Below are 115,343 nucleotides of genomic sequence, written 5' to 3'. Positions count from 1 at the left end.
GCGATTGTCAGGTATGAGCAAATTGTGGTTAGATAATGAAATTGGCGTTTCAAAATCTAGTTGCTTGTTAGATGGTCTGTATAGGAACACTTTTCCTGAGATTGAATTAATAGCTAAATCCTTTGGAAATGTTATTACAATTCCTTCATTCGTTTTTTTCCAAGTTAAATTAGAATTTAAATTTTTAGAATTATTCTCTTTATCAATATCTGCTTGAAATTCTAATTCTTGTCCGTAGTAATCTTCTACAACCAAATCATGGTCGTATTTATCATTTGTACTCATACTAATAACAAAATACATTATGAATGAAATAAAACATACAAATGCAATTACTATTGCTGTTCCCCAATTTATTTTCATATTTCTACTTCCCAATTGGGAACCTCCATTTTTTTAATTGTCATCCTGAACTCCTTTCAGGATCTCATATTATACTTAGTTACTGTATTGAAGCCATTTCCTCATTTATTAATTAAAACTTCGAGGGCCTAAAAACGTTACAGATGTATGTTCAATTAATTCGCCATTACTGTAAAGGTCAATCATAACTTCATTTTTATCTCCTGACAAATCACTTTGTTTCAATTCAATAAATAATGTGCCTTCTGCGATACCTTGAGCATCTACTTTAAAGGTGTCTGATGTTGAAACCACGTTAATAGTTCCGTCCCAACCTCTCAGTTTAAAGGTTAAATCATCTATGTTTTCTGACGTTTTATTAACCAGTTTGAATGTATAAACATTACTGATTATACCATTATCCTTATGCTCGTAAAGTTGTCCTGGTAATCGTAAAATACGGGCTTCAACATCACTTCTCAATAAGAGCATACCAGCCAAAACACCAACTAAAATGGTAAGTACAGCTATATAACCCTTTAAACGAGGCGTTAATTTAAAAGATTCTTTTTTCTCAATTTCATCTTCACTTGCAAATCGAATTAAGCCTTTAGGTAGGTTGATACTTTCCATAATGTGGTCGCACTCATCAATACACGCAGTGCAATTCACACATTCTAATTGTGTACCGTTTCTAATATCTATACCAGTAGGACAAACATTTACACACTGCGAACAGTCAATGCAATCGCCATGTCCAAGTGCTTCACGATCTTCATTTTTTCTGAATTTCTTTCTACCGTTTTCAGCTTCTCCTCGTTTATGATCGTAAGCTACAACGATAGATTTATTATCTAATAATACGCCTTGTAAACGTCCATAAGGGCAAGCTATAATACAAACTTGTTCTCTAAACCAAGCGAATATAAAATAGAATACTGCAGTAAATATCAGTAAAGGAATTAGCGTACTTGTATGTTCAAAAGGGCCTTCAGTTATATATTTTATGAGTTTATCGCCTCCAATTAAATAGGCCAAAAACACATTAGCAATGACAAATGAAATAATTAAAAAGATAAACCATTTTAAAACACGTTTTCTAATTTTCTCAGCATCCCATTTTTGACGAGCCAATCGCATTTGTTTATTTCGGTCGCCATCAATCCAGTATTCAATGCGTCTAAAAACCATTTCTAAAAATATGGTTTGCGGACAGATCCATCCGCAAAAAACACGACCAAATCCTACCGTAAATAGAGTGATAAAAACCACACCAATTAACATTGAGATGACAAAAAGATAGAAATCTTGTGGCCAAAAAGGAAAACCAAAAATATTGAAACGCCTTTCTAAAATATTAAATAGTAGAAACTGATTACCATTGATTTTTATAAAAGGTGCAGCTAGTAAAAAGGCCAATAAAATATAGCTAACTAATTTGCGCTTTTCATATAATGGACCAGAGGGTTTTTTAGGGAAAACCCATTTACGTTTCCCTTCCTCATCAATGGTACCAATTGAGTCTCTAAATATTTCTTTATCTGGCGTTTCCATTTTTTTTATTGAATAACTATTATTAGTTATTTGATACTACAGTTTCAGCAGTGTCAGTTGTTTCTTCTGCAGAATCTTCAGCGCTTTCTTCAGTAGATTCGGTATCCATATTTTCAGGGCTTTCAGCATTTTCGTCTACCCAAATATCGCCTTCCGCAGCTTTAGGTTCTGCTGGTGTTGTACCTTGAAATTGTAGCACATAACTAGCCACTTGTGCAATCTCTAAAGGACTCAATCCTTCTTTTTTCCAAGATATCATTCCTTTACCATCACGTCCACCTTGAGAAACGGTTTTAAATACATTTTTAATTCCGCCTCCTAAAATCCAATGTTTATCGGTTAAGTTTGGACCAATACTTCCGCCACCATCGGCTTTATGACAAGCCACACAGTTAGTTTCAAATATTTTTTTACCAGCATTTAAATCGCTTGTCTCTGTTAGTAGTTCTACGGTGTTAAAATCAACAAGTCCTTTAGCTGTTCTTTTATATTCTTCAATGGCAGCATTGGCCTCTGCATATTCAATTTCGTATTCTACGAATTGGTCATCTGCATTAAACACGTGGTAACGTACCATATAGATCACAGCAAATACAATTGAGATATAGAAAGAATAAACCCACCATGGTGGTAAATTGTTATCTAATTCTTTAATACCATCGTAGTTATGGTCTAATATAATTTCGCCTTCTTCTTCAATTGGTTTTTGTTTACCAAGTAATTTTGAATAAATAGCTTTCGCTTTTGTGAACTGAGGCGATTTTGTTCTAGACGCTAAATAACGCTCTTTACCTTTTTCATCTAAACTTTGAAAAAGGATGTTATCTAAGGATCCAACAATACCTTCTATTCCAATTAAAACTAAAAGTACAAGTAATAGGAATAATAAAATAATGGGTTGCTCTATAAATCCAGGTTTATCGCCTGATTCTACAAAGTACTCAACGAGACCAGCAATGGTAAAAAAGATTACAGGTACTCTAATGTATGATGGTATTAAATGTCTCATATCTCAGTATCGTTTTGGTTGTCTAATGGTATATTACTAACGTTTGTTATATAGTCTTTTTTAGCAGTTATTACCCAGTAGAATAACACTACAAAAAAGATGAAGAATATAAGAAGTGATATCATTGGGTATATCTCTATACCTGTGATACTTTCTAAATGGCCTTTTATAAATTTGAACATAGTATCTTAGTTTTGTGCAGTTTCGTTTATAATATCCTTAACTTTTATATCAGTACCTAATCGCTGTAAATAAGCAATCATGGCAACAATCTCTCTATTTCGCATTTCTACGAATTCAGCTCCAGAGTTGGCTTTATCAGCTTCGTAAGAAGCTACAAAATCTGGATCGCTGTATAAGTTTTTCTCAATCTGAGTGCCTTGTTCTAACATAGAGGCTTGAGCGTTTGCAATATCTTCTTCAGAATATGGAACACCTAGAGATACCATGGCTTCCATTTTCTTTTCAGTCATAGATTTATCGAGTTTAGCACCTTCTCCAACAATCAACCATTTGTAAGATGGCATAATAGAACCTGTTGAAGTACTCTGAGGATCGTACATGTGGTTAAAGTGCCAGTTGTCTGAGTATTTTCCTCCAACTCTATGTAAATCTGGTCCTGTACGTTTACTTCCCCAAAGGAAGGGATGATCGTAAACAAACTCTCCTGCTTTTGAGTATTCGCCATAACGCTCAACTTCTGATCTAAATGGACGTACCATTTGCGAGTGACAACCAACACAACCTTCTCTTATATAAAGGTCTCTTCCTTCTAATTCTAAAGGTGTATACGGTTTTACACTCGTTATGGTTGGTATATTAGATTTTACAACAATCGTTGGTACAATCTGTACAATACCACCAATTAAAATAGCAATGGTTGCGTAAATGGTTAATTGAATTGGTTTACGCTCTAACCAAGTATGCCATCCTTCTCCAGCGACTCGTTTTTTAGACACACGTTTTAAGGCAGGTGCTTCAGCAAGTTCATCTGTGACTTTATGTTTAGAGGTAACGACCGTCATAATTACATTAACCACTAAAATCAGCATTCCTGTAATATAAAGTGTACCACCAATTGCTCGCATCCAATACATTGGCATAATTTCAGTTACAGTTTCTAAGAAGTTACCGTAGAATAAAGTACCATCTGGCTTAAATTGTTTCCACATACTTGCTTGTTGAAAACCAGCAACATACATTGGTAACGCATATAGTAAGATACCTAAAGTACCTATCCAGAAATGAATATTTGCTAAACCTATAGAGTATAGTTTTGTTTTAAATAATTTTGGGATCAGGTAATAAATCATACCAAAAGCTAAGAAACCATTCCATGCTAATGCACCAACATGCACGTGTGCAATAATCCAATCTGTAAAGTGCGCAATGGCGTTTACATTTTTAAGCGATAACATTGGTCCTTCAAAAGTTGCCATACCATAGCCAGTAATCGCTACAACCATGAATTTTAAAACTGGGTCTGTACGTACTTTATCCCAAGCGCCACGCAAGGTTAATAATCCGTTAATCATTCCTCCCCAAGATGGCATTAATAACATTACTGAGAATGCTACACCTAAGTGCTGAGCCCATTCTGGCAAAGCAGTATATAATAAATGGTGTGGTCCTGCCCAAATGTATATGAAGATTAAAGACCAAAAGTGAACAATAGATAACCTATAAGAATAAACTGGTCTGTTTGCGGCTTTAGGAACAAAGTAATACATTAAACCTAAAAACGGTGTCGTTAAGAAAAAGGCAACGGCATTATGTCCATACCACCATTGCACTAAGGCATCTTGAACGCCTGCATAAACAGAATAACTCTTCATGCTTGTTAAACTAATAGGTAGTTCTAAACTATTAAAAATATGAAGTACAGCTACAGTGACAAATGTGGCTAAGTAAAACCAAATGGCAACATATAAGTGACGTTGACGACGCTTTAAAATTGTAGCAATCATGTTGATACCAAAAACAACCCAAACGACTGCAATAGCGATATCAAATGGCCATTCTAATTCGGCATATTCTTTAGATGTTGTATAACCTAAAGGTAAAGTAATAGCTGCACCAACAATAATGAGTTGCCATGCCCAAAAATTGATATTACTTAAAACATCACTAAACATTCTCGCTTTTAATAAACGTTGTAATGAATAATAAACGCCTGCAAAAATGGCATTACCCACAAAGGCAAAGATAACTGCGTTGGTGTGTAAGGGTCTTAAACGACCAAAACTTAACCAAGATATACCATCGGTCATGTTTGGGAATAAAAACATAAAAGCCAGTAGTAAACCTACGAGCATACCAACCACACCAAAAACAATTGTGGCATAGAGGAATTTTTTAACGATTTTATTATCGTAACAGAATTGTTGCATTTCCATATTAAAAAAATTAGTCGGTTTTAGTTTGTTTTATTGTATTGGTTTGTTCTTTTACAAGTTCGTCTTCAAAGAGCATGCGTACAGAAGGTGTGTAGTCATCATCATATTGACCAGATCTTACAGCCATTATAAAAATGACGAAGAACGTAACGCCAACAACGACGCTAACAGTTAATAAAATATAAATAACACTCATACCTACTGAAGTTATGGTTCAAAATTACGTTTCAACTTGTTTGTAAAACATGACAATTATCATGTTACCTTTTTTATTTTATTTTTCGCCCTAATAAGTTGGTGGCAATGGTTGTAAAAACAACAATGCTAATAGAACTTAAAGGCATTAAGATGGCAGCAACAACGGGTTCTAACTGCCCTGTTACTGCAAAATATAATCCTATGACGTTATAGATAAATGACAGCACAAAGCTCCATTTAATAATTTTTATGGCCGATTTTGAAGCGTTTATATAAGTATACAATTCTTCAAATTTTGTAGCATCTAAGATGGCATCACAAGCAGGCGAAAACACATTAACATCTTCAGAAATAGCTATACCTACATCGCTTTGTGCTAAAGCTCCAGCATCATTTAATCCGTCGCCAATCATTAATACTTTTGCGTCTTCAGATTGATGGTATTTTATAAAATCGAGTTTATCTTCTGGCTTCTGATTGAAAATGAGTTTAGTTTTAGCAGGAAGTAATTTTTTCAAGTTTTCGCGTTCTCCTTCATTATCGCCAGATAGAATGACCAAATCAAACTGTTGCTTCAATTGATTAAATAATTTTGAAACACCTTTTCTATAACTATTATAAAACGTGAATTTTCCTTTATAAACATTGTTACTACTGACATGAACCGTTGTGTTTAAAACCGCTGTGTCATTAGGATTACCTACAAAACTTGCCGAGCCAATTTTCATGTTAACAGCATTGTGCTTTGCTTCAATACCTTTGCCAATGTGTTCTTCAAAAGCATCAAGCGTTACGATATTATTTTCCTGTAAAACATTATACAAGGTTCTACTTAAAGGATGATTAGAACCTCTAAGTGAGTTTTTAAGCACTATGTTTTCAGAATCGGATAATAAGTCGCCATCGTACTCAGCATTACTTTCTTTGTTGGATGTAATGGTTCCTGTTTTATCAAAAATCACAGTATTTATCTGTGCAAGTTGCTCAATAACACTAGCGTTTTTTACGTAGAATTTTTGTTTTCCTAAGATTCTAAGAAGATTACCAAAAGTAAATGGTGCAGAAAGCGCAATAGCACAAGGACAAGCAATAATGAGCACAGCCGTAAAGACATTCATGGCCTTTGTACTATCTGTAAATAACCAAAATGTGGTGGCTATTATTGAGATGGTTAAAATAGCAATGGTAAAATGCTTGCTTATTGTATTTGTAATATTAGTAAAGCCATCCTCTTTGTTTTTATTGAAAACATCGTTACTCCATAATTGCGTTAGGTAACTTTGCTCAACAGATTTTAGAGCTTCCATTTCTATTACACCATTAGTTTGTTTGCCTCCAGCAAAGAGCTTGTCTCCCGATTGTTTAGAAACAGTTTGCGATTCGCCAGTAACAAAACTGTAATCTATTTTAGCGTTTCCGTTTATGAGAATACCATCTACAGGAATTAATTCTTCGTTTCTAATTAAAATACGGTCGCCTTTTTCTATATCATAAACTTGAATAGAATTTTCGCTTCCTTCTTTATCAATCTTAGTAATTGCAATAGGAAAGTAGGATTTATAATCGCGCTCAAAGGATAAGAAATCGTAAGTTTTTTGTTGAAAGAATTTACCAACTAATAAAAAGAATACCAAACCAGCTAAACTATCGAAAAAGCCTGAACCTAAGTCAAAAATAATTTCAATAGTACTTCTAAAAAATAATACCGAAATTCCTAAAGCAATAGGCACATCAATATTTAGAAGTTTTGCTTTGAGACCTTTAAAAGCTGAAACAAAATAATCTTGTGCCGAATAAAATACAATAGGAAGCGATAGCGCAAACATTAACCACCTAAATAATGGTTTGTACTGTTCTAACCAAAATTCGTTCACTTCAAAATACTCAGGAAATGATAAAAACATAATGTTACCAAAGCCAAATGCGGCAACACCAAGTTTATAAATTAAGGTTCTATTGATGTGTTGTTTTCCAGATTTAAAATCATCTAGACTAATATAAGGTTCATAGCCTATAGAGCTTAATAATAAGACTACAGACTTTAAATTTGTGCTTTCAGAATTATAGGTTACTCTTACGGTTTTCTTACCAAAATTGACTTGAGAATCAGAAATATTAGGATTTAATTTGTTGAGGTTTTCTAATATCCAAATACAAGAACTACAGTGAATATGCGGAATGTAAAGCGTAGCAATTTCTATAGAATCACTTCTAAATTCCGTAAGCTTTTCTATAATGTTATCTTGCGAAAGAAAATCGTATTTACCTTCAATTTCTTTTGGGATTGCTCCTGGTGAATTCTGTAAATCGTAATAACAAGTTAGGTCGTTTTCGTTAAAAATTTCAAAAACTGTTTTACAGCCATTACAGCAGAATGATTTTTCTTGAAATGTGATTGGATGATTACCACAGTCATCTCCACAATGAAAACACGTATTGTTTTCCATAATAATATTTGCTCAATTATACCTGTGACAAAAGTCACAATACAAGTGGTTTTAAACTATGATATTTGTCATGTTTTGATTAACTTTGAAATAATAGGATATTGCTATGAGTAAATGCGACCAATGTATTATAAAACAGTTTAATTCTTTAAAAGCTTTAGGGAAGGAAGATTTAATTAGAATCTCTGGTTGTAAGACTTCGCGGTTTGTAAATAAAGGCGAAGTTATCTTTAGAGAAGGGGAAAGTATTAATGGTGTTTATTGTGTTAAAGATGGTGTCTGTAAGCTGTCTAAACTGAGTGCTAATGGCAAAGAGCAAATTGTGAAATTGGTAGTCAGAGGCGACTTAATTGGGCAACGTTCTTTGGTGTCTGATGAGAAATCTAATCTCACAGCTATAGCACTGAATGATATGGAAGTTTGCTTTATTCCTAAGAATGAAGTTATGCACGATCTAACTAATAATGCCAAGTTCTCTTTAGATATGTTACAAGAGATGGCAAAAGAACTTAAAACTGCTGATAACATTATAGTAGATATGGCTCAGAAATCTGTTAAACAACGTTTGGCCGATGTTTTAATTTATCTACAAGAAACGTTTGATAAGGATGACAATGGGTTTTTAAATGTCATATTATCAAGAGAGGATTATGCTAATTTAGTAGGTACAGCAACAGAATCTGCAATTAGAATCTTATCTCAATTCAAAAAATATGGTTTAATTTCTACAAAAGGGAAACATGTTAAAATTGAAGATTTAGAAGGGTTAAGACGTGTTGAATAAAAAAACACCCTAAAAAAATTAGAGTGTTTTTATAAAATTCACATCAGCTTCTAGTCAGTACTAAAACGCATAACTTCCTTAAAAGGATTTGCTTTTATAACTTCCATTTTAGCTTTATACGCTGTCCAATCTTCATTAAAAAAAGCATTAGTTTCAGAAAGTAGTGTATCTAAAGCGTCAGTAGCTTGTTTAATTAGTGTAGTTTCTGTTGAGGTTAATCCATTTTGGCTGCCGTTCACATAACCACTTGCTGTTCTTAAACGCAATAAAGGTGTAACTTCAGGACTTCTTGTAATTCCTTGTCGTTTGTCTTCTTTACCTAGATATTTGTCTAATAATCCATTAATTGATTTTATAATAGCTTTAGAAGATTTAATCTCCTCTTTAAACTTTTCTTTATCTAATTTAAATAAGTCTTTCTTGTAGTTTTCTGCTATAGCTTTACTTTCTACTAATTGTTTTACAGCATCCGCAGTAGTTTGTTGCATTTGTTCTAACTGTTTTGCAGCTGCATAGACTTCATCAATATTTTTTTGAGAAACGTCTAAACGAGGATCAGATTCTACTTTAACAGTGGTTTCCGATACTTGGTCACCATAATGCAGAACCGCTCTATAAATACCAGGTTTTACATTTACACCAGAAGACTCTCTTGTGTTTTTTCTAATCCTTCTCGATGGTCTGTCTGCTCCAGATTCACGCATTCTCCACGTCCAATTGTGCAAACCATTTTCTTTAGGCGCTTTCGTTTTTAAAGTTCTTATTAAACGTTCACCATCATACAATTTTAAAGTTAAAGAATCCCATTTTACTTTAGATTCATCTTTGCTTTTGTCACTACTAATGTCATCAGACTCTTCATCATCTGGCCCAATTTTCTTGTCACTTATGCTCTTATCACCTTTTTTTGCATTCGCTTTTATGTTAGACTTGACGTCTTCCTTTTTGTTAATTAAATAAGAAAACGTTGCACCACCTTTTCTATTCTCACCTTGATACATGGCATCGGCTCCAAAACGGCTTCCTGTTGGTTGCTGGTAAGCGGCTTGATAAGCTGTTGGTGGTTCAAAAAGTTTAATTGTAGAATCCATAATAGATTTGTTTTTAGCCATTTCTCTTAATGGTTTAATATCATCTAAAACCCAAGCTGCTCTTCCAAATGTACCGATCACTAAATCATGTTCTCTTGGTTGAATCACTAAATCTTTTACTGAGGTTGTAGGGAATCCTTCGGTCCATTTGGTCCATTTATTTCCAGCATCTAAAGAAACATATAAACCATCATCTGTTCCTAAGAATAAAAGATTAGGTTCTACTAAATCTTCAACAATAGCTAAAGTGTAACTCTGTACATCGGCAGCATCAACGATTCGTTCCCAAGATTTACCATAATTTTTGGTTCTGTAAGCATAAGGCGTATAGTTAAAACGTCTGTAATCATTAGCTATTAAAAGTGCTTCTCCTTTATTTTTATTAGATGCTTTTATTTGAGCGATCCAGCTTCCTTTAGGTAAATCCTTCAGGTTTTTGGTAACATCATTCCATGAATCTCCTCCATTTGTAGTGTAATGAACTCGTCCATCATCTGTACCAGCCCAAAGCATGTTTTTTTCAACAGGCGACGGTTCTATAACCAAAACAGTACAGTGATTTTCTGCACCAGTTGCATCCATAGTTAAACCACCACTTTCAGATTGCTTTAATTTTTCAGGATCATTAGTTGTTAGATCTGGTGAAATAACCGTCCAAGTTTCGCCTTTGTCTGTAGATTTATGAACAAACTGACTACCGAAGTAAACTGTAGAATTATTAAATGGATCTATATTTATTGCAGAATTCCAGTTGAAACGTAATTTTACATTAGCATCTTCATGTGTAGGTCTTACCATGTAATTGTTTCCTGTTTTCCAATCGTATCGGCTTACGTAACCTTGTTGGCTCATCGTCCAACCATAACGAGAATCGTCTTTATCTGGAATAACATCAAAGCCATCGCCAAAACTAATTTCTTGCCAATAGCTATTTCTAATGCCTTGCGATTTCCATACGTAAGCTGGTCCGCGCCAAGATCCATTATCTTGCATACCACCATAAACGTTATACGGAAATTCATTATCGACATTAATATGATAGAATTGTGCGACAGGAAGATTTCCAATAAATCGCCAAGTTTTTCCACCATCTTTAGTAATATTCATTCCACCATCATTACCATCAATCATAAATTTTCCATTTTCAGGATGAATCCACCAAGCATGATGATCAGGGTGTACACCATTATCTACACCATAAGCTGGCATTAGTTGTTTAAAGTTTTTGCCACCATCTTCTGAAACATTAACGTATGTGAAAACTGAATACACTCTGTTTTCATTTTCAGGATCTACGTAAATTTCAGAATAATAGAATGGTCTATTTCCAATATCACTTTTATCATTTATTTTTTTCCATTTAAAACCACCATCTTCACTTTTGTAGAGTGCATTTTTTTTAGCTTCAACCAAAGCATAAATAACGTCTGGTTTGTTTGGTGCAATAGCAACACCAATACGTCCTAAATTCCCTTTTGGGAAACCATCATCTTCTGAGATCTTTTTCCAAGTTTTCCCACCATCATGTGTAATGTGCATTCCAGAACCTTCACCTCCAGAATTAAAAAACCAAGGTTCGCGTTTATGTTCCCATAGTGTGGCGATTAATTTATTTGGGTTTGCAGGATCCATTATTAAATCTGCAGCACCAGTTTTATTGTTCGCGAATAGCACTTTGTTCCAAGTTTCGCCACCATCAATGGTTTTAAAAACACCACGTTCTGGGTGTTCTCCCCAAGGTGAACCAATGGCACCAACATAAACGATATCTGGATTGGTTGGGTCTACAATAATTCTATGAATATGTCTTGTTTTTTCAAGACCCATAGTCTTCCACGTTTTTCCGCCATCTAAAGATTTATAAATGCCATAACCACCATTTAATGAGTTACGCGGATTTCCTTCACCTGTACCAACCCAAATAACACTTGGATTTGATTGCTGAATTTCAACAGCACCAATGGAAGCCGTAACTTCTTTATCAAAAACAGGTTCCCAAGTAATACCTCCAGAATTAGATTTCCATAGTCCACCAGAAGCGGTTCCGACGTACATAATATCCGGATTATTGTTCACTACATCAATGGCAGTAACACGTCCAGACATACCACCAGGACCAATGTTTCTTGGATGCATATTTTTTACTAAGTCCATTGAAAAGTCTTGTGCAGACATAAATGTTATACTGAAAAGCATAACGAGAGCGAGTAAATTCTTCATTTTTTTTAGGTTGGTTGAGTAAGCTTTAAAATTAAGTAAAATAATTAGAGAAGTCTTAATGTGATGTTAAGTTATTCTACTCACTGTCTTTTAAAATGAAAAATCATTATTTTTACATAGCTATGAAAAGAGCATACTAAAAATTTCAATCAAAAAGAAATTTTTAATTGCGAACTGCATGTGTCAGTTAATCACAATAAACAAAAACACATGAAAGAAAAAATAAATAAAAGAGGCTTTGTATTTAAAACGTACGAAGCGCCTCATCAATCACCTTTTGAAAAACTCTTTGAGATTTTTAAAGAGTTAATAACGCATACTTCTGGTGATTTTGATGAAGCCATAGATTGGTTGCGTCAATTAGACAAGGAATATAAACTTACCACACCAGAGTATACCATTGATGATTTTATAGAAGATCTAAAAAACAAAGGTTACATCCGCGAAGAAATTGATCCTAATGGAACAGGTGAAGGTGGGCTTACCATAACAGCAAAAACTGAACGTGCTATAAGGCAACAAGCCTTAGATCAGATTTTTGGTAAAATAAAACGCAGTGGTTCTGGTAACCATAAAAGTAAAGGTGTTGGCCTTGGAGACGAACATACTGGCGATTTTAGGAGCTATCAATTTGGAGATAATTTGGATAAAGTTTCTATGACCGAAAGTATTAGAAACGCTCAAATTAACAACGGAATTGGTGATTTTAGTCTTACAGAAGATGATTTGGTGGTAGAAGAAACACTACACAAAAGCCAGATGAGTACTGTGTTAATGATTGATATTAGTCACAGTATGATTCTTTATGGAGAAGATAGAATTACTCCTGCTAAAAAAGTGGCAATGGCTTTGGCCGAATTAATTACGACGCGTTACCCAAAAGACACCTTAGAGATTTTAGTATTTGGTAATGATGCTTGGCCAATAAAAATTAAGGAATTGCCATACCTAAAAGTAGGACCTTACCATACCAATACGGTTGCAGGTTTGCAATTAGCCATGGATATGTTGCGGAGAAAACGTAATACCAACAAACAAATTTTTATGATTACAGATGGTAAACCTAGTTGTTTACGTTTGCCAGACGGTCAATATTATAAAAATAGTAATGGCTTAGATCCATACATAACTAACAAATGTTATGCAATGGCACAGCAGGCGAGACGATTACATATTCCAATTACGACATTTATGATTGCAGAAGACCCTTATCTAATGCAATTTATTAGAGAATTTACGCAAGCCAATAGAGGGAAAGTATTTTACACAGGCTTAAAAGGTTTGGGTGAAATGATTTTTGAAGATTACGAGAATAACAGAAAAAAGAGGATTAAGGGTTAAAAAAAAAGCCCATCCTAACCTTCCCGAAGGGAAGGAATAAAGAAAAAATGGAAATTAAAGCTCAAATTCCCACGTTGAGTTTTTCCCCTTATGGGGAAATTAAAAGGGGCTAATTTATGAATATAAATACACTAGGCGAATTAAAACAATCAAGTTATCAATCAAAATCTATAAAAGATGAATTAAGAGATAATTTAATTGAAAATATAAAGAACAAAAAAATAACTTTTGAAGGTATTCATGGTTATGAGAATACTGTGATTCCGGAATTAGAACGTGCTATTTTATCGCGTCATAATATTAATTTATTAGGATTGAGAGGTCAGGCTAAAACACGTTTAGCACGTTTGATGGTAACGTTGTTAGATGAATACATTCCCGTTGTGGAAGGTTCAGAAATTAATGATGATCCGTTAGCACCAATTTCTAGATACGCTATTGAATTAATCAAAGAAAAAGGAGATAATACACCAATTACTTGGTTGCATAGAAGTGAGCGATTTGCTGAAAAATTAGCAACACCAGATGTTACTGTAGCAGATATTATTGGAGATGTAGACCCAATAAAAGCGGCGAATTTAAAACTGAGTTATGCAGATGATCGTGTGATTCATTATGGTATGATTCCAAGAGCGAACCGTTGTATTTTTGTTATTAATGAATTGCCAGATTTACAAGCTAGAATACAGGTAGCTTTGTTTAATATTTTACAAGAAGGCGATATACAAATTAGAGGTTTCAAATTACGATTGCCATTAGATATGCAATTTGTATTTACAGCAAATCCTGAAGATTATACCAATAGAGGAAGTATTGTAACACCATTAAAAGATAGAATAGGTTCTCAAATTTTAACGCATTACCCAGATTCTGTAGAAACGGCAAGAACAATTACAGCTCAAGAAGCAAAGTTAGATTCTAGACAATCAGAATCGGTTTACGTACCAGAATTGGCCAAAGATTTATTGGAGCAAATTAGTTTTGAAGCTAGAGAAAGTGAGTATGTTGATGTAAAAAGTGGTGTAAGTGCACGTATGAGTATTACAGCTTTCGAAAATCTACTAAGTACAGCAGAAAGACGTGCTTTAATTTCTGGAGATGATAAAACATCTGTAAGATTATCTGATTTTATTGGCGTAATTCCGGCCATTACCGGAAAAGTAGAATTGGTTTACGAAGGTGAACAAGAAGGCGCAGATTTTGTGGCTAATTCATTAATGGAAGACGCTGTAAAAACATTGTTTCCGAAGTATTTTCCTAAGGTTGAAAAATTAGAAAAGCAAGGCGAAGAAACACCTTATGATGATTTAATCTCTTGGTTTTTTAATGGCGATGGTTTTGAACTTTTAGATGATTTAGACGATGCTACTTATAAAGCTAAATTAGATGAGGTAACACCTTTAGATGCTTTAATTGCAGATTATCAACCAGAGATTGATTCAAAAGATGTCTATTTTGAAAAAGAGTTTATTCTTTGGGGTTTAACACAATTTAAAAAACTAAGTAAGTATCGTTTTTCAGAAGGGCTTCAGTTTAAAGACCCTTACGGAAGTTATATTAGTGGATTGTAGAATTTACCGATTATCACGACTTTTAATATTAGCATCGCAGAGTTTTATAATCTCTGCGATTCTTTTTTGTTGAGTCGCCTCTCTTTTAGCTTGGTTTAACCAATACAAATAACCTTTTCTATAACTAGGAGCAAAGTTGAGGTAATTATCGTAGGCCTTTTTATTGTTGTTAAACGCGATTTGCAGATTTTCAGGAATAATCCCATTCTCAACATCGTCTAGAGCAGACCAACTGCCATTTTCTTTCGCAATTTTAATAGCATAATAGCCAGACGAATGAATTAACTTATCTTTTTCTAATTCAATTAAGTGCTTTTTATTTACAGCACTCCAAACACTTTTTTGTTTTCGTGGGCAAAAATATTGACGTCGTTTACCATCGCCTAAGCTTTTAACTGTTGCATCTATCCAACCGTAACAAAGTGCAACACGTACAGCTTCTTCCCAACGCATCGAAGCCATTGAATGGTCTACTTTGTAAAATATGAGATAAATGCCTTGTTCAGATTTATGATTTTGGTGCAACCAATCTCGCCATTCCTTATCTGTTTTAAAATAGAGTTCTTTTAAATCTGACATTTATATTTTTTTAGATTTCACATAAAAATCTCTATCAATCTTAATTTTTTCAGAAGCGATTTCTATTGATTGCCACTCAGTAGTAGGAAATATCCATTTGGATTGGTCATTAAATTCAACTTGAATTGGCATGTCAAAATCTTCAACAGTATTTGTCCATCGGAATTTTAACGTGGTATCCGAAATTGAATATTCCAATGTCGGAATTTTAATCGTTCTTAAATACTGATTAAAAAATGCTGTTAAGTCTTTACCAGTTTCTTTACTTAGATAATTTTCAATCTGGTCTGTTGTCACGGTTTGATGATAAAATTCAGCATTCATTCCCCTTAAGATTCCGCGCCATTTTTCATCATCTTCTATTAACTGACGTAGCGTATGTAAAATATTTGCACCTTTATAGTACATATCACTAGAGCCTTCATTGTTTACATTATAATTTCCAATTAAAGGTTTATCATTTTGAATATTTCTTCGTGTACCAATAACGTAATCTGCTGATGCTTCTTTACCGTAGTAATAATCTAGAAACAAGTTTTCAGAATAGGAGGTAAACCCTTCATGGATCCACATGTCTGCAATATCTTTATTGGTAATGTTATTGGCAAACCATTCGTGACCAGCTTCGTGAATAATAATAAAATCGAACTTAAGACCTAAGCCTGTACCAGATAAATCACGACCCAAATAGCCTTGTTTGTATTTATTGCCATAGGTTACAGAACTTTGGTGTTCCATACCTAAATATGGGACTTCTACGAGTTTAAAGCTGTCTTCGTAAAATGGATAAGGACCAAACCAATGCTCAAATGCTTTCATCATTTTTGGAGCGTCCTTAAAATGGGTTTTTGCGGTTTCAAGATGATCTCTTAAAACATAATAATTCATGTCTAAATCCCCTTTTTCTCCATTATAAACCTCAGAAAAATTCACGTAGTCTCCAATGTTTACATTTACACCATAATTATTGATTGGGTTATTTACAAACCAGTGTGATGTTACTGTATTATTCTTGTTTTCTACTAATGCTCTCAGCCTTCCGTTAGATACATTGGTTAACGTTTTTGGGTTAGTAACACTGATAAGCATACTATCCACTTCATCATACATATGATCTTTATTTGGCCACCATACACTAGCACCTAATCCTTGGCAAGACGTGGCTATAAAATGATTACCATTCTTATCTTTTTTCCATGAGAATCCGCCATCCCAAGGTGCACGTTTAGCTTCTTTTGGATGACCTTCATAATAGACATCAATAGAATTTACTGTGCCTATTTTTTGGTTTTCTAATAGTGAAACGAAATGTGCATTACCATCATGTTTAACTTCTAATGCTTTTCCGTTTTGAAGTACCTTAGTAATTTTTAATGGGTGTTGTAAATCTATTTGCATCACTTGTTGTGATTGCAAAACCTTATAGTGAATAGTGTTTTTTCCTGAAATGAATTTATCATCTGGTATAACTTCTATATCCAAATGATAATACGTTAAATCCCACCATTCACGTTCTGGTGTAATACTACCTCTTAGAGTATCTTGTCGAGTAAAATTATTTTTGTCTGTCAGTAGACCTTGACCTTGACAACTTAAAAAGAAGAAAAGTGTTATTAATACAAGCGCAGTTTGCTTCATGTAATTATCTTAAAATTTTATTTGGAAAAACAACGACGCTCTCATGACCATTTTCGCCTACAGAAGCAACACCAAAATATGAATTGTCTACCACGATACCATCTAACGTAAATTCAGTAATATCTTCTACAAATCTACTATGATCCCAAGTTGGCGATGTCGTATCTCGCCAATAAATTTTATAGCCTTTTGCACCTTCAATTTTAGACCATTTTAGTTTTACTGAAGCTTCAACAATTCCTCCAATACCAACTTCTTTTGGAGAAGGTGGAGCAGAGGCAAGGCTCGCCATTGTTATTGCATTAACAGCAGTTAATTTTTTGCAATACGGAATATTAACGTGCTCAAAAGTATCACCATAATCAATACCATTTTCCGTTCTAATATCTTGATGTTGTTGCGTATAATTCTCATGTGCTTCCATAATTCGTAAACCAGCAAAACCCATGTCATTAAAGGGTCTATGATGTCCTCCACGACCAAAACGATCTAATCTGTAGACCAACATTGGGTTCATCTCTGGCATGTACGTATTTGTAGTTTTATAAACATAGCGAGCCAACTGACGTGAAATACCATCAATTTCGCCGCCATAGTAACGACGCGTTCTATTTTGATTAGCTAATTTTTTTGGATCTGTTTCTGCGGTTGTTATTGGTTCAGAAAAAATTCGGAATGTACGGTTGTCAATTATCCCATCTACACCAGAAATATTTCCAATCATATCATTATTTAAAACACCTATAATGTCCCAGTTTTGTTCTTTAGCGTATTTCGCTAATCCTTGTCCACCAAACAAGCCTTGTTCTTCACCAGACAGGCCAACATAAATAATACTATTTTCAAATTTGTATTTAGATAAAACTCGAGCGGCTTCCATAGCACCTGCCATACCTGTGGCATTATCGTTTGCGCCAGGAGCATCTGAGGTAAAATCATTAGGATCTGTAACTCTAGAGTCAATGTCGCCACTCATTATTATATAGCGATTAGGATATTTTGTACCTTTTTGAATAGCCACAACATTAACCACATTAACATCCTTTACAATACGTTGGTTGGCACCTTTCTCAACAAAATTACTTTGAAAAAATACGTTAAGACAGTTATTACAGTCTTTAGAAATAATATCGAATTGATATTTTATCCATCGTCTTGCTGCTCCAATGCCTCTAGTTTCTGAAACTGTATCACTTAGTGTATGACGTGTACCAAAGTCAGCTAGTTTTTTTACGTCACTACGTAGATTCTCCTCTGAAATGGCATCGACAATATCGTAGATTTTTTGATCTGTTTGTGCAAAAGAATTTATTACCATCGCGAGGGTAAAAAGTAAAAAGTAATGCTTCATGTAATTAGTGATTTATAAGTTTTAAAGTTCCGAAAATATTAGCATCAATCCAACCTTTGTTTTTATCTGTTCCTTCAACATATACAGAGCCGATAAAATTTTCGCGTTCTTTGCTATTGTCATTGTCGCAATATGCTAATGCAAAACCTATCATTTTGTTAGGTTTTAGTTTAACAGCAACGTTATCTTCCTCATCATTGTAGGTATCGTTAAATAATGAGATTTTAACTTCCCAAGTGGTCTTATTCCCAATTGTTATGCGTTTAGATTCTAGATGAGAATTGTAAAGCTTGCCTGTTTTCTTCGTAGACATATCTACTACATTGCCATCTAAGGCAATGTGATATGCGAAAGCATTATGGTTGTACTGATGTTCACCACCACTATTGTCTTCGTCGACAAATATTTCTAAACAATCATCGTCCCACCATGCAGTTAATGGATCAGCGTTGTTATCAACTAACTTATCATCTAAAGTTTCCGCTAAAAGGTAAAGCGCGTCTTCTGTCCAAGAGAGTTTATAACGACCAGAAAAGTCCTCCGTTGTGTATGCATCACCAAGCCAAGTTTGGTCTAACGGCAACCAACCACTATTTGCCCAAATGGTTTCATCTGCTTTACCGTCAATAATTGGTGTTGTTTTAGCTTTCTTTACAGTAATGAACTGATTAATAGGTTTAGCTTTTTCAGCTTTCTTTTTATAATTGAACTTTACAGTTTCAGTTTTTCCTTTGTCCTCAATATCTACATAGATATTCATTTCGGTAGGTGATACTTTTTCGAAAACCATACCTTCAAAAATAGCTTTATTTTCTGTGATTTTTATAAGTGGAAAATCGACTGTAGCATCTTTAGATTCCCAGCCTTTTAAATCCCATCTAAAATGTTTGAGTTGAAGCATTAATGTGTTTTCTACTTCGCGAATAATTTCAATTTCATAGAAAGAAACTTTACCGTTGTGGATTAATTTAAACGTTGCCATCATGGAACCACCTGAAGGCTCACTCCAAATCTCCTCAGTTGTACCACCAAAGGCTTCGCCATGCCATGAACCAGATATCCAAGCAATATTTTCTAATTTTGGAGCTAAAGTTTTTTCGTCTTGAGCGTTGCAAATCAAGCTAGAAATTAAAAATAGAACTATAATTTTTTTCATATTTAAGTTATTGTATGAATGTCACTTTAGTAATTAAACCATTCTCTACTTCGTAAATAGCAACTGCATTAAAAATTTTGCCATTGGCTGTTACCTGCTCTTCATCAATTACTTTATTGCCAATGACGATTCGTTTTTTAACAAATGCTCTCAAGTCTGGTGTGGATTCAAACCAGCTTTTATAACTCTTTTGCATGGCTTCTTTTCCTTCAGTACGCAAGGTGTTTGGATAGTTATATAGTTTAATATTGTCAGCATAATCTTTCATAAAACCATCAATATCTCTAGAATTGTAGGCGTCTAGATTTCTCTGAATAATTTTTTCTACTTCAGAAGTTTCTTCATTGTCATCTATAACTGTATTTTGTTGCTCATCTATGTTATTGTTAGTTTCTTCAACTGTTTCTGTAGTAATCTTAACATCGCCTGCTATTAATAAATTTGAAGCTGAAGGATTCACTGCAAGTCGGGTTATGTTTTGAATACCAGCTGAGGATAAATCGGCCACTGTTTTCCAGTTATTATCTTTATTTAAGGTTAATTTATAAAGAACATTGTCTTTTCCTGAAAGAATTGTTTTATCATCTAACCAGCAAATATCTTCAACGTTTTGCAAAGTATTAGCAATAGTTTTGATAGCACCTGTCTTGGGATTCAGGGATTTAATCTGCCATTGATTTTTATTCTTTTTTGATATGAAACTTACTAGATCAGAATTTGGAATTTTATGAATTGATCTACCAGCATTTTCGTCAACCTTGATATGAACTTTGCCTTCTGTATCTAAAACATAAAGATTTAGATTGGCTTCTGCAATGACTGAAGCTACTATAGTTGAATCGTCATACCATGTATAATATGCCACAACCATATCTTCTAAGAGTTCTGTAGATTGTCCGTTGCTTAGACTATAACTATATAACCGTTGCTTACCATCTTGATCTAAACGTACTGCGGAAACTTCATGTTTATTTGGAATTTTTAAAGGTGTGTATTCACTACCATCAGTATGATTGACCCAAATCTTTGCCTGGTAACGTGTATCATATTTTGCAATGTCTGTTTGCCCATTTCGCGTAGATGAAAAAATAATATAACGATCATCAAGAAACGAAGGTTGGTTGTCATAGCCTTCATTATTTGAAATGTTTGTTGGATTACTCAATTCAATTTTAGAATTGTTAATTTTTAAATCGAAAAGAAATATTTCGGTGTTAGATTGTGAAAACGTAATTAATGGTAATATACAGAAGGCAATAATAATATAACGCATCTTACTTTAAGTTTTTTTAAAGATAGAATTTTTATAAATGATTTGCACAATAAATTTTTATTACTACATTTGTAGTATTAAAACTATAATTGTGGATATAAAACAGCTAAATAAATCCGAACTACAGATAATGAAGTACTTGTGGATGCTTGAAAAAGGATTTATGAAAGATATTGTAGAGAAGTATCCTGAACCGAGACCAGCATATACAACAATTTCGACTTTGTTAAAGCGAATGACAGACAAAGACTATATTGGTTTTGAGCGCTTAGGAAGAGATAAGCAATATTACCCAATTCTTAAAAAGAATGATTATTTCTCAAAGCAGGTCAATGGCATGATTCAACATTTTTTTAACGATTCTAAGGCGCAATTTGCTTCATTCTTTACTAAAAATGCCGATTTCTCAATGGAAGAGATGCAAGAATTGCAAGATCTATTGAAAGAAAAAATGACTAAAAAGAAAAACAAATGATAGGTTATTTTATTTATACAACTATAAGTTTAGCATGCGCTTATGGCTTGTATTTTTTGTTGCTGAGAAAACAAAAAACGTTTCAGTTTAATCGATTTTTCTTAATAGGTTCGTTAGTATTGTGTTTAATATCTCCTTTGTTAGAAATTGAGTTCTTTAATTCGGTACCTCGTATTACCGAATTACCAATTAATACGTTAACTAATGCATCAGCTAGCTTAGAAACTATAGAAAATGTAGAATTTGGGGAAATTGAAATGATTAATACTTCTCAAAGAAGCCCATTTTTCTATGTGTATTTAACCATTAGTTTGTTTTTTGTTTTTCGATTTTTGAAGAACTTCTTTCAAATATTCAAACTTACAAGACATAAACACGAACGTTTAGGAAACCTGAAATTGATTAGAAGTAAGGATTCTAAATTGGTTTCGAGTTTCTTCAATTATGTATTTATAAATGAAAATCAAGATTTACATGATGAAGGATTTACGAGTATTTTAAAACATGAAACTGTTCATTTTGAAGAACGGCATATATTGGATATCATTTTTATAGAGCTGTTAATTTGTTTGTTTTGGCTTAACCCAATCATTTGGTTATACAGAAAAGCGATACTTCAGAATCATGAATATTTAGCTGATGATAAATCGGTGTCTTCAGGTATTGACATAGAGAATTATTCAAATACCATTATAAACTTAGGTCAAAAGGAATACCGCATTCCTCTAACTAGCGGATTTAATTTCATTCAAATCAAAAATCGAATTATTATGTTACATCAATCAAAAACCTCAGTATTAAACCGAACTTTAAAAATAGCATCTGTTATGTTGCTTTTTGCAGGTGTCTTTGCCTTTAGTTCTTATAAGGATTTAAAAGAACCACTTGTGGTTATCGTAGATGCAGGTCATGGTGGAAAAGATTCTGGTCAAATTTCTAATAATATCAGTGAAAAAGATATTGTATTGACAATTTCTAAGCAATTAAAACTACTTAGTGATGATAAAGTAAAATTTATAATGTCTAGAGACAGTGATGAGTTTTCGTCTTTACAAGAAAGAATAGATTTTATAAACGAGCAAAAGCCTGACCTAGTATTAAGTCTGCATTGTAATGCACATTCGGATGTAAGTCGTTCAGGTATTGAAGCTTATTATTATGAAAGTGAAAATATTGAACGCCACAGTAGTTCCATGTCTTATAGTTCTAGAATAGCTTCAAAACTTTTAGAACTTGGCTTTGAGTCATCAAAGCTGATTCCTAGTAATTTTAAAATAATTAAAGAATCTGAAAGCCCATCTGTGTTGTTAGAGATTGGCTTTTTAACTAATGTTAAAGATTATGCTATAGTGACTAATGCTAAAAAACAACAGGAAATTGCAAAGACTATTTATGAAGCATTACTAATGAAAGAGTAGGATAGTTAGTTGTTCGCAAATTAAAAAAGCCAATTCAATCCAAATTTTATTTTGGAAGAATTGGCTTTATAATTAGAATTATTTGAGTTAGTCTAATTATTGAATCATTAGAAACAGTACTTGTTTTCTGCCTTTACTTTTTCTGCAATCTCGATACGTAAATCTACAATATCTGGATAGTTTGCATATTTCGTGAAACGTTTAAGTCCCATTAACATCATACGTTGTTCATCACCTTCAGCAAAAGAAATAATACTTTCTTTTCCTTTTTCTTCGATGATATCTACAGCGTGATATAAATATAATTTCGCCATTGCTATTTGAGCAGATTGTTCTTTTTCGCTCGTACGTTTTACATTTTTCTCTGTTCTTAAAATTGCTGATTCTGCCATATAGATTTCAATTAAGATATCTGCAGCAGCAATTAATAATTGTTGGTGCTCTTCTAGTTGAGGTCCAAATTTTTGAACCGCACCACCTGCAACCATCAAGAATGTTTTCTTAAGTTTTGCAATCATTTGCTTTTCTTCAGAAAATAATTCAGAATAATCAGGTGTATCAAACGAAGGAATTCCCATTAATTCTTCTTGTACAGCTTGCGCAGGACCTAATAAATCTACATGACCTTTCATCGCTTTCTTTACTAACATACCAACGGCTAACATTCTGTTAATCTCATTTGTACCTTCATAAATACGAGCAATACGCGCATCTCTCCAAGCAGATTCCATTGGTGTTTCTTCAGAGAATCCCATTCCACCAAAAATCTGGATACCTTCATCAGCAGCATTTTGTACATCTTCAGAAACAGCTACTTTTAATATAGAGCATTCTATTGCATATTCTTCAACGCCTTTCAGTTCTGCTTCTTGATGTGTGTTACCTGCAGCTTCTCTAATTGCAATTCGGTCTTCAATGTTTTTTGCAGCTCTATAGGTTGCAGATTCGCCAGCATAAGCACTAGCTGCCATTTCTGCTAATTTGGTTTTTATTGCTCCAAAATTGGCGATAGGTGTTTTAAATTGTTTACGCTCGTTAGCATAATCAACTGCAGTCGTTAAAATTCGTCTTTGAGAATCTAAACAAGCTGCTGCTAATTTAATACGACCAACATTTAGTGCGTTCATTGCAATTTTGAAACCTTCACCACGACCAGCTAACATATTTTCTACAGGTACAACGGTATCGTTAAAAAATACTTGACGCGTAGAACTTGCTCTAATACCTAGTTTGTGTTCCTCTTCTCCTAAGGTAATTCCGTTAGGATTTTCTCCATCATATTCTACAATGAAACCAGTAATATTTTTATCATCTTCAATACGTGCAAAAACGATCATCACACTACAGAAGCCTGCATTAGAGATCCACATTTTTTGTCCGTTGATTTTATAAGATTTTCCATCTGCAGATAATTCAGCAGTTGTTTTACCAGAATTGGCATCAGATCCTGCTCCAGGTTCTGTTAAACAATACGCACCAAACCATTCGCCAGACGCTAATTTAGGTACATATTTTTGTTTTTGTGCTTCCGTACCATATAATGTAATTGGCATAGTACCAATACCTGTATGTGCACCAAAAGCAGTACTAAAAGAACCCGTTCCAGAAGAAATATAATCACAGGTTAAAACGGTAGATACAAATCCCATTCCCATTCCGCCATAAGCTTCAGGAACAGCTACGCTCAAAAAGCCCATATCTCCAGCTTTGCGCATAACTTCCTCGGTTAAGGCATAATCTTTAGCTTCAAATCTTGCTTTATGAGGAATAATTTCTCTGTCATTAAATTCCATTACAGAATCCTTCATCATTGCTTGTTCTTCTGAAAAATCTTCAGGTGTGAAAACGTCTTCACAGTTTGTTTCTTTTACTAAGAATTGACCTCCACGTAGGATATCTTTTTCTGTATCTGCCATTTTATATTAAGTTCTTTTATTAATTTAAAAATTCGAATATTCCGCATGCGCCTTGTCCAGTACCAACACACATCGTTACTGCTCCATATTTCCCTTTCATATCACGCTTACGCATTTCATCAAATAGTTGGACAGATAGTTTTGCTCCTGTACAACCTAATGGATGACCTAATGCAATTGCTCCACCATTCACGTTAATGATATCTGGATTAAGGTTTAATTCTCTAATTACTGCTAAAGATTGGGAAGCAAAAGCTTCATTTAATTCAATTAAGCTTAAATCATCTTGCTTTAAACCTGCTTGTTTTAATGCTTTTGGGATTGCTTTTACTGGTCCAATTCCCATAATACGTGGTTCAACACCTGCAGCTGCATAGTTTACCATTCTTGCAACAGGTTCTAGATTTAATTCTTTAACCATGTCTTCACTCATTACCATAACAAATGCTGCCCCATCACTCATTTGAGACGAGTTACCAGCTGTAACACTTCCACCAGCAGCAAATACTGCCCTTAATTTCGCTAAAGCTTCTTTACTTGTTCCTTTTCTTGGACCTTCGTCTTTAGTTACAGTATAAGATTTAGTGGCTTTCTTCCCATTGGCATCAATGTAAGTTTGTTCAACTTCTATAGGCACTATTTGATCTTGAAAGCGATCTTCAGCTTGTGCTTTTAATGCTTTCATGTGAGAATTGTATGCAAATTCATCCTGATCTTCACGAGAAACATTAAACTGTTTAGCAACTGCTTCAGCCGTATTTCCCATTCCCCAATAATAATCTTCGTGACCATTTTTTACAATGGCATCGTAATTCAATTCTGGTTTAAAACCTGTCATTGGTACGCTACTCATGCTTTCTGCACCACCTGCAATGATACAATCTGCCATTCCTGCTTGAATTTTTGCAGTTGCCATTCCGATAGTTTCAACTCCAGAAGAGCAAAAACGATTAACGGTTACACCAGGAACATCAATCACTTCTAATCCCATTAACGAGATTAATCGTGCCATGTTTAATCCTTGAGAACCTTCTGGCATGGCGTTACCAACAATAACATCGTCAATACGCTTTGGGTCTAAATTTGGCAGTTCTTTCATCATGTATTGAATGGTTTCTGCAGCCAATTCATCTGTTCTTTTAAAACGGAACACGCCTTTAGGTGCTTTACCAACTGCGGTTCTGTATGCTTTTACTATATATGCTGTTTTCATTTTTCTTAGTTTCTTAAAGGTTTACCTTTTGTTAGCATGTGTTGAATACGTTCTAAAGTTTTACGTTCAGTACATAAAGACAAGAAAGCTTCACGCTCTAAATCCAATAAATACTGTTCGCTTACTAAAGTTGGTTCAGATAAATCGCCACCAGCCATAACGTAGCCAAGTTTATTAGCAATTTTTCTGTCGTGTTCACTAATGTAGTTGCTGTCTTGCATAGAGTCTGTACCAACCATAAACATGCTTAAAGCCTGTTTACCAAGAACTTTAATATCTGTACGTTTTACAGGTTGTGTGTAACCCATATCTGCCATTAATTTTGCATGTTGTTTTGCAACTGCTATTTGACGATCTTTATTAACAACAACGATATCTTTTCCTTTTTGAAGAATGCCTAAATCATAAGCTTCGTAAGCAGATGTTGCTACTTTTGCCATGCCGATCGTTAAAAAATATTCTTGAAGTGTATTTAATTGTACATCGCCTTTTTTGAAGGTATCCGAAGCTCTTAAAGTCATTTCTTTAGAACCTCCACCACCAGGAATAACTCCAACACCGAACTCAACTAAGCCGATATAAGTTTCTGCTGCTGCAACTACTTTATCTGCATGCATTGATAATTCACAACCTCCACCAAGTGCCATACCATGAGGTGCAGCAACGGTTGGAATTGCAGAATAACGCATACGCATCATTGTATCTTGGAAATACTTGATAGCCATATTTAGCTCATCATACTCTTGTTCTGCAGCCATCATAAAAATCATTCCGATGTTTGCGCCAACAGAGAAATTTGCAGCTTGATTTCCAACAACTAATCCTGCGAAATCTTTTTCGGCTAAATCAATGGCTTTGTTAAGTCCAGCTAAAACGTCGCCTCCAATAGTGTTCATTTTAGATTGGAATTCTACATTAAGAATACCATCGCCTAAATCTTCAACAACAACTCCTGAGTTTTTAAATACTTCAGATGTTTTGCGAATATTATCTAATATGATGAAACTGTCCTGACCAGGAATTTTTTCTTGTAATTTAGTAGGAATGTTGTACGCATAAGTCGCTCCATCTTTAATAGAGTAGAAGCTATCACTACCAGACTGCAACATATCTTGTACCCAATCTGCAGGTTTTAAACCTTCAGCTTGCATCATTTCAATACCTTTTTCAACGCCTATAGCATCCCAAATTTGAAAAGGACCATGTTCCCAACCAAATCCAGCTTTCATAGCATCATCGATTTTGTACAAATCGTCAGTGATTTCTGGAATTCTGTTGGACACATAAGCAAATAAAGCAGAGAAACTCTTTCTGTAGAATTCGCCAGCTTTGTCTTTTCCTTTTACTAAAATTTTAAAACGATCTACAACTTTATCAACGGTTTTAGTCAATTCTAAGGTAGCAAATTTTGCACGTTTCTTTTCTCTATATTCTAAAGTGTTAAGGTCTAATGAAAGAATCTCAGTTTTACCTTTATCATTTTTTGTTTTCTTGTAAAAACCTTGTCCTGTTTTGCTTCCTAACCATTTATTTTCCATCATGGTATTGATGAAATCTGGTAATTGAAATAACTCTAAACGCTCATCATCTTTACAGTTTTCAGCGATACCATTGGCTACATGCACTAAAGTATCTAATCCTACTACATCAACGGTTCTAAAAGTTGCCGATTTAGGACGACCAATTACAGGACCAGATAATTTATCTACTTCCTCAATGGTTAAATCTAAATCTTTAACCGCGTGAAATAAACTCTGTATGCTGAAAATCCCGATTCTATTTCCTATAAAAGCAGGTGTATCTTTAGCAATTACTGATGTTTTTCCTAAGAATTGTTCGCCATAACCATTTAAGAATTCTAAAACAGACGCATCCGTTTTAGGTCCTGGGATTATTTCGAATAACTTTAAGTAACGCGCAGGATTAAAAAAGTGTGTTCCACAGAAATGTTTCTGGAAATCTTCACTACGTCCTTCGCTCATAAATTTAATAGGAATACCAGATGTGTTAGATGTAATTAACGTTCCTGGTGTTCTGTGTTGTTCAAGCTTTTCAAACACTTGTTGTTTTATGTCTAGACGCTCAACAACAACTTCCATAATCCAATCGACATCTTTTACTTTAGCAATGTCATCTTCAAGATTACCAGTTGTAATTCTGTTTTTAAATGAAGGATGATACAGTGGTGCAGGTTTCGATTTTATAGATGCGGTTAAAGCATCATTTACTAATCGATTTCTAACCACTTTATCTTCTAAAGTTAAGCCTTTGGCTTGTTCCTTAGCGTTAAGTTCTCTTGGTACGATGTCTAATAATAAAACATCTACACCAATATTGGCGAAATGACAAGCGATGCCGCTTCCCATAATTCCTGAACCAATAATGGCGATTTTTTTAATTCTTCGTTTACTCATCTTATTTTAAAATGTGTTCTTTATTGTTGTATATCTGTTTGTTTGAAATCATGTTATTGATGACTTCGGCTACTTTTTGAAAGCTTTTTAATTCAGCATCTGAAACATTTGCTTTTATAGTTTCATTAAACGTTAACACGCGCTCTTTAGAATAATTTCTTTTTTCACGGCCAAAATCTGTTAGAAATATTAATACACCTCTTCCATCATCTGGATTTGGTCTGCGCTCAATTAAACCTTTCGTTTCCATAGTTTTTAATGTCCTAGAGAGACTTGTTGCTTCCATACCCATTTTAGGTCCTAAGGAGGTAGAAGGTGTTCCTTTTTCTGGATCAATACTTAACAATGCAAAACCAATTGCCATGGTAGAGTCGAATTTTACGGCTTCTTCGTTATACATTTTATTTACCGCTAACCAGGTGGTTCTCAGTATGTAATCAATTGTTTTGTCTTTCATAAAGCATTATTGGAATCAAATATAATAAAAAATACTATGCACGCATAATAAATAAGAAAAATATTATTATGAATATTTAAAAATAGTAGCTATTAAATTTCGAGATATGTTATTACAGGTGTGTTTAATTGCGATTATCGTACTTTTTTATTAATAAAACCGATAACAGCTCCAGTAATTCCAGTAATTACAATTGAAGTTGCAACATCCAAGGTAAGCAATTCAGCTGACATAGAACTATCCATTGCCATTGCGATGAAACCGTAAGATATAGATAAGAAGAAGCCAAAGAATGCACCTGCTCTTGCTCCAGTTGTAATGGTGGCTATTTGGGCCCAACGATTAAAGAAATAAGATAAAAAAAATGCTATTGATAGACACCCAAGAAATACATAAGTAAATGAGCGAAGGTTTTCTTGCGGTAGAGGATAATAATCTGCTAGAACAATACCATAACTGAGCCAACTTAAAAGCCAATTGACTATTCCTCCGCATATGCCAGCAATGATAAACGTTTTGGTTTTCATGGTTGGTATTAAATGATTAGTAATACCTAAAATACGAAAATTTACATAAATGATTAATTATCAGGGATTAACGGTTTCGTTTTTACGTTTAACATTTATAAAAAGAGAAGTTGGACTTGCAAAGTAGGGAATTCCAAGTCTTTTTATCGGTAAATCTTTTCGTATAAATCTTTATAGATTTCTTTTATGATTGCACGTTTCATTTTCATAGTTGGAGTAAGATGTCCTCCATCGATTGACCATACATCAGGTGTGAGTTCAAAACGTTTTATTTGTTCCCATTTACCAAAATTTTTATTGTACTTGTCAATTTCTAATTGAATACGATTAATTACTAACTCTGAACTTGAAATTTCTTTTTCGGTTTTACCAATACCATTCTGTTTATGGTCAATCCAGTCTCTAATAAAATCAAAATTTGGTTGAATTAAAGCAGCAGGCATTTTTTCCCCTTCACCAACAACCATAATTTGTTCTATGAAAAGCGATTGTTTCATATCGTTTTCTAATAATGGCGGAATTACATATTTACCACCAGAAGTTTTAAACATTTCTTTCTTACGACCTGTAATTTTTAGAAAACCTTCAGCATCAATTTCCCCTTTATCTCCTGTATGGAAATAGTCTCCAGTCATTACGCTTGCCGTTTTTTCCGGATCTTTATAATAGCCTAACATAACGTTAGGTCCTTTTATGAGCACCTCGCCATCTTCGGCAATTTTTACTTCAACATTATTGATTGGCTTACCTACGGTTCCTACTTTATAACCATTGCCTTTGTAAACTCCTACGCCAACAACAGGTGAAGTTTCAGTTAGTCCGTAACCTTCCATAACTTGCATTTTTGCAGCTCCAAAGATTCGTGCTAAACGTGGTTGTAACGCTGCGCTCCCAGAAACCATAGTGCCCAAATTACCACCTAATGCTTCTCTCCATTTACTGAATATAAGTTTATTAGCTATTTTAAGTTTGAACTCATACCATGCGCCATTAGCACCATATGGTTCCCATTTTTCACCTAAACCTACAGCCCAAAAGAATAAACCTTTTTTAATACCGGTTAATTCTTCGCCTTTAAGCATAATTTTATCAAATACCTTTTCTAATAAGCGTGGTACTACACTCATTAGATTTGGGTTTATCTCTTTGGCATTGTCTCCAATTTTATCAATGGCCTCTGCAAAATAGATAGATGCACCAGCATGCTGATACACATAAATAAGTAAACGTTCAAATATGTGACAGATTGGTAAGAAACTTAAAATTCTATTTTCGCCGTCAACCAAAGGTACTCTAGGAGAGCTGTCTAGAGCGTTACTAGTAATATTCCAGTGAGATAGCATAACACCTTTGGGTTTGCCTGTTGTACCAGATGTATAGATGATGGTTGCTAAATCATTTGGCAGAACAGCGTCTTTTCTTGCTTCAACTTCTGCTTGATTGCTATCATCTTTTCCGAGTTCAAATAACTCAGAGTAATGCTTACAACCTTCTATATGATCAAAAGAATAGACTTCTTTTACCTTGGTGTTTGCTTGTACTATTCTAACTTTTTCTAAAACTTCAGCGTCAGAAACAAAACAATAGATAGATTCGCTATGATTTAAAACATACTCGTAATCTTCTGCTGAAATAGTTGGGTAAACTGGTATATTTTGTGCTCCAGTTTGAAGGACTCCGATATCCAGTATATTCCATTCGGTCCTATTCGTCGTAGAAATAACAGCTATCTTATCGTCTTTTTGAATGCCAAGCCTTAGCAATGCTCTACTTATTGCGTTTGCTTTGTCAATATATTCTTGTGTGGAGGTATGTTCCCATTTACCATTGTATTTAGTAACTAAAGCCGATTTGTTAGGTTTATTTTCTAACTGATAATATGGAAAATCAAAAAGTCGAGTTATTTCTGTCATTTATGCATTACGATTATAACAGCGCAAATTATGAAAATAAAAAGGATTTTCAAATTTCGAATAAAAAAAGGGTGGACTTAATAATATTTATTAGGATTTTTTGGTGTATTCATAATTTATTTTTTTTTTTTTCTTCAATTAAGAGGGCTAATTTTTAATTTTTTAATTACTTTTAAATTGAAAATAATTGGTTAACCAATCTGGTCTTCCAGTTGTGATTTTATAAACTAAATTAAATAACAACTTATGAATAATCTTTACACTTTTAAATTTCAATTTTATCATATCACTTTCATTGTGATGCTGTTATCATCTCTAAATTTGTTTTCACAAACCACCTATACTATTAGTGATCCAGAGGATTTAGAAGACCAGACGTATCTGCCTGGAGATGTGATTATATTGTCTAATGGTATCTATGATTCTGATGAACGTATAGACTTCGTTGGAAATGGGACAGCAACAGACCCAATTGTATTTAGAGCAGAAACTCCAGGTGGCGTAAAGTTTACAGGCGGATTACAAATGAATATTGGCGGAGATTATGTTGTAGTTGATGGTTTTCACTGGCAAGGTGGTTATGGTGCAAGTAATTTTATTCAGTTTAGAAATGGTTATGACTATGCCAATCACAGTACCATTCAAAATTGTGTTATTGATGGATTAGAAATTCATCCTGATGATATTGCGGATGATATTGCAGATGGATCCATAACAAAACACAGATGGATTGTGTTATATGGCACATATAATACTGTTATTAACTGTTCATTTATGAATAAGGAAAGTGCTGGTGCTTTAATTTTAGCCGAATATGCATACAACGCAACACCAGACGAAGGCGTCACTAATACACGTTGCGATATTGTAGGCCATACAATTAGTAATAATTATTTTTATAATTACGTAAAAATTGATAATACCTTAAGTAATTCTGGTGATAGTGAAACGATTCGTATTGGTACTAGTGAATATCAGAATGTAAATAGTAATGCCACAGTTAGTAATAACTACTTTGTCAAGGCTGATGGAGAGAATGAAATTATTACAAATAAGAGTAAAAATAATACCTATACTAATAATACATTCAGACGCTGTAGAGGTTCATTAGTGCTACGTCATGGATCTAATGCAACGGTTGAAGGTAATTACTTTTTAGGAGAAAACATAGATGGAACAGGTGGTATTAGAATTACGGATAGTGATCATGTAATTACAAATAATTATATCCAAGATTGTATTACAGTTGTTAGCCAAGCCAAGTGGAATAATGGTGTTACCTTTTTAGGAGGTGGCGATAATAATTCGGTGGTATGTACTTCTACAAGTGTTTCTAATGGTTATCAAAAATCTGAAAATATTACACTTTCTAATAATACTATTATAAATACGAATGCACCTTTATTTTATAACACAGATAAGGGGTCTACGGATCCTACCGGTTCAGTGGATAACAATTTAATTTACTTTACGTCTGGTAATGGAAATATTACAGATGTTATATCAGGAGATACTGCAACCTCGTATGCCGACTTAGGAACAGCATTATCTTACACAGGAAACGTTTACACAGGAAGCGCGTTAGGAGAAACCAATACAGGTTTTTCTGAAGAGACAGGAATTTCTGCTACTGCAGATGGCGAAATATTTACGTTTTCAGGAGCAGGATCTGCTGGTAAAGGTGCAGATATGGGATCGTATTTGCCAATAACAGATGATATGGTCGGTTACGGAATTGGTGCTTGTTTTGTAGATAATTTAGGTGGTAATATAATTGATGGTAACTGTGTTATTGAAATTCCAGAGTCACTAACCGTGAGTAGTTTAGAAACATTAGATGCAGAAGCTGGGAGTTATGATGTTTCCGTATATGCTAATGTAAGTTGGACAGCGATGTCTAATGATGCATGGATTTCTATTGATATTAATTCTGGATCTGGTGACGACACTGTTTCGGTTTCAGTGACGGAAAACACAGACGTTAATAGCAGAACAGGTTCTGTAACGTTTACACAAGATCCAGGTGGAGATGATATTGTTAGAACATTAAATGTTACTCAAGAAGGTGCAGACCTAACAGATTTATATGATCTAATTAACGATGTTGCAGGAGGAGGGCCAGTTTCTATTCATTCGTTTTCTAGTGATAACGCTAGTGATAGTCCACCAGAAGTAGCAATCAATACCTTAGATAAGGTAAATACAAGTTCATCTATTTGGGCTGCACAAGACGGCTCAATTGTTTCAGGCGATTATAAAGGTGATGGAGAATACATTATATATGATTTAGGGTCTGAGTATAATTTAGATTTAATTCAGTTTAGTACAACAAATAAATCAGATGCCTTTGGGTATCAAATATGGGTATCTACAACAGGAACAAATGAAGCAGATTTTAATAAAGTTCTACCAGAGACAGAAGATTTATTGTTAACAGCAACAAATACTATGGATTTTAATCAATATCAATTCTCAGCTGCTGCGCGTTATGTGAAAATGATAGGTTATGGAAGATTTAATAGTGCAGGGGATACTAGAACAAGTGCTTGGAGTACCATTGCGGAAATTGAGTTTTTTGGATCTAATGCCTTATCAGTTAATGAATTTGATTTTAGTGAAAATTTGAAAGTTTATCCTAATCCTTCGAAGGATGTGATAAATATTGAAATATTAAATGACACGCAAATTGAATCTGCTAAGATTTACAGTTTAGAAGGTAAATTAATTGTGAATATGAATATGAATACAGATTTTATCAATTCTTCATATACTATCGATATAACTAATCTATCTAAGGGAAGCTATATTCTTAGTTTATCTAACGAAGTAGGTTTAAAATATACTCAGCTTATTATAAAAGATTAGTGCTTTAGTTTTTAACCCAAAAAAAAGCTTTTACATTTTGTAAAAGCTTTTTTTTATGATTCTATTTATTTCTCTAACCATTTCCTAGCATTAATAAAAGCCTCCAGCCAAGGCGAAACTTCATCGTTTCTATCTTGTGGATAGTTGGCCCAATTCCATTGAAAAATAGAACGTTCTATATGAGGCATAGTTACTAAGTGTCTTCCTGTTTTGTCTGTTAGCATAGCTGTGTTAAAATCTGAACCATTAGGATTTGCAGGATATCCTTCATAACCATATTTGGCTACAATGTTATATTTTTCTTCAGCATATGGAAGGCTAAATTTTCCTTCACCATGAGAAATCCAAACACCTAAAGTACTACCAGCTAAACTAGATAGCATTACAGAATTGTTCTCTTGAATTTTAACTGAAGTAAAACCGCTTTCGTGCTTATGAGAATCATTATAAGTCATTTTTCCGTGATTCTCGTGTTCAGGATTTACTAAATCTAACTCCATCATTAATTGGCAACCATTACAAATCCCAACAGATAAGGTGTCTTCTCTTTTAAAGAAATCATTAATGACCTTATTTGCTTTCTCATTGTATTTAATTGCACCAGCCCAACCTTTAGCAGAACCTAAAACATCAGAATTACTAAAGCCACCAACAGCACCTAAAAACTGAATATCTTCTAGTGTTTCTCTGCCAGAAATTAAATCTGTCATGTGTACATCTTTAACATCAAAACCTGCTAAATACATAGCATTTGCCATTTCTCTTTCTGAATTGGAGCCTTTTTCTCTTAAAATTGCTGCTTTTGGTCTAACCGCATCAGAAGCTGTTGTCTCTAATTTTCCAGTGAAATGTGTTGGAAGTTTAAAATCTAAAGCCTGATTTTTATAGTTATCAAACCTATGCTTCGCTAAACCATTTGCTGTTTGTTTCTCATCGAGTAAGTATGATGTTTCAAACCACATATCTCTTAATCTTGAAACGGTCATGGTAAATACTTCGTTACCATTGATTACACCTAACACATCACTTTCTGTAACCTCTCCAATTTTATGGAATTCAATGTGTGCATTAGATAATTCAGCTTCAATTGCATCATCAGAAGATTGAAAAACGATTCCTGCATTTTCAGCAAATAATACTTTAAAGGAATCTTTTTCTCCAAGACTAGTTAAATCTAACTCAGCACCTATATTATTATCAGCAAAACAAAGTTCTAATAAGGTGGTTATTAATCCACCAGAAGCCACATCGTGTCCTGCAACAATTTGATTATTTTTTATTAAATTTTGAATGGTGTTAAACACCGTTTTTACGTACACAGCACTTTTAATATTAGGCGTAGTATTTCCTATTTTATTATTGATTTGCGCAAAAGAACTTCCACCTAACTCGTAAGAATCTTGAGATAGATTAATATAATAAATAGACCCTTTGCCTTTTTGTAAAACAGGCTCTACAACTTTAGTTATATCATTACAATTTGCAGCAGCAGAAATAATCACTGTACCAGGAGAAATAACATCACCATCAGGATATTTTTGCTTCATTGATAAAGAGTCTTTTCCTGTTGGTACATTAATACCTAAATCTATTGAAAATTCTGAAATCGCTTTTACAGCTTCATACAAACGTGCATCTTCACCTTTATTTTTACAAGGCCACATCCAATTGGCAGATAAAGAAATACTTTTAAGACCATCTTTTAGTGGTGCCCAAATAATATTTGTTAAAGCTTCTGCTATTGAATTACGACTACCAGCTTCAGGATTAATTAAGCCTGAAATAGGCGAGTGCCCAATTGACGTAGCAATACCTTCTTTGCCTTTAAAATCTAATGCCATTACACCAACATTATTTAGTGGTAATTGTAATGGACCAACACATTGTTGTTTGGCAACTTTTCCACCAACACAACGGTCTACTTTATTTGTTAACCAATCTTTTGAGGCAACAGCTTCAAGTTGTAATACTTGGTCTAAATAATCGTAGAAATTTTTGGTGTTATATGAAATGCCACTGTATTCTTTTTCAACTGTAACATCATTCATTATCGTTTTTGGAGAACTTCCAAACATATCTTCTAAAGCTAAATCCATTGGTTTTTCACCAGTAGTTTTAGACTCAAAAGTAAATCTATGTTTTCCTGTTACTTCACCAACATCATAAATAGGCGAGCGTTCTCTGTCTGCTATTTTATGCAACGTCTCTAAATGTTCATCGGCAATAACTAATCCCATTCGCTCTTGAGATTCGTTACCAATTTTTTCTTTGGCAGATAACGTAGGATCGCCAACAGGTAATTTATCTAAATCAATATGTCCACCTGTATCTTCTACCAATTCTGATAAACAATTTAAATGTCCACCAGCACCATGATCGTGAATAGAAACAATGAAATTTTCGTCGCTTTCTACCATACCACGGACAGCATTGGCAGCACGTTTTTGCATTTCTGGATTAGAACGTTGTACAGCATTTAGCTCAATACCAGAAGCTAAAGCACCAGTATCTGCAGAAGACACTGCAGCGCCTCCCATTCCGATTCTATAATTGTCACCACCAAGAATTACTATTTTATCGCCATCTTTTGGTACATCTTTAAGCGCTTGTTCTGCTTTACCATAACCTATACCACCAGCTTGCATAATCACTTTGTCGTAACCAATTTTGCCATTGTTATCGCTATGTTCAAACGTTAAAACTGAACCACAAATTAACGGTTGACCAAATTTGTTACCAAAGTCTGAAGCACCATTACTTGCTTTAATTAAAATATCCATTGGTGTTTGGTACAACCATTTACGTTCTGGAAAAGCTTTTTCCCATGGACGTTCGTCGTTTAATCTTGAGTAAGACGTCATATAAACCGCAGTACCAGCTAAAGGTAATGAGCCTTTTCCACCAGCTAATCTATCTCTAATTTCTCCACCTGAACCAGTTGCAGCTCCATTAAATGGCTCAACGGTTGTTGGGAAATTATGTGTTTCTGCTTTTAATGAGATTACAGATTCGTAATTTTTTGTTGTATAAAAATCTGGTATATCTGCACGTTGAGGTGCAAACTGCTCCACAATTGGTCCTTTAATAAAAGCAACGTTATCCTTGTATGCTGAAACAATATCGTTTGGATTTTGTTTTGATGTTTCTTTAATAAGTTTGAATAAAGAAGTGTCCTTTTCTTCGCCATCTATAACAAACGTACCATTGAATATTTTATGACGACAGTGCTCTGAGTTGACTTGAGAAAAACCGAAAACTTCAGAATCTGTTAGAGGTCTGCCAATTTTTTCAGCAACACCTTCTAGATATGCAACTTCTTCCTCACTAAGTGATAAACCTTCTTGTTCGTTATAGGCTGAAATATCTTCTATGTTTAAAATTGCTTCAGGTTGAATATCAATTTTGAAAATATCTTGATTCAGACTTTGATATTTTTCAGAAATCATTGGGTCGAATTCAGAAAAATCATCAGAAACAGAAGTGAATTCTTCAATTCTAATAATATTTGAAATTCCCATATTTTGAGTAATTTCTACTGCGTTTGTACTCCAAGGTGTTATCATTGCCGCTCTTGGTCCAACAAAAAAAGCATCTAGTGATGCTTGTTCTATTTTAGGTTGGTTGGCAAATAACCATGTCAATTTTGAGATGGTTGCAGTTGATAATTCTTTTGTGGCTTGAACAGCATATACTTTACTGTTTTGGTTTCCGAAGAAATGAATCATTTATTGGTTTATTTTGATGTGAAAAATAAAATGCAAAGTTAATTTAATTTGTGGGTTTTTGTAGAAAATTTAAATTTCAAATGTTGAAGTATTCAACAAGTTTTAAACAAAAAAAAACAGCCACACTTTTATTTAATAAAGTATGTGGCTGCCTTTTTAGTGATAAGTAGTTTTTATTGCTTAACTAACTTCTTGGTAATTGTAGAATCTCCTTGAGAAATTTTAATAATATAAATTCCAGTTTTTAAATTTTGAACATTTAATGTGCTCGTTTTATTTATTTCAGAATTCAGAATTAATTTTCCAAGGATATCATATATTTCAATTGTAGTATCAATATTACTATTTAATGCAACAGTTAATTGATTGTTCATTGGGTTAGGGTATAACTTTACAGTATTTGTAGAATGATCATCCAGGCTTAATCCAGCATAGCACGTGTATGATAGATCATCAAACATAACTCTATTTCCTGTTCCAGTATTTCCGTCTATAACAATTGATACATTATTTTCTATGTTAATATTTGGTATTGTAATGGTTTGTTCAGTATCACCATATGCTATTGTACCAACAAGTGTTCCGTTTACCTTTAGGTTAAATGTTCCGCTTCCTCCACTAAAAACACGTTGCGTAGTTACTGTTAACGAACCAATTCCTCCAGAGGTTGTTGGTAAGGTTAAAGAACCATTTCTTACTGTTATTGCTCTTGTGTTTAAATTTTGGTCTGTTCTGGCATCAGTAGCATTCCATGTTCCACCATCATCGCCCGTCCATGTTACATCAGTATAAGAACCAGAAGAAGTGCTTAAATTTTCAAAAGTTTCAACTAAACAATCTGATCCTCCACCAGTTCCGTTATTGGTTGTTGTTTCACAAGATTGATTACTGAAATTAGATTCATTTCCAGCTGCATCTTTTGCTTTAACAGTAAAACAATAGTTTGTATCTGGTAATAAACCTGTAACTGTTGCAAAGTTTGAATCAACATTAAATGAATAGGTGCCATTCATATAAACATCATAAGAATCAACAGCAACATTATCGGAAGATACGGTCCAATTTAAATCAATAGTATTGTCCGTAGGATTTGAAGCAATTAAATTTGTTGGGTCTGAAGGCGCTTCTGTATCTGTTGTAGGATTCCAAATCATATTTGCATATTCTGGATGATCTACAAAAGGATTCGCATTTCCTTGATAATTGTATGCTGCATTATTTCGGTCAATTTCTTGTTGATCAACAGGATCAACATTATAATGCCAATCTAATAGTAATGTTATGGCCCAATCCTCTAGAGCTTGGTTTTCAGTACCATTAAACATATCAAAACCACCATAATTGTCCATATTACTTTCATAACGTACAGCGAAATAAAGTACAGCTCTTGCTATATCACCTTTGAATTCATCTATAGGTTCAAACACTGTTCCTGAATAACCAGAAACACTACTAGATCCTCTTTTAGATCCATTTTGAGAAGTCCAACTGGCAGAACTTACAGTTCCGAAAGGAAAACTTCCTCGTTGTCCATTGGCATATCCATCACTAGGTATTACATGATGAATGTCTGTTCTCATAGGATTTGCACTACCAAAGGCTGACTGAGGAACTAAATGTTCTCGATTGTAACAATCGCCTTCAGAATTGTAGTTTCCACAATTGTTAGAACCATGATTATAACCATAAGGATCAGTTCCGTTAGGATTCTCAGTGTAGTATAATAATATACTGCCATCATTTTCGTATTCAGTATCTGTAAATGTTGTAACGTAACCTGTATATAAATCTCCATAACCTTGATCAACATGACCATTAGAAATTATATTTTTTAATTCTGTTTTTAATGCATATTCTGTTAGTCCGGCTGCACTATCGTAGTAATTAGATGGGATTTGAGCGAACCCAATTCCTGTAATAAAGAGAAATAATAAGTAGATGTGTTTCATGCGAAATGAGATTAAATATCAATTTTTTACAAAAGTAGTTTATTTATTAGAGAGTGAGAATTGATACAAACGTTTGTTTTATTGTTTTGAAAAAGTTTATAACAAAAAAAAGACAGCTATTAAAGCTGTCTTTTTTTTTAAAGAAGTTATTATTACTTTTTTACTAATTTCTTAGTTATGGTTTCATTGTTCTGAGTAAGCTTTATAACGTAGATACCTGTATTTAATCCCTCAAGATTTAAAGAACTCGATTCATTAATAATATTGTTGAAAACACGCTTCCCAAGAATATCAAAAATTTCTATTTCGGTGTCTACAGGAGATTGTAAGTCTATAGTTAAATTATCTGTTACAGGATTTGGATGTAAACTAATTTTAGAAGAATTAAAAACTTCTACGTATAAAACGTTGGCCCAAATAGCATCTGCATACTCAGGATGATCTACAAATGGGTTTGCATTACCTTGATAATTGTAAGCCGCAATATTTCTGTCAATCTCTCTTTGATCTACAGGATCCACGTTATTGTGCCAATCTAATAATACTTCTATTGCCCAAGGGTAAAGTGCTTGATTCTCTGTACCATTAAACATTGCAAAACCTGTGTAATTGTCAACAGTATCTTCATATCGAGTGGCAAAATAAAAAACAGCTCTAGCAATATCGCCTTTAAATTCATCGATAGGTTCAAATACCACACCAGAGTAATTAGTTAATGAGCTATTTCCTTTTTTGGAACCATTTAACGATGTCCAAGTCGCAGAGCCAACTGTACCAAAAGGTAAACTACCTCTTTGATTATTTACAAAAGCGTCCGATGGTACAACATGATGTATATCGTTTTTCATTGGTAAAGCTGCACCAAAAGTTCCTTGTGGAACTATAGATTCTCTATTGTAACAATCACCTTCCATTGATGGGTTATCACATTGGTCTACATTATGTGAAAATGTGTACGCATCTGAACCATTAGGATTTTCACCATAATAAAGTAAAATTGTGCCGTCATTTTCATATCCATTTTTTTCAATATTATCTGAATGGGTTGCAATGTAACCCGTAAAGAGCGTATTGTAGCCTTGATCTACGTGACCAGTAGAAATAATGGATTGTAACTCAGTTTTTAATGCAAAGTCACTAAGACCATCTGCAGTATCGTAATAATTTGAAGGGATTTGAGAATATCCAATGCCGCTAAGACATAGGAATGCTAAGTAGATTTGCTTCATAACCAGTAAGTTAATAGTATTAGGGGAAATATTATTTTATTTTTTTTCTAGTAATGCCATGTAAAAACCGTCAAAACCAGATTCACAAGATAGTATTTTTCTGTCTTTAATCAAAGTGAAATCTTTTCCGGCCTCTAATGTTAAGAATTTTTCAACCTGCTTTTCGTTTTCTGAGGGTAGTACAGAGCATGTTGCATAAACCATTTTGCCTCCTGGTTTTACCATCTTAGAATATTGTTGTAATACATCAAGTTGAATTTTCTTAATGTTTTCAATAAACTCAGGTTGAAGCTTCCATTTAGCATCGGGATTTCTACGTAAAACTCCTAGTCCAGAACAAGGTGCGTCAATTAATAAACGATCAGCTTTGCCATGTAATTTTTTAATAGGCTTAGTAGAGTCAATGACTTTCATTTCAATATTATGGACGCCATTTCGTCGGGCTCTAATTTTTAATTTCTTTAATTTACTTTCATAAATATCCATGGCTATTAGCTGTCCTTTGTTTTCCATTAAGGAAGCTAAATGCAATGTTTTTCCACCTGCGCCAGCGCATACATCAACCACTTTCATACCAGGTGCTACATCTAAATAAGCTGCCACAAGCTGAGAAGAAGCATCTTGTACCTCAAACCAACCATTTTTAAAAGCTTCTGTTTTAAATACATTAGCCCGTTCAACTAATTTTAGAGCTGAAGGGTGTTTAGGTAAGGTTTCTGTTTCAATTTCTTCAGATTGAAGTTTTAATTGTAGATCCTTTTTAGTTGTTTTTAACGCATTAACTCTTAGGATTACATCGGCTTGCTCGTTTTGCATAGCGATTTCTTTAGTCCAAACCTTTTCGCCAAGTTCCTTAACACCTAATTCATCAATCCAATCTGGTATAGAATCTCTGAATTTTCTAATTTTAGATAATTCATCAAAACGCCCTTTTATCTTTCTTGTAGGTGTGTCTGTAAAATATTTCCAGTCAGGTAATTTGATACCTTTTAATGTTGCCCAAACAGCGAACAATCTCCATAAGTCATCTCTGTGGTAAGGTGCTTTTACATTAGCAATTTCAGCATAGAGTCTTTGGTAGCGTACAATTGTATATACAGTTTCTGCAACAAAACCACGATCTCTGCTTCCCCATCGTTTATCACGTTTTAGTAATTTTTGAATAACTTTATCAGCATATTCACCTTCATTAAATATAAGGTGTAATCCGTCAATTACCGCAAAGCATAAATTTCTATGTAATCTCATAACTAATCTTTAGTTTTTAATGCATCAAAATGCACTATACAAAAATAACGTGCAAAGGTACGCTAAAAGATTAAAATTGTGAGACTTTATTCAAAAGTGTTACTTTTGAAACTAGTGTACGTTTTTATAATACTACTGCTAATAAAATATTAACCACCATATAAGTTTTTTGATCGAATCCGATTTTATACAAGAATTAAGAATGCAGAGTACTAAAGCTTATAGTAAGCTTTTGGACGATTATCAGCAAAAGGTGTTTAGTACATGTATTTCATTTGTGCCTAATAAGGAAGATGCAGAAGATGTTGCACAAGAGGTTTTTGTAGAAGTTTTTAATTCTATAAATAAGTTTAAAGGCGAGTCTAAATTATCAACTTGGATTTATAGAATTACAACCAATAAATGTTTAGAATTTATTAGAAAAAAGAATACCAAAAAGAGGTTTGCCTTTTTACAATCTATTACTGGTAATGCCATCCCAATGGATAAGACTGATTATTTTACGGAGATGAATCATCCTGGGATTTTATTAGAAAATAAAGAATTAAATGCAACTTTGTTTAAAGCAATACATAGCCTGCCAGAAAAGCAATCTGTAGTATTTACATTGCATAAAATTGATGGTAAAAGTTATCAAGAAATAGCAGATATAACTGAACGAAGTTTGTCTTCTGTAGAATCATTAATGTTTAGAGCAAAAAAGAATCTACAAAAGGTTTTAGAAAAATATTATAAAAACGAACTTTAGCGCAAGTTTTAGAAAAACATTGCATCTAAAGATATAATAATGAAACATAATGTTGACATGAATATAAAAGTTAAAGAGACATTAGATTCAATAGAATCCATACAAGAGGTTAAGGTATCTCCTTTCTTTAAGGAGAATGTGATGCATAAAATTCGTCATGTACCTGAAGATATTCAAGATGCTACGTGGTCTTGGTTTACTCCAAAATTACAATTAACTACATTAGTTTGTGTTGTCGTTTTAAATGTGATGGCTTTTAACAGTTTGAAGAAAAGTGACTATAACGAAAATGTAAATAGTTTTGCAGAGTCTTATGGCTTAACAACTAGTTCTGAATCTATTATATTAAATTAGTTATGAAAAAGAATACAATCTTATACGTATTACTCATTTTTCTCATTGTAGTTAATGGCTTTTTCTTATTTAATTATATAGGGAAAGGGCACGATGAAGGACCAAGAGAATCTCAACAGAATAAGGAGTTTATTATTGAAGAACTTGGGTTTGATGCCTCACAAATAAAACAATTTAGAGAGAAAAGTAAAGGACATCATAAAACTATGATGCAAATGTCTGATGATGTCAGAAAGTTAAAGGATCAATTGTTTGGTACGCTGTCTAACGATATTGTCAGCGAAGCCAAGATTGATTCCATTTCTAATTTAATTTGTGAAAAAGAAAAAGAGAAGGAAAAGGAAATATTTTATCATTTTAAAATGATAAGAGATATCGCTAATGAAGAACAAAGAGAGAAATTTAATAATCTACTTCTAGATGCCTTACGTAAAGGCGATAGAGGGAATAGACCACCTCCTAGAGATGGTATAGAAGAGCATAGACCGCCTCCTCCAAGACCTAACTAAGAATTAGAAAAGACTTTCAATACTATTGAAGGTTTTTTTTGTGTTTTATTTAACAAATACAGCCGCAAGTAATTTAATTATAAGTCATCTAAAGTTATATAACATTAAAACTTAAAAGATGAAAAATAGCAAATTGAAGACGGTATTATTAGTATTCGGTATGGCATTGTTTATGTCAAATTATTCTTTTGGTCAATCTCAAGATAGACAAGAAAGAAAAGAACCACCAACTTATGCTCAACTATTAAAAGAGATGGACACCAATGAAGATGGTAAATTGGCAAAAGATGAATTAAAGGGGCCTTTAAAAGATGATTTTGCTAAGATTGATACAGATGAGGATGGTTTTATTTCTGAGGAAGAATTTAAAAATGCCCCAAAACCAGAACGTAAGAAGCGAAATAAATAGAAAGCTTTTAAGATTATAGTGAGACCAAATTTTTTTTGATTGATTGATGGTTTGGTTGTTAAGAGCTTCGTAAGAAATTACGAGGCTTTTTTTATAAAATCAAGCGCAAGTTTTATTTAAAAATAACATCTAAAGCTATATGACTAATAAATCTTCAATTAAATAAAATGAAAAAGAACATTACTCAATTATTAATATTGTTGCTCTCTATACAAGGATTCTCCCAAGAGTTGTATGATATTAATACTATTCAAACTATAGAAATTCAATTTGCTCAAAGCAATTGGGATGCACTTTTAGATGCTGAGAAGGCAGGTGATAATAATTATACAGAAGCGTTATCGGTTACTATAAATGGTACAGTTTACAATCAGGTTGGCGTTAAGTATAAAGGAAATAGTTCCTATAGTTCCAATCAAGCAAAGAATCCCTTTCATATAGAATTAGATACTTATGTAGATCAAGATCATCAAGGTTATACAGATATAAAATTAGCTAATGTAATTTTTGATCCCTCTTTTGTAAGAGAAACAGTTGCTTATAATATAGCTAACCAATACATGGATGCACCTCAAGCCAATTATGCTAATGTTTATGTAAATGGTACTTTGATAGGTCTATATACCAATACAGAATCGATATCTAAGAAGTTTGTGAATAAGCATTTCAATTCTAACGATAATGCTTTTTTTAGTTGTAGTCCTCCAGCTGGAGCGGGTCCACAATCTACATCCTTACCTAATTTACAATATTTAGGAACAAGTTATACAAATTATGATGACGCCTATGAAATTAAATCTGATGACGACGACGATCCATCCATAGCTTTAGCGCATTGGGCAGATTTAATAGAACTAACTAATACACTAAATAACGATATTTCTAATATAGAAACAGTTCTAGATGTTGATATGGCAATATGGATGCTAGCCTTTGATAATGTAATGGTCAATTTGGATAGTTATATTGGTCAATTTAAACAAAATTATTATTTATATAAAGATAATAATGGTCAGTTCAAATCGGTCGTATGGGATTTAAATATGTCTTTCGGAACTTTTGCAATGACGGGAGAATCTGGTGGAGGTCCTGGTCCAGGAGGTGGAGGAACCTTAAATACAACCACCCAAAAAGCACAATTAGATCATTTATTGCATGATACGAGTACGGATTTTCCTTTGGTTTCTAAATTATTAGCAGTGCCAAAATATAAAAGAATGTATTTAGCACATTTTAAAACTATTCTTACTGAAAACATAAGTAATTCTAATTACTTAACATTGGCTAACGATTACCAAGCAATTATTTCAGCTGCAGTAACTGCGGATACAAATAAGTTTTATTCAAATGCTCAATTCTCAGGAAATATTAATACTGATTATAGTTTAGGAATGAATACAGCTTCAGGTTTAACCAATATAATGTCTGCTAGAAGTTCTTATTTATTATCACAGTCAGATTTTACAAATACACAACCTTCTATAACCAATTTAGGTTCATCAATTGCTGTACCTACTATTGGTGATGAAATTGCAATTACTGCAGATGTAACAGATACTAATGATGTTTATTTGGGTTATAGAACTGATGAAACCATGCCTTTTACTAAAGTTGAAATGTTTGATGACGGCGCACATAATGATGGCGCAGCTGGTGATAACATATATGGTGTGAATGTGACTATTGACAATGCTTATATGCAATATTATATTTATGCTGAAAATTCTAATATTGGCGCATTTTCTCCTGCTCGAGCTGAATACGAATTTTATTCGGTTGATGCCACTTATGTTACTTTAAATGTTGGTGATTTGGTGATCAATGAAATTTTAGCGTCTAATGATACAGGTGAAGTAGATGAGGCTGGTGAGTATGAAGACTGGATAGAATTATACAATACTTCAGACGCAACAGTTAGTTTAGATAATTTATATTTATCAGATGACGCGGACGATCCGTTAATTTATCAATTTCCAACAGGTACAACATTAGAGCCAGACAGTTATCTAATTGTTTGGTGTGATAAAGATACAGATCAAGGCGATTTTCATGCAGACTTTAAATTTTCTTCTGGTGGTGAAACAGCCATTTTATCTTATGCAGATGGTACTATTTTACAAAATATTGAATTTGGAGCACAAGCAACAGATATGGCATATGCCAGAAATCCAAATGGAACAGGAGATTTTGTGATACAAGCACCAACTTTCAATTCTAATAATGATAACGCAGTGGATGATGATGTACCAATGTTAAATGTTGGAGATTTGGTGGTTAATGAAATTTTGGCCTCAAATGATACTGGAGAAGTAGATGAAGCAGGTGAGTATGAAGATTGGATAGAGTTATACAACACCACTGACGCTACAATTAGCTTGGATAATTTATATTTATCAGATGATGCAGATGATCCTTTAATATATCAATTCCCAACAGGCACAACCTTAGATCCAGATAGTTATCTAATTATTTGGTGTGATAAAGATACAGATCAAGGGGATTTTCATGCGGATTTTAAATTTTCAGCAGATGGAGAAATGGCAATTCTATCTTATGCAGATGGTACAATATTAGAAAATATTGATTTTGGAGTACAAACTGCAGATGTAGCATATGCACGTAGCCCTAATGGAACAGGAGATTTTGTGTTACAAGCGCCAACTTTCAATGCTAATAATGAATCATTATCAGTTGAAGAAGTGCTTTTTAATAACGGTTTAAGCTATTATCCAAATCCAACTTCGAATTACCTGGAAATTCAAAATTCAAATTTTGAAATAGAAAAAGTTTCTGTATTCAATTTGCAAGGACAGCAGTTATTTCATAATGTATATACTAACGAAAATTCTATAACCCTTGATTTTTCATCTTTTGCAAAAGGTTTATATATGATTATTATAAACGAAATTGCCATATTAAAAATTGCTAAAAATTAAAAATGAGCATTTTAATTTAAGATTAGATGGTAAAGCCCAAGAATAAAATCATTCTTGGGCTTTTTATCTATAACACTAATTCTTCAAAATTATCATTAGTCAATGATGATTATAAAACATTTAGTATCAGTCCTGAATATGTATTTAGAGTAACCTAAATGAATTCTGAAACATAGGACTTGATTATCTCTAGTTTTATTTATGTTTTTTTTAACAAGGCTTCACACAAGTTTAAAAAGACAAACACATCTAAATTTACATGACCTAACATTGTAAAGGCATAAAAAAACTGAGATTAATTATCAGGTAAAACAAACCTTAAAACTTAAAGAGATGATGAGACTAAAAAAGATTAGAAAACCGGTTTTTACAGCGCTATTAATAAGTGTGTCCTTATTTACTTTTAATGCATGTAGTGATGATGATAGCGAAACTATCGTAACATATTCAGACGATGTTACTATTACGGATGGTAACATAACAAGTACTGCCGAAGGAGATACATATAACACAGGTTACGATGAAGATGATTTAGTAGAAAATGCCACGTTTGAAAACACCGTTCAAATTGTATATTCAGATACAGATGTTACAATTACCAATCCTGTTCCATATGATGTTGTTGTCACTCTAGATGGAGCAGATGTTACTATTAACTCTACAATTTCAGGAGTGGCATACGACGTTTCAGGATCTACTACAGATGGTATGCTGAAAATTTACAGCGATAAAAAATTCAAACTTTCTCTAAGTGATTTAAGCATTACTAATAGTGATGGTCCTGCGATTAATATTCAATCTTCAAAAACTGTTTTTGTAATTTTAGAAGGCACTAATAACTTAACTGACGCATCAACTTACAGCAATATTCCTGATGATGAAGATGCAAAAGCCACCTTTTTTAGCGAAGGACAATTGGTGTTTAGTGGAGCAGGAGATCTCAATATTACAGGACTTTACAAACATGGAATTGTTAGTGATGATTATGTTAGAGTCATTAGCGGTACTATATCTGTTTCAGAAGCTGTATCTGATGGTATACATACCAATGATTACATTATTGTAGATGGTGGTACGCTTAACTTATCTGTAGGTAGTGATGGTTTGGATTGCGAAGAGGGTTATATAATAATTAACGACGGCTCATTGAATATAAACGCAATTGATGATGGAATCGCAGCTTCATATGATATAGATGATGAAGAAGAACCAGATGATTCTGTTTTACCTAACGTCACTATAAATGGTGGATATTTTGTGATAAATACAACTGAAGGAGAGGGAATTGAAGCAAAGGGTATGTTGACAATTAACGATGGTAATATAAATATTAGTGCTTATGATGATGGTTTAAATTCAGGTGGAAATTTATACATTAATGGAGGAAACAATTATGTGTATAGTACATTAAATGATGCTATTGATAGTAATTCAAATATTACAGTTACAGGAGGAACAACTATTGCAATAGCTATAAGAATCGATGAACCTGATGGTAGTTTTGATTGCGATGACGATATATTTAAAATCACAGGAGGAACCATTTTAGGATTAGGACTAAACACCTCATTTCCATCAGAAAGTGAAAGCACACAAAACACTGTTATTTTTGATGGTGTAAATGCCAATCAATTATTAAATATTCAGTCTCAAGATGGAACAGAAGCCTTAACATTTGAGGTGCCATATAGTGTAAATACCATTATATATTCTAATGGTAAACTAGAAACAGGAGAAACCTATAAAATTTATACAGGCGGAATTGTAAGTAATGGAACAGAAGTCAATGGATTATATACTTCAGGAACCTATTCAGCAGGAATAGATTCTAATGATTCATTTACCATAAATAATACAGTTACTCAAATAGGAGGAGAAATGGGACCAACAGGAGAGCCAGGTGAAGGTGGTCCTGGAGGTCATTAATTATAAAAATAATAATATGAAAATTAAAAAACTAGCATTCACAATTTTAGTCGTATTGATAAGTGTCATTGGATTTGCTCAAGGACGATCAGGTGGAAGAGGAGGAAGAGGTGGAAATCAAGGAGGTGATCAACAAAGACGTGATAAACCAGATGCTTCACAAATATTAAAGTTATTAGATACTAATAATGATGAGAAAATTGATAAAGAGGAAGCATCCAAAGACGAAAGAGGAAAAATTGCAAAAGATTTCGATGCCATAGATGCTAATGAAGATGGTTTTATAGATTTAGAGGAACTTACAGCAGAGATTGAACGTAAGGGTCCAAGAAAAATATCAGCTAAAAAACTTTTAAAAGAAGTAGATCAAGATGAAGACGGATTTTTAAATGAATTAGAGATTGCGGCAAAGGATAGACGAGATTTAATGGAACACTTCTCTGAAATTGATCTTAATGAAGATGGTCAATTAGATTTGGAAGAGTTGGAAACGTTTTACGATGCAAAGGATGATGATAAGAAAAAAAGAAAACGAAAGAACTAAATCCATGTTAATTAGTTTTTTGTAAATTAAAGGAGAACAACAAATCAATTTTATATGAAATATTCTATTTTTTTTAAATCCACTATTTTGTTTTTAATGGTTTTATTTTTAGTGAGTTGTAAACAAGCTGGTAAATCTGAAACAGAAAACCAAGGCGACCATCCAGACGATGGAAGACCATCCGTATCTGAATTAATAAAAGAAATGGATACAAATGCAGATAATAAACTTTCAAAATCTGAAGTTCATGGGCCTTTATCCAATGATTTCTCTAAAATTGATACTAATAATGATGATTTTCTTTCTAAAGAAGAATTAGAAAATGCACCAAAACCAGAACGAAGAGGACCTGGCAATGTAGACAATTCTAATAATGTGCAAAAAGATTTAGAAGTGACTGTAAATGTAGATCCATCTTTATTTATTAAAGAAAGTATGTTAAAGGATATAAAACAAGAAGAGCGAACACTTGCAGATGGTACTGTAGCGCTTTGTTATATTATTACAACAGCATCTCAACCGAATGAACATAATATGGGACCTTGGTGTCCTACACACATTAATGATGGCAAAGATAAAGGAGGAATATGGTTTAAAGATGATAAAGTATATGATGTAGATGGTCATTTTATAGCGAATCTAAAAGATTTTTACAGCGATGAGGAATGGGCTTTGTTTAGAGAAGATGGCTCAATAAAAGTAACAGAAACTCAAGAGGAATGTGAAGCTGCAGCAAGACCTGATGTTGATGAAAAGTACCATAATTATTGTGTACAATGTTTACCAGATTATTATAAAGAAAAAGTGTCTACGTATGTTATTCCTGTAAAACCTATGTATTTAGAAAATTCTAATTCGCTAGGAGGTAACGGAATAGGTATTGCTTTTAATGGTGTTAATTTTGATGCAGCAGCACCAACACACGCTATTCTTGCAGCACATACTTTAGCACCTTTAGATGATGCAGGTGGACACGTAAATCCGCATTCTGGTTATCATTATCATGCTGTAACAGGTGCAACTAAAGAAGTAAAACAAAAAGACGAGCATGCAGCAATGCTTGGTTATGCTTTAGATGGTTTTGGTATATACGCACACAAAGATAATAGCGGAAATGCTAACGCAGATTTAGATGATTGTAATGGGCATTACGATGAAGATAGAGGTTATCATTATCACGCAGGTGCAGCAGGAAGCAATAAAATTTTAGGTTGCTTACATGGTGTAAGTGGCTCATTAACTGTAGAAAATTAAAGAACAGACGCGTTCGTAAGCTTGTTTTAAAAACTATTCGATTAAAAAAATATGAAAAATATATTTATAATGGGTGTGTTTGCAATGAGCCTGTTAGTAAGTTGTAATAGCCAAAAAAAGAATGGCGATCACACACACGATGGTTCAGAACCACATTCACACGATAATGAAACCATAACAAATGTCAATGATTATTTTGGAGCGTATGATTTAGAAGATGAATCTTATGGCACCAAAACCAAAGTAACGCTTACAGATACAGAACGTGTTATGGTAACTAATGCGTTGCCAAATCATAAAACTGGAGAATTTCCAAATCCTGGAAATCCAAATGCAATAGCGGCTCAAAATAGCACTTATACTTTTCCTTTAAATCCAAAGTATACAGGCAATGCAACTTGGGCAAGAGAACCAGGTATTGCGCTTAACGGTATTAAATTTGAACCAGGAACAGCCGAAGTTGTAGAATGTGAAACAGGAGAAAGTTTTAGAGTTGAAGCGCTTCAAGATGTAATTGATTTAGGTTTAGATTTTAATCATGCACACGTGCAACCTGCAGGAGCTTATCATTATCATGGTACACCAACGTCGGTAATTAATGATTTTGATAACGGAGAGGATTTAATTCATATTGGTTTTGCTCACGATGGTTTTCCTATGTATTATTTAAAAAGTGGAAAATATAAACCGAGTTACAAAGCTTTAGATGGCGATAGAGAAGGCGAAAATTGTTCTTATGAAAATCCACACCAATCCATGGATATTTCTGTAGGAGGTCATCATGATGGTACATTTACTTCAGACTTTGAATATGTTGAAGGATCAGGAGATTTAGATGAATGTAATGGTATTACAATAGAAGGTCAATATATGTACTTAGTTACTAATGAGTTTCCATATATTGGTAGATGCTTAATGGGCGAAGTGTCCCAAAAAGAAGGCAGAGCAGCAGGAATTGGCCAAGGAAGAGGTGGTCAAGGACAAGGTGGAAGACCTGGTGGAGGACGACCTAGTTTTGACGAAATTATAGAAATGATGGATGGAAACAATGATAATAAGATTTCTAAATCGGAAGCAAAAGGACCATTGAATGAAAACTTTGATAAAAACAAAGATGGTTTTTTAACGAAAGAAGAATTTGAAAATAGTGAAAATGGCCATGGAAACAGACCACTTAAAAATAATTAATATAGAAGCGCAAGTTTTTTTTTAAATTAGCATCTAAATATAAAACACTAAAAAAAACATATGAAAAATTTATTTAAATTATTGGGTTTAATGATAACAGTCTTTTCAATGAGCATTGCATGCTCTTCAGATGACAGTGCAACTTCTTCTGATGATGTCGATGGTTCAGATGACGACGTTGTAACAGAACTTCATGCTGCTTTTGACGAATTTGATAGTGATGCAGTTACAGTAATGCTATCTGATAATGGTACTGAAATTTATATTGAAACTACCGGTTTCCCTAATCACACTTCAATTTATTGGGAACCAGACCATGCGTTATTTATAGAAGAGCCAACAGTTACTAAAACAACTCCAGATACTTATATTGGCGGAGGAACTGGCGAAGCGTCTAGTTTTACAGTAGATGCAACACCAGATTTAACCGGTTCTACTGTCGCTACCCAGTTAAATACAATTGGTATAGCAGTAAGTGGAGCGGCTATTTTTAATGATCAAGAAGGTGCGGGAGATTTAGATCAGGCAGCAGGTAGTTTAGATTATAATGGAGCACATAAAGGTCCTGGTGTTTATCACTATCACTTAGAACCAAGATCCATTTCTAATGATGACGATAATTTAGTAGGTATTTTACTCGATGGTGTGTTTCTTTATGGAAGAAGAGATTATCCATCAAATGATTATCCTACAGATTTAGATGCATCTGGAGGGCATTTTGGTCCAACACCACATAATCCAGATGGAGAGTATCATTATCATATCATTAATGAAGAATACAATGCACCATTATATGGATATGATGAAGCTATTGTACTATTCGCAGGACCATTTCAAGGGTATTAAAATTTTTACAATATGAGATTGTTTCTTTTAATACTTATAATGTTGTCATTAGTAGGTTGCAAAAAAATAGAACCTAATAATACTGTTGATACAGTTATCGAAGAGGAGCAATTTCTGGTTATTGATAGTCTAGAAGTGTTAAAAGATGAATTAGTACTCAACGGAAATAAAGGACAATGGTTTTACAAGGAAAAGCCCTTTAATGGGTATTCATTAAAGTACTATCCAAATGGTGTTTTAGAAGAAAAATGGGGTTTTCAAAATGGTAAAAGAGAAGGCGTTGCCAAACGTTTTACTAAAAATGGGAAGCTACAAGTAGAATCTAATTACAAAAATAATCGTTTGTCTGGTATGCATAGAAGCTGGTGGGAAAATGATACGCTCGCTAGTTTAGCATATTATAAAGAAGGCAAAATACAAGGAGAAGAGAAACAATGGTATGCCTCTGGTCAACTAGCTAAATTGCGTAATCTTGTTGATGGAGAAGAACATGGTTTTCAAAAAGCTTGGTTAGCCAACGGCAAAATATACGTTAATTACGAAGCTAAAAATGGACGAATTTTTGGAATGAGACGTGCAAATTCATGTTATAGATTAGAAGATGAAGTTATTATTAGAAACAAAAAAATATAAAGTTGTATTTCTTTTCTTAGTTGTGTTTGCGCTAAGTTGTAACCAACAAGTAAAAAACGTAAACACTAAAGCTGATGAAACTAGTAGAGTAGATTATTTGCCTTTTTATAAGGACGAATCATTTACACCGCATTGGTTGATTCCTGGTAGTGAAGAAGAACAATTATTTCATAAAATACCAGATTTTAAATTTATAAACCAATTAGGAGATACGGTTACTCAACAAACGTTTGATGATAAAATTTACATAACAGATTTCTTTTTTACAACTTGTCCTGGTATTTGTCCTAAAATGACAAATAATATGGGCAAAATACAGGAAGAATTTAAAAACGATAGCGACATTTTATTGCTATCACATTCGGTAATGCCAAGCACAGATACAGTGTCTATTTTAAAATCTTATGCAGAGAATAATAATGTTATAGATGATAAATGGCATTTAGTAACAGGAAACAGAAGTGATATTTATACCCTTGGTAGAGATCAATATTTTGTTGAAAGTGATCTAGGAGAAGTAAAGAGTGTAGACGATTTTTTGCATACAGAAAACTTTTTACTTATTGATAAGAATAAACATATTAGAGGCATATATAACGGTTTAAATAGGGCATCAATTGCACAGCTAATAATTGATATAAAAGCCCTAAAAGAAGAAAGCTAATGTGATGGTTAGCTTCATTTTGATTGATTGATGATTGGAAAAGCTTTGTTATTATTCACAAAGCTTTTTTATGGTATCGATTTAAAGTATTTTTGAAACGTTATCACGTTTTATAATTTCAAATTAAACCAACTCGTAAATTTAGAGTCAAATTATAACGATTAACCAACTCAAACTATGAAAACATTATTCAAGTTACTACTGCTTACCCTATTTACAATTTTTGTAGCCTGCTCAAATAATGACGACAGTTCATGTTCAGAAACTATTTGGTATCAAGATAATGATGAAGATGGTTTAGGAAATGCAGAAGTTAGTATTGAGGCCTGCGAACAACCTGTAGGTTATGTTGCAGATAATTCAGATACTGATGACTCTGGTTGTGAATCAGATCAGGTTTTAGATAGCTCAAGAGGTGCATGTGACCAATCGCTAACGTTTGTAAGTTCATATTCGCAAACAATTTCAGGAGCCAATAGAATTATATCATCTAATAGTATACCTGAGCATATGGTTGGTCGTTTTGGTATGGGAGCAGGTTCACTTAATCCAAATGCTATCTCTGAACAAAATGAAACCTATACGATTACTTTGAATCCTTCTGCGGCAAATTCCTTCACAGGATTATTGTCAACAACAGGAAATGGGCCAAATGTTGGACCGCAATATTCATTTGGAGTATTGTTAAATGGTGTAGAACTAGATCCTGTGGCTGCAGAACCATTTCCACATGAAGGTGCAATGAGTGCTAATGTTAATTGGGAATGGAATCTTGAAGCTTTAAACGTTAATTTAGGTTTAGATTGCAATAGTGCACATGTACAACCAACAGGTAAATACCATTATCATGGTTCGCCCATATTATTTTTAGATGCTTTAAATGTACCAACTGATGCAATGACGTTAATTGGTTATGCCGCAGATGGATTTCCTATCTATTATAAATACGCATATTCGAATGCTTCAGATTCTAACTCATCCGTAATTTCAATGGCTTCTAGTTATCAATTAAAATCTGGTAGTAGAGGAGGCGATGGTATTACTGTACCATGTGGAGATTACGATGGTGTGTATTCTAATGATTACGAATATATTTCAGGCTTAGGTACTTTAGACGAGGCTAATGGAAGAACAGGTATAACACCAGAATATCCATCAGGAACCTATTATTATGTGCTTACGGATGAATTTCCAAGTATCCCAAGATATTTTAGAGGCACACCATCTAATGATTTTAAAATAGGAAATAATTAGATGAAGCTTTTTCGTTTCTTTCTATACTTTACGATTCTATTTTCAACATTCAGTTTTGCACATGATGCTAATAAATCTTTTTTCAAAATTCAACAAAAGGATAATAATGTTGAGGTACAAGCAGAATTTCCTTGGAGTATAAGAAACGCCGTAATTAAAGAATTTCCAACGCTGGAAAATTCTAATTTAAATTCTGATTTTAAAAATGCTTTTTTTCAATACATAGAACGTCATTTTCAGATTGTTCATGGTAATTCAACTTTGAAATTAATTTCCGTAGAAGAAGTAGCTCATTCAGGGCATTCGCATCAAAATAATTTTGTGTTATTGTTTGAAGGTAAAACTTTCGATACTATCAAAAACACCATTTTATTCAATGTCTACAAGGATCAAGAAAATTATCACGAATTTATAATAGAGCCTAATTCAATAAAATTTATAACGTCCTTAAATTCTAATTCATATAGATTGCAAGCCGCTTCAAAAGTAAATTCTAATATTCAATTTTTACTTGGTTTTATACTATTATGTGTGGTTGTTGTACCTTTATGGATGAAGTATAAAAGACACAATATATAAAGTTATTATGGTTTATAAAAATACTGTTTTCCTAATATTTATGCTGTTATTAGTGTCATGTGGCAATGATGATAATGGTGGTACTCAAGACGATGATGGAACTATGCAATCACCTGTTCCTAATATTTTACTGATAATTGCAGATGATATGGGATTAGATGCCACACCAAATTACAATATAGGAAGTCAAAAGCCGAATATGCCAAATCTTCAAAATTTAATGAATAATGGTATTACGTTTAATAACGTATGGGCTAATCCGGTTTGTAGTCCAACAAGAGCTTCAATTCTCACTGGCAATTATGGGACCAATAATGGCGTAACTCGAGTAGGTAATCAATTGAGTAATTCAGCCCATATTCTTCAAAACGATATGGCTAATTATGCAACAGCTTTAATTGGCAAATGGCATTTGTCTAATGATGTTAATCAGCCATTGTCAATGGGCATTGATTATTACGCAGGTATCTTGTCTGGAGGTGTAGATGATTATGAAAGTTGGAGTCTTGTAGAAAATGGCATAACCACAACGAGTACCGAATATGTTACATCAAAACTCACAGATCTTGCTATAAGTTGGGTAGAAGATCAAGACCAACCTTGGTTTTTATGGATGGCATATAACGCACCACATACACCTTTTCACTTACCGCCAACAGAGTTGCATAGTCAAGGCGATTTACCAACAAATCAAGCCAGTATAAATTCTAATAGATTGGCTTATTATTTCGCTGCAATAGAAGCCTTAGATACAGAAATGGGAAGACTTCTTCAGTCTCTGACTACTGAAGAACGCGATAATACCATCATCATTTTTATTGGAGACAATGGCTCGCCAGGACAAGTAGCACAAGCATATGGACAAGGAAAAGTAAAAGGTTCTATATATGAAGGAGGCATAAATGTACCAATGGTTATTTCTGGTAAAAACGTAACACGATTAAATGTCACAGATAACAACTTAATTAACGCTACTGATTTGTATGACACTATTGTAGAATTATCAGGAAATACAACCACACAAAGTAATAATAGCGAAAGTTTTAAAGCTATTTTGTCTAGTACAACATCTGTAAATAGAGATTATTTATTTTCTGAAGTAAGTTATGTAGGTGGAACCGCAGATTTTGCGACAAGAAATTTAACGCATAAGTATATTAGATTTACCGATAATACTGAAGCCTTTTTTGATTTAATAGAAGACCCGTTTGAAGATTTCAATTTATTAGATCAAACGATGACGAATAATGAGTTAGAAATCTACAACGATTTGAAATCGGAACTAGATAACACTTTAAATTAAAAACAATGCGTTAGAGAATTAGAAAAGCTTTGTTGTAATATGCCGCAAAGCTTTTTTATATTTAAGGAAAATATAGAACTATGAATAAATTGTTTTTAATTTTTGTTACGATTTTTAGTTTAGGTGTATTAAGTACTTGTTTTAGTAGATTCAACAAAAATTTTGATGAACTAAATGCAATTAAAAAAACGATTAATATTGAAACATTAGTTCAAGATTCTACACTGAATGTTAGAGCCATTGAGCTTATTAAAAAGCCACAAGAGTTTTTAGTTTACTTAACTTCAATGGGAGAATTTGGTGTAATACTACCAAGTTATTTTATTAAACATGTAGATTCTTTAAAAGATAGGCCATTTTATAATCACAAAATCAATTTGTCTAATGATTCACTTAAGTTGAATTTTAGAGCAATGGGAGTTCGAAATGAGAAAGGCTATGGAATAACAATAGGTAATCCAGCTATGGTTTTTAGTTTAGATGCTGATTTGGAAAAAAACAATATTGTATATCAAGAAAACCACCCTAATGTTTTCTATGATTCTATGGAATTCTGGAACGATCAAGAAGGTATTGCCATTGGAGATCCGACTGAAGATTGTATGAGTGTCATAATTACGCGAGATGGCGGAAACACATGGACAAAATTATCATGTGACAATTTACCTAAAGCAAAAGAAGGCGAAGCTGCATTTGCTGCAAGTGATACAAATATTGCAATTGTTGGCGACCATACTTGGGTGGCCACAGGAGGGAAAACAAGTAGAATTTTATATTCGCCAGATAAAGGCAAAACATGGGAAGTTTTTGACACGCCTATTATACAAGGTAAAGAAACTACAGGTATATATTCAGTTGATTTTTATGATGAAAAGAATGGTTTTGCCATTGGAGGCGATTACACAAAGCCAAACGATGCTTTAAATAATAAAATAAGAACTAACGATGGTGGAAAAACTTGGCAAGTAGTAGCCAACGAAAAAGGACCTGGTTACAGAAGTTGTGTGCAATATGTACCAAATTCTGATGGAAGAGAACTGGTTGCTATTGGTTTTAAAGGCATAGATTATAGTAATGATGCTGGAGATTCATGGCAACATTTAAGTGATGAAGGTTTTTATACCATTCGTTTTGCAAATGATTCAGTGGCTTATGCAGCCGGAAAAGGGAGAATTAGTAAATTAACTTTTAGAGAATAAAAAAAGGAAGCTTTTTAGGCTTCCTTTTTATCTATTTACTTTCGCTATTATTTTTCTTTGCTGTGTCGCTTTTTGTATTCTTCAAATATTTTATGTTTAAACGAGCGTTCAGCTTGATATAATTTTAATATTTTTTTAGCTGGCAGAATTTCAAGTAATTGATTCAATAATTTAGATTGCAATTGAACTTTTTCCTTTTCAATTTTTTCCATTTCCAATAACAATGACTTTGCTTCTTTCTCAGAAAGTTTATCTGCAATTTTATCTTTACGAATATTGGTAGACTTTATTCTTAACTTAGATTTTTCATCTTCGATAGCATTATAAACTGGCCAAAATTTCTGAGCTTCTGATTCAGTTAGATCTAATTTCTCGGTTAAATGCGCGATTTTTAGAGTTTTAATTTTTTCCTTATCTAATCGTTGTGCAAAAACACTTGCAGAAACAAATAGCGTTACTAATATGGTTATTATCGTCTTATTCATTGGGTTCTTATTTTATATAATGAATTCGTAAATTTTTCATCTAAAACGTAATATTTAGTCTAAAATAAAATCTTCCGTTTCTAAATTATCGATATATTGATCTAAATAATCATCGGAAAAATTAATGTCTATAAAATCTGTTTCAGACATATCTGCCGTTTTAAATAATGTTGCTAATTCGTCATAGCTATAATCTTCTTGGTATAGGTAGTTTTCTATACTTGCAGTGTCTATTGCATTTATATCTAATGCATCATCTTTATTAAATATTAAACTTACTAATAAAAGTAAACTAGCGGCAATACCTGCAACATAATAAAAAGTACGTTTTCTTGGTTTAAAGTTTATGACAGGTGTTTCAACTTTTTCTTCTAATTTATTTAAAATAGAAGTTTCAACAGTATCAAAATAATTTTCAGGAACAGCGAAACCAGGTGTTTCTATACCATTTATTATATCATCTTCATTTAAACGGTTTAAAATTTGTTCGTCTAAAGATTTGAAATAATGGTCTGGTGTTTTAAAACCAGAAGATTTAATGTTATGTATATGTTCTTTTTTCATTTTATGCTGAACTAGATTTAGTTCTTCCTTTATTATTTAATCTGTGTTCTATATATAAGACTTCAAATTTGTTAAATGGTTTAATTTGAAGTTAAATAGGCTTCTATTTTTTTTGCGGCAATGTGGTACGATGACTTTAAAGCACCTTCACTAGTGTCTAATATTTCGGCCATATCTTTATATTTTAAATCCTCAAAATAGCGCATATTAAAAACGAGTTGTTGTTTTTCTGGCAATGTTGCAATGGCTTTTTGTAATTTTAATTGAATAGAGTCGCCTTCAAAATAAACATCAGCTTCTAAATTATTAATAGCTTTAGTTTGATATTCTTCATTAGTAATCTGCAAACGTTTCGCATTCTTATTAATGAGTGTTATAGATTCGTTTGTGGCAATTCTATAAATCCATGAAAACAATTGGCTTTCGCCTTTAAATTTATCTATACTACGATAGATTTTTATAAACGTGTTTTGTAGTACATCATCTGCATCGTTATGATTTTTTACAATCTTCCTTATATGCCAATACAAGCGCTCTTTATAGAGTTGCAATAATTCTCTAAAAGCGGCTTCTTTTTGTATTGGGTTTTTTAATCGTTCTATAAATTCTGATTCGTCAATCAAATGATTTATTTTATTATTTATTTCGAGTTGAAATAGTACTAATTAGACTTGTGAATTTACTAAAAGTTTAATGGATAAAATATTTAAAAAATTATCATATGTTAATTTTATTGAAAATCAGATAGTTATAATTGAAAATAACGACAAAATGCAAAAAAAACCGATAAAAAGCATTTTTTTCTTGCGTGGTATGTTTATTTCATTTATGTTTGTACCAGCTTAACCTATTAACCGTTATCAGTTCCCCAAATCTGATAACAACAGAGAAGGATGTGTTTAATTACACATCCTTTTTTTGTATATAAATAGTAAGTTATTTGTAGTTAATTAAACCGAATACGAATAATATTAAATTTTATTCAAAACTTTGCATTTCTACAAGCTTCTTATAAACACCATTTTTAGAAATTAGTTCTGCATGTGTACCTTGCTCTGCAATTTCGCCTTTTTGCATTACTACAATTAAATTGGCATTTTGAATCGTAGATAATCGATGCGCAATGACAATAGAGGTTCTGTTTTTCATCATATTTTCTAAAGCATCTTGCACTAAACGTTCACTTTCTGTATCTAGCGCTGAGGTCGCTTCATCCAAAATCATTATTGGTGGATTTTTCAGAACAGCTCTTGCAATACTTAAGCGTTGCTGCTGTCCACCAGATAATTTTCCACCGGAATCACCAATATTAGTATGAATTCCTTTAGGTAGATCTTTCACAAATTCCCATGCATTCGCAATTTTTAAAGCTTCAATGATTTCTTCTTCAGAAGCATCTTCTTTTCCTAATAAAAGATTGTTTTTTATACTCTCATTAAATAGAATTGAATCTTGTGTAACCAAGCCCATTAAGCTTCTTAATGAATGTTTGGTAATGTCTTTAATATCTTGGCCATCAATAGAAATATGGCCTTCATTTACATCGTAAAAACGTGTAACGAGATTGGCTATAGTACTTTTTCCACTACCAGATTGTCCAACTAAAGCAACACTTTTTCCTTTAGGTACTGTTAACGTGAAGTTTTTTAATACTAAATCATCCTCATATTTAAAGGAGATGTTGTTTAGTTTAATTTCTGAAGTGAAATCACTTTTTACGCTAGCATTTGGCTTGTCTTCTAATAAAGATGGTGTTTCAATAATTTCTAGAACACGATCTGCAGCTGCATTACCAGCCTTAACCTTATAACTTGCTTTGCTAATCGCTTTTGCAGGCGTTAATATTTGATAGGCCAATGCCATATAGGTTATAAACGCTCCACCTGATAGACTTTTATCTATTAAAACCATGCTTCCTCCATACCATAATAGTGCAGCAATGGTTGCTATACCTAAAAATTCACTTGCTGGAGAAGCTAAATTTTGACGGTTCATTAATGTATTAGAGAAGTTGTAAAATCTATGGGTAGATTCTTGAAACTTATCATTAAATCGTTTTTCTGAATTAAACCCTTTTATAACCTTGAGTCCACTTAATGTTTCTTCTAAAGTTGAAAGAAATACACCTTGTTCGGTTTGCACACGATTAGATTTTTTCTTTAAACTTTTTCCAATTCTCGAAATTATTAATCCGGCGATAGGAATAAATAGAAATACAAAAATCGTTAGTTTCATAGAGATTGTAAACATGGTTACAATTGCAAAAACTATGGTTAACGGTTCTTTTACTATAAGTTCTAATATGGCTAGCAAAGAGTTTTTAACTTCGTTTACGTCTCCAGAGATTCTAGCAATAATATCTCCTTTTTTCTTTTCAGAATAATAGGAGATCGGTAAAGTCATTACTTTATTATAAATAGAATTTCGTAGATCTTTTAAAACACCGTTTCTTAAAAAAGTTATGAAAAATAAGGCTAGGTAATTAAATATATTCTTCAGTAAAAACAGACTAATGATTAAAATAATCATGTATAGCAAAGTACGCTGTGGACCATCGCTTGCGTTAGTTGTAGTTACAAAATAATTTAAATAATCTTCGCCATAAGATTTTAGCTCAGTAATACCTTCATATACAGGTTTGGTGGTTAGTTGTTCAGTTTCACCAAATAACACGTTAATCATTGGCATCAAGGATACCATGGCTAACGTACTAAATAAGGCGTAAAGCACGTTAAAAAATATATTGAGGTAAGCATATCGCTTATATGGAACAATATACCTAGATAACTTTTTTATATAATCCATTAATTACAAATTCATATCCTTGAGGATATCGTCAATTCTATCTTCCAATAATTGCTCCGTTTTTTTGAAGTCTGCCGAATTGTCAAGATCTGTATTTACGCTAATATAAAATTTAATTTTTGGCTCAGTTCCACTAGGTCTTAACGCTATTTTACTGCCATCTTCTGTATAGTAAATAAGTACGTTAGATTTAGGAATATCAATTGGAGTTTCCTCATCATTTTGTAGATTTTTAGAGATTGATAAATCGTAATCTTCAATTAATACTACTTTTTGACCATTAATTTCTTTTAAAGGATTATTTCTAGCGTCAACCATCATTTGCTTAATTTCTTGTGCACCTTCAATTCCTTTTTTTGTTAATGAAATTAAACGTTCTTTAAAGAAACCATGTTCTACGTATAAGTCAATTAATTCCTGGTACATGGTTTTACCATTTGCTTTTGCTTGTGCTGCAATTTCGCATGCCAAAAGGGTAGAGGTAACGGCATCCTTATCACGTACAAAATCGCCTACCATAAAACCAAAACTTTCTTCTCCACCACCAATGAAATCCATAGTTGGAAAATCTTTAATCATTTTGGCGATCCATTTAAAACCAGTTAAGCCTATTTTACATTCTACATCGTAAGCATTGGCTAAAACAGTCATCATTGGCGTAGATACTATTGTAGAACCTACAAATTGATTACCATTTATGTTTCCTGATTTTTTCCATTGTTTTAAAAGAAAATCAGTCATTAATAACATAGTTTGGTTTCCATTTAGAATAACCAATTCGTTCTCTAGATTTCTAACAACAACACCTAAACGATCACAATCAGGATCTGTACCAATAACAATATCTCCATTTACCTCTTGAGCTAATTCTGTTGCCATTTTAAGCGCTTCTGGCTCTTCAGGGTTTGGAGAAACTACAGTTGGGAAATCGCCATTTGGTACGCGTTGTTCTTCAACAATATTCACATTAGTAAAACCAGCACGTTTAAGAGTTTCTGGTATGGCTGTAATTGAAGTACCATGTAATGACGTAAAAACAATATTTAAATTTTCTTTCGCTTCTGCAGAAGTGTCAAAACTTCCGTTTTTTACAGAAGCATCAATAAATACATCATCCACATCTTTTCCTATATATTGAATAAGATCTGAATTAGATTCAAATTTAATTTCAGAATAATCAATTTTATTGATTTCAGCAATAACGCCAGCATCTTGAGGTGGTACTAATTGACCACCATCTTGCCAATACACTTTATAACCATTGTATTCTGGCGGATTATGAGATGCGGTTAAAACAATACCACAATGGCAATCTAAATGTTTTAATGCAAAAGATAATTCTGGTGTAGCTCTTAAATCTTCAAATAGATATACTTTGATCCCATTAGCAGAAAATACGTCTGCCACAACTTTTCCAAAAGTCTTACTATTATGCCTACAGTCGTAAGCTATAGCAACCTTCACATCTTCGTTTGGGAATGACTCTTTTAAGTAGTTACTTAGGCCTTGTGTGTTTTTACCTAACGTATATTTGTTAATTCTATTGGTACCTAAACCCATTATACCACGCATTCCACCAGTTCCAAATTCTAGATTTTTGTAGAAACTCTCTTCTAACTCTTTAGGATTAGAAGCAATCATATCTTTGATTTCTTTTTGAGATTCTTTGTCAAAAGTTGGCGTTAGCCACGCATTTACACGGTCTAAAATTTCTGGTTTAATATGAATCATGGTTGTATAGTTTTATTAGTGATTAATAAATAGTTAAACAAAAATAAACAATATACAAATTGAAACCGACTAACTAGCCCAAAAATCTAAACCTTATTTAAGATTGAGGTTGTCCTTAATAAAATAGCGTTGTTGCTGACGGTTAGAGCGTAAAATAAGCTCGCCTAAAAACCCTGCGATAAATAATTGCGAACCAATTATCATTGTTGAAAGTGCAATGTAGAATTGCGGACGATCTGTTATAAGTCTGCCAGTTGGATTCAGAAATAACTTATCGATTCCTATATAAAATGAAAATCCAAAACCAATGAAAAACATAATGACACCAAGTGCGCCAAATAAGTGCATAGGTCTTTTTCCAAAACGCGATATAAACCAAATAGTAATAAGGTCTAAGAAGCCATTGACAAAACGATTCATACCAAATTTGGTATGCCCATATTTTCTGGCTTGGTGTTTTACCACTTTTTCACCGATGTTCATAAAACCTGCATTTTTAGCTAATACAGGAATATAGCGATGCATTTCTCCATAGACATCAATATGTTTTACAACCGTGTTGCTATAGGCTTTTAAACCGCAGTTAAAATCGTTTAGCTTAACACCAGATGTACGTCTGGCAGCCCAATTAAATAATTTTGAAGGTAAGTTTTTAGAGAAATAAGAATCAAAACGTTTCTTTTTCCAGCCAGAAACAAGTTCATAACCATCATCTTTAATCATTTTAAAGAGTTCTGGGATTTCCTCTGGATTATCTTGCAAATCTGCATCCATAGTAATGACAACATCACCTTGTGCTTTTGCAAAACCAGCATGTAAAGCTTGAGATTTACCAAAGTTTTTTAGAAACCGTATACCTTTTACAGATGGATTTATATTACCAAGCTCAGAGATAATTTCCCAAGACTTATCAGTACTACCATCGTCAATAAACAGAATTTCATAAGAAAACTGATTGGATTGCATCACAGATACAATCCAATTGTGTAATTCTTTTAAAGATTCTTCTTCGTTAAGTAGTGGTATTACTACTGATATATCCATTGAGTATTGGTCTAATTACTAAACTTCAAAAATAGAGAAAATAATTAAGGATACTAACGGTCATTTTTTAGAATCGCAGATATAATTAAAGAGACAATAAAACCAAAGAATAAACTCCCAAGAAGCATCATTGTAGCAATAAAAAATTCTGAAGTAGAAATATTAAGCATTTTAGTTGCCATTTCTAATTGCTCACCTTGCATGTTAGGATTTTGCTCCATCATTTGTGCATATGCTTCCTCTTTTTTACCTATCAGAAATTCAGGAATTACATACGCATAATGAATTGCCGAGTATATCGCAGATATAAGTCCACCAAGTAATGCCATTGCCATTCCGGTTTTTAGACCATCTTTAATCCTTAGTGCATTGCCATTCTGCTTTTTATAAGTGTTAATGCCAAAATAGTAAATTGCAATTGTAGCAATTGTACTAAGTACGCTAGCAATCCAGTGACTTTCAATGTTTAAAGCATATAAAATAATTAGGCTTGCTATAGTTAAAAGCCCTAAATAGAGTCCATAATTATATGCAATTGGTTTAATAGATGGCTTATTTGGTTCCATAATAGTGTTAATTTATTGGTTAATTAATTAGTTAGTACTCAAAGTTACATAAATGTTACATACATTTGATAAATAAAATTTAGTAAAAAGATTGTAGATTTATAAAAATTACTTAAATTTGCACCTCGAAAAATTGAATACAATTAAAGCATTTAGCGATGAAAGCAGGAATACATCCAGAAAATTATAGAGTAGTAGCGTTTAAAGATATGTCTAATGAAGAAGTATTTTTAACAAAATCTACAGCAGATACAAATGAAACTATTGACGTTGATGGAACTGAATATCCATTAGTGAAATTAGAAATTTCTAGAACATCTCATCCTTTTTATACTGGTAAATCTAAGTTAGTAGATACTGCTGGTCGTATTGATAAGTTCAAAAACAAATACGCTAAGTTTAAAAAATAAGCATAGTCTACCGATAATCGAAAAAGCCTTTCTAATTAACAGAAGGGCTTTTCTGTTTTGTACAATTAAGCTACTTTTGAAACGTTAATAGAAGTTATAAGTTTCGCTATTAACCTAAATCAGTAATCTCATTATGAACTATATACTATTTGACGGTCCGTACAGAAATAATTTATTACCATTTACATATACAAGACCAGTTGCAGATATTAGAGTTGGTATTTTAACCATTCGTCAAAAATGGGAGTCATACTTAGAATATACAACTACAACTATTACTGAAGACTATTTGTCTGAAAAATTTCCGATGGTTGAGATGGAAGATAATATAATAATTAATGCTTCATTTCTTCCAAATACTGAAGTTGTTGAAATTGTAAAAAACTTAAAACATAACCAAGCTTTATTTAAAGATGAAGATGTTATTGCATTCTTTGCAAAGGAAGGAGAAGAGCATGCGGATTTTTCAACTTTCGAAGCTATAGAGTTACAAAACGATATTCTGAAAATTGAACATACTTGGGATATTTTCTCTAAAAATGGTGACGCTATTTCAGAAGATTTTGATCTTATAACCAAAGGCCGAGAATCAGAACCAATACCAGATACTGTACAAACCATAAATAGCGAAAACATTTTTATAGAAAAAGGAGCGACTTTAAATTTTGCTATTCTTAATGCCAGTTCTGGACCTATTTATATTGGTAGAGATGCTGAAGTAATGGAAGGTTCTATGGTAAGAGGTCCGTTAGCGCTTTGCAACAATGCAGCATTAAAATTAGGAACAAAAGTTTATGGACCTACAACGGTTGGTCCTCACAGTAAAATTGGAGGAGAAGTAAATAATTCTGTAATTTTTGGCTATTCTAATAAAGGTCATGATGGGTTTTTAGGAAACTCAGTATTAGGTGAATGGTGTAATTTAGGCGCAGACACTAATAATAGTAATTTAAAAAATAACTACGCAGAAGTTAGACTTTGGAATTATGAAACCGAAGGTTTTGCAAAAACCGGACTGCAATTTTGTGGACTAATGATGGGAGACCATAGTAAATGTGGTATTAATACTATGTTTAATACTGGTACGGTTGTTGGAGTAAGTTCTAATATCTTTGGAAGTGGTTTTCCACGTAATTTTGTTCCTAGTTTTTCTTGGGGCGGAAATAGTGGATTTGTAACCTATAAAACTGCAAAAGTATTCGAAGTAGCTAAAGTAGTAATGTCTAGGAGATCTATTGAATTTACAGAACAAGACAAAGCTATTTTAGAGCATATATATGAAGAAACAAAACAATATAGAAGAGAATAATATGAATTTAAACCCCAAATTAAGCCTACTTTTTTTATTTATTGTAACACTTGGTTTTTCTCAAGATGTTGAAGTTAATAAACTTGAAATCAATAATAAACTCGATCATTTTGCGGCTAGAGTTGTAAATGATAAAATATTTTTTAGCTCAAATCTTACAAGAAAAAACGGTCGTGTAATTCTCGATAAATTTTCTCAAACACTTTATGGTATTTATGAAGGTGTCGTTGCTGAAGATGGAGAAATTGAAGATGCTAAACTAGTAAAGCGAAAAGAAGTTGGTATGCATAACATGACGGCTGCCACGTATTCTAAAGATGGAAAATATATGTATTTTACATCTAACCAAACTGAAGCTGGTGATAATAAATATCAAGGTAAAAACACTTTTAACCTTTTAATTCAACGAGCAGAGTACGAAGAAGGTAAAGGTTGGACAAACTTTACAACGCTTCCATTTTGCGATAAAAACTTCAACTATTTACATCCTGCTTTAAGTCCAGATGGTAATACATTATATTTTGTATCTACAATAAAGGGCACAAAAGGTAAATCTGATTTATATAAAGTATCTGTTACTGATCACGAAACTTATGGAGAAATTACAAAACTCAGTGAAGACATTAATTCATCAAGAACTGAAATTTATCCGTTTGTGAGTTCTGATAATAAACTTTATTTTTCTTCAGATAGAAGAGGAGGATTAGGAGGATTAGATATTTACTGTTACGATTTAAATTCTTCAAATTTAATGAAACCAGTATTATTGTTAGATGAGCCTATTAATAGCAAAGGCGATGATTTTTCATTCTTTTTAAATGATGATTTAACCACTGGTTATATTTCTTCTAGACGTTCGCGAGGCGAAGGTGGAGATGACTTATATTATTTCAAGAATTTTAAAATTGAAGACGGAGAGTAACCATTTAGTCTTTTGTTTTTCTAACAGATTTTAATTCTAACAAGTTGGTTGGGTTTATGCCTAAATCTTTTATGTTTTTTCTTGAAAACCTTACCACTTCGTCATAGAATAAAGGTACTATAGGTGCAGAGTCCATAATTAAGGAGTCCATTTTAGTATATAATTTTGCTCTCACATCAGGATTTGTTTCGAGATAAGAAGCTTCATACATTTTGTCAAATTCCTCATTTTTAAAATGAGTGTAGTTTGGTCCATTAGGAGCAAAATTTTTACTGTAATATAAACTCAGGTAATTTTCAGCATCAGGATAATCTGCAATCCAACTGGCTCTAAAAAAATCGACTTGTCCATTCGCTTTTGCATCTTTTAAACTTGATGGTGGTATTACATCCACATTTACAAGTAAACCTGTTTTTTGTAATTCTCGCTGAATAAATTCGCAAAAACTGAGGTAATTACTCGTAGTAGTTAACGTTATTTCCGGGTTCTTTATTCCTGTTTCGTTTATAAATTCTGATACTAGTTGCTTTGCTAATTCTGGTTGGTATGTATAACCAACAGAAGCATCAAAACCAGGTAATCCCTTTGGGATAAATCCACCATTGGCAGGTATTCCTATTCCATTTCTTAAATAGGTCATCATTTTATCCCGATCAAACCCTACATTAATTGCTTTTCTCAGTTTTAAGGATTGAATGGTGTTGACCTCGGTTTCCATAAAGAAAGCTAAGTACTCTGTATTGAGATAAGGACCTCTAATCATTTTTACATCGTTGGCATATTTTGGCCTAAGTTGCCCGTCTGCAGTTAAAACTTCATCTTTATAAGAACCATCTAAACCAGAAACAAAATCTATATTTCCTTGAGCAAACTGAAGAAATTCACTTTGCTTATCTGGTAAAAAGGTAATAGCAATAGCTTCTAAATATGGCAAGTTTTGACCGAGAGAGTCCGTTTCAAAATAGTTATTATTTTTTCTAAAAACCAATTTTAAATTTTCCTCCCAACGTTTAAATTTAAAAGGACCTGTGCCTATAGGATGAGATCTAAAATCGGTACCATAATGTGATACAATTTCTTTAGGAACCACAGAGCAATATTTCATGGTTAAAAGTCCCAAGAATGCTGGGAAAGGTTGCTTTAAATTAATTTGAAAGGTAGAATCATTTACAGCCGTGAAGTTTTCTACTTTACTTAAAACCCAACTTCCAGGTGAAGCAATAGATTTATCACGAAGCCTATTAAAGCTATATTCAAAATCTTGAGCATTAACGGTCCTAGTAGAATCTTGGTTAAACAATTTATGCTTGTGAAAAAACACATCATTTCGAAGTGTAAATGTATAAGTCTTAGCACTGTCAGTGATTGCCCAATGTTTAGCGATAGCTGGTATTACATTAAGCTTATTGTCCATTTGAACTAAGCCATTAAATAACTGATGTGTCGCCCAAATATCTGCTAAATCCTTTGAAAAAGCAGGATCTAAAGAACCAATATTTTTATGTTCATTATATCTAAAAACTAGGCTGTCTTTGTTTGAGTTAGATGAATTGTTACAAGAAACTAACATCCATACAATTGAAAAACAAATGACTTTGAAACAGTTGGCCTTATAAACGCTGGTTTTTTGAGTCATAATTATCCTTCAGGAAGTGCTTTCCATTTTTTAATAATTCTAGCATAAAATAATAAAAACACTATTGCTGCTACAAAATAAAAGAAGCTCCAATTTACTTCAAGCCAATCGAAAATGGTATGACATTGGTAACCTGATGTGTAATAATCTTCACGTGCTCTGCAGGCATCTTCTTGATGTGTTGAAATAATACCAGTTATTAAAAGTAAGTACAGCGGAAAACCAATAATAGAAATATTGACACAAATACCAATGATTAGTTTATGGAATCGATCTGAAAAAGTGATTGGTATTAAAAGTATCAATGTAGCTAGTATCAATAAAAAATATAAAATTACATAGGATGTAATATCATCATTTGGCACTATTAGATATGATAATGTTGTACCTAATAATGCAACTGCCAAACCTATGACTCCAACAGTAATTACTGCAAATAACAAGGGTTTTATACCTGTAGTTCTAAACATCAAAATAATGCTTGTGAAGAAGAAGGCAAACCACATGAAAAAGTGTATGCTATCTGCAAAAGGAGTAGAAGCCTTAATATCTTCTATATTATCAAAAACATTTTTTAAGGATGCGTTAGAATAAAAATGATTAGTAACTCTATCTACATAAAATTGTTCAAACTTGGTGCGCTCATAGGTATAACCTTCACTATCAAATGTAAAATTGTCTTTTGGTCCAGTTCTTATAAAATGTTTAACTTCAAAATTATTTGGTTGATAAACTAAGTCTGTCCATTTTTTAGCTGTTAAGTTGTGAGGTATTTTATAGGCGTCCGAAATTTTTAAAAAGTCATCAATTAAAGTATTGATTTCTTTTTTGTTACTTCGGTCTAAAAGCTCTGCGTTGCGTTTGTTTCTATAAAATTGTCTGATAGATGTTTTTTCGTTATCGTAACGATTATAATCTAAATTTACAGAGTGCGATATTTTATTATATTGGTTAGCCTCTAAAGTGTTAAATAGAGTGTCATTACGAGAAATGTAAAATGATGTTGAAGCGTTATAAAAACTTGGTTTAATGGTTTTTATAAATGGTTTAATATTAACCACAGTATCTTTTAAGTACAATATAATGGTACTATCGAGCTCTTTTGTATATACAGGAGAGAGTAAGGTTGTATCTTCGCTATATTCGTTAGAGATATACCTATGTTGATCTTTAGTAGGGATTTCTTTAGTTTTAATAGAGTAGAATTGATATTTTTCTCCAGCAAATTCTTCATATGATAAACTATGGTCAATAAATTCTTCTGTAGTTTCACAATACAAATCATAAAATAACTTTGGATAATTACGTCTATCAATAGTATAATCGCTTACGTTTTCTGAAAAGAACATTGCCATATCGTTAGCGATCTCTATTTCTTTTGAAACTTGTACATCTGGATATTTAAACGCGATATAAGATTTTACACCATAATTGTATGATAAAAAGAAGGTGCTACAACTATATATAATGACAATATAGCTAAGGAATTGCCCAAATAATTTTAAATTAGAAGTAGGATAAAAATTCTTAAATCCATTGTTTTTAAACATATAAATAAGCCAGACTACCAATAGTAGCACGGAAACCATAATTGTAAAATAAACAGTGCCATTTTTAAAAAAGATATCTTTTATGTTATAATCATGCAGTATTTCAGGATTTGTTAACGTAAAAAATCCGAAAACAAAAAATAACAGGTGCAGTAATAATGCACTTAAGAGCATCCAGACTAAACGTGTATTCCAAATGGTAGGATATCGTTCTAATAAATATTGATTGATATTATATATAAGTTTCTTCATGTGTAAATTCTAAATGTTAGGATACAAAAAAGCGTCTTGTAGAAGCTGTTATATTTCTTGTGTATGTTACTTCTATTTTATGCTTTCCTAAGGCTTCAAGTACTGATGAAAAATTAGTAGTGTTCTCAAAATAAGCGACGTAAATACCACCATTATAAATTAACTTACTGATATTTAAATCCGTGAAGACAGTCAACAAAGTATCGCGTTCTGCTGTACAATCAATTTCAACAATGAGTTGGTGATCTTCATCAGAATTATCAGTTGTGTTGTCTTTATATTTTCCATCTTTCAGATATATGACTTTGTCTGAAATCTTTTCAACTTCATATAATTGTTGAGAACTAAGAATCAATGCAATAGGATTATTTAGAGAATTACACATAGATTTTAAATCTTCTAAGATCACTTGCTGTGCTAAAACATCTAAATTAGCTAAAGGTTCGTCTAACAAAAGTAATTCTGGTTGTCTTAGTAAGGTTCTTGCTAGTTCAAAGCGCATTTTGTAACCAGAAGAAAGTTCGCTCCATTTTAAATGTTTGTAATTCCATAACCCAAAACGAGCAATCATCATTAAAACTCTAGTTTCATTTTCTTCGGGCGAAATTCCGTAGTTAGATAAAACAAATTTTAGATTGTCTTTTAAGCTACCATACCATTTTTGCGTGCGCTGTGGAATGTACACTAGGTTAGTGCGTAAATCATAATTTGAATTATAAGAAGTATCAAAATTAAAATCTAAACTTCCGGAATTAAACTTTAATTCTTTGGCTAATATTCGCAGTAAAGTGGTTTTTCCGTTACCATTTTCTCCCACTAATCCATAAACTTGGCCTTTTCTGATATTAACAGAGATTGGTCCTAATTTAAAGCGGTTTACACCATAGCTTTTAGATAAAGACTTGCCCACAACTACAGGATTATTAGTGTTGTATGCTGTAATTGGTATTTTAGAAACTTGGTCTAAAATGGCTAAAGATTTTTTAATAAACTCATCATCTTGCTCTGGATGTTTTTCTTTCCAATCGGTCAGTTCTATGACTTCTTTGTATAAATTTAAGTCTTGCGTATCAATAACACAATCCATCAATTTACGATAGCCAAGAACGGTATCATTATTATTGTAGAAAGAAATAACCTCCTTAATTCGGTCTTCAGCTTTAGACATATATTCTGGTTTAATATTTTAACGTTAGCGGTGTCTAATAGATTGCAAGACCACTAACAATTGCGTAAATTTGCACACTTAAATTTTGCAACGAGTAAATATAATTTATTAAAAACGCTGCACCAAGTTTGAAATAATAAAACATGGAACAAAAAAAAGTCGCATTTTACACGCTAGGCTGTAAGCTTAATTTTTCTGAAACTTCTACTATTGCTAGAGGTTTTACAGAAGAAGGATTTAACCGTGTAGACTTTAAAGACAAAGCAGATATTTATGTAATTAATACTTGTTCTGTCACAGAAAATGCCGATAAACGCTTTAAATCTATTGTAAAGCAAGCACAGAAAAATAATCCTGAAGCTTTTGTGGCAGCTATCGGTTGCTATGCGCAACTAAAGCCAGAAGAGTTAGCAGATGTGAATGGCGTAGATTTGGTATTAGGCGCAACTGAAAAATTTAAGATTACAGATTATCTTAACGATTTATCTAAAAATGATTTTGGAGAAGTACATTCTTGCGAAATTGAAGATGCAGATTTCTATGTTGGCAGTTATTCTATTGGTGATAGAACTCGAGCATTTCTAAAAGTCCAAGATGGCTGTGATTATAAATGTACGTATTGCACTATTCCGTTAGCAAGAGGAATTTCTCGTAGTGATACCATGACTAATGTTTTAAAAAATGCTGCAGAAATTTCTGAGCAAGGCATTAAGGAGATTGTATTAACAGGTGTTAATATTGGAGATTATGGAAAAGGCGAATTTGGTAATAAAAAACACGAACACACCTTTTTAGATTTAGTAACAGAACTCGATAAAGTAAAAGGTATTGAGCGCTTAAGAATTTCTTCAATTGAACCTAATTTATTAAAAAACGAAACTATAGATTTGGTTTCAAAATCGAGAGCCTTTGTTCCTCATTTTCATGTACCATTACAAAGTGGAAGTAATGCTATTTTGAAAAAAATGAAACGTCGTTACATGAAAGAATTATATGTAGATCGTGTTTCTAAAATAAAAGAAGTAATGCCACATGCATGCATTGGTGTAGATGTCATTGTTGGTTTTCCTGGAGAAACGGATGAGTTGTTTTTAGAAACATATAATTTTTTAAGTGAACTAGATATATCTTATCTTCATGTATTTACATACTCTGAAAGAGATAATACGGAAGCTGCCGAAATGGAAGGTGTTGTTTATAAAAACGTAAGAGCTAAACGTAGTAAAATGCTACGTGGTTTATCTGCTAAAAAGCGAAGAGCATTCTATGAAAACCAATTAAACTCTGAAAGAACTGTGTTGTTTGAAGGCGAAAACAAAGAAGGTTACATCCACGGATTCACGGAAAATTATGTAAAAGTAAAAACACCTTGGAATCCTGAGCTTGTTAATACATTGCATAAAGTAGATTTAACAGAAATCGATGAAGATGGATTAGTAAGATTTAATTTTGTATAAATCTTAAACACTTAAGTAGTTGATAAAAAAAATCCGAAACTTATAAAGCTTCGGATTTTTTTAGAATTATTTAATTTTTTCAAATTATATGCGAATTCCTACTGGTAACATTCGCTTATATTTTCGGTTTCTTCTTACAAATTTTGCAATTTCAGGACTTGTTGGTACTACGCTGATGTTTCTTTCTTTAATGTTAGAAAATACTAAATCAATAAAATCGAGTTCAAACTCGTCTGTTCTTATAGCATCTGGAATTATCATTTTTGTTAAGAATATCTTACGTTCTTGTAAGGAATATTCGATAATTGCCATTTCGTTTTCAACGTTTAATTCAAATTGACGCAGAAAATCATTGTCAATCAATTCAGCAGTTTCTGTCATAATTTTTATTTATTAAATTCAGCGGTTGGCGTGTAGATACTATAAAAATATATAGTTTTGCGTTGCAAAGGTACAAAAAATCAAGCAATTTATTAGGTTGTTGATGTTAAAACCTTAAATTGTAAAGAATTAAGACGTCCCATTTAAACTGTTTTAAGACCTATGGATTCTAAAATAACTCACGTGTATTTAATGCCTGGTATGGCAGCAAATCCATCAATTTTTGAAAATATTCAATTGCCAAAAGACCAATTTGAGATGCACTGGTTAGAATGGCAAATTCCTGATAAAAATGAGACGCTTAAGGCATATGCAATTCGTATGTGTAAATTTATAGTACATGACAATGTTGTTTTACTTGGCGTATCTTTTGGTGGTATCTTGGTGCAAGAAATGAGTAAGTATATTAGCTTAAAAAAACTGTTCGTTGTATCGAGTGTAAAATCGCATCACGAGTTGCCAAAACGATTAAAATTACTTAAAATAACTAAAGCCTATAATATATTGCCTACTCAAATAGTTAGTAATATAGATTTGTTAGCTAAATATGCCTTTGGTGAAACCATAAAGAAGCGCGTAGATTTATATAAAAAGTATTTGTCTGTTAATGATAAAACATATCTCGATTGGGCCATTAAACAAGTGGTTTGTTGGGATCAAGAAGAAGCTCATGCCAATGCAATTTATATTCATGGTAGTAAGGATAACGTTTTTCCACATTCATGTGTTGGAAATTGCATAATTATTGAAGGTGGTTCGCATATTATGATTATCAATAAGTATAAATGGTTTAACGAAAATTTACCAAAACTAATCAATCCGTGAATTTGAATCTTGCTCATAGATTGATTACATTTATAAATTAGAAAAAAAGAAAAGTTATGAAATTCATAAAAAATAGTTTAGCCTTAGTAGGAATCATAAGCATATCTGGCTTATTTATTTTCGCGATGCAAAAGTCGCCAGACGACAAAGCACCTTCAGATTATCAATTGGGAAAAGAAGATCCTATTATAAATAATTATAACGTATACGCCTTAGAAATGCCAGAAAATTTAAATTTTGCTGGTGAACCTGTACCTGTAGAAGATCCTGATATTTACGAACGCATGGATCGTGAATTGTTAGTCAACACGTATTGGCAATCTAATGGACTTTTAATGTTTAAACGTGCTCAGAAATACTTCCCAATTATAGAGCCAATTCTTGAAAAAAATGGTGTACCAGACGATTTTAAATATTTGGCTGTTATTGAGAGTGGATTAATTCAAACGGCAAAGTCTCCTGCTGGTGCAAGTGGTGTTTGGCAAATTATGAAAGCAACAGGAAGAGAGAATGGTTTAGAGGTTAATGATAATGTTGACGAACGATATAACCTTGAAAAAGCAACAGAGGTGGCTTGCGATTATTTAAAGAAAGCCAAGCAAAAATTAGGATCATGGACTAAAGCTGCTGCTGCATACAATGCAGGAAATTACGGTGTATCTAAACGATTGAAAGCACAAGACGTTACTGGTTATTATGATTTGCTTTTAGGAGAAGAAACAGGTCGTTATGTTTTTAGAATTGTTGCGTTGAAAGAAATTCTTTCTCATCCAGATAAATATGGATTCAACTTTAATAAATCACATTTATATAAAGAAGTGCCAACGTACAAAGTAGAAGTAGATACAGCAGTGACTGATTTTGCGAAATTTGCAAAACGTTTTGGTATCAACTATAAAATTTTAAAACTTCATAATCCTTGGTTAAGAGAAGCTCATTTAAATAATAAGTCGCGTAAACCTTATTTAATAGAAATACCTAAGGAAGGTTATTATTCTGCTAAACCTTAATTTTTGGAGTTTGTTAGAAACCATATCTGGCAAATTTTAATTGCATTAAATTATACTATTGCTTTATCAGCAGTAGTGACTATTCTATTAAAAAAAATAAACCCAACAAAGTCATTAAGCTATATTATTGGCTTGTTGGCTTTTCCGTTTTTGGGTTTAATAATGTATTACCTCTTTGGGCAAGAATACCGTAAAACTAAAATTTTTGATAGAAAACGGGTTTTAAATCAGTCAACGATTAAAAAGATTCAACAACAGTTAGAGTTAGATACTAAACAGATCAATGAAGTTGATGATTTATTAGATCAAAAGTCAAAGTTAATTCCGCTATTATATAATAATGAAAAATCTAAGCTAACGATTAATAACGAAGTTAAGCTTATAAAAAATGGAGATGATAAATTCAAAATCCTTTTTACTGACATTAAAGAAGCAAAGCATCACATTCATCTTGAATATTTTGTAATTAAAGATGATAAAATAGGAACAGAAGTACTAAATCTGTTGTGTAAAAAAGCCAAAGAAGGTTTAGAGATTAGAATTGTAATTGATGACGTTGGGAGTTCTATTACTTCTTCTATGAAGCGTAAGTTAAAAGACTGCAATGTAGAAATGTATTCTTTCATGCCAGTATTGTTTACAAAATTTACAGGGCACATGAATTATCGCGACCATAGAAAAATCATTGTTATTGATGGTAAAATAGGCTATGTTGGTGGTGTTAATATTTCAGATAATTATGTGAATGCTAACAATAATCGTTATTGGAGGGATACACATATTCGTGTTGTTGGTGAAGCTGTAAAACAGTTGCAGATATTATTTTTTACTGCTTGGGATTTTGTTAGTAAAGGATCAACCGAAATATCTAGTGCTTATTTTCCAGAGCATGGCTGTAAAGAAAATGTGCCTTTGCAAATTGCGGCAAGCGGACCAGATACTGATTGGTCTAACATTATGGAAGCCATTTTTGTGGCTATCACTACAGCGGAAGATCACATCTATATAACAACACCTTATTTTATACCAAATGGAGAAATAGTAACAGCGCTTCAAGTAGCAGCACGAAGTAATATTACGGTAAAGATTATTGTACCTAAAACTTCAGATTCTTGGATTGCAGAATATGCTACAAATTCATATTTACAGTTACTACTTGAAGCAGGAGTAGAGGTTTATCAATATACCAAAGGTTTTATACATGCTAAAACTATGGTTGTAGATGGTGTGTTTAGCACAGTTGGTACCACAAACATGGATTACAGAAGTTTCAATATTAATTTTGAAGTCAATGCCTTAATTTATAATAAATCATTAGGAAAACAACTTACTGATTTTTTTACAGACGATTTAAAGGATTGTGAAAAACTAGAACTAGAAACTTGGGTAGAACGCTCTAAACGAACAAAACTTATTGAAGCCACAGCTAGATTAATGGCTCCATTATTATAAGTTCTATAAATGTATAATCTGCTATTACAATAAGTGTCATTAAAAAAGGCTTAAACAAATAAATGTTTAAGCCTTTTTTATTTTAATAAACTAATAAGAATATTAACGTCTACTTCTACGATTTTGTCTTGCAGAAGTTGGTTGACCATATTGTTGTTTTGGAATTACAGTCTTTTTCATTTGTTGCTTCATCATTTTTATTTGATCAGCTAACATATCTCTTTTATCTAATTTTTCAGCTTCAGCTAATAATTTCATCGCTTCAGGTTTTCTACGTTTAGAAAAAGCGATTCCGGCTAAATTAAGTTTCGCCATAGCTAAATCATGATCCATAGATAAACCTAAGTTAATTGCTTTTTTAAAATAGCCTTCAGCCTCATTCATATTAGTTTGAGAAACCATGATGCCATTTAGGTAGTTTAAATACCCTTGTTGCTTCTTTACTAAAGCGCCTTCAGGATTTTTTATTTTGTCTAACCATTTCTTTGCTCCAGGAAAATCTTGCTTTCTTAACTTTAAAAAAGCTAATAAAATTAATTCGTTTTTAAAGTATAAGAATATAAAAATGGTAGAAAGTAATATATACATTATACCATTACCAATGTAACCTTCAGTGAATTGATAGATGCCAAAGCCAATGATTAAAGCGGCAATAACTAACTTTATATTTTTATTAAACATATTTCTGAGTATTTTTGCGGAGCGCAAAGGTAATAAAAATCTATATAAAAATTTTTATTTTCACACTTGCTAAAGTAAAAACTTGTTGTATATTTGCACGCAGTTTTGAGGTAGCCCTCAATCAATTAAAGAAAAATTAGTTTTTAAATATATAAGTCATGCCGAAAAGAACATTTCAACCGTCAAAAAGAAAGAGAAGAAACAAACATGGTTTCAGAGAAAGAATGGCTTCTGTTAACGGAAGAAAAGTTTTAGCACGTAGAAGAGCTAAAGGAAGAAAAAAATTGTCTGTTTCAACTGAATCAAGACATAAAAAATAATGATTAACAATTGTTAATATATTAAAGGCGTTACTTAGGTGTAACGCCTTTTTTTGTATCTATTTGTTAACTATTTTTGCACAGCTAAATAATTAAAAAGAAATCGTATAAAATATAATACCTATTCTCATGCCAAAAAATAATAGCTTAAAATCAATTTTATTAATCGGATCAGGACCTATAGTAATAGGTCAAGCCTGTGAGTTTGATTACTCTGGTTCTCAGGCATTAAGATCTTTGAGAGAAGATGGAATTGAAACCATTTTAATTAATTCTAATCCTGCAACAATCATGACAGATCCTACAATGGCAGATCATGTTTATTTGTTGCCATTGACGACTAAGTCCTTAATTCAAATTTTAAAAGATCATCCTCAAATCGATGCTGTATTACCTACAATGGGTGGTCAAACTGCTTTAAATTTATGTATTGAAGCAGATGAAAAAGGAATTTGGGAAGATTTTGGTGTGGAAATTATTGGTGTAGATATTGATGCTATAAATATTACTGAAGATAGAGAAAAGTTTAGAGAATTAATGTTAAAAATTGGTGTTGGCATGGCACCTCAGGCAACAGCAACCTCTTTTTTAAAAGGAAAAGAAATAGCACAAGAGTTTGGTTTTCCACTTTGTATTAGAGCATCATTTACGCTAGGTGGAGCAGGAGCTTCTATTGTTTATGATGAAAAAGAATTTGACGAAAACTTAACAAGAGGTCTAGAAATTTCCCCTATTCATGAAGTAATGATAGATAAAGCTCTTTTGGGCTGGAAAGAGTATGAGCTTGAGTTACTACGTGATAGTAATGACAATGTTGTGATTATATGTACTATTGAAAATATGGATCCTATGGGAATCCATACAGGTGATTCAATTACTGTGGCACCAGCAATGACATTGTCTGATAAAACGCAACAAAAAATGCGAGATATGGCTATCCATATGATGCGTAGTATTGGAGACTTTGCAGGTGGTTGTAATGTTCAGTTTGCGGTTAGTCCAGATGAGGAGGAAGAAATTATTGCAATTGAAATTAATCCACGTGTATCACGTTCGTCTGCATTGGCAAGTAAAGCTACAGGTTATCCAATTGCAAAAGTTGCAGCAAAATTGGCGTTAGGTTATACTTTGGACGAGTTAAATAATCAAATTACAAAATCAACATCGGCTTTATTTGAACCGACATTAGACTACGTAATTGTTAAAATACCACGTTGGAATTTTGATAAATTTGAAGGTTCAGACAGAACATTAGGTTTACAAATGAAAGCTGTTGGAGAGGTAATGGCTATTGGTCGTTCGTTTCAAGAAGCCCTTCACAAAGCAACACAATCTTTAGAAATTAAAAGAAATGGATTAGGTGCAGACGGAAAAGGTTATAAAGATTATGATACTATTATAAATAAATTGAAATATGCGAGTTGGGATCGTGTTTTTGCTATTTATGATGCTATAGAAATAGGTATTCCATTGAGCCGTATTTTCGAAATCACAAAAATTGACATGTGGTTCTTAAGGCAATATGAAGAATTATTTCAACTTCAAAAAGAGATTTCTACAAATACCATAGATTCATTAGACCGTGAGTTGTTATTAGAAGCGAAGCAAAAAGGTTATGGAGATAGACAAATAGCACATATGCTAGGTTGTTTAGAAAGTGAGGTTCGTAATAAACGAATGGAACTGAATATTAATCGTGTTTTTAAATTAGTAGATACGTGTGCTGGCGAATTTAAGGCTCAAACTCCGTATTATTACTCAACTTTCGAAAGTGAGGTTGAAACACCATCTGGCGAAGTTTACGTGCATAACGAAAGTATAGTTTCAGATAAAAAGAAAATCATTGTTTTAGGCTCTGGTCCAAACAGAATTGGACAAGGTATAGAATTTGATTACTGTTGTGTACATGGTGTTTTAGCTGCTGCAGAATGTGGTTATGAAACCATTATGATTAACTGTAATCCTGAAACGGTTTCTACAGATTTTGATATTGCAGATAAATTATATTTTGAACCTGTATTCTGGGAACATATCTATGATATTATTCAACATGAAAAACCAGAGGGTGTTATTGTTCAATTAGGTGGACAAACCGCTTTAAAACTTGCTGAGAAGTTAGAAAAATGGGGTGTTAAAATTATGGGAACTAGCTTTAAGGCTTTAGATTTAGCTGAAGATAGAGGTAGTTTTTCAAACATATTAAAAGAACATAATATTCCTTATCCAGAGTTTGATGTTGCAGAATCTGCAGATGAAGCTTTAGCGATAGCAGATGTTTTAGACTTTCCTATTTTAGTGAGACCATCTTATGTATTGGGTGGACAAGGAATGAAAATTGTGATTAACAAACAAGAACTAGAATCTCATGTTATTGATTTATTAAAATCTATTCCTGGTAACAAATTACTATTAGACCACTATTTAGATGGTGCTATTGAGGCAGAAGCTGATGCTATATGTGATGCAGAAGGTAATGTCTATATCATTGGTATCATGGAGCATATTGAGCCTTGTGGTATTCACTCTGGTGATAGTAATGCAACGCTACCACCTTTTAATTTAGGTGAATTAGTGATGCAACAAATAAAAGATCATACGCATACTATTGCAAGGGCATTGAATACAATTGGATTAATTAATATTCAGTTTGCCATTAAAGATGAAGTTGTTTATATCATTGAAGCTAACCCAAGAGCATCGAGAACCGTACCTTTTATTGCTAAAGCCTACAAAGAACCATATGTTAATTATGCGACTAAAGTAATGTTAAGAGAGAAAAAAGTTACTGATTTTGATTTTAATCCTCAATTAGATGGTTACGCGATTAAACAACCCGTTTTCTCATTCAATAAATTCCCTAATGTGAATAAGAAATTAGGACCAGAGATGAAAAGTACAGGAGAAAGTATTTTATTTATTGATAGTTTAAAGGATGATCAATTTTACGATCTTTATTCAAGAAGAAAAATGTATTTAAGTAAGTAGTTGGCACAATTTTCGCGTGTATACTAAGTATATCAATTAATATTTACTAACTTAGTACAAGAGATTATTCCGATTAGATGAAAAAAATATTACTTAGTTGTATTGCTGTAGTTATGTTTGCTAGTGTATGTGCTGATGCGCATGTGTTCCAAAATGATTTTGCTATGGAATCTACTGTGAATAAAAATTATCATTTTCAAGACGGTAGTTTTAAAATTTCGCCTAATCCATCAAAAAATAGGTTAAATATTAAATTGCCAAAATATTCTGAAAACTTACTGTTAGAAGTATATGATGTTTTAGGTAAGCGAATTCATAAAAGTACAATTACGCGATTAGAATCTTCAATTGATGTTACTAACTGGAAAACAGGAATGTATTTGGTTAAAATCACTGGAGATAAACAAACCCAAACAAAACGGTTTGTAAAGCAATAAAAATAATTTAAAATAGAAAAGTTGTTTCAATCCTAGTTAAATTTAGGTGGAACAACTTTTTTTTTGATTTTTTTTAAGATTAAAAAGCGTAAAAAACTAAGATTCAAATAATTCAATCATAGCATTTTGACTTTTAATTAATTCAATATGATCTTCTAATTTAAAATCTGAAGAATTAAAACGAGATGATCTATTTCTTGATTGTTCTTGTCTAGCAATACTTCTTGCAAAACGCCTTACACCTTGTTTTGAGTCTAAAATTAAACCAGGAACTTTAGCATTTTTTCCGTCTTCGCCTTTAGCAACCATTGTAAAATATGAAGAATTGCAATGCTTAACGATACCTGTTTGTACGTTCTCAGATTCAACACGCAGCCCAATGACCATTGATGTATTTCCCGTATAATTAACAGAGGCTTTTAAGGTGACTAATTCGCCTACTTCAATAGGATTTAAAAAGTCAACCTTATTTACAGATGCCGTAACGCAGTAATTTCTTGAGTGTTTTGAGGCACATGCAAAAGCAATTTGATCCATTAGATTTAAAATATGACCACCATGTATTTTACCACTAAAATTAGAATGTGATGGTAACATTAGCTGAGTGATCGTAACCTGAGAGTCCTTTGCGTATTTATACATGAGTCTTACTTTAGTATTGGCCTGATGAGCCTATGATTGCCTAAATTAGTTATTTATTTTTCGTAAACTTAATCTCTCTTCTATTTTTAGTAAGTTCTAATATATTCTAAATTATAAAGTGATTTTAATAATTATTGCTATCGGAATTATAAAAATTACCATTGAGAATTTTAAACCACTTAATGAAGTAGAGGAACGTTATTCGTTTTCTTCTTCAACTTTAGTAATAAAATACTTAGTATCACCTAGCCAAAACATCGTCTTGTAACGCTCAAAATAATAAAGCTTTACAAATTTACCCTGTAATCTATTAAGGTCTTCAATCGCCTTTTCTTCGCCATCTTCAACAGAGAAGGTAAATGTTTGCGCATCGGAAACACCTTGGCTTATTTCGCCTTCCCAAGTTTTAAATATAACACCTTTGTTACTGAATTTAACCAATTTCCCTGCTCTTACACCTTCACTGTAATGTACAAAATACATGAAACAGAATATGCCAGCCGCTAATATTAAAAGGACAATAATTGATTTGATTAAAAATTTCATGATATTATATTTTTCTATAGTACTAAGCTTTCGCTTTTATTTATTTTAAAACTAAAGTTTTAAATCCTATTCTACTAATTATCTTCTTCTTCGGCTCGTTTTAAAATGGCTTCTGGAAGCGCCTTTTTCGCTTTGGCACCCATTTTTTTGAGTTTTTCAACGCTAGTGATTAAATTGCCTCTACCGTCAACTAACTTGTTCATTGCAGATGAATAGTCTGATTTTGCAGCATCAATCTTTTTTCCAACACCTGTTAAATCTTTTACTAAACCTTCAAATTTATCATAAAGAGCACCAGCTTGTCTTGCAATTTCAATAGCGTTTTGTTGTTGTTTTTCATTATTCCACATACTATCAATAGTACGTAGCGTAGCTAAAAGGGTAGAAGGTGTAACAATAACAATATTTTTTTCAAATGCTTTATTGTAAATGGTGTTATCCTCATTAACAACTATGGCAAAAGCGGGTTCTATGGGTATAAATAGAAGTACAAAATCTGGCGATTCTATATCGTATAAATCTTGATAGTTTTTATCAGAAAGTTGGTCAACATGTCTCTTAATTGAATTGACATGTGCTTTAAGAAAAGTTGATTTATCATTATCATCATCTGCATTAACCAAACGTTCGTAATCAGTTAAAGATACCTTAGAATCTATAATCATTTTTTTATTACCAGGTAAGTTTAAAACGACATCTGGTAAAACTCGAGAACCATTTTCTAGAGTAAAACTTTGCTGCACGAAATACTCTCTATCTTTTTCTAAGCCCGATTTTTCTAAAACACGTTCCAGAACTAATTCGCCCCAATTACCTTGCATTTTACTATCACCTTTTAGGGCTCTTGTAAGGTTGGTCGCTTCTTTTGTCATCTGCTGATTAAGATCTTTTAAGCCTAATAATTGCTCCTTTAAAGCAGAATGCATACTTATACTTTCCTTTTGTGTATCATCTACTTTTTTCTCAAAGGTTTTTATTTTTTCTTCAAGTGGGTTTAAAATGTTTTTTATGTTTTCTTTATTCTGAAGCGTAAATTTTTCTGATTTTTCTTCAAGGATTTTTGAAGCCATTAATTCAAAATCTTTTCGAAGTTGAATTTGTTGTTGTTCTAATTCGGCATCTCGTTTAAGGTTTTGTTCTTGTAGATTTTCGAATTCGGTATTACGTCTCGATAATTCTGTATTTAAAAAATCTTTTTCTTTCCTTATGTTTTCGCGTTCTGTTTCAATTTTAGAAATCGATTCTTTTAATTCATTAAGCGTTTGGTTGAAATATTGGTCTTGCTTTAGATTTTCAGATTCTGAGAATTGTTTGAAATCTTCAAATTGTTTTTGCAAATTAGTATTACGTTCTTCTAATGTACTTCTATCACTTTTGCCTTTTAATTGTGCGAATTTTAGACCTATAAAAGCGCCAATTGCGGCTGAAACAAAAATAGAAATGATAAGAATGATGGTGTCGTTCATGTTTTAAAAAAGATATTGTTCAAAGATAATCGATAAAGTGGACATTGAAGTTGAATTTTGAAAATGAAATGACTTAACTAGAATTCTTAAAGATTCTATTAGTTAATATGTGCATTAAAATTTAAGCCTATTGCGTAACTTTAAAACTTCCTGTATTGTTATCAAACGCGATTAAATCTTTTGGGAAAAGGGTTTCAAAAACGCCGTTTTTAATTAAATTACAAGGTTGCTCACAAACAACATGGTCTTGTTGCATCACAATCATGGTGTCGCATAGTTGTATGGCCAAATCAATTTCATGAGAAGAAAATAGGATAGTTTTACCCGTTTCTTTAGTTAATTTTTGAAGCAGTTTTAATATATATGCTTTATGATACATATCGAGATGAGTAGTGGGTTCATCTAAGATAATAATTGCGGTATCTTGAGCTAAAGCTCTTGCAATCATTACTTTTTGTAGTTGTCCATCACTTAGCTCATAGCACCTTCTGTTTTTTAAGTCCATAATGTTTACAAGTTGTAAAGCATTATTAATTATTGAGAGGTCGTTATCAGATAAATTACCAATCCAATTTGTATAAGGATGTCTTCCTAATGAAACCAACTCAAAAACGGAAAGGTTTTTAGATATTAATGGTTCTGTTAATACAATACTTAATTGCTTAGCTAGTTCTACAGGCGACGTAGTTTCTAAGAGTTGTTGATTGAGTTCTACTGTACCAGATAGAGTTGGTTGCACACCAATTAGTGTTCTTAAAAGGGTGGATTTACCAATGCCATTGGCACCAACTAAACCTATGAGATGCCCTTGTTGTAATTCGAAATTTATAGCGCTAGCAATAACGGTCTCCACTTTTTTGGTTTTATAACCAATGGAAAGTTGTTGCACTTGTAAAATGGTATTGCTATTTGATTTTGGCACTAATTCATTAAATTACTTGTAATATTATTGTCGTGACAGAGTGTAATATAGTGAATTGCCAACACAATCTGAATATTAGTATTAGCTAAATCAAAATCTAGCTTATTGTCTTCCATATAGCTAAGAATTGAAAAATGACTAAAATTTCCAGACTTCACAACTTTGTTATAGTAATCTTTTATCCTTAGATTATGTTTTGTGTTTTTAGCTAAAAACTCAATGTATTTGCCACCTTCTTTTGGGACAAGGTATTTGTATTCTGTATTGTTTCTATTTGATTTGGAATGTGTTTTGGTTTCCCAAATTTCATCAATTGTAGATTCTGAAACCGATTTAAATAGGTTTTCAATTTTTTTTGGCTCTACGCTAGAAAATCCTGTAGATTCTAATTTTTGAACTTTATTTCTAAATTGAAAGTGAAAATTATCATCTTTTAATCCCATGATGTCTTTAACGAAAAAGGATCGTATGGTTTCAAGATCTTTTAATTCTTCTTTTGCAAAGGTCGTTTGGAGTTCGGTAGTGGTTTTGTAAGATTTGCATCCAATTAATAATGTAATTGCACATGCTATTAGTAAGGGTTTAACAGTGTTCATCTTACAAAAACTTAGGGGAGTTTTTGTTTTCATGTTTTAATAGTTTAAAACATCATTTTCCGCTGTTTTACAAGTAACCAAATTACTACTGGTGCTCCTACTAACGCAGTAATCGCATTGATAGGTAAGGTATAGTCACTAGCAGGAACTTGAGCAATACTATCACAAATTAGCATTACTATAGCACCAAATAAAAACACAGCAGGCAATAATATTTTATGATTTGAGGTTTTAAATATTTGCCGAGTTAAATGCGGAATTGCCAATCCAATAAATGCTATAGGGCCAGCAAATGCGGTAACAGTTCCTGCAATTAAACTTGTGGCGAATATAATAACGAATCTGCTAGTTTTCAAAGATAATCCAAGGCTTTTTGCGTAGTTGTCTCCTAATAGCAAGGCATTCAGGCTTTTAGCCGACGCAATACTGAGGGTAATTCCTAAAGCGTAAATTCCGAAGAAAATGAGCAATTCTTCCCAGGATAAATTGCCTAAACTACCAAATCCCCAAAATATATATTGTTGTAATTGCTCAGCCGAACTAAAGTAAGAAAGCACACTCACAACTGCAGCTGTGATGCTACCAAACATTAAACCAATAATAAGAATTGCCATTGTATCTCTAATCTTACTAGAAACTGCTAATACTGACAAAAGCACTAAAAAACTACCTAAACTAGCAGCGATTACAATACTCCATTTTGAAATTAGAAGAGTCGCAAAAAGACCACCAAAGAGTCCAGAACCTAAAATAACAATAGCCACACCAAGACTGGCGCCAGAGCTAATACCTAAAACAAATGGTCCAGCCAATGGGTTTCTAAATAGCGTTTGCATTAGTAAACCTGAAATACCTAAACCAGAACCAACCATGACAGCATTAATGGCTTTGGGTAATCTAACTTTGGTAATTATAATTTCCCACGTAGCATTGTCAGACGAGCTAAAAAGGCCTTTAACAACTTCAGAAAATGGAATACTAATAGAACCTAAACTAATATTAGCCACAAAGCACAAAAGCAATAGTGCAATTAAAATAATAAAAGAATATGTATAGTTAGATTTCATTGATATTAGAGCACTCATGTTTTTTATCCAACAGTAATTTAAAACTACCTTATTGAATTAGTCTTTCAAAAAAATACGGTTGGTAATAAGTTAGTAATTCAGGATGTGTAATTTTTATTAAATCTTTTAAAACCAAATCTGGTCTTGCAGTACCTAATTCATAATATAGAACACCACCTGTTGTTCCTGTTTTATTTGAGAATGTATAAATGTTTTTATTTTTAAAGGCTTCAAAATTATTATAAAGAGCATTTGCTTTTTCTAACTGATCAAAACTTTTATAATAGGAAGGGCTCAGCCATATCTCTGCATCTTGGGCTTTGTCTAAAACAGTTTCAAAACTAAGTGCCAAACTTCCATTACCAGTCGTTTCACTCCATAAATAATTAACGTTAGCATCTTTTAAGAATTGAGCTTCAGGACTGGAACCATTTGGTAAATACCAAACATCTTTTTCTAAAGCACCACTCAAAATCGTAGGTTGATGCTGAGCGTTTTTTGCAATCTCTTTAGCTGAATTGTATTCTTTTTCAATGTTGTTGAATATAGAATCTGCTTCTTTTTCTTTATTAAATAAGGTGCCAAAAAGTTTAATCCATTCCGCTTTTGCTAATGCGGAACTTTCTGCCCAATCGCCATTGTATATTACCGGAATTCCTGCCTTTTTGATCACTTCAAAGGTTTTATTGACGCCATCTACACCAAATCCAATGACCAAATCAGGATTGAGTTCTAACAAAACCTCAGTGTTAATACCTTCATTTTTTCCTAATTCTCTAACTTTTTTGGCATCGATTAAAGCTCTTGTTTTTTTTGAAGATATATAATTTGTACCTGGAAAACCAACCAAATTCTGTTCTACTCCTAATAATTCTAAAGCCGGAATGTGCGTTGTAGATGTTACTACGATTTTGTTTATTTCGGTGTTGATAATAGCATCGAAATCTTTAGGTTTAATAATATTTGAAGACTTGTTATTTGCAATTGCGTAAGAATAGGTCTTCTCAGAATTAGGCCAAGGTTCTAAAATTTCAAGTACCTTATAGGAGTCAAAGTATGTTACAGAAAAACCTTTAGCATATTTTAGTTCTAATTTTTGTGTTTCAATTGTTGGAGAATTGTCTTGTTTTGGTTCACTTTTACATGAACTTACAAATAATAGTATAATTAAAATTTTAATATATTTCATTGGTAACAATTGTAACGTTTTGTTATTTGAGTTCTCATTAATTTTGATAAAAATTCTACCATGAGAGGCGATTCAAATTTAACACTATATATCGTTGCAGGAATAATCATTGCACATTTTTTAATCGGATTCATTTATCTTATCTACAAAATGAATAAGAAAAAGTAATATTATTATAGTCACATTGTATTAATAGACTATTTTTGCATCGAAAATTGGTTTCATTCTTAATTGAATGGATTAAAAGGGAATCTGGTGAGATACCAGAACTGTTCCCGCAACTGTAAGCTTAGTCACGTTGGTGATGCTTGTTATTAAACTTCTAGTCACTGTTCAATTAAGAATGGGAAGGCAAAATAACAAGACGTAAGTCAGGAGACCTGCCATTTTTTTAACAAAAAGTAAAACTTTCGGGATAAAAGTGATTGCGGTATGATACGTATAGTACTCTGTTTATTATTGCTATGTTTTTATAGCATTGCCAAGGCACAAACGTCCACTGATTCTATTCAGCGCTTGGATGAAGTTGTTTTGAGTGATGTGAAACTTAAACGCTATAACGAAGGTTATAAACTTACTGTCTTAAACGATTCTATTCTTAGAAAAAATGGAAACTCCTTAACTGATGTATTACGTTTTAATTCTAACATCTATTTCAAAGAGAATGGCTATGGTATGGTTTCTTCGGCTTCTTTTAGAGGAACCAATGCATCACAAACTGCTGTGATTTGGAATGGTATTAATATTAACTCTCCATTGCTTGGACAAGTAGATTTTAATACCATTTCTTCAGCTAATTACAATTCAATAAGTATAAGAAGTGGAGGAGGAAGTGTGCAATATGGAAGTGGAGCTATTGGAGGAAGTGTACATCTCTCTAATGATTCTGATTTTACAAAGCATATAAATCATAGGTTACAATTGGGTTACGGAAGTTATGAAACAGAGAATGCTAGTTATAATTTATCTTTTGGTAATAACAAATGGTCTGGTAGTGCTGGTGTTTCTTATATTAATACCGAAAATGATTATCGTATTCTGGGTACAGATGAGAAAAATGAAAATGGTGCTTTTAACAATTTAGATCTTAATTTCAATTTGGGTTATGTTTTATCTCAAAAGGATGTTTTAAAAGTATACCATCAGAATTTTAGAAGTGATAGAGCATTTTCTTCAACCTTATTAGCACCTTCTAATAGTAAATATGAAACTGAAGATTATCGTAGTATGTTAGAATGGGCTCATGTTAGTGACAATTTTACGTCAAGTTTAAAAGCGGTTCATTTATTAGAAAAATTTAAATATTTTGAAAATAAAGATTTAAATAATTATTCTGAAGGTCAAGCAGAGACATGGCTCATTAAGCATCATTATAAACGTAATCTATCTAAACAAATGGCCTTGAGTGTTATTACAGATTACAGTTATATTACAGCAGAAGGCAATAGTTATGTAGACCCAAAACGCAGTGCTTTTTCAGCTACGGCAATATTTAATCATCAATTTTCAACAAGGTTTAGGTACAACCTAAATATTAGAAAAGATGTGATTTCAGATTTTAAAAGCCCATTAGTTTTTGCTGGAGATTTAAGTTATAAAGTAGCAGAATCATATATGTTAAAGTTTAATGCTTCTAAAAACTTTAGAGTACCAACATTTAATGATTTGTATTGGAATCCTGGTGGGAATTTAGACTTAGAACCAGAAGAATCTTTTCAATTTGATTTAGGTCATCAACTCGAAATTTTAAAATCGTTACAATTGAAACTGAATACGTTTTACATTGAAACTTCAGACCTCATTCAATGGCGACCAAATACTGAAACCAATTATTGGAACCCTGTAAATATTGCTAATGCAAAACATTATGGTTTAGAAGTAGAGCTTGGCTACATCAAAAAAATCAAAGCACATAACTTTAATTTAGTAACAATCTATTCTTATACAGAAACAGAAGACGTAGAGAAAAATCAGCCTTTATACTATGTGCCGCTCCATAAAGCAAATATAGCGTTATCATATAATTTTAAATCATTTACCGCTTATTACCAACACTTGTTCACTGGAGAGGTAGATATTATTGGTAGTTCATTAAATGGTTATGACGTTGGAAATATAGGCTGTTCTTATGAACTAAATAAATCCGGAAAATTAAATTATATCCTAGACTTAAAAGTTAATAACATTTATAACACTTATTACGAAAACGTAGCATTGCGACCAATGCCAAACAGAAATTTCAATATTAAACTAACACTTAAATTTTAAAACAAAATGATTTCAAAAAAAATTACTTTACTCTTTTTATCAGTAACCTTATTATTTACATCGTGTAATAGTGATGATGACAATAATGGAAATGAATCTTTAGGCGATTACGAAAACGGAATAATTGTTTCAAACGAAGGTAATTTTGGACAAGGAAATGCCTCAATTACGTATACTTCTGATGATTTATCTATTATTGAAAATAATGTTTTTAGTGCTGTAAATGGTAGAGCGTTGGGAGATGTAGCTCAAAGTATAGCCTTCAATGATGATTTGGCGTATATCGTTTTAAACGTGTCTAATGCTATTGAAATTGTAAACCGTTACACTTTTGAATCTGTTGCAACTATAGATACTGGTTTAAATAACCCAAGACATATTGCTTTTGCTAATGGTAAAGGTTATGTAACAAATTGGGGAGATGGTGGTGTTGCCACTGATGATTATGTTGCTGTTATAGACGCTACAACGAACACAATGAGCTCACAATCTATTACCGTAGAAGAAGGGCCAGAGAAAATAGTAGCAAACGGAAACACAGTTTACGTTGCACATCAAGGTGGTTATGGACAGAACAATGTTATTTCAGTTATAAATGCAGCTACAGATGTGGTGTCTACGACAATAACTGTAGGAGATGTACCAAATTCTTTAAGATTAGATAGTGATGGCGATTTATGGGTTTTAGCTGGTGGAACACCATCTTGGACAGGTAGTGAAACTGGTGGAAAATTATCTAAAATAGATAGTAGTGATTATTCTGTAACATCAATTGATTTTGCAGGTACAGAGCACCCTAGCTTTTTAGCATTAGAAAACGGAACACTTTACTATTATTTATCTGGTAGTGTTTATAAAATGGATGAAGATGATACAGTATTGCCAACATCAGCAGAACTTACCGGTTTAAGCTTTTACGGCATGGAAGTTAAAGACAATGTATTATATGCAGTTGATGCTTTAGATTACACAAGTAATGGTATGCTTTTATCATATAGCTTATCTTCTAACGAGGTTACAAACTTTGCTAACACAGGTATAATTCCTGGAGGTGTATATTTTAATTAAAATAACCCATTACAAAGACAAAAAGCCGCATTCTAAATTTAGAATGCGGCTTTTTTAGTTATATGTAACGTGTTTAATCAATATACATGTCTTGTTCTAAGGGTGTTATAATTTGCTTTACTTGTCTAAATTCATTAATTTCAATGGCTTGACCAGACGAACGATCAGCAGAAGTTATGTTTTGAATGGCTGCAGCTAAAAGCGGCTCGTTGACGTCTCCAAGAATCCCGAAATTAGTTGGTGACTCTGATAAGTCAATATTTGGAATTAAACCTGTATTTGGAACCAATTCATCATTTACATTGGTAGAATTTGCAATTAAAGGTTGTAAAGCATATGTATGACCAAGGTTGATGCCATCTGTTGAAAATAAGCCAGGAGAGTCATAAACGGTTTGAGAAGCTTGAGTTTTCCCTACAGTATTCTCGCCAATAACAATAACATCGATGTATGGACTAAGACTATTAATAACCAATTCGCTAGCAGAAGCTGTTCTTCTATTGGTAGTTAAAATATAGACTTTAGTTAGGTTAAGACTATTTATAGAGCCACCACCTGAGATAGAATTTGTAAATAAATAGTCTTCATTGTTGTTACTCAAATTGTCGTTATAAAATAATTTAGAATAGACAGAGCCCATAAATTGCCCTGTAACCATGCTACCTAAATATGCTGCTGTTTGTACAGAGCCACCTCCATTATATCTTAAATCTAATACCAATTCTGTAACACCAGCTGTGCTGAACTCTCCAAATGCGTCGTTTAAAGCGGAATTATAATTACTATTAAATGCATTGTACATTAAGTACCCAATATTAGTGCCATTAACTTGAATAACTTCAGACTTATGTACAGGATTTTCAGTGTAGGTTTCTTTAGATAAACTTACATTTTCGTTATTTAGCGTAATCGTATCGTCTTCAGTATCATTGGTTCCGTTGTTATTATAATCAGCAAAACCTAAGGTGTAATTATTTGATGATAAGAGGTCAGTATAATTACTAGAATTAAGGTTTTCTCCATTTACTGTCCTAAATATTTGACCGCGTTCTAAACCTAAATTAGAAGCTACACTATTATTTAAAACTAGAGTGATAGCACCATATATTTCAGAATCGCTACCTGGTACAAAATATAAATTGTATTCAATACCATTACTTATTGTAGTGCCTCCTAATAGATCTAATAACTGATTGTAATTACTATAAATTCTACTAAATCGATCTATAGTATTTGGCATATATTTTAAAGATTCAAATAATTCTTCTGGAGAGCTATAACTGTTGAGATAGTCGTTGTATTCTACATTAGTAGCAAACCTATCGTTAGCTAAATCTGGAATTTCAGGTTTGTACAAATAAACGGCATTCATTGCTTTCCAGACAAAATCACTAATTTCTACAGAAGTAGAAACGATGATATCATCATCTAAGTCGTCATAACAAGACGTGATACTAATTGTCGTGATAAATACAAGTAATAAGATTTTAATTTTCTTCATAATTCTTTTTCTTTTTTCAAATAGCAATTTTTTACATCTATGTCTATGTGTAAAACTCTAAATTTACTCACAATATTATAAAAAACATAAAATCTTTGTAACAAAAGATAAAGTGGTTCGTCGTAATATTGAAAGCGAGTAAAATTGCAATCATCAACCAATCAAAAAAATAATGAAACAGGCAGATTTTGTAAAAATCGTGATGCCCTTTAAGGATAAAGTTTTTCGTTTAGCGAAACGATTACTAATATCTCGTGAAGAAGCAGAAGATGCAACACAAGAAATACTGTTGAAATTATGGAAGAATAATAAAAAGATTGAAGACTATAAAAATGTGGAAGCGTTTTCTATGACTATGACCAAGAATTTTTGTTTGGATCGATTAAAATCTAAGCAAGCACAAAATTTAAAAATTGTTCATAGTAATTATACAGATGGTAACACATCATTACAGAAGCAAGTAGAAGCAAAAGATAGTGTGGATTGGGTTTCAAAAATAATGGAAGACCTACCAGAGCAACAAAAAATAATAGTGCAACTAAGAGATATTGAAGAATACGATTTTGCAGAAATAGCTAAAATGCTAGACATGAATGAAACTGCAATACGAGTGAATTTATCTAGAGCACGAAAAATAATAAGAGAAAAATTAACTAATACACATCAATATGGTATTAAATAATATAGAAAAATTAGTAGAAAAGTATAACAATGCTGAGACTACACTTAAAGAAGAGGCGCAATTAAAAGCCTATTTTTTAAGCGATGATGTAGCACCTCATTTAGAACATTACAAGCCAATGTTTCAATACTTTTCTAATGCGAAAAAAGAGCAGTACACTAAAGACGTTCCATTAAAGTCTAATAAAACACAATTGTATAAATGGATTTCTGTCGCAGCTGTGGCTGTTTTAATGCTTGGAATATTTATTCCTAATTGGAATAGTGGACCAAAAACGCTTTCGGAATATACACCAGAAGAGCAGAAATTATACTTAGAGACAAAGCAAGCGCTCGCCTTAATTTCTAATAATTTAAATCAAGGTTTGCAAGGAATGAATGCACTCGATATGGCAGGAGACAACTTAAACAGAGGTCTAGAAAAAGCCCATTATATTTCGGTGTATAGTAATACAACAAACAAATTATTAAAGAATTAAATTTTAAAAACAAGAAATCATGAAAAATTATAAATCATATTTAACAATGGGTAAAAAAACTATTTTAATAGCTGTACTAATGGTCTCAACATTAGCGTCATTTGGTCAGACATCAATAGACAAATTAGAAGATAATGAGAATATTACATCCTTTATTTTAAATCAAAAAATGTTCAGGATGTTGGCAACAATGGGAATGAACATTGAAGATGCTGAAGGGAAAGAGTATGTAGAAATGGTTAATAAAATCACAGGTCTAAAGGTGTTTACATCTGGTGATGAGTCTGCCTCAAAAGCTATGACAAGTACAGTGACGAGTTATTTAAAGTCTTCAAAATTAGAAGAGTTAATGCGTTTTAAAGATGGTGACCAAACGGTTAAGTTTTATGTAAGAGAGGGTAAAGATGAAAACCATGTAAAAGAGCTATTAATGTTTATGACAGGATTAAGTGACTTTGCAGATGATGAAGGTGTAAAGATAAATGGTAAAGAATTTAAGTTCGAAACTGTCGTTATTTCTTTAACAGGTGAGATAGACTTAAGACAAATATCTAAAATTACTAGTCAAATGGATATTCCTGGTGGAGAACAACTTAATAAAGCAGGAGAAAATAAAGAATAAAGTTATGATACAATCAATCAAAAAATCAATGGTAGTGTTGCTTCTGATTACGGCTTTTACAAGCTGTAATCAAGGGCCAACATTGCAAACGTATTACGTAGATAATGAAGAGAAAGCTGGCTTTGCTTCATTTGATGTACCAGCAAGTTTTATTAACGTAGAAAGCGTTGATATGACGGAAGAACAAAAGGAAGCGTATAATTCAGTAGACAAGTTAAATGTATTGACTTATATGAAAGAAGATACCGATTCTGAAGTTTATAAGTTAGAACTAGAAAAGGTTAAAACGATTCTTGAAAATCCTAAATATGAAGAACTCATGCGTGGAGGAAATTCTAAAGATGGCAAATTTGTAGTGAAATTTTTAGGAGATGTAGAAAGTATAGATGAGCTTATTGTATTTGGTAGTGCTAACAATAAAGGCTTTATGATTGCAAGAGTTTTAGGTGATGATATGCAACCAGACGAATTAATGAAATTAGGTTCGGTTTTAGAAAAGGCAAATTATGATAGCACTGATCTTGTAGGTTTAAAAGAATTTTTCAAATAATAGCTTAATGAAATTTAAATAAACTGACTTTTATTTAAATGTTAATGTAAATCGTCTTGAAGTTTGTCTTCAGGACGATTTTTTTTTGAATCATTTTTTAAAGCAAAATTAACTGCTGCGACTAACAATGCTCCAAATCCAAGGAAGATCAGAACCTGCACAATGAAATAGTCCAGAATATCGAATATACCAGCAAAGAAAAAGCTAAATGTAAGTACAGCTACACTAGCCAGAGCAATGCCGTTTTCTGTTTTAGGAATAAATTTCACAAATAAAATAATTAGATCCCAGTGTAATTACTAGGTGTAATAGCTTTTAATTCAGTTTTAATTTCGTCTGAAACCTCTAATGTATCAATAAAATTTGAGATTGAACTTTGTGTAATAGCTTCATTAGTTCTTGTTAACCCTTTCAACGCTTCATAAGGATTTGGATAACTTTCACGTCTTAATATGGTTTGAATTGCTTCTGCAACAACAGCCCAATTGTTTTCTAAATCTTGTGCAAATTTAGATTCGTTCAATAATAATTTGCCTAAACCTTTCATTGTAGATTTAAACCCAATTATAGTATGGCCAAATGGTACACCAACATTTCTTAGTACAGTACTATCTGTTAAATCACGTTGCAATCTAGATATTGGTAGTTTAGCAGAAAGGTGCTCAAAAATAGCATTTGCTATACCTAAATTACCTTCACTATTTTCAAAATCTATAGGATTTACTTTGTGTGGCATTGCAGAACTTCCTACTTCACCAGCTTTAATTTTTTGTTTAAAGTAATCCATAGACACATAAGTCCATATATCTCTATCTAAATCTATAATAATTGTATTTATGCGTTTCAATGCATCAAATAATGCAGCTGCATGATCGTAATGTTCTATTTGTGTGGTTGGGAAAGAATGTTGTAAACCCAATTTTTCTTGAACAAACTTAGTTCCAAATGCTTTCCAGTCAATAGAAGGGTAAGCCACTTTGTGAGCATTAAAATTACCAGTTGCACCACCGAATTTTGCAGCACTTGGTACATCATTTAATAAATTAAACTGTTCTTTAAGTCTTACCGCAAACACGCTAATTTCTTTACCTAAGCGTGTTGGCGAAGCTGGCTGACCATGTGTTCTGGCTAACATTGGTATCGCCTCCCAATCTTTAGCTAAACCTTCAATTTTCTCTAAAAGTGAAAAATATTCTGGTACATAAACATCGTTCATGGCATCCTTAATACTCAAAGGAATGGCTGTATTGTTTATGTCTTGAGACGTCAATCCAAAATGAATAAACTCTTTATATGATGATAAATCTAAAGCATCAAATTTCTCTTTAATAAAGTACTCAACTGCCTTTACATCGTGGTTTGTTACTTTTTCTATTTCTTTTATTGCAGAAGCATCTACTGCAGTAAAGTTTTTATAGATGTTTCTTAATGCTTCAAATAGTGAATGATCAACAGACTCTAATTGAGGTAATGGCAACTCACATAGTGCAATAAAGTATTCTATTTCTACTAAAACACGATATTTTATAAGTGCTTCTTCAGAAAAGTAGTCTTTTAATTTTTCGACTTTAGATCTATATCTTCCATCGATTGGAGAAATTGCATTAAGAGGAGAAAGTGCCATTTGAGTTGATTTTTTAGAAGCATCAAATATAATAAAGTTAGTTGGAAGAATGAATTATTCTTCGGTCTTTAGCGGTTACTTTTTGTAATATATTAATTGATGGCAAGCGGCGAAATTACTTTTTAATTTTCTTTAAGATATGTCTCGCTCTAGCTTTAAAAGCAGCACTTTGTATGTGAAAATCCCGTTCTAAAATAATGACTAATTCTGGGTGAACCCAATTGTATTCAGTTCCTAATAAATATAAGCTAATCATGCTGTAAGCTTTTGGTGCAACTTTTTCGTCATTGATTAGCCAATCAAAACAGGTTTCAATAATTTTTTCTTTGTGCTGTGCTGTTAAGCTTTGTTTTATTTTGGATTCTTCTTTTCCGTAATAAGTTTTTGCAATAAGCTCACAAACTTTTGCTACTGGTCTTACGGCAGAATCTAAATGAACTTTAGAAATATTTTCTGTGAATACATCTAAATGCGGAATGATGGCTTCTACTTTTTTACTACACATAAACTCAAAAACCCAAGCTGCTCTGCACGAGGTTTTGTCATTTACATCAAAAAGAATGTCTAAAAGCGGTTTAACCAATTCAGGATTGTCTATAACGAGGTTTGCATATTTCAATCGTTTTTCTCGCGAATGATTTACATAACTTAATTCTTTATAGAGTTCTGCCTTGGTCAATAGAAAATGATTAATTTAGAGGTCTAAAATTAATCAAATATGAAGATTTTCAAAAAAATAGTTCTCTTACTTTTAGTAGTATTTATAATTGCACAATTTTTTGGACCAGAAAAAAACGATGGCGATTTTACATCAGTTAATGCGTTTTATGCCGATACAAATCCACCAGAGGAAGTGAAATTAATTTTAGAAACTGCTTGTAATGATTGCCATAGCGACAGTACACGATATCCTTGGTACAATAATATAACTCCCGTAAATTATTGGTTAGCAGATCACATAGAGCATGGTACAAAACATTTAAATTTTTCTAAATGGAACGACTATGATGATAAGAGAAAAGATCATAAACTCGATGAGCTAATAGAAATGGTAGAAGACAAAGAGATGCCATTAGATAGCTATACTTGGGCACATGGTGAGGCAAAATTATCACAAGAGCAAATAGACGCTGTTATTTCTTGGGCTAAGAATGTGCGTTTAAAATATGCTTTTACAGAAGATCCTCAGTAAGAAGTCTAATTCCATATAAACTTAACTTTCACAAGTGATTAGGAAATTGTGATTCTGTTTAGTTGCATCTAATTTCTAAAAGGATGCTGAACTGAGTTGAGCAATGAGGTTGTAGTTATAATTTTTCATGAAAAAGAAATTATTAGTTATCGGTTTTGTTTGGCCAGAGCCTAAAAGTTCTGCGGCTGGTAGTCGTATGCTTCAATTAATAGTACAATTTCAGCAACAAGGCTATGACGTTGTATTTGCATCTGCGGCGAAAACTTCAGATAATACATTTGATTTAAGTTCTATTAAGGTTGAAACTCAGCCGATACTACTTAACGACTCATCTTTTGATCTGTTTATTAAAAATTTAGATCCAGACATTGTGTTGTTCGATCGTTTTATGACTGAAGAACAATATGGATGGCGTGTTGCTGAACAATGCCCAAAAGCACTACGCTTATTAGATACAGAAGATTTTCATGGGTTACGAAAGGCTAGGGAAGCGGCTTTAAAACGCAATGAAAGGGTTTCTACTCAGCATATGCAGAATGATATTACCAAACGCGAAATTGCCAGTATTTATCGATGTGATTTAAGTTTAATGATTTCTGAAGTTGAAATAGAAATCTTGACACAGCAATTTAATATTGATGAAAGCTTATTGTATTATTTGCCATTTTTGTTAGACCCTATTCCACAAGAAGCTACAAATCTATTGCCAAAATTTGAAGCACGACAACATTTTATTACCATCGGGAATTTTCTGCATGCACCAAACTATGATGCAGTCTTGTATTTAAAACAGACAATTTGGCCATTAATTAGAAAACAATTACCAAAAGCAGAATTACATATTTACGGTGCTTACAAATCTCAGAAAGTAACCCAACTCAATAATAATAAGGAAGGTTTTTTAATTAAAGGATTTGCAGAAGATGTCAATGAGGTCATGAAAATTGCTAAAGTGTGTTTGGCCTCATTAAGGTTTGGTGCTGGTTTAAAAGGAAAACTAGTTGATGCTATGCAAAATGGAACACCAGCTGTTATGACTACTATTGCTGCAGAAGGTATGTTTGGAAATTCTAAACCCAATGGATTTATAGAAGATAAACCAGAAGCGTTTGCAAAACAAGCCGTTGAACTTTATAACAACGTTGAAGTATGGCAGCAGAAACAACAAAATGGATTTGAAGTTTCAAAACAACGTTTTAATAATTTAGCTTTTGAAGCTGATTTTTCAACTCATATTAAAACACTGTATAATGATTTAAAAGCGCATCGTGAATTGAATTTTATTGGTCAATTATTAATGCATCAAACCATGCAAAGCACCAAGTATATGAGTAAGTGGATAGAGACTAAGAATCAGTGAGGATTAAGGAAATAACTTCAAAAAACGCTCAGGTAATTCACTTTTAAGATTCATGTTTTCTTGTTTAAAAGGATGAACAAATTCTAATGAATACGCATGGAGATACATGCCTTTTCCATTCAATATTAAATCTTTTATACCATAATCTTTATCACCTAAAATAGGATTTCCAAGTTGCGATAAATGAATTCGTAATTGATGTCTTCTTCCTGTTAAGGGTTCAAGCTTTACTAAATTGAGTTGACCAAATCGCTTTGATGACACTGTTTGTTCAACACTATATAAAGATTGCGCAACTTTATCTTCAATATGGGTAGTTATAGTTCCTGCTTTATTAGTCATACTGCCAATTGTGACAGCAAAATAAGTTTTCTTGATGTTTTTGTTTTCAAAGCGTTGGTTTAATGTTCTTATGCTCTTGCTTGTTTTTCCTATTAATAAAATTCCTGTAGTAGCAAAATCTAAACGATGCACTGGCTGAGGTTTAGTGGCATCTGCAAGTGTGCTTGTTTTTAGGTTTTGTTGTAATGCGTTTGCAATAGTTTTAAAATGATTACCACTAACTAAAATGCCAGCAGGTTTGTGTATGACGGCTAAATATTCATCTTCAAATAAAACCTTTAGATTAAAGTGTAATCTTTTATGTGAGTAGGTTGATTCTGGTGTGGATAGTGTAATGATTTCTCCGCCATTAATATAGGTTGCAGAAGTTGCTATTTTTCCATTGACTGAAATGTAGTTTTTTTTAAGAGCTTTTTTTAAAGCTGATTTTGTTGGGCAAGCGTCAAAAATACCAACACCATATTCTTGAAGCCGAATAGGAGTAGAGCGTAATGGTACACTATGAGTAGCTGAAGTTTTTATAGCTTTTATTTTGTTCTTAAGGTAATCTTAGATTATATAAACGAAGTTAATAGAAATAAATTAGAATCATTTTGCGAAGTTGTTTTAGCAGTAAAATTGATTTTAATGATAAACATAAAAAAAAAGCCATTACATAAATAATGACTTTTTTAGTGAACAAAAACAAACTATCAATAAATAATTCTTTTAGATACAAATGATAGTTTTATAACTTTTAAGTCTTAGCTAACATTGGTATCTAGTATGCGTAATCTAATTTTCCTTTTTCAATTATTTTGTTGTGTCTCTAACTCAGAATATATCTTGTTGAGACAAGGTCTTATTTTTTAAAAATGTCTTTCTTCAGGTTATTGTTGAATATAATGTCTGTCCAATTAACATAAATCCAAGGTTGTTCTGTAACTTCAGCTTCCCAATTAGACTTTTTATATTGTCGTTTAGTTGGAATTAATATATCATCAATTTCTTCATATTGTAATTGCATTAAATTTGGGATTTCCATTTTGCCAAAGTCAGCTACAGTAAATAAAAATTGGTCTACTAAGCCTGTGTTTTTATTAATATATAATTGATATATATCTGTTGGTTTATTGTCTTCTGATGTAAATGATACTTTTAAAACGTCGTACTCCATAGTATCAATGGTTTTGTTACCTAAATATTCATAAACTACACTTGGGTCTAAAAGTTTAGGCATCATAGCGAACCAATAAAAATTTGTTGGTCTATTAAAAGCAACACGTTTTAATGCGGCTTCGTCTTCTATGATCTTGCCATTATGTTTAAGCCAAAATTCATTGCCATCATAACCTTGTTCTATTGATCCTTCTAGGTTGGGTAAAGTGCGTTGGTGTTTGCTGTATGCACCATAAGATAATTCTCCATTAAAAATATATTTTTCAGTTGAGCTATCTGTTTTACCGTCTGGTGTTGTGTAAGTATAAGTATAAACAACATCTTTCTTGTTTAGAAGCGTCTGGTAATTTCCTGTTTTTTGAGTGAGATTGTAAACCAGTTCATGACCTTTGTTTTTAAAAGTCTTAGTTTCTGTTTTAACCGTCTCTATTGTAGTTTCGTTATCCGTAGTTTTTTTAGTCTCATTACAAGACATTAAAATAACACAAATTAAAAGTGTAAAAATATTGGCTTTCATATGTTTTTTATAGGTTGATTTATTTTATAACTTAAATTAAAGCACCATTGGCACCAATTACTTGACCAGAAATCCATTTAGAATCATCACTTGCTAAAAAGACTGCTACTTTAGCAATATCAATAGGTTTTGCTAAGCGATTAAAAGCATTCATCCTGCTTAATTTGTCAATAAATTCTTGAGATTTTCCGTTTAAAAATAATTCTGTTTCCGTAGCTCCGGGTGCTAATGCATTTACTGAAATGCCTCTACCAATTTCTTTAGAAAAAACACGAGTCATTTGTTCAACAGCAGCCTTAGATGCTGAGTACAAAGCGTAAGTAGGAAACATTAGTTTTACTGTACTCGATGAAATATTGATGATATTTCCATTGTCTGATAATTTGCTAAATGCTTCTTGTAACGTGTTAAAAACACCTTTTACATTGATATTAAATTGTTTTGAAAAATCTTCTTCGGTGTTGTCATTAATGGTTTTAGAAATCATTACGCCAGCATTGTTTATTAAAACATCAACTTTGCCATATGCCGCAATGGCTTTATCAAACAATTGTGTAACTTCTGTTTTTTTACTTACATCTGCTTGTATAGCTATTGCTTTTCCTCCTTCATCAATTATTGTACGCACAGTTTGCTCTGCCTCAGTGTTACTATTAGAATAATTGACAATAACTGTTGCACCATTTTTAGCTAATTGTATAGCTATCTCCTTACCAATTCCCCTTGAAGAACCAGTAACAATTATGACTTTGTTTTCTAATTTTTTCATAAGTTTATTTAATTGCAATTAACTGCTCTGCAATCAATGTTAAATTAGGTTCGGCAATTTCTGGAGTAGGTGCAAGTGGATACTGTTGTGCACCAGGTCGACTTACAAAAGCACCTCTCCAGTTTGCCCATAATGCACCAGCAATATCCCAACCGTGTGCAGCTATTAATAAACATTCATTTGGTTGAACTCCCATTTTTCGGGCTGCCCAGTCATATGCATCTGTATGTGGCTTGTATTTTCCTAAATCTTCTATGCTTAAGCGTTGATCAAAATAATCTAACAAGCCAGCATTTTTAAATTGGGTCTCTACACCAATATTAGATGAGTTAGTAAATGATACTAAGGTGTAGCCTGCTTTTTTTAAATCGGCAAGCGCTTGTTTAACTTCAGGATGAGCAGGAATAGAGCGTAAAGGTCCTAATATGGCTTCTTTTCCTTCTTCTTCACTCAATTTAATATTATGGTTTGCTGCTACCATTTGTAATGCTGCTGCACCAATAATTCCAAAATCATTATACTGCCTACCTACAGTAGAAACTAACGAGTATTGTAACATTGTTGTGAACCATAGTGGTAATAAATCGCTTCTATTGCCGAGAACTTTACCAACACTTTCTTTCATTGCAGTGAGGTCTAATAAGGTCTCATTAACATCAAAAAATAAAACTTTTGGTCTTTTAGTATTTGTATTCATCTCTGTATTTGTTTTGGTATTAGTGGAGAATCCGTATTGTGGCATTGCAGCGCTCGCTAAACCTAGTAAAGCTGATTTTTTAAGAAAACTTCTTCTATTATTTGTGCTCATAAATTTGTATAAACATACTTTATGGTATGTTGTTATTTTAATAAAAAATAATTAGGCTTTTAATCGTCTAATATAGAGTGTAAGCCCTTCAATGTATTCATCTAAAATTTGATCGTCATTATATAATTTTCTAAGGCCTCTTACACCTTCAAAAGCACTAATTAAATAAATAGCAACAGCACTGCTAGAAATAGAGTTATTAATAACGTTGTCCTTTTTTCCGCGTTCTAATAAATGGATTAAAGCTGCTTTCCATTCTTCAATAATGCGTTTTAAAGCTATTTGGTAAACTTCTTCTTGATCTGCAATTTCATTTATAAAATTGTTCATTGGGCATCCATGACGCTTGTCAAAAAGTGAAAATGACTTTAAACGACTAGAGAATGTAGTTTCTAACAAATCTAGAGCATTGCCTTCTTCGTATAATGGCGTAATCATGCCATCATATACGCGTTGTTGTAGTTTTGTACTAATGATTTCTAAGCCTAAATCTCTTTTGCTTTTGTAGTGGTAATAAAAAGCTCCTTTGGTAAGGTTAGTGGCATTCATTATTTTGTCTACACTCGTTGTTTTGAAACCATTTTGATAGAACAGTTTAAACGATTCGTCTAGAATTAACTGTTTGGTAAATTCAGATTTTAACTTTTGTTCCATGTTACAAATATAATATAAAAAATACTAGTTAGTATGTTTTTTATGGTTGAATGTTCGGTACGGAATTTGGATAATAACAAAATGTAAAGTATATTTGTCATATAGTAAAATTAATTTTACTTAATAGAAAATAAACTTGTCAATTATGAATACAGAAAAATTAATTAATTGCGAACGTAATCGATTTAATAAGATTATTAAGTTTAGACTACCACATCGTTTTATGAGAATTGGCGTCGCTATTGTGGTGTTATCTATAGTAATGATGTTTGTTCGTGCATTTATTATGGATGGAGAAACAGAATGGTTAAAACAATTATTGCAAAAAACACTTTTAGTTGGTATGCTTATTATGTCTATGTCTAAGGATAAAATTGAAGATGAGATGACCATCAGTTTGCGAGGTCAGTCTTATGCCGTTGCTTTTATCGTTGGCGTTATTTATGCTTTGATTATGCCTTATGTAGAATTTGGTGTCTCTAACGCGGTAAATTCGGGTGGTAAGGCCTATAAGGATTTAGGCGACTTTCAGGTTTTACTGTTTATGTTAATGATTCAGTTAATGTTTTATCATAACTTAAAGCGTTTTAGATAATGGAAAACACCATAAAAGTAGAACGTGCCATTTTAAGTTTAACTCAAGATGATTTGGCTAAGAAAATTGGCGTATCGCGTCAAACAATAAATTCTATAGAGGCCAACCGCTATGTGCCTTCAACGGTTTTAGCTTTAAAACTTTCTGAGGTATTTAGTAAACCTGTAAACGAATTTTTTAAGCTAACTAAGGATGATTAGTTTGTTCTTATTGAATCAATAAATCAATGAGATCTTTTAGACCTTCAGTAGCAGATTTAGCAATAACATTTACTTTACCATTATTGCTTAACGCTGGTTTAGGATCTATATAATAAATAGGTGTATCTGATTGCACGTAGTCAATTAAACTTGCAGCTGGATAAACTTGCATACTTGTACCAATAATGATTAAAATATCGGCTTCGTAACAAATCTTAATTGCAGTTTCAATCTCTGGTACGGCTTCTCCAAACCAAACAATATGCGGACGTAATTGGTGTCCTTTTTCACATATATCGCCTATGTTTAGATCTTCTGTCCAATCTCTGATATCGTGCTCATTGCCTGTACTTCGTATTTTTCTAAGTTCGCCATGAAGATGAACCACATTTGTACTGCCAGCACGCTCATGTAAATCGTCTACATTTTGGGTTACAATGGTAACTTTGTATTTGTCTTCAAGCATCACTAAATCCTTATGCGCTTGGTTGGGTTCTACTTCTTTTAGTTGTTGACGTCTTTCGTTATAAAAATTTAGAACTAATTCCGGATTTTGAGCAAAGCCTTTTGGCGAAGCAACTTCCATAACATCATGTCCTTCCCATAGACCATCTGCATCTCTAAATGTTTTTATTCCACTTTCAGCGCTCATTCCTGCACCTGTTAATACAACGATGTGTTTTTTCATAATTTAAAAATAGTTATTTTTGATATATGCAAGACTTAAAACTTTTAGAATATTTAGAGGGCTTTTTAACTGAAAATAGGAGAGAGCGTTTTAAAAGAGTACTTCCACTGCGTACGAAGCACTTTACTGTAGCAACGGAAGATGTTTATCAGTTGCATAATACAAGTGCAGTGATGCGTTCTTGTGATGTGTTTGGTATACAAGAATTAAATATAGTAGAAGAAGTTAATTCTAAAAGTATAGATAGAGAAATTGCAATGGGAGCGCAAAAATGGGTAGATCTTAATCGCTACCATTCTACAACAGATTGTATTAAAGATTTAAAAGCACAAGGCTATCAAATTGTTGCTACAACACCTCATATTGATGATTGTGAATTAATTGATTTTGATATTACTAAAAAGTCATGTTTTTTCTTTGGAAGAGAAACAGAAGGTTTGTCTCAACAAGTTATAGATGAAGCAGATTGTTATTTAAAAATTCCAATGGTTGGTTTTACAGAAAGCCTAAATATTTCAGTTTCGGCTGCCATTATTTTGCAACATGTTACGGCTAAATTACGCAAGTCTGATATAAACTGGAAGCTAGCTGAACGGGAAATTATAGAAAAACGATTTGACTGGATTAAGAAAACAATAAAAGATTATGATGCTATTGTTGAACGATTTAAAGAAATGAACTAGTCCTTTTTCTTCTTACGTTCCTTACTTCGTTTAATAACCTTGTACTCTTCATAACACTCGCTTATAGCATCTAAAATTTGAAGATCATTAGCCGTGTTTATAAAATCTTTAGAATAGTTACATTGGTTAACGATTTCGTCTAAATCAAATTTAGTGACTTGTAATAAAACCAATAGCATTTCTCTATCAAAACGACTAGCCAACTGATTTCTAATTTCGTCATCTTCCTTCATTTTCTTAAGCTTATGCATTTCATTCGGCTTTTTGCCAAACATATTGTATAAGAAATCTGCAGGATTAAAAATAGCACCTAAAACTTTAGTAGCAATATTGGGTTTGCCAGCCTCATAACCTTGACCTGGCAATCCAGAAATACGATAACGGTTGTTAGACGTCACAGGGATTTGATCCATATCTACCTTTAAATAACCTGTTAATTCTAGCTGCTTTACGGTTACTTCTTCTAAGGCTAATGCGAGTTCTGTCATTTGAATTTCTGTATCTCCAAATTTTAACCAGTCATTAGTAACACGCACTTTTATAGATTTATATCCAATATACGATAGATGAAGTGTATCATTAACTTTTGCCTTAATTTCAAATTCACCATCATCATTAGAAGCTGTACCAACAACTTGGTTGATATTTACAATATTAGCTTCGCTTAAAGGTAACTCTGTGGACGCACTAACTAAAGTACCTTTTACGGTTGTCGGTGTTTTTGTGGCTGTACTATCTTGACTATAGCCTTGGACCGTAGTTAAGCATAAAAAGAGTATTAATAAATATCGCATGTAGTTGTGTTACATTGTAAAGGTAATAAACAAAACGGATTTAACATATCGCGCCTTTATATTTGACTTAAAATTAACAAACTTAAGTTTTCAATGATTGAAATGAAAAATCCAAAACCTAAAGTAAATCTTCAAGTTTTGGATTTTTATACTTTCTAATAATGATATAGGAATAAAATTTTTATCTAATGAGAAATTAATCTCTACGTCTAGATCGTCTTGGTCTGTCTGACCCAGAGTTGCTAGATTCTGATCGTCTGTCTCCTCTAGAATCGTTAAACTTTCTGTCGCCTCCTCGGTCACTTCTATTGTCATCAGAGCGTCTACTACTTCTTCTATCACTACGATTACCAGAACCAGAAGAACGTCTTTCATTAGAGCGTCTTTCCCCTCTGTCATCTCTTCTGCGATTTCCACCACCAGAACGTCTGTCGTTTCCGCCACGTCCACGATTTCTATCGCGTCTTCCGCCACCACTGCGACCTCGATTTTCACTAACTTCAACGTTTACAAAACGACCTTCATATTTAAAGTCGGTAAAGAATGCTAATACTTTTTCTTGTAATGTTTTTTCTGTATTAAAGAAAGAGAAACTTTCCTTTACGTCAACTTTAAAGACATCATCACGTCCTAATTCTAATTGTTCTTTTAAGAAATCTTTCAACTTCATCCAATCAAAACCATCTTTACTACCAACGTTAATAAAGTAACGTGTGTCGTTAGATTGTTTTCCGTAATCGCGTCCGCCATCTCTATCACCTCTAGATTCTACTACACCTAAATCTTTTGATTTCTGGTAATAATTAAAGAAGCGATTAAATTCAACTGAAAAGAATTTTTTGATTAATTCATCTTTATCTGTATCAGCAAATAATTCATTTATACTATCTAAATGCTTATCAATTTCGTGATTTGTTTCTGTCGTATGAATTTTATTGGCTAAAGACATTAATTGTACTTCTACAATATCAGTACCAGAAGGAATGTCTTTTTTCTCAAATTGCTTCTTAATGATACGCTCAATGCTTTTGATCTTGCGTGTTTCACTTTTTGAAACAATAACCATTGAAACACCTGTTTTACCAGCACGTCCTGTTCTACCAGATCTGTGTGTATATGTTTCAATTTCATCAGGTAATTGGTAGTTAATTACGTGCGTAATATCATCTACATCAATACCACGAGCAGCAACATCAGTAGCAACAAGCATTTGTATTTGATTGTTTCTAAACGATTTCATCACTAAATCACGTTGATTCTGACTTAAATCACCATGTAATGCACCAGCAGAATAGCCATCTTCAATTAAGTTTTCGGCTACTTTTTGTGTGTCTCTTTTAGTTCTACAGAAGATCACAGAAAAAATATCTGGATTTGCATCTGCTAAACGTTTTAAGGCTTGGTAACGATCTCTGGCGTTTACTAAATAGTATTCGTGGGTAACGTTACTTGTACTTTCATTTTTATTTCCTACTGTAATCTCTGTAGGATCATACATGAATTTCTTAGCAATTGTAGATACCTCTTTAGGCATTGTTGCTGAGAATAACCATGTACTCTTATCATCAGGAGTATGTGATAAAATGTCTGTGATATCTTCATAGAATCCCATGTTTAACATTTCATCAGCTTCATCTAAAACGCTGTATTGTATTTTAGAAATATCAACCATTCTTCGGCTAATCATATCTTTCATACGACCTGGAGTTGCCACAATTATCTGTGCACCACGTTTAACTTGTCTTGCTTGATCAGAAATGCTAGATCCACCATAAATGGCAACCACATTTAAACCTTTACAATATTTACCGTAGTTTTTTAACTCGTTTGTAATTTGTAAACAAAGTTCACGAGTAGGCGATAAGATAAGACCTTGAGTCGTTCTGCTATCGATATCAATTTTTTGCAACATCGGAAAACCGAAAGCTGCTGTTTTACCTGTACCAGTTTGTGCCAAAGCCACTAGGTCTTTGTCTTCTTCTAATAAAAGTGGAATTGCTTTTGATTGGACTTCTGATGGTTTTTCAAAACCTAAATCCGTAATTGCGTTAAGAAGGTCTTCATTAAGACCTAATTCTTGGAATGTGCTCATTCTTGAGTTTTATGTATTCGATTATGTTCTGTTGGTGTTACAAGAGAAGCGAATCGACATACTAAACACTAAAACTTCTAGGTAACACATCCTCACTCTGAGGAATATAAAAATCCTAAATTTGGATTTTTTGCAAGGTGCAAAGGTAGTTTAATTTATTTAATAACCAATTATCCTTGATTTTATGCAAATTTTTAATCCAATTCTGCTATTAATTCTGAAAGAACTTGCTTAAAAGTGGCCATAGGTTGTGCGCCAGTTATTGCGCTTTTTCGGTTAAAAACAATTGTTGGTACAGAATTTACACCCATATTTTTCCATTCATTTTGAAGGCTTCGAACGTTGTAACGAGCATCCTCATCATCTAATTTTTCAAGAGCTTCTGTTGCGTTTAAGCCGACCTCTAATAGTGCTTGTTTTAAAATATGTCTATCAGAAACGTCTTTTCTTTCGCTAAAAAAGGCTTTGGTTAACGTCATTTTTAATTCGGTTTGTTTATTAAAATCCTTGGCGTATTCTAAAAGTACATGCGCATCAAAAGTGTTAACCATTCTCATATCGTCAAAATAATCGAATTTAAAACCTAAGTCTGCTCCAATTTCGGTCATATGTTTCTTAGATTCTTTTTGCTGTTCTAAGGTAGAGCCATACTTTTCAGTAATATGTTCAGTGACATTTTGGCCTTCGGTTGGCATATTTGGGTTTAACTCAAACGGTTGCCATTCTATATCTACTTTATCTTCAATACCTAATTCTGAAATTGCTTTCTCTAGCCGTTTGTAACCAATGGTACACCAAGGGCAAACCACATCAGAAACGATATCTATTTTTAATTTCTTTTTCATGTATAGTATAATTTAAATTAATAAACCTTCCGCAAGCACAGAAGGTTTATTGCTATTAATCAATGTTGTGGTTAATGGGATTATGAAACCACATTTTCTTTAGACCATGCGAATTTTTCAAATGCACCATCTACTGGTGTGTTTGCTATATGATTTGTATAGTTACTAATTGTTTTTTGAGATAATCCTAAAATTATATCTAAAACGTGCTTTTCTTCGTAACCTGCTGCGTAGAATGTATTTAATTCTTCTTCAGTTACATTACCACGATTTCTAACGATCGTTAAAGTCATTGTACGTAATGCTTCTAACTTAGAATCTTCTAAAGGCGTTTCATTACGTAATGCTTCTGTAATATTGTCATCTACTTTCATCATTTTTGCAATACCAGTATGTGCAGGTACACAATAATGGCAAGCATGCTCTACATTAATGGCTTGCCAAACAACAGTTAACTCATCCTCATTAAATGAAGATTGGGTAAATAACTCATGTAAGGTTTGGTAAGCTTTTAAGATTTGCGGAGAACTTGCTAAAACACCATGCAATCCAGGAATCATCCCAAAAGATTTTTGAGAGTTCTCTAATAATGATTTGCTACCTTCTGGTGCAGTTTCGATGTTGTGAATTTTTAAAGTTGTCATAATTTCTTGTTTTTATTTTAATATTCTGTTAATCTTATCTAAACGTTCGTTTAGTTATTGTGTAAAAAAAATGTTTATAAATTTTTGAAGATCATTTCTATGTAATCTTCAATCTCTTCTTTTGTGTTTACTCTAGATGCTGCTGCTAAACCATGTTTTGCTAGCAACAAATAGTTAGCTTGTTTTGTTATAGTTTCTTTGTCTTTAGAAGCATCTATTTCTAGCTTTTCAATAATTATGGATTTTAAATTATCCATAAAACTATTCATTTGCTTTTGAATGCATTCATCTTCTTTATCAGAAAACTCATTATATGTATTAGTAACAAAACATCCTTTAGTTTTGTCCCCTTTAAAATTAGAACTTACAGAGTCGTAGAAAAATTGTTTAATATCTTCGACACCTTTAGTTCCATTTTTAAATTTTTCTAAAACCGAGTTTACTCTTGATTTATAGTGTTTTAAACTCTCTAGAAATAATCCGTGCTTATTGCCAAAACTAGAATATATAGAAAACTTGTTAATGCCCATTTCTTTTTCGAGCATTTGCATGGAGGTTGTTTCATAGCCATTCTTCCAAAAAAGATGCATAGCTTTTTCTACAACTTCAGCTTCGTTATATTGTTTAGTCCTTGCCATTTTTAATTTCCTATAAAGAGAAACATTTTTATTACACAACAAAACTAAACAATCGGTTAGAAATAAAAAATACATTTAACATTTTATTCGGAAAATGCCTTATATATTTAAGAATTCAACTAATTGAGCAACGGCTTTTCCGCGATGACCAATTTTATTTTTTTCAGTTAATGAGATTTCGGCAAATGTTTTATCATAACCTTCAGCTTTAAACACAGGATCATAACCAAATCCACCTTCGCCATGTTTTTCGGTCGTAATTTCTCCTTTGCAGAGGCCTGTAAACGTGTGTAGTTTTCCATTAATATGTAAGGCAATAACGGTTTTAAATTGAGCACTTCGGTTAGATTTGGGCTGAAGTTCGGCAAGTAATTTTTTGGTATTGTCTTCTGCATTACGTTGTGGACCAGCATAGCGCGCTGAGTATACACCAGGTTCGCCATTTAGTGCATGTACTTCTAAGCCAGTGTCATCCGCAAAACAATCATAGCCGTAATGCGTTTTTAGATATTCTGCTTTTTGAATGGCATTACCCTTTATAGTAGATTGTGTTTCAGGAATATCTTCGTTACATGCAATATCTTTTAAACTCAAAAGTTTAATGTGAGGTGGAACAATAGCTTGTACTTCTTTTAGTTTATTTAAATTATTTGTGGCGAAAACGAGTTGCATAGAGTCTTTTTATTAATGTATTTTAGCTATTGTAAAAATATGAATCTAATAACTTTTTTTGTGTCAAATCAAATAATAATTGAAAAGCCTTATCATTTAAAATGTCTTCTCCTTTTTAGTCTTTGTTTGAATTGCTTATTTGTAAACGCGCAAGATATTGAAGATATTGATTCTTTGCTTGTAGATAGAGACTTAGATAACTATTCATTACGTTTATTTACCAATTTTAAAGCTAATAAATTTAGTATTCAAAATGACGACTATAAAGCTAGATTTGTACCGAACAATAGACACGGTTTAGGTATTGGTGTAGCAAATAGAAAAATAATTATTGATATCGCTTTTAATATAAAAAATGCGAATAAAGAGGAAACAAAAAAGTTCGATTTACAAGGTGTCACTATTTTTAAAAACCGACACTACACGAACTTGTATATTCAAACTTATAAAGGCTTTACGGCAAAGAATAATTTCGATGAGCCTTCCGTCTTTAGAGATGATTTGCGCTCAGTGAGTTTTGGTGTTAATTATTTATACACCTTTGATGATATTGAGTTTTCTTATGCACTTTTAAAAGCTGGTTTAGCCGAAAAAAGACACGAAAAAATATTTATCACTGGTGGCGTTGGTCTCTTTACAGGCTTTGATTATTTCTCGTCTAATTCTAGTATTTTAACAGAGACAACAAATATTTATTTTAATGAAGAGGCAGATATTAAGCGCTATCAAGGAGTTACTGCTGGTATTTTGGCTGGTTTTATTTCGTATTTTAAATTACCAGAAAATATAACTGCGACGGTTAATTTTATGCCAGGAATGGGATTAATGTATAAAAAAATCACAGATCAAGAAGGTAGCTATACACCAAAACACCCTATGCTTTTTAAGCTTGATTTTATGGTTGGCTTAGGCTATAATTTTGACAGATATTACGTGAGTTTAACTTACAGTAATGGATTATATACTACACATTTTGATAATGATAATAGATATCGCCTAAACCTTACGAATGCCAAATTGGCCATTGGTTACAGATTTAGAAGCCGAAACAATTAGTACTTTATTTGGTCTTATAGTAAATACACTTCCTATGTGTTTAATTGATAGCAAAGTATAAATTTTATAGATTTTTTATGATATTTATCAGCCTAAAAATAGCCTTAAATTTTTATCTTAGACAAAAGAATTATTAACATAAAACGAGATAAATTATGACTGTAAATTTTCAATACGTAAACATAGATACAAGCGAAACTCTTTCTGCATTAACAACAGAAAAATTAGAAAAATTGGCTCATAAATTTGAGTTTTTAATTTCTGCTCAGGTTTATTTTAAGCATGATGAAAAGGATAATGAATCTGGTAAAATTTGTAATATAGAATTAAGTTTACCAGGACCACGCATATTTGCAACATCTAATAAAAAGAATTACGAAATGGCTATGACAGAAACGATTAAAGATTTAGAACGCCAACTTAAAAAACGTAAAGAAGTTTTTAGTACACATTAATAAATACCGATGTTTAATTGTCAGAGGGTTTATGGTTTTTAGCGATGATGATATGGTTCATTTCTAAGAATTGTAAACCCTCTGTACAATTGTTCTATAAAGAAAAGCCTAACCATTTGATGCGAAAAGGTCATTTTAGATAATCCTAATTTTCCATTAGCTCTTTTATAAACGGCATCAGAAAATCCATAAGGACCTCCAATTACAAAAATTAAAGTTTTAATACCAGAATTCATGTGTTTTTGCAAGTAGTTAGAAAATGCAACAGAATCTAACTGTTTACCGTTTTCATCGAGTAAAATTAAAACATCAGAGTTTTGAGTTTTAGCTAAAATAAGGTCACCTTCTTTATCCTTCTGTTGGGCTTCAGATAAATTTTTAGCCTTTTTTAAATCTGGAATAACTTCAAAATCAAACTTTATATAATGTCCAAGTCGTTTGGTGTAATCTGCAATTAATGCTTGAAGATTTTTATTGTCCGTTTTGCCAATGGCTATGAGTTTAATACGTGCCACCTACATAACAATTTGGAACAGGGAATCTGCCTGATATTCTTCTGTTCTGGTTAGTACTATTTGTTTTTCTTCGTTCATTTTGAATTTGCTTGACTCTTCGCATAGCTTGAGATTTCATCTCTTTTTCCAAATCAATATACATTTTATCAATAAATTGTAGTGAATATTTCTCAGTATTGTTTTTTACCGCATTAAATTCTTTAATATATGGTTCCCAGTCCGTTTCTAACATCTTTTTAACCATTGCTTGCGTTAGCCTAGTGTAATAAAAGTAATGACCATTAGGTTTTAAAATAATTAAGCCTTGCTTTAAATTTTTAAAAAAAATGTTCTTCAAAAAATCTGGAATTTTTTCTTTGGTATGATGTTTTAAATCAAGATTGAAATCTACATTTCTAGAATAAACGTACTTTGGAATGGCGTTATTCTTTTTTGCGAATTTCACACATTTTTTCTGTCTCTCATCAAAGCCAATTCTTCTTTCTAAATATTTTTTTTCTGAAGAATTATCAAGTTCATCATGCTCTTTCTTTAAATACTGCGATTTTTTATAATGGGAGAAGCCTAAAATTGAATCTTGAAAAACTAAGATAATACTTTTGTCAAATTCCTTAATGTTTAAGTATTTTTTTAAAGCGTTCTGAATTTGAGGGAGTTCGGTTTCATTAAAATAACCGAAATCATAAGTTTTAATAAGTCTCTTTATAACTAATGAGTCTTGAATAACCTTTTCCTCTCTATATATAGTTTTAAGGACATTTTGATAATAGGTAGTTTCATCAATTTGCTCTAACTCCTCATTAATATATA

At 32.6% G+C, this 115,343-nt stretch carries 106 protein-coding genes and 1 riboswitch (2 of these 107 only partly in view); of the genes, 46 read left to right on the top strand and 60 right to left on the bottom strand.

All coding sequences use genetic code 11. The features are described from left to right. The 7 genes from ACJBCC_RS07720 to ACJBCC_RS07690 all read right to left on the bottom strand — a co-directional run. Positions 1-363: the 5' portion of a FixH family protein gene (locus ACJBCC_RS07720; protein ID WP_299100633.1), read on the bottom strand. The gene continues 84 nt to the left of window position 1, outside the view; the window shows 363 of its 447 coding nt (coding positions 1-363); the start codon lies at positions 361-363; its stop codon lies off the left edge, out of view. Between the two features lie 108 nt (positions 364-471). Continuing rightward, a complete protein-coding gene (ccoG, locus tag ACJBCC_RS07715; RefSeq protein WP_299100635.1) occupies positions 472-1,896 on the bottom strand; it encodes a cytochrome c oxidase accessory protein CcoG in 1,425 nt (474 codons plus the stop codon). Positions 1,897-1,918: 22 nt separating this feature from the next. Next, complete coding sequence (locus ACJBCC_RS07710) at positions 1,919-2,905, bottom strand: cbb3-type cytochrome c oxidase N-terminal domain-containing protein (protein ID WP_407556849.1); 987 nt, start codon at positions 2,903-2,905, stop codon at positions 1,919-1,921. Next, positions 2,902-3,087 carry a CcoQ/FixQ family Cbb3-type cytochrome c oxidase assembly chaperone gene (locus tag ACJBCC_RS07705; protein ID WP_299100639.1) on the bottom strand — a complete coding sequence of 62 codons (186 nt, stop codon included), beginning with the start codon at positions 3,085-3,087 and terminating at the stop codon, positions 2,902-2,904. The genes ACJBCC_RS07710 and ACJBCC_RS07705 overlap by 4 nt, the downstream gene beginning before the upstream one ends. Positions 3,088-3,093: 6 nt before the next feature. Beyond that, on the bottom strand, positions 3,094-5,301 hold the full coding sequence (gene ccoN, locus ACJBCC_RS07700; RefSeq protein WP_407556848.1) for a cytochrome-c oxidase, cbb3-type subunit I: 2,208 nt from the start codon (positions 5,299-5,301) through the stop codon (positions 3,094-3,096). Between the two features lie 10 nt (positions 5,302-5,311). Further along, complete coding sequence (gene ccoS / locus ACJBCC_RS07695) at positions 5,312-5,497, bottom strand: cbb3-type cytochrome oxidase assembly protein CcoS (RefSeq protein WP_299100644.1); 186 nt, start codon at positions 5,495-5,497, stop codon at positions 5,312-5,314. 73 nt (positions 5,498-5,570) lie between these two features. Beyond that, positions 5,571-7,946: a heavy metal translocating P-type ATPase gene (locus ACJBCC_RS07690; RefSeq protein WP_407556847.1), complete on the bottom strand. Its 2,376-nt coding sequence runs from the start codon at positions 7,944-7,946 to the stop codon at positions 5,571-5,573. A 106-nt stretch (positions 7,947-8,052) separates the two neighbouring features. Between ACJBCC_RS07690 and ACJBCC_RS07685 the strand changes: the two genes are divergently transcribed. Continuing rightward, the gene (locus tag ACJBCC_RS07685) at positions 8,053-8,730 is read left to right on the top strand and encodes a Crp/Fnr family transcriptional regulator (RefSeq protein WP_407556846.1); all 678 of its coding nucleotides are present in this window, start codon (positions 8,053-8,055) and stop codon (positions 8,728-8,730) included. Between the two features lie 50 nt (positions 8,731-8,780). Here the strand turns inward: ACJBCC_RS07685 and ACJBCC_RS07680 are convergent, their stop codons facing one another. Further along, a complete protein-coding gene (locus ACJBCC_RS07680; RefSeq protein ID WP_407556845.1) occupies positions 8,781-12,041 on the bottom strand; it encodes a WD40/YVTN/BNR-like repeat-containing protein in 3,261 nt (1,086 codons plus the stop codon). Positions 12,042-12,251: 210 nt separating this feature from the next. Between ACJBCC_RS07680 and ACJBCC_RS07675 the strand changes: the two genes are divergently transcribed. Together ACJBCC_RS07675 and ACJBCC_RS07670 are read left to right on the top strand one after the other, a co-directional pair. Beyond that, the gene (locus ACJBCC_RS07675; RefSeq protein ID WP_407556844.1) at positions 12,252-13,382 is read left to right on the top strand and encodes a vWA domain-containing protein; all 1,131 of its coding nucleotides are present in this window, start codon (positions 12,252-12,254) and stop codon (positions 13,380-13,382) included. Between the two features lie 116 nt (positions 13,383-13,498). After that, on the top strand, positions 13,499-14,953 hold the full coding sequence (locus ACJBCC_RS07670; RefSeq protein ID WP_407556843.1) for a magnesium chelatase: 1,455 nt from the start codon (positions 13,499-13,501) through the stop codon (positions 14,951-14,953). Positions 14,954-14,956: 3 nt separating this feature from the next. Here the strand turns inward: ACJBCC_RS07670 and ACJBCC_RS07665 are convergent, their stop codons facing one another. The 5 genes from ACJBCC_RS07665 to ACJBCC_RS07645 are packed head-to-tail and all read right to left on the bottom strand — an operon-like array spanning position 14,957 to position 20,950. Then, a complete protein-coding gene (locus ACJBCC_RS07665; RefSeq protein WP_407556842.1) occupies positions 14,957-15,532 on the bottom strand; it encodes a YdeI/OmpD-associated family protein in 576 nt (191 codons plus the stop codon). Then, positions 15,533-17,170, bottom strand: a complete 1,638-nt coding sequence (locus tag ACJBCC_RS07660) for a M1 family metallopeptidase (protein ID WP_407556841.1) — start codon at positions 17,168-17,170, stop codon at positions 15,533-15,535. Positions 17,171-17,174: 4 nt separating this feature from the next. Then, positions 17,175-18,521, bottom strand: a complete 1,347-nt coding sequence (locus tag ACJBCC_RS07655; protein WP_299100661.1) for a M28 family metallopeptidase — start codon at positions 18,519-18,521, stop codon at positions 17,175-17,177. Between the two features lie 4 nt (positions 18,522-18,525). Next, on the bottom strand, positions 18,526-19,677 hold the full coding sequence (locus ACJBCC_RS07650; protein WP_407556840.1) for a DUF6265 family protein: 1,152 nt from the start codon (positions 19,675-19,677) through the stop codon (positions 18,526-18,528). A 7-nt stretch (positions 19,678-19,684) separates the two neighbouring features. Beyond that, entirely contained in the window at positions 19,685-20,950 is a 1,266-nt protein-coding gene (locus ACJBCC_RS07645; RefSeq protein ID WP_407556839.1) for a nuclear transport factor 2 family protein, read from the bottom strand. 37 nt (positions 20,951-20,987) lie between these two features. Between ACJBCC_RS07645 and ACJBCC_RS07640 the strand changes: the two genes are divergently transcribed. Together ACJBCC_RS07640 and ACJBCC_RS07635 are read left to right on the top strand one after the other, a co-directional pair. Further along, positions 20,988-21,425 carry a BlaI/MecI/CopY family transcriptional regulator gene (locus tag ACJBCC_RS07640; protein ID WP_367179565.1) on the top strand — a complete coding sequence of 146 codons (438 nt, stop codon included), beginning with the start codon at positions 20,988-20,990 and terminating at the stop codon, positions 21,423-21,425. Then, entirely contained in the window at positions 21,422-22,843 is a 1,422-nt protein-coding gene (locus ACJBCC_RS07635; RefSeq protein WP_407556838.1) for an N-acetylmuramoyl-L-alanine amidase, read from the top strand. The genes ACJBCC_RS07640 and ACJBCC_RS07635 overlap by 4 nt, the downstream gene beginning before the upstream one ends. A 107-nt stretch (positions 22,844-22,950) precedes the next feature. Here ACJBCC_RS07635 and ACJBCC_RS07630 read toward each other — a convergent pair whose 3' ends face one another. The 6 genes from ACJBCC_RS07630 to ACJBCC_RS07605 form a co-directional block, all read right to left on the bottom strand. Beyond that, entirely contained in the window at positions 22,951-24,759 is a 1,809-nt protein-coding gene (locus ACJBCC_RS07630) for an acyl-CoA dehydrogenase family protein (RefSeq protein ID WP_407556837.1), read from the bottom strand. Between the two features lie 19 nt (positions 24,760-24,778). Then, positions 24,779-25,972 carry an acetyl-CoA C-acyltransferase gene (locus ACJBCC_RS07625; protein ID WP_407556836.1) on the bottom strand — a complete coding sequence of 398 codons (1,194 nt, stop codon included), beginning with the start codon at positions 25,970-25,972 and terminating at the stop codon, positions 24,779-24,781. A gap of 5 nt (positions 25,973-25,977) precedes the next feature. Beyond that, entirely contained in the window at positions 25,978-28,386 is a 2,409-nt protein-coding gene (locus tag ACJBCC_RS07620) for a 3-hydroxyacyl-CoA dehydrogenase NAD-binding domain-containing protein (protein ID WP_407556835.1), read from the bottom strand. A gap of 1 nt (position 28,387) precedes the next feature. Next, on the bottom strand, positions 28,388-28,843 hold the full coding sequence (locus ACJBCC_RS07615) for a MarR family winged helix-turn-helix transcriptional regulator (protein ID WP_299100677.1): 456 nt from the start codon (positions 28,841-28,843) through the stop codon (positions 28,388-28,390). A 134-nt stretch (positions 28,844-28,977) separates the two neighbouring features. Further along, a complete protein-coding gene (locus ACJBCC_RS07610) occupies positions 28,978-29,370 on the bottom strand; it encodes a hypothetical protein (RefSeq protein WP_299100679.1) in 393 nt (130 codons plus the stop codon). A 143-nt stretch (positions 29,371-29,513) separates the two neighbouring features. Continuing rightward, positions 29,514-31,283 (bottom strand): long-chain fatty acid--CoA ligase, encoded by a 1,770-nt coding sequence (locus tag ACJBCC_RS07605; RefSeq protein ID WP_299100681.1) that lies wholly within the window; start codon positions 31,281-31,283, stop codon positions 29,514-29,516. 246 nt (positions 31,284-31,529) lie between these two features. Here ACJBCC_RS07605 and ACJBCC_RS07600 point away from each other — a divergent pair, with 246 nt between their 5' ends. Then, entirely contained in the window at positions 31,530-34,148 is a 2,619-nt protein-coding gene (locus ACJBCC_RS07600) for a chondroitinase-B domain-containing protein (protein WP_407556834.1), read from the top strand. 65 nt (positions 34,149-34,213) lie between these two features. Here the strand turns inward: ACJBCC_RS07600 and purL are convergent, their stop codons facing one another. The 4 genes from purL to ACJBCC_RS07580 all read right to left on the bottom strand — a co-directional run bounded on the left by purL (position 34,214) and on the right by ACJBCC_RS07580 (position 42,299). Next, complete coding sequence (gene purL, locus ACJBCC_RS07595; RefSeq protein ID WP_407556833.1) at positions 34,214-37,873, bottom strand: phosphoribosylformylglycinamidine synthase; 3,660 nt, start codon at positions 37,871-37,873, stop codon at positions 34,214-34,216. A 173-nt stretch (positions 37,874-38,046) separates the two neighbouring features. Next, positions 38,047-39,822: an endonuclease gene (locus ACJBCC_RS07590; protein WP_407556832.1), complete on the bottom strand. Its 1,776-nt coding sequence runs from the start codon at positions 39,820-39,822 to the stop codon at positions 38,047-38,049. Positions 39,823-39,974: 152 nt separating this feature from the next. Then, positions 39,975-41,051, bottom strand: coding sequence for an endonuclease (locus ACJBCC_RS07585; RefSeq protein ID WP_407556831.1), 1,077 nt, complete (start codon positions 41,049-41,051; stop codon positions 39,975-39,977). Between the two features lie 36 nt (positions 41,052-41,087). After that, a complete protein-coding gene (locus tag ACJBCC_RS07580; RefSeq protein ID WP_299100691.1) occupies positions 41,088-42,299 on the bottom strand; it encodes an RsmB/NOP family class I SAM-dependent RNA methyltransferase in 1,212 nt (403 codons plus the stop codon). Between the two features lie 202 nt (positions 42,300-42,501). Here ACJBCC_RS07580 and ACJBCC_RS07575 point away from each other — a divergent pair, with 202 nt between their 5' ends. The 17 genes from ACJBCC_RS07575 (at position 42,502) to ACJBCC_RS07495 (ending at position 58,645) form a co-directional block, all read left to right on the top strand. Next, positions 42,502-43,047: an RNA polymerase sigma factor gene (locus tag ACJBCC_RS07575; protein WP_299100693.1), complete on the top strand. Its 546-nt coding sequence runs from the start codon at positions 42,502-42,504 to the stop codon at positions 43,045-43,047. A gap of 39 nt (positions 43,048-43,086) precedes the next feature. Beyond that, on the top strand, positions 43,087-43,401 hold the full coding sequence (locus ACJBCC_RS07570; protein WP_407556830.1) for a hypothetical protein: 315 nt from the start codon (positions 43,087-43,089) through the stop codon (positions 43,399-43,401). 2 nt (positions 43,402-43,403) lie between these two features. After that, positions 43,404-43,910, top strand: coding sequence for a hypothetical protein (locus ACJBCC_RS07565; protein WP_407556829.1), 507 nt, complete (start codon positions 43,404-43,406; stop codon positions 43,908-43,910). A 118-nt stretch (positions 43,911-44,028) separates the two neighbouring features. Then, positions 44,029-44,319, top strand: a complete 291-nt coding sequence (locus ACJBCC_RS07560; RefSeq protein ID WP_407556828.1) for an EF-hand domain-containing protein — start codon at positions 44,029-44,031, stop codon at positions 44,317-44,319. Positions 44,320-44,486: 167 nt separating this feature from the next. Continuing rightward, the gene (locus ACJBCC_RS07555; protein WP_407556827.1) at positions 44,487-47,255 is read left to right on the top strand and encodes a CotH kinase family protein; all 2,769 of its coding nucleotides are present in this window, start codon (positions 44,487-44,489) and stop codon (positions 47,253-47,255) included. Positions 47,256-47,281: 26 nt separating this feature from the next. Further along, on the top strand, positions 47,282-47,413 hold the full coding sequence (locus tag ACJBCC_RS07550; RefSeq protein WP_407556826.1) for a hypothetical protein: 132 nt from the start codon (positions 47,282-47,284) through the stop codon (positions 47,411-47,413). A gap of 175 nt (positions 47,414-47,588) precedes the next feature. Next, a complete protein-coding gene (locus ACJBCC_RS07545) occupies positions 47,589-49,181 on the top strand; it encodes a carbohydrate-binding domain-containing protein (RefSeq protein WP_407556825.1) in 1,593 nt (530 codons plus the stop codon). Between the two features lie 16 nt (positions 49,182-49,197). Next, on the top strand, positions 49,198-49,725 hold the full coding sequence (locus tag ACJBCC_RS07540) for a hypothetical protein (protein WP_407556824.1): 528 nt from the start codon (positions 49,198-49,200) through the stop codon (positions 49,723-49,725). A gap of 54 nt (positions 49,726-49,779) precedes the next feature. Further along, entirely contained in the window at positions 49,780-50,979 is a 1,200-nt protein-coding gene (locus tag ACJBCC_RS07535) for a YHYH protein (protein ID WP_407556823.1), read from the top strand. A gap of 51 nt (positions 50,980-51,030) precedes the next feature. Continuing rightward, complete coding sequence (locus tag ACJBCC_RS07530; RefSeq protein ID WP_407556822.1) at positions 51,031-52,167, top strand: YHYH protein; 1,137 nt, start codon at positions 51,031-51,033, stop codon at positions 52,165-52,167. Between the two features lie 60 nt (positions 52,168-52,227). Continuing rightward, entirely contained in the window at positions 52,228-53,013 is a 786-nt protein-coding gene (locus ACJBCC_RS07525) for a YHYH protein (protein ID WP_299100712.1), read from the top strand. Between the two features lie 12 nt (positions 53,014-53,025). Further along, positions 53,026-53,646, top strand: coding sequence for a toxin-antitoxin system YwqK family antitoxin (locus ACJBCC_RS07520; protein WP_299100714.1), 621 nt, complete (start codon positions 53,026-53,028; stop codon positions 53,644-53,646). Further along, positions 53,615-54,310 carry an SCO family protein gene (locus ACJBCC_RS07515; RefSeq protein WP_299100715.1) on the top strand — a complete coding sequence of 232 codons (696 nt, stop codon included), beginning with the start codon at positions 53,615-53,617 and terminating at the stop codon, positions 54,308-54,310. The genes ACJBCC_RS07520 and ACJBCC_RS07515 overlap by 32 nt, the downstream gene beginning before the upstream one ends. A gap of 177 nt (positions 54,311-54,487) precedes the next feature. Beyond that, positions 54,488-55,564, top strand: a complete 1,077-nt coding sequence (locus ACJBCC_RS07510) for a YHYH protein (protein ID WP_407556821.1) — start codon at positions 54,488-54,490, stop codon at positions 55,562-55,564. Beyond that, positions 55,565-56,143, top strand: coding sequence for a hypothetical protein (locus ACJBCC_RS07505; RefSeq protein WP_407556820.1), 579 nt, complete (start codon positions 55,565-55,567; stop codon positions 56,141-56,143). Positions 56,144-56,183: 40 nt separating this feature from the next. Then, the gene (locus ACJBCC_RS07500; RefSeq protein WP_407556819.1) at positions 56,184-57,446 is read left to right on the top strand and encodes a sulfatase-like hydrolase/transferase; all 1,263 of its coding nucleotides are present in this window, start codon (positions 56,184-56,186) and stop codon (positions 57,444-57,446) included. A gap of 80 nt (positions 57,447-57,526) precedes the next feature. Further along, positions 57,527-58,645: a WD40/YVTN/BNR-like repeat-containing protein gene (locus tag ACJBCC_RS07495; RefSeq protein WP_407556818.1), complete on the top strand. Its 1,119-nt coding sequence runs from the start codon at positions 57,527-57,529 to the stop codon at positions 58,643-58,645. 47 nt (positions 58,646-58,692) lie between these two features. Here the strand turns inward: ACJBCC_RS07495 and ACJBCC_RS07490 are convergent, their stop codons facing one another. The 7 genes from ACJBCC_RS07490 to ACJBCC_RS07460 form a co-directional block, all read right to left on the bottom strand. Continuing rightward, positions 58,693-59,130, bottom strand: a complete 438-nt coding sequence (locus ACJBCC_RS07490) for a Spy/CpxP family protein refolding chaperone (RefSeq protein ID WP_299100726.1) — start codon at positions 59,128-59,130, stop codon at positions 58,693-58,695. Positions 59,131-59,184: 54 nt separating this feature from the next. Continuing rightward, positions 59,185-59,694 carry a hypothetical protein gene (locus tag ACJBCC_RS07485; RefSeq protein WP_299100727.1) on the bottom strand — a complete coding sequence of 170 codons (510 nt, stop codon included), beginning with the start codon at positions 59,692-59,694 and terminating at the stop codon, positions 59,185-59,187. 80 nt (positions 59,695-59,774) lie between these two features. Continuing rightward, positions 59,775-60,317, bottom strand: a complete 543-nt coding sequence (locus ACJBCC_RS07480) for an RNA polymerase sigma factor (RefSeq protein WP_407556817.1) — start codon at positions 60,315-60,317, stop codon at positions 59,775-59,777. 355 nt (positions 60,318-60,672) lie between these two features. Next, positions 60,673-62,499, bottom strand: a complete 1,827-nt coding sequence (locus ACJBCC_RS07475; RefSeq protein WP_407556816.1) for an ABC transporter ATP-binding protein — start codon at positions 62,497-62,499, stop codon at positions 60,673-60,675. Positions 62,500-62,502: 3 nt separating this feature from the next. Continuing rightward, entirely contained in the window at positions 62,503-64,230 is a 1,728-nt protein-coding gene (locus ACJBCC_RS07470; protein ID WP_299100733.1) for a phospho-sugar mutase, read from the bottom strand. A 93-nt stretch (positions 64,231-64,323) separates the two neighbouring features. Next, positions 64,324-65,274 carry a glycosyltransferase family 2 protein gene (locus ACJBCC_RS07465; protein WP_299100735.1) on the bottom strand — a complete coding sequence of 317 codons (951 nt, stop codon included), beginning with the start codon at positions 65,272-65,274 and terminating at the stop codon, positions 64,324-64,326. Between the two features lie 53 nt (positions 65,275-65,327). Next, the gene (locus tag ACJBCC_RS07460) at positions 65,328-65,840 is read right to left on the bottom strand and encodes a DUF4199 domain-containing protein (RefSeq protein ID WP_299100737.1); all 513 of its coding nucleotides are present in this window, start codon (positions 65,838-65,840) and stop codon (positions 65,328-65,330) included. Between the two features lie 158 nt (positions 65,841-65,998). Between ACJBCC_RS07460 and ACJBCC_RS07455 the strand changes: the two genes are divergently transcribed. The 3 genes from ACJBCC_RS07455 (at position 65,999) to ACJBCC_RS07445 (ending at position 68,481) form a co-directional block, all read left to right on the top strand. After that, positions 65,999-66,250: a type B 50S ribosomal protein L31 gene (locus ACJBCC_RS07455; protein ID WP_173280421.1), complete on the top strand. Its 252-nt coding sequence runs from the start codon at positions 65,999-66,001 to the stop codon at positions 66,248-66,250. Between the two features lie 133 nt (positions 66,251-66,383). Beyond that, entirely contained in the window at positions 66,384-67,559 is a 1,176-nt protein-coding gene (locus ACJBCC_RS07450) for a GlmU family protein (protein WP_299100739.1), read from the top strand. After that, positions 67,528-68,481: a hypothetical protein gene (locus tag ACJBCC_RS07445; protein WP_299100741.1), complete on the top strand. Its 954-nt coding sequence runs from the start codon at positions 67,528-67,530 to the stop codon at positions 68,479-68,481. Before ACJBCC_RS07450 ends, ACJBCC_RS07445 begins: the two co-directional genes overlap by 32 nt. A 4-nt stretch (positions 68,482-68,485) precedes the next feature. On the opposite strand, the gene ACJBCC_RS07440 is transcribed toward ACJBCC_RS07445, so the two are convergent. The 3 genes from ACJBCC_RS07440 to ACJBCC_RS07430 all read right to left on the bottom strand — a co-directional run bounded on the left by ACJBCC_RS07440 (position 68,486) and on the right by ACJBCC_RS07430 (position 73,087). Then, positions 68,486-70,051: an ABC transporter substrate-binding protein gene (locus ACJBCC_RS07440; protein ID WP_299101211.1), complete on the bottom strand. Its 1,566-nt coding sequence runs from the start codon at positions 70,049-70,051 to the stop codon at positions 68,486-68,488. A 68-nt stretch (positions 70,052-70,119) separates the two neighbouring features. After that, complete coding sequence (locus ACJBCC_RS07435; protein WP_407556815.1) at positions 70,120-71,919, bottom strand: hypothetical protein; 1,800 nt, start codon at positions 71,917-71,919, stop codon at positions 70,120-70,122. Positions 71,920-71,935: 16 nt separating this feature from the next. Continuing rightward, positions 71,936-73,087: an ATP-binding cassette domain-containing protein gene (locus ACJBCC_RS07430; RefSeq protein WP_299100745.1), complete on the bottom strand. Its 1,152-nt coding sequence runs from the start codon at positions 73,085-73,087 to the stop codon at positions 71,936-71,938. A gap of 143 nt (positions 73,088-73,230) precedes the next feature. Between ACJBCC_RS07430 and mtaB the strand changes: the two genes are divergently transcribed. Then, complete coding sequence (gene mtaB, locus ACJBCC_RS07425) at positions 73,231-74,544, top strand: tRNA (N(6)-L-threonylcarbamoyladenosine(37)-C(2))-methylthiotransferase MtaB (protein ID WP_299100747.1); 1,314 nt, start codon at positions 73,231-73,233, stop codon at positions 74,542-74,544. An 84-nt stretch (positions 74,545-74,628) separates the two neighbouring features. On the opposite strand, the gene ACJBCC_RS07420 is transcribed toward mtaB, so the two are convergent. Then, positions 74,629-74,925 carry an N-acetyltransferase gene (locus tag ACJBCC_RS07420; protein ID WP_299100749.1) on the bottom strand — a complete coding sequence of 99 codons (297 nt, stop codon included), beginning with the start codon at positions 74,923-74,925 and terminating at the stop codon, positions 74,629-74,631. A gap of 162 nt (positions 74,926-75,087) precedes the next feature. Between ACJBCC_RS07420 and ACJBCC_RS07415 the strand changes: the two genes are divergently transcribed. Genes ACJBCC_RS07415 through cls form a run of 3 tightly spaced genes read left to right on the top strand, consistent with a single transcriptional unit; the run spans position 75,088 to position 78,212 of the window. Beyond that, entirely contained in the window at positions 75,088-75,750 is a 663-nt protein-coding gene (locus tag ACJBCC_RS07415) for an alpha/beta hydrolase (RefSeq protein ID WP_299100751.1), read from the top strand. 56 nt (positions 75,751-75,806) lie between these two features. Further along, entirely contained in the window at positions 75,807-76,760 is a 954-nt protein-coding gene (locus ACJBCC_RS07410; protein ID WP_299100753.1) for a lytic transglycosylase domain-containing protein, read from the top strand. A 3-nt stretch (positions 76,761-76,763) separates the two neighbouring features. Continuing rightward, a complete protein-coding gene (gene cls / locus ACJBCC_RS07405) occupies positions 76,764-78,212 on the top strand; it encodes a cardiolipin synthase (RefSeq protein ID WP_299100755.1) in 1,449 nt (482 codons plus the stop codon). A gap of 102 nt (positions 78,213-78,314) precedes the next feature. On the opposite strand, the gene ACJBCC_RS07400 is transcribed toward cls, so the two are convergent. Then, positions 78,315-78,893 carry a DUF2892 domain-containing protein gene (locus ACJBCC_RS07400; protein ID WP_299100758.1) on the bottom strand — a complete coding sequence of 193 codons (579 nt, stop codon included), beginning with the start codon at positions 78,891-78,893 and terminating at the stop codon, positions 78,315-78,317. A 158-nt stretch (positions 78,894-79,051) separates the two neighbouring features. Here ACJBCC_RS07400 and rpmH point away from each other — a divergent pair, with 158 nt between their 5' ends. The 3 genes from rpmH (at position 79,052) to ACJBCC_RS07385 (ending at position 82,635) form a co-directional block, all read left to right on the top strand. After that, complete coding sequence (gene rpmH / locus ACJBCC_RS07395) at positions 79,052-79,213, top strand: 50S ribosomal protein L34 (RefSeq protein ID WP_115818167.1); 162 nt, start codon at positions 79,052-79,054, stop codon at positions 79,211-79,213. A 129-nt stretch (positions 79,214-79,342) separates the two neighbouring features. Next, positions 79,343-82,198, top strand: coding sequence for a carbamoyl-phosphate synthase large subunit (carB, locus tag ACJBCC_RS07390; RefSeq protein WP_299100760.1), 2,856 nt, complete (start codon positions 79,343-79,345; stop codon positions 82,196-82,198). A 77-nt stretch (positions 82,199-82,275) separates the two neighbouring features. Beyond that, on the top strand, positions 82,276-82,635 hold the full coding sequence (locus ACJBCC_RS07385) for a T9SS type A sorting domain-containing protein (protein ID WP_299100762.1): 360 nt from the start codon (positions 82,276-82,278) through the stop codon (positions 82,633-82,635). 96 nt (positions 82,636-82,731) lie between these two features. On the opposite strand, the gene ACJBCC_RS07380 is transcribed toward ACJBCC_RS07385, so the two are convergent. From ACJBCC_RS07380 to ACJBCC_RS07350, 7 genes are all read right to left on the bottom strand, one after another. After that, a complete protein-coding gene (locus ACJBCC_RS07380; protein WP_299100764.1) occupies positions 82,732-83,277 on the bottom strand; it encodes an acyl-CoA thioesterase in 546 nt (181 codons plus the stop codon). A 198-nt stretch (positions 83,278-83,475) separates the two neighbouring features. Next, entirely contained in the window at positions 83,476-83,823 is a 348-nt protein-coding gene (locus ACJBCC_RS07375; RefSeq protein ID WP_407556814.1) for a 6-phosphogluconate dehydrogenase, read from the bottom strand. 74 nt (positions 83,824-83,897) lie between these two features. Beyond that, positions 83,898-85,289 carry a DNA recombination protein RmuC gene (rmuC, locus tag ACJBCC_RS07370; protein ID WP_299100768.1) on the bottom strand — a complete coding sequence of 464 codons (1,392 nt, stop codon included), beginning with the start codon at positions 85,287-85,289 and terminating at the stop codon, positions 83,898-83,900. A 127-nt stretch (positions 85,290-85,416) separates the two neighbouring features. Then, complete coding sequence (locus ACJBCC_RS07365; RefSeq protein WP_299100770.1) at positions 85,417-86,211, bottom strand: ABC transporter ATP-binding protein; 795 nt, start codon at positions 86,209-86,211, stop codon at positions 85,417-85,419. Further along, positions 86,211-86,807 carry a hypothetical protein gene (locus ACJBCC_RS07360; RefSeq protein ID WP_299100772.1) on the bottom strand — a complete coding sequence of 199 codons (597 nt, stop codon included), beginning with the start codon at positions 86,805-86,807 and terminating at the stop codon, positions 86,211-86,213. The genes ACJBCC_RS07365 and ACJBCC_RS07360 overlap by 1 nt, the downstream gene beginning before the upstream one ends. Positions 86,808-86,851: 44 nt before the next feature. Further along, complete coding sequence (locus ACJBCC_RS07355; RefSeq protein ID WP_299100774.1) at positions 86,852-87,892, bottom strand: iron ABC transporter permease; 1,041 nt, start codon at positions 87,890-87,892, stop codon at positions 86,852-86,854. 31 nt (positions 87,893-87,923) lie between these two features. Beyond that, positions 87,924-89,063 (bottom strand): ABC transporter substrate-binding protein, encoded by a 1,140-nt coding sequence (locus tag ACJBCC_RS07350; RefSeq protein ID WP_407556813.1) that lies wholly within the window; start codon positions 89,061-89,063, stop codon positions 87,924-87,926. Positions 89,064-89,262: 199 nt separating this feature from the next. After that, positions 89,263-89,466, top strand: a riboswitch (cobalamin riboswitch). Positions 89,467-89,495: 29 nt separating this feature from the next. Here ACJBCC_RS07350 and ACJBCC_RS07345 point away from each other — a divergent pair. Together ACJBCC_RS07345 and ACJBCC_RS07340 are read left to right on the top strand one after the other, a co-directional pair. After that, positions 89,496-91,331 carry a TonB-dependent receptor plug domain-containing protein gene (locus ACJBCC_RS07345; protein ID WP_407556812.1) on the top strand — a complete coding sequence of 612 codons (1,836 nt, stop codon included), beginning with the start codon at positions 89,496-89,498 and terminating at the stop codon, positions 91,329-91,331. A 6-nt stretch (positions 91,332-91,337) separates the two neighbouring features. Then, on the top strand, positions 91,338-92,399 hold the full coding sequence (locus tag ACJBCC_RS07340; protein WP_407556811.1) for a YncE family protein: 1,062 nt from the start codon (positions 91,338-91,340) through the stop codon (positions 92,397-92,399). 73 nt (positions 92,400-92,472) lie between these two features. On the opposite strand, the gene ACJBCC_RS07335 is transcribed toward ACJBCC_RS07340, so the two are convergent. After that, the gene (locus tag ACJBCC_RS07335) at positions 92,473-93,900 is read right to left on the bottom strand and encodes a S41 family peptidase (protein WP_299100782.1); all 1,428 of its coding nucleotides are present in this window, start codon (positions 93,898-93,900) and stop codon (positions 92,473-92,475) included. A gap of 172 nt (positions 93,901-94,072) precedes the next feature. Between ACJBCC_RS07335 and ACJBCC_RS07330 the strand changes: the two genes are divergently transcribed. Genes ACJBCC_RS07330 through ACJBCC_RS07315 form a run of 4 tightly spaced genes read left to right on the top strand, consistent with a single transcriptional unit; the run spans position 94,073 to position 96,232 of the window. Continuing rightward, positions 94,073-94,582, top strand: coding sequence for an RNA polymerase sigma factor (locus ACJBCC_RS07330; protein ID WP_299100784.1), 510 nt, complete (start codon positions 94,073-94,075; stop codon positions 94,580-94,582). Then, the gene (locus ACJBCC_RS07325) at positions 94,569-95,060 is read left to right on the top strand and encodes a hypothetical protein (protein ID WP_299100785.1); all 492 of its coding nucleotides are present in this window, start codon (positions 94,569-94,571) and stop codon (positions 95,058-95,060) included. The genes ACJBCC_RS07330 and ACJBCC_RS07325 overlap by 14 nt, the downstream gene beginning before the upstream one ends. A gap of 19 nt (positions 95,061-95,079) precedes the next feature. After that, the gene (locus ACJBCC_RS07320; RefSeq protein WP_407556810.1) at positions 95,080-95,682 is read left to right on the top strand and encodes a DUF4252 domain-containing protein; all 603 of its coding nucleotides are present in this window, start codon (positions 95,080-95,082) and stop codon (positions 95,680-95,682) included. 4 nt (positions 95,683-95,686) lie between these two features. Next, positions 95,687-96,232, top strand: a complete 546-nt coding sequence (locus ACJBCC_RS07315) for a DUF4252 domain-containing protein (RefSeq protein ID WP_407556809.1) — start codon at positions 95,687-95,689, stop codon at positions 96,230-96,232. A 41-nt stretch (positions 96,233-96,273) separates the two neighbouring features. Here ACJBCC_RS07315 and ACJBCC_RS07310 read toward each other — a convergent pair whose 3' ends face one another. The 3 genes from ACJBCC_RS07310 to ACJBCC_RS07300 form a co-directional block, all read right to left on the bottom strand. Next, positions 96,274-96,501 carry a hypothetical protein gene (locus ACJBCC_RS07310; protein WP_407556808.1) on the bottom strand — a complete coding sequence of 76 codons (228 nt, stop codon included), beginning with the start codon at positions 96,499-96,501 and terminating at the stop codon, positions 96,274-96,276. An 11-nt stretch (positions 96,502-96,512) separates the two neighbouring features. Then, the gene (gene purB / locus ACJBCC_RS07305; RefSeq protein WP_407556807.1) at positions 96,513-97,856 is read right to left on the bottom strand and encodes an adenylosuccinate lyase; all 1,344 of its coding nucleotides are present in this window, start codon (positions 97,854-97,856) and stop codon (positions 96,513-96,515) included. Positions 97,857-97,971: 115 nt separating this feature from the next. Next, the gene (locus ACJBCC_RS07300; RefSeq protein WP_299100792.1) at positions 97,972-98,535 is read right to left on the bottom strand and encodes an adenylosuccinate lyase; all 564 of its coding nucleotides are present in this window, start codon (positions 98,533-98,535) and stop codon (positions 97,972-97,974) included. Positions 98,536-98,574: 39 nt separating this feature from the next. Between ACJBCC_RS07300 and ACJBCC_RS07295 the strand changes: the two genes are divergently transcribed. Both ACJBCC_RS07295 and ACJBCC_RS07290 read left to right on the top strand, forming a co-directional pair. After that, positions 98,575-99,048: a heme-binding domain-containing protein gene (locus ACJBCC_RS07295; RefSeq protein ID WP_407556806.1), complete on the top strand. Its 474-nt coding sequence runs from the start codon at positions 98,575-98,577 to the stop codon at positions 99,046-99,048. A gap of 127 nt (positions 99,049-99,175) precedes the next feature. Continuing rightward, positions 99,176-100,408: a glycosyltransferase gene (locus ACJBCC_RS07290; protein WP_407556805.1), complete on the top strand. Its 1,233-nt coding sequence runs from the start codon at positions 99,176-99,178 to the stop codon at positions 100,406-100,408. Positions 100,409-100,411: 3 nt separating this feature from the next. Here the strand turns inward: ACJBCC_RS07290 and ACJBCC_RS07285 are convergent, their stop codons facing one another. The 5 genes from ACJBCC_RS07285 to ACJBCC_RS07265 all read right to left on the bottom strand — a co-directional run bounded on the left by ACJBCC_RS07285 (position 100,412) and on the right by ACJBCC_RS07265 (position 104,656). Next, the gene (locus ACJBCC_RS07285; protein WP_407556860.1) at positions 100,412-100,996 is read right to left on the bottom strand and encodes an RluA family pseudouridine synthase; all 585 of its coding nucleotides are present in this window, start codon (positions 100,994-100,996) and stop codon (positions 100,412-100,414) included. 595 nt (positions 100,997-101,591) lie between these two features. Continuing rightward, complete coding sequence (locus tag ACJBCC_RS07280; protein ID WP_407556804.1) at positions 101,592-102,425, bottom strand: hypothetical protein; 834 nt, start codon at positions 102,423-102,425, stop codon at positions 101,592-101,594. A gap of 31 nt (positions 102,426-102,456) precedes the next feature. After that, a complete protein-coding gene (locus tag ACJBCC_RS07275; RefSeq protein WP_407556803.1) occupies positions 102,457-103,194 on the bottom strand; it encodes an SDR family oxidoreductase in 738 nt (245 codons plus the stop codon). Positions 103,195-103,198: 4 nt separating this feature from the next. Then, positions 103,199-104,002, bottom strand: a complete 804-nt coding sequence (locus ACJBCC_RS07270) for a haloacid dehalogenase type II (RefSeq protein WP_407556802.1) — start codon at positions 104,000-104,002, stop codon at positions 103,199-103,201. Between the two features lie 51 nt (positions 104,003-104,053). Beyond that, positions 104,054-104,656 (bottom strand): TetR/AcrR family transcriptional regulator, encoded by a 603-nt coding sequence (locus tag ACJBCC_RS07265; RefSeq protein WP_407556801.1) that lies wholly within the window; start codon positions 104,654-104,656, stop codon positions 104,054-104,056. Between the two features lie 145 nt (positions 104,657-104,801). Between ACJBCC_RS07265 and ACJBCC_RS07260 the strand changes: the two genes are divergently transcribed. Beyond that, positions 104,802-105,251 carry a hypothetical protein gene (locus ACJBCC_RS07260; RefSeq protein WP_407556800.1) on the top strand — a complete coding sequence of 150 codons (450 nt, stop codon included), beginning with the start codon at positions 104,802-104,804 and terminating at the stop codon, positions 105,249-105,251. After that, the gene (locus tag ACJBCC_RS07255) at positions 105,251-105,451 is read left to right on the top strand and encodes a helix-turn-helix transcriptional regulator (RefSeq protein WP_299100806.1); all 201 of its coding nucleotides are present in this window, start codon (positions 105,251-105,253) and stop codon (positions 105,449-105,451) included. Before ACJBCC_RS07260 ends, ACJBCC_RS07255 begins: the two co-directional genes overlap by 1 nt. 7 nt (positions 105,452-105,458) lie before the next feature. Here ACJBCC_RS07255 and ACJBCC_RS07250 read toward each other — a convergent pair whose 3' ends face one another. Continuing rightward, a complete protein-coding gene (locus ACJBCC_RS07250) occupies positions 105,459-106,139 on the bottom strand; it encodes an SIR2 family NAD-dependent protein deacylase (RefSeq protein WP_407556799.1) in 681 nt (226 codons plus the stop codon). A 26-nt stretch (positions 106,140-106,165) separates the two neighbouring features. On the opposite strand from ACJBCC_RS07250, the gene ACJBCC_RS07245 reads away from it, so the two are divergent. After that, complete coding sequence (locus tag ACJBCC_RS07245; RefSeq protein WP_407556797.1) at positions 106,166-106,822, top strand: TrmH family RNA methyltransferase; 657 nt, start codon at positions 106,166-106,168, stop codon at positions 106,820-106,822. On the opposite strand, the gene ACJBCC_RS07240 is transcribed toward ACJBCC_RS07245, so the two are convergent. The 6 genes from ACJBCC_RS07240 to ACJBCC_RS07215 form a co-directional block, all read right to left on the bottom strand. Next, entirely contained in the window at positions 106,819-107,616 is a 798-nt protein-coding gene (locus ACJBCC_RS07240) for a carboxypeptidase-like regulatory domain-containing protein (RefSeq protein WP_407556796.1), read from the bottom strand. The two genes, ACJBCC_RS07245 and ACJBCC_RS07240, sit on opposite strands and share 4 nt — an antisense overlap. 196 nt (positions 107,617-107,812) lie before the next feature. Next, positions 107,813-109,708 carry a DEAD/DEAH box helicase gene (locus tag ACJBCC_RS07235; RefSeq protein ID WP_407556795.1) on the bottom strand — a complete coding sequence of 632 codons (1,896 nt, stop codon included), beginning with the start codon at positions 109,706-109,708 and terminating at the stop codon, positions 107,813-107,815. 194 nt (positions 109,709-109,902) lie between these two features. Then, positions 109,903-110,553 carry a DsbA family oxidoreductase gene (locus ACJBCC_RS07230; protein ID WP_407556794.1) on the bottom strand — a complete coding sequence of 217 codons (651 nt, stop codon included), beginning with the start codon at positions 110,551-110,553 and terminating at the stop codon, positions 109,903-109,905. Between the two features lie 80 nt (positions 110,554-110,633). Next, complete coding sequence (locus tag ACJBCC_RS07225) at positions 110,634-111,197, bottom strand: carboxymuconolactone decarboxylase family protein (protein WP_407556793.1); 564 nt, start codon at positions 111,195-111,197, stop codon at positions 110,634-110,636. A 74-nt stretch (positions 111,198-111,271) separates the two neighbouring features. After that, positions 111,272-111,835, bottom strand: coding sequence for a TetR/AcrR family transcriptional regulator (locus tag ACJBCC_RS07220; protein WP_407556792.1), 564 nt, complete (start codon positions 111,833-111,835; stop codon positions 111,272-111,274). A 99-nt stretch (positions 111,836-111,934) separates the two neighbouring features. Further along, a complete protein-coding gene (locus ACJBCC_RS07215) occupies positions 111,935-112,507 on the bottom strand; it encodes a non-canonical purine NTP diphosphatase (protein WP_407556791.1) in 573 nt (190 codons plus the stop codon). A 126-nt stretch (positions 112,508-112,633) separates the two neighbouring features. On the opposite strand from ACJBCC_RS07215, the gene ACJBCC_RS07210 reads away from it, so the two are divergent. Further along, positions 112,634-113,563, top strand: coding sequence for a DUF4421 family protein (locus ACJBCC_RS07210; RefSeq protein ID WP_407556790.1), 930 nt, complete (start codon positions 112,634-112,636; stop codon positions 113,561-113,563). 155 nt (positions 113,564-113,718) lie between these two features. Beyond that, positions 113,719-114,018, top strand: coding sequence for a ribosome hibernation-promoting factor, HPF/YfiA family (hpf, locus tag ACJBCC_RS07205; RefSeq protein WP_299100820.1), 300 nt, complete (start codon positions 113,719-113,721; stop codon positions 114,016-114,018). A 38-nt stretch (positions 114,019-114,056) separates the two neighbouring features. Here the strand turns inward: hpf and rlmH are convergent, their stop codons facing one another. Beyond that, entirely contained in the window at positions 114,057-114,524 is a 468-nt protein-coding gene (gene rlmH, locus ACJBCC_RS07200) for a 23S rRNA (pseudouridine(1915)-N(3))-methyltransferase RlmH (RefSeq protein ID WP_407556859.1), read from the bottom strand. Further along, positions 114,520-115,343: the 3' portion of a hypothetical protein gene (locus tag ACJBCC_RS07195; protein WP_407556789.1), read on the bottom strand. The gene runs 76 nt beyond the window's last position; only the last 824 of its 900 coding nucleotides appear in the window; the start codon falls outside the window, past its right edge; the stop codon is at positions 114,520-114,522. Before ACJBCC_RS07195 ends, rlmH begins: the two co-directional genes overlap by 5 nt.

Origin of the sequence: Winogradskyella sp. 4-2091 (genome assembly GCF_045765065.1) — a bacterium.
Classification (GTDB): Bacteria; Bacteroidota; Bacteroidia; order Flavobacteriales; family Flavobacteriaceae; genus Winogradskyella.
The sequence above is the reverse complement of the archived record's forward strand: the minus strand, read 5'-3'. Positions and strand labels throughout refer to the sequence as shown.

Excerpts from the sequence above, each read along its gene's own strand:
- ACJBCC_RS07235 (WP_407556795.1), bottom strand. The coding sequence starts at position 109,708 with ATGAGCACATTCCAAGAATTAGGTCTTAATGAAGACCTTCTTAACGCA.
- ACJBCC_RS07710 (WP_407556849.1), bottom strand. The coding sequence starts at position 2,905 with ATGAGACATTTAATACCATCATACATTAGAGTACCTGTAATCTTTTTT.
- ACJBCC_RS07580 (WP_299100691.1), bottom strand. The coding sequence starts at position 42,299 with ATGAGATTACATAGAAATTTATGCTTTGCGGTAATTGACGGATTACAC.
- ccoG (WP_299100635.1), bottom strand. The coding sequence starts at position 1,896 with ATGGAAACGCCAGATAAAGAAATATTTAGAGACTCAATTGGTACCATT.
- ACJBCC_RS07455 (WP_173280421.1), top strand. The coding sequence starts at position 65,999 with ATGAAAGCAGGAATACATCCAGAAAATTATAGAGTAGTAGCGTTTAAA.
- ACJBCC_RS07520 (WP_299100714.1), top strand. The coding sequence starts at position 53,026 with ATGAGATTGTTTCTTTTAATACTTATAATGTTGTCATTAGTAGGTTGC.
- ACJBCC_RS07665 (WP_407556842.1), bottom strand. The coding sequence starts at position 15,532 with ATGTCAGATTTAAAAGAACTCTATTTTAAAACAGATAAGGAATGGCGA.
- ACJBCC_RS07270 (WP_407556802.1), bottom strand. The coding sequence starts at position 104,002 with ATGAGCACAAATAATAGAAGAAGTTTTCTTAAAAAATCAGCTTTACTA.
- purL (WP_407556833.1), bottom strand. The coding sequence starts at position 37,873 with ATGATTCATTTCTTCGGAAACCAAAACAGTAAAGTATATGCTGTTCAA.
- ACJBCC_RS07505 (WP_407556820.1), top strand. The coding sequence starts at position 55,565 with ATGAAGCTTTTTCGTTTCTTTCTATACTTTACGATTCTATTTTCAACA.
- rpmH (WP_115818167.1), top strand. The coding sequence starts at position 79,052 with ATGCCGAAAAGAACATTTCAACCGTCAAAAAGAAAGAGAAGAAACAAA.
- ACJBCC_RS07215 (WP_407556791.1), bottom strand. The coding sequence starts at position 112,507 with ATGCAACTCGTTTTCGCCACAAATAATTTAAATAAACTAAAAGAAGTA.
- ACJBCC_RS07490 (WP_299100726.1), bottom strand. The coding sequence starts at position 59,130 with ATGAATAAGACGATAATAACCATATTAGTAACGCTATTTGTTTCTGCA.
- ACJBCC_RS07620 (WP_407556835.1), bottom strand. The coding sequence starts at position 28,386 with ATGAGTAAACGAAGAATTAAAAAAATCGCCATTATTGGTTCAGGAATT.
- ACJBCC_RS07495 (WP_407556818.1), top strand. The coding sequence starts at position 57,527 with ATGAATAAATTGTTTTTAATTTTTGTTACGATTTTTAGTTTAGGTGTA.
- ACJBCC_RS07630 (WP_407556837.1), bottom strand. The coding sequence starts at position 24,759 with ATGGCAGATACAGAAAAAGATATCCTACGTGGAGGTCAATTCTTAGTA.
- ACJBCC_RS07360 (WP_299100772.1), bottom strand. The coding sequence starts at position 86,807 with ATGAACACTGTTAAACCCTTACTAATAGCATGTGCAATTACATTATTA.
- ACJBCC_RS07465 (WP_299100735.1), bottom strand. The coding sequence starts at position 65,274 with ATGGATATATCAGTAGTAATACCACTACTTAACGAAGAAGAATCTTTA.
- ACJBCC_RS07355 (WP_299100774.1), bottom strand. The coding sequence starts at position 87,892 with ATGAGTGCTCTAATATCAATGAAATCTAACTATACATATTCTTTTATT.
- ACJBCC_RS07415 (WP_299100751.1), top strand. The coding sequence starts at position 75,088 with ATGGATTCTAAAATAACTCACGTGTATTTAATGCCTGGTATGGCAGCA.
- ACJBCC_RS07680 (WP_407556845.1), bottom strand. The coding sequence starts at position 12,041 with ATGAAGAATTTACTCGCTCTCGTTATGCTTTTCAGTATAACATTTATG.
- ACJBCC_RS07245 (WP_407556797.1), top strand. The coding sequence starts at position 106,166 with ATGCAAGACTTAAAACTTTTAGAATATTTAGAGGGCTTTTTAACTGAA.
- ACJBCC_RS07530 (WP_407556822.1), top strand. The coding sequence starts at position 51,031 with ATGAAAAATATATTTATAATGGGTGTGTTTGCAATGAGCCTGTTAGTA.
- ACJBCC_RS07345 (WP_407556812.1), top strand. The coding sequence starts at position 89,496 with ATGATACGTATAGTACTCTGTTTATTATTGCTATGTTTTTATAGCATT.
- ACJBCC_RS07265 (WP_407556801.1), bottom strand. The coding sequence starts at position 104,656 with ATGGAACAAAAGTTAAAATCTGAATTTACCAAACAGTTAATTCTAGAC.
- ACJBCC_RS07280 (WP_407556804.1), bottom strand. The coding sequence starts at position 102,425 with ATGAAAGCCAATATTTTTACACTTTTAATTTGTGTTATTTTAATGTCT.
- ACJBCC_RS07655 (WP_299100661.1), bottom strand. The coding sequence starts at position 18,521 with ATGAAGCATTACTTTTTACTTTTTACCCTCGCGATGGTAATAAATTCT.
- ACJBCC_RS07625 (WP_407556836.1), bottom strand. The coding sequence starts at position 25,972 with ATGAAAACAGCATATATAGTAAAAGCATACAGAACCGCAGTTGGTAAA.
- ACJBCC_RS07565 (WP_407556829.1), top strand. The coding sequence starts at position 43,404 with ATGAAAAAGAATACAATCTTATACGTATTACTCATTTTTCTCATTGTA.
- ACJBCC_RS07515 (WP_299100715.1), top strand. The coding sequence starts at position 53,615 with ATGAAGTTATTATTAGAAACAAAAAAATATAAAGTTGTATTTCTTTTC.
- ACJBCC_RS07440 (WP_299101211.1), bottom strand. The coding sequence starts at position 70,051 with ATGTTAGTTTCTTGTAACAATTCATCTAACTCAAACAAAGACAGCCTA.
- ACJBCC_RS07225 (WP_407556793.1), bottom strand. The coding sequence starts at position 111,197 with ATGACAACTTTAAAAATTCACAACATCGAAACTGCACCAGAAGGTAGC.
- ACJBCC_RS07635 (WP_407556838.1), top strand. The coding sequence starts at position 21,422 with ATGATAGGTTATTTTATTTATACAACTATAAGTTTAGCATGCGCTTAT.
- ACJBCC_RS07545 (WP_407556825.1), top strand. The coding sequence starts at position 47,589 with ATGATGAGACTAAAAAAGATTAGAAAACCGGTTTTTACAGCGCTATTA.
- ACJBCC_RS07290 (WP_407556805.1), top strand. The coding sequence starts at position 99,176 with ATGAAAAAGAAATTATTAGTTATCGGTTTTGTTTGGCCAGAGCCTAAA.
- ACJBCC_RS07510 (WP_407556821.1), top strand. The coding sequence starts at position 54,488 with ATGAAAACATTATTCAAGTTACTACTGCTTACCCTATTTACAATTTTT.
- ACJBCC_RS07690 (WP_407556847.1), bottom strand. The coding sequence starts at position 7,946 with ATGGAAAACAATACGTGTTTTCATTGTGGAGATGACTGTGGTAATCAT.
- ACJBCC_RS07645 (WP_407556839.1), bottom strand. The coding sequence starts at position 20,950 with ATGCGTTATATTATTATTGCCTTCTGTATATTACCATTAATTACGTTT.
- ACJBCC_RS07650 (WP_407556840.1), bottom strand. The coding sequence starts at position 19,677 with ATGAAAAAAATTATAGTTCTATTTTTAATTTCTAGCTTGATTTGCAAC.
- ACJBCC_RS07445 (WP_299100741.1), top strand. The coding sequence starts at position 67,528 with ATGAAGAAACAAAACAATATAGAAGAGAATAATATGAATTTAAACCCC.
- ACJBCC_RS07575 (WP_299100693.1), top strand. The coding sequence starts at position 42,502 with ATGCAGAGTACTAAAGCTTATAGTAAGCTTTTGGACGATTATCAGCAA.
- mtaB (WP_299100747.1), top strand. The coding sequence starts at position 73,231 with ATGGAACAAAAAAAAGTCGCATTTTACACGCTAGGCTGTAAGCTTAAT.
- carB (WP_299100760.1), top strand. The coding sequence starts at position 79,343 with ATGCCAAAAAATAATAGCTTAAAATCAATTTTATTAATCGGATCAGGA.
- ACJBCC_RS07460 (WP_299100737.1), bottom strand. The coding sequence starts at position 65,840 with ATGGAACCAAATAAGCCATCTATTAAACCAATTGCATATAATTATGGA.
- rmuC (WP_299100768.1), bottom strand. The coding sequence starts at position 85,289 with ATGAACGACACCATCATTCTTATCATTTCTATTTTTGTTTCAGCCGCA.
- ACJBCC_RS07295 (WP_407556806.1), top strand. The coding sequence starts at position 98,575 with ATGAAGATTTTCAAAAAAATAGTTCTCTTACTTTTAGTAGTATTTATA.
- ACJBCC_RS07485 (WP_299100727.1), bottom strand. The coding sequence starts at position 59,694 with ATGAAAAAAGAACATATACATAACATTAAATCTTCTGGTTTTAAAACA.
- ACJBCC_RS07435 (WP_407556815.1), bottom strand. The coding sequence starts at position 71,919 with ATGAAGAAACTTATATATAATATCAATCAATATTTATTAGAACGATAT.
- ACJBCC_RS07325 (WP_299100785.1), top strand. The coding sequence starts at position 94,569 with ATGGTATTAAATAATATAGAAAAATTAGTAGAAAAGTATAACAATGCT.
- ACJBCC_RS07255 (WP_299100806.1), top strand. The coding sequence starts at position 105,251 with ATGGAAAACACCATAAAAGTAGAACGTGCCATTTTAAGTTTAACTCAA.
- ACJBCC_RS07585 (WP_407556831.1), bottom strand. The coding sequence starts at position 41,051 with ATGAAGCAAATCTACTTAGCATTCCTATGTCTTAGCGGCATTGGATAT.
- ACJBCC_RS07550 (WP_407556826.1), top strand. The coding sequence starts at position 47,282 with ATGGTAAAGCCCAAGAATAAAATCATTCTTGGGCTTTTTATCTATAAC.
- ACJBCC_RS07400 (WP_299100758.1), bottom strand. The coding sequence starts at position 78,893 with ATGTTTAATAAAAATATAAAGTTAGTTATTGCCGCTTTAATCATTGGC.
- ACJBCC_RS07605 (WP_299100681.1), bottom strand. The coding sequence starts at position 31,283 with ATGACAGAAATAACTCGACTTTTTGATTTTCCATATTATCAGTTAGAA.
- ACJBCC_RS07615 (WP_299100677.1), bottom strand. The coding sequence starts at position 28,843 with ATGAAAGACAAAACAATTGATTACATACTGAGAACCACCTGGTTAGCG.
- ACJBCC_RS07500 (WP_407556819.1), top strand. The coding sequence starts at position 56,184 with ATGCTGTTATTAGTGTCATGTGGCAATGATGATAATGGTGGTACTCAA.
- purB (WP_407556807.1), bottom strand. The coding sequence starts at position 97,856 with ATGGCACTTTCTCCTCTTAATGCAATTTCTCCAATCGATGGAAGATAT.
- ACJBCC_RS07475 (WP_407556816.1), bottom strand. The coding sequence starts at position 62,499 with ATGGATTATATAAAAAAGTTATCTAGGTATATTGTTCCATATAAGCGA.
- ACJBCC_RS07420 (WP_299100749.1), bottom strand. The coding sequence starts at position 74,925 with ATGACAGAAACTGCTGAATTGATTGACAATGATTTTCTGCGTCAATTT.
- ACJBCC_RS07610 (WP_299100679.1), bottom strand. The coding sequence starts at position 29,370 with ATGAAAACCAAAACGTTTATCATTGCTGGCATATGCGGAGGAATAGTC.
- ACJBCC_RS07430 (WP_299100745.1), bottom strand. The coding sequence starts at position 73,087 with ATGTCTAAAGCTGAAGACCGAATTAAGGAGGTTATTTCTTTCTACAAT.
- ACJBCC_RS07350 (WP_407556813.1), bottom strand. The coding sequence starts at position 89,063 with ATGAAATATATTAAAATTTTAATTATACTATTATTTGTAAGTTCATGT.
- ACJBCC_RS07705 (WP_299100639.1), bottom strand. The coding sequence starts at position 3,087 with ATGTTCAAATTTATAAAAGGCCATTTAGAAAGTATCACAGGTATAGAG.
- ACJBCC_RS07570 (WP_407556830.1), top strand. The coding sequence starts at position 43,087 with ATGAAACATAATGTTGACATGAATATAAAAGTTAAAGAGACATTAGAT.
- ACJBCC_RS07250 (WP_407556799.1), bottom strand. The coding sequence starts at position 106,139 with ATGAAAAAACACATCGTTGTATTAACAGGTGCAGGAATGAGCGCTGAA.
- ACJBCC_RS07335 (WP_299100782.1), bottom strand. The coding sequence starts at position 93,900 with ATGAAGAAAATTAAAATCTTATTACTTGTATTTATCACGACAATTAGT.
- ACJBCC_RS07685 (WP_407556846.1), top strand. The coding sequence starts at position 8,053 with ATGAGTAAATGCGACCAATGTATTATAAAACAGTTTAATTCTTTAAAA.
- ccoN (WP_407556848.1), bottom strand. The coding sequence starts at position 5,301 with ATGGAAATGCAACAATTCTGTTACGATAATAAAATCGTTAAAAAATTC.
- ACJBCC_RS07380 (WP_299100764.1), bottom strand. The coding sequence starts at position 83,277 with ATGTATAAATACGCAAAGGACTCTCAGGTTACGATCACTCAGCTAATG.
- ACJBCC_RS07260 (WP_407556800.1), top strand. The coding sequence starts at position 104,802 with ATGAATACAGAAAAATTAATTAATTGCGAACGTAATCGATTTAATAAG.
- ACJBCC_RS07275 (WP_407556803.1), bottom strand. The coding sequence starts at position 103,194 with ATGAAAAAATTAGAAAACAAAGTCATAATTGTTACTGGTTCTTCAAGG.
- ACJBCC_RS07375 (WP_407556814.1), bottom strand. The coding sequence starts at position 83,823 with ATGAAATTTTTAATCAAATCAATTATTGTCCTTTTAATATTAGCGGCT.
- ACJBCC_RS07540 (WP_407556824.1), top strand. The coding sequence starts at position 49,198 with ATGAAAATTAAAAAACTAGCATTCACAATTTTAGTCGTATTGATAAGT.
- ACJBCC_RS07470 (WP_299100733.1), bottom strand. The coding sequence starts at position 64,230 with ATGATTCATATTAAACCAGAAATTTTAGACCGTGTAAATGCGTGGCTA.
- ACJBCC_RS07600 (WP_407556834.1), top strand. The coding sequence starts at position 31,530 with ATGAATAATCTTTACACTTTTAAATTTCAATTTTATCATATCACTTTC.
- ACJBCC_RS07315 (WP_407556809.1), top strand. The coding sequence starts at position 95,687 with ATGATACAATCAATCAAAAAATCAATGGTAGTGTTGCTTCTGATTACG.
- ACJBCC_RS07535 (WP_407556823.1), top strand. The coding sequence starts at position 49,780 with ATGAAATATTCTATTTTTTTTAAATCCACTATTTTGTTTTTAATGGTT.
- ACJBCC_RS07525 (WP_299100712.1), top strand. The coding sequence starts at position 52,228 with ATGAAAAATTTATTTAAATTATTGGGTTTAATGATAACAGTCTTTTCA.
- ACJBCC_RS07330 (WP_299100784.1), top strand. The coding sequence starts at position 94,073 with ATGAAACAGGCAGATTTTGTAAAAATCGTGATGCCCTTTAAGGATAAA.
- ACJBCC_RS07230 (WP_407556794.1), bottom strand. The coding sequence starts at position 110,553 with ATGAAAAAGAAATTAAAAATAGATATCGTTTCTGATGTGGTTTGCCCT.
- ACJBCC_RS07590 (WP_407556832.1), bottom strand. The coding sequence starts at position 39,822 with ATGAAACACATCTACTTATTATTTCTCTTTATTACAGGAATTGGGTTC.
- ACJBCC_RS07560 (WP_407556828.1), top strand. The coding sequence starts at position 44,029 with ATGAAAAATAGCAAATTGAAGACGGTATTATTAGTATTCGGTATGGCA.
- ACJBCC_RS07410 (WP_299100753.1), top strand. The coding sequence starts at position 75,807 with ATGAAATTCATAAAAAATAGTTTAGCCTTAGTAGGAATCATAAGCATA.
- ACJBCC_RS07660 (WP_407556841.1), bottom strand. The coding sequence starts at position 17,170 with ATGAAGCAAACTGCGCTTGTATTAATAACACTTTTCTTCTTTTTAAGT.
- hpf (WP_299100820.1), top strand. The coding sequence starts at position 113,719 with ATGACTGTAAATTTTCAATACGTAAACATAGATACAAGCGAAACTCTT.
- ACJBCC_RS07450 (WP_299100739.1), top strand. The coding sequence starts at position 66,384 with ATGAACTATATACTATTTGACGGTCCGTACAGAAATAATTTATTACCA.
- ACJBCC_RS07320 (WP_407556810.1), top strand. The coding sequence starts at position 95,080 with ATGAAAAATTATAAATCATATTTAACAATGGGTAAAAAAACTATTTTA.
- ACJBCC_RS07670 (WP_407556843.1), top strand. The coding sequence starts at position 13,499 with ATGAATATAAATACACTAGGCGAATTAAAACAATCAAGTTATCAATCA.
- ACJBCC_RS07240 (WP_407556796.1), bottom strand. The coding sequence starts at position 107,616 with ATGCGATATTTATTAATACTCTTTTTATGCTTAACTACGGTCCAAGGC.
- ACJBCC_RS07340 (WP_407556811.1), top strand. The coding sequence starts at position 91,338 with ATGATTTCAAAAAAAATTACTTTACTCTTTTTATCAGTAACCTTATTA.
- ACJBCC_RS07640 (WP_367179565.1), top strand. The coding sequence starts at position 20,988 with ATGATTTGCACAATAAATTTTTATTACTACATTTGTAGTATTAAAACT.
- ACJBCC_RS07675 (WP_407556844.1), top strand. The coding sequence starts at position 12,252 with ATGAAAGAAAAAATAAATAAAAGAGGCTTTGTATTTAAAACGTACGAA.
- ccoS (WP_299100644.1), bottom strand. The coding sequence starts at position 5,497 with ATGAGTGTTATTTATATTTTATTAACTGTTAGCGTCGTTGTTGGCGTT.
- ACJBCC_RS07385 (WP_299100762.1), top strand. The coding sequence starts at position 82,276 with ATGAAAAAAATATTACTTAGTTGTATTGCTGTAGTTATGTTTGCTAGT.
- ACJBCC_RS07555 (WP_407556827.1), top strand. The coding sequence starts at position 44,487 with ATGAAAAAGAACATTACTCAATTATTAATATTGTTGCTCTCTATACAA.
- ACJBCC_RS07220 (WP_407556792.1), bottom strand. The coding sequence starts at position 111,835 with ATGGCAAGGACTAAACAATATAACGAAGCTGAAGTTGTAGAAAAAGCT.